The sequence below is a fragment of the Salinimicrobium maris genome, assembly GCF_049680855.1.
Lineage (GTDB): Bacteria > Bacteroidota > Bacteroidia > Flavobacteriales > Flavobacteriaceae > Salinimicrobium.
Genome location: NZ_JBMPGS010000003.1, coordinates 1 through 115,343, shown reverse-complemented (window position 1 = coordinate 115,343; position 115,343 = coordinate 1). Strand labels below are relative to the sequence as shown.

Genomic DNA, 115,343 nt, shown 5'->3' with positions numbered 1-115,343 from the left:
TTGTTTTACGAGTACTTCGTAAAGCGGAGCTTCTTTTCCGTCGGAAAGAACTTCTCCCAGGAAATTAAGGGCATATGCATCTTTAGTGTACTGTTCTACTGCCGGCCACACCATATTTAATTGTGGTGCGGTGGCAAAGTTATCTTCGTGATAAAGCCGCTTCGTTTTATCAAGAGTAATGTTTTTTACTTCAAGAGGTGCTACTTCCTGACGTTCTTTAATCTCTCCAAAATATTTTTCAACCAGTTGCTTTGTTTCAGCTTTTTCAAAATCTCCTGCAATGACCAGTGTAGCATTATTCGGTCCGTAGAATTTATCATAAAATTCTTTTACATCTTCTACCGTGGCATTTTGAAGATCTTCAAGCTCTCCAATCACCTGCCAGCTATAAGGATGCCCATCGGGATAAAGGTTTTTATCAATTACCCAGCTCGTATGGCCGTAAGGATTATTGTCTACGCGCTGTCGCTTTTCATTTTGTACGACTTCCTGTTGATTAGCAAAAGCACTTTCGGTTACTGTATTGATGAGGTAGCCCATTCGATCTGACTCCAGCCACATCACCATTTCTAATGCATTCTTTGGAACTACTTCGTAATAAACCGTTCCATCCTGCCAGGTTCCTCCATTCAAAGTCCCGCCGGCATCCTGAATTTTCTTAAAAAACTGGTCCTGAGGTACGTTTTCAGACTCCTGGAAAAGCATGTGTTCAAACAGGTGAGCGAATCCTGTGCGACCTTTTTTTTCACGGTTGGATCCCACACCGTATTGAATGGCGACAGAAACTATAGGATCTGAAGTATCCTGGTGAAGCACTACATTGAGCCCGTTGTCAAGCTCATATTTTTCAAATTCAATTGATAAACCGGGATCTACGTCGGCGTTGGTTTCTTCTCCCTTTAGTTTATCACAGGAAACAAAGGCGAGAAGAACGAGCGGTAGCATAAATGCTAACGGTCTAAATCTAATGTTCGTCATTGGTAATAAGTTTAATTATAAGATGTGTTAAATATATGCCAATTTGACTGACCTTCAGGGGATTTGTTACAAAAAATTATGAAAAGATGTTTTTTTTTAGTTCGGAAACTTGCTGCAGGTGGTTTCGCTCTATTAGAGATAGTATTTAAAAATGCTGCTTAACAGGTAGGAGAGGGCTCGGGATTTAAAACAACGAATCTATTGTTCAATGAGAGTTGTAAAAAATATTATCATCCAGCTCTGTATTACCGCGCCAAAGAAAATAGACGATGGCAGAGAAAAGTGGAACTGCTAATATTAAAAAAATAAGCAAGAATTTGTGGCTCGTCTTCAATATATGGTTATGAAAAATGTCATAACACGCCCAGATGGTAAGAATCAAGTAAAGAATCAAAAAAATAATAACCGTTGTTTCAAGTAAATCCATAGGGCTGAAATATTTAAGTAAGGTTATTGTTGTTAAATGCCAAGTTTTAGGCGCATTCAATTTTATGAAAAAAAAATACCAACGCCTAAAATTTACCCGTACAATAATTACGGGTTTTTTTTAATTTCAGAATCGAACATTTTGAAATGTTAAAGTTGTAGAAAGAGGAAAAACCCGTAAAAATGCTACGGTATTATTTCAGGTGGAATGGAAATAGTGGATTAATTTCAAAACATATTAATCCCAAATCTATTTATTATGAAATGTTACAAACTCTTTTTACTCTTTTGTGCGACGGCCATTTTTTTAACTTCTTGTGAAAAGGAAGAAATGGCTTCGGAAGAAGCGGCTGTGGAACTGGAGCACTTAGATAAGGTCTCCAAAGAAACCCTGGAACTTATTTCTTCGTTGCATTTTAACAGCAACGATGTACAAAAGATTGACTTCTTATTACCTGATGGTTCCACGGAAAAGAACCTGTTGATTGAGGGTGATATTATTATAACTCCCCAACAGCTGGAACGTATGAGCGGCTCCAACATTACCGAAAAGCAGTACAGAACATATAATCTCGTAAATCAAGGTACTGTGAATGTGATAGGTTTCACTGGAGGTGGGGGCCAGGGCTTAACATCCAAACAAAGAACGGCACTGCAAAGAGCCATTAATAATTATAATGCATTAAATATTGGGTTGAACTTTACTCTTTCTTTTGGGACAAATTACAGTCCATACGATATTGTGGTTTATCAAAATCCAAATGGCCAGGCTGGTGGTGTTGCGGGGTTCCCAAGTAATGGAGATCCTTATAAATACGTTCAAATTTTTTCTGGTATGAATAATTACAGCACTGCTACCAATGAACATGTTATGACCCATGAAATAGGTCATGCTGTAGGACTTAGGCATACAGACTGGTCTACACGCCAAAGTTGTGGACAAAGTGGTGAAAGTGCAGGGTATGATGGTGCAGTGCACATTCCTGGAACACCTACAGGATACGATCCTGACTCTGTAATGCTGGCATGTTTTAGTGCAAGTGAAGATGGAAATTTTGGATACTATGATAGAGTTGCTTTAGAATACCTCTACTAAAACGCCTACTTGAACTGGTGAAAGGATGTCTTCTGGAGAAGACATCCTTTTTTAATTTATACTTCCTAAAAAAAGTTCAAACCCGTAAATATTGTACGGGAAAATTTCAGGTGGTATGAAGGTCAATGGCTAGTTTTGCTATAGAATATTGAAACAAGGAATAGGAAATTTGCGAATTGTTTATGTAGGGGTACAGTTTATAAATTCGTTTTTAATAATCTGTTTCAATTCATTCTTTATTTAATTAGCAGTTTAAAAGGGCGCTCCATAAGTGCCCTTTTAAAACTACAAGAAGGAGGAATTATTTGGCATTATAGAGATTTCTTTTCAACCCTAATGCGGCTCTCTCGGCCTTGCCAAATCACGGTTCAATTTATTCTTTGAGCTGCAAAAAGATTCTCCTGTTTAAGTTGTAACCACTAAAACCCAATATTATGAAAACCTTCTCAAAAATCTTTTTATGTACTTTTGCTGTGGCATCGTTTATCTCTTGTGAACCCGAAGAACTTCCGCAGGATGAGATTTTGGAAAGCACCATTGAGGTTCCTACACAACCTGTAGGGGACACTGGTGGTAATGAAGGAGATGTTTACGATAAAAGAGGAAAGGACGATTAATCGCTAATTTCTATAAAATTCTGAATAAAAACCTCATTTTTGAGGTTTTTATTGTTTATTACTAATCTAAAAATAAGCCCATAAGAACTTTAGTTTACTTCATTTTTCTGGTAATTTTTGTTGCTGGTTGTTCTAAACAAGAGAATCAGGTTGGAAATATCGGCGAAAATAATTATTCTTCATTAAAGGATGATTTCTTTAAAAGGGGAGCGAATCAGGATTCACTAAAGAAAGTAATCCTGAACCTTCCAAATGATTCTCTAAAGACCGAACTACTTTCTACTTTCTCTTATCATTATTACGATCAAAAAGATTCTTTACAATTCCGGTTTTGGAATAAAAAAGCCAGAACATTGGCAATAGAGTTAAAGGATTCTTCAAATCTAGCATCTTCATATTGGGACCTTGGCAGCTTTTATGTAGATAACGAAATGGTTGACAGTGCTTATTTTCACTATAATAAAGCATCTGTTTTATATTCGAAAATAGGGAAGGATTTTAATTCTGCACGAATGCTGCTTAATATGGCCATTCTTCAAAAGAATGTGAAGGATTATACCGGCAGTGAAACCACAACGGCAAAAGCTATTGAAATCATAAAGCCTCTGGGTGAGCACCGGCAGTTGTATATTGGATACAACAACCTGGGGATCTTATTCAATCAATTGGGAGAATATGACAAAGCTTTGCTGTATCACAAGAAGGCTATGGAAAGCGCTCAGGATCTGTCAGATCCAATTCTGCAGGCAAATACGCTGAATAATTTAGGGGTAGTATACGAGAATGATGGCAAATATGACAAAGCCATTGAAATTTATAGACAAGCTTTGGCTGTTGACAGTCTTTTTCAGAAGCAAACCAGGCTATATGCCATGCTTCACGACAACCTTGCCTATTCCCAAATGAAAGCTAATCCACAAAAGGAAGTGGAACCGCTGTTTATGTATGCTTTAAACATTAGGGATAGCATTCACCACCAGGCGGGTATAGTGATTAATAAACTGCATCTAAGTGAATATTACTTGGATCGGCGTGATACTGCAAAGGCTATTAAATTTGCTTCGGAAGCAAAAAAACTGGCCAGGGAAACCAGGAATTTCAGAGATTTACTGGAATCTATGTTGTTGCTTTCAGAAATGGATACGCTGCGATCCAATCAATATTTAAGCGACTATATTCAAATCAATGACAGCCTGCAAAGGGAGGAGCGAGCAATTAGAAACAAATTTGCCAGGATACGCTTTGAAACCGATGAATTTATTGCTCGTAATGAATATCTCAATAAGGAGATGAAGTTTATCTATGCAGGATCTGTCGCAGTCCTGGGAGTGATCCTTCTGGTTTTTGTAAATGTTTATCAACGCAACAGGAATAAACAACTTAAACTGGAACAGGATCAACAAATATCAAATGAAGAAATTTACAACCTGCTCCTGGTACAACAAAATAAACTGGAGGAAGGGCGACATCGCGAAAAAAACAGGATTTCCAAAGAACTTCATGATGGTATTCTTGGAAAATTGTTTGGGGTAAGATTTATGCTGGAAAGTCTGCACGACAAGACAGACAGGCAGTCTATTGAAGCCAAGAAGAAATATATCAATGATCTTCGAATGATCGAAGAGGAGGTAAGAAATATTTCTCATGACCTGGAATCTGATTTCTTTACTCAAAAGGAAAGTTTTCTTGAAATTTTGTCAGATTATTTGAACAACCAACAAAAAGCAGGGCATTTTGAACTGGATTTTAGAAATGATGAGAACATTGAATGGGATAAATTAAGCAGTAAAATTAAGATCAATTTGTTCAGAATTGTACAGGAAGCTGTAAATAATGTCATTAAATATGCCGGGGCCGATCAAATTTTCCTAAGTTTTCAGAAGAGAAAGGATAGCCTGGAAATGAAGATTCAGGATAATGGAAAAGGCTTCGATATTACCAGGAATACCAGAGGAATTGGTATTAAAAATATGAAATCCAGAGTTAAAAACCTGAAAGGTGCCTGGAAGATTTCTTCAGGCAGTGAGGGAACAACTATTACTGTAAATGTACCTTTGAAATAAACTATGAACATACAAAAAGAACTTAAAATTTTAATGATCGATGACCATCCAATTATCATTGAAGGCTATAAAAAAGTACTTCTTGATAACAGGTCTAATGATTTGAAACTCCAGGTGGATACCGCCAATACATGCGATGAAGCCGATGCTTTAATTGAGAAATCATTAAAAACCACAACTTACGATCTTGTTTTTCTTGATATTGGGCTGCCGCCATCTTCCAACAGGAAGCTTTCTTCTGGTGAGGATTTGGGAAAAAAGATCAGAGAAGTTTCTTCGGAAACAAAATTGATTGTTCTAACAATGTTTGTGGAAAATATTAGGCTGCTCTCCATTCTTAAAAGCCTTAAACCAGAAGCTTTTATGATTAAAAGTGATGTAACGGCGACCGAATTTCTTTTTGCTTTTGACAGTGTTCTTGAGGGGCAAACCTACAGCAGCCAGACTGTGCAGGATCTCATGCGCAAACAAATCCTGCATGATTTTCATGTGGATAAAATAGATCGCGACATCCTGTACCATCTTTCTCGCGGAGTAAAAACCAAGGAAATTCCTAAACTAATGCCGGTTTCTCTTGCAGCAATAGAGAAGAGGAAGAAAATAATGCGAGAAGCTTTTAAGGCTGAAGATCTTCGTGACATCACCCTAATAAACAAAGCACGGGAACTTGGTTTTCTTTAAAATGCGTTTTTATGCAGGTTTTTACTGAAGCATTCTTTCAGTTATAAAATTCTCCCGGCCAAAATAGCTGCTGTGCGCAGAACCTAAATTAAGAACGATTGTGAAAAGTCCGGTGAAAACGTAAAGAAGCTGCATCGAGGGTGCCGCATAATAATTGTGGAAGAAATAAGTCATGGCAATTACCAGTATGAATGTAAGGTAAAAAGAGGGCCAGGTATCATTTTTAAATCCGGCTTTTTCCAGGAACCTTCCAAAAATCGATTTTCTTTTGTCCTGGGTGCCTTTAAACCGATAATATGAAATGTAAGAATTTAAAAATTTTGCGGCAATGATGTCTATTGAAATGAGGGTAAGGATTATTTCCATCTAATGAACAGATTTGGTGGGGCTTAAATTCTGGGGGCTAAATTAAACCTTTATTTTTAAATAATCAATTAATAGTTGATTTTCAGGTGGTTGATAAAATGATCAAGGTTGAAGGAGCTTCAAAAATGGCATTTTAGGAAGCTATTTCTTTACAATATTATTTTACAGGAAAGTCAAAATAAGTTTCAGGATAAGGTTCATTTCGCAGGGAATAATGCCACCATTCTTCCTGTAGAGCTCTAAAACCAGCAGCTTCCATGGCATTTTTGAGTAGAAGGCGGTTCTTTTGCTGCTTAGCGGAAATTTCCGGGCTTCCGTGGTGAGAAACAGGTCCGAAGAAATCATATGGGCTGCCCATATCCAGTTCTTTACCGGTGCTTTTGTCAAGAAGAGTAAGGTCTATTGTGCTTCCCCGGCTGTGACCGCTCCTGGAAGCAATATAATTGAGGCTGAAGAGGTTTTTCTTATCAATTTCAGGGTAAAATTTCCTTTTTGTAAGGGTGTCTGCGGGATTTCTCGCCCATTCCACAAAACTGTCTACAGCCTGCTGCGGACGGTAAGCATCGAAGATCTTCAGAAGAAATCCTTTTTCATTTAAATTTTGGGAGACCTTCTGCAAGGCTGCTGCAGCTTCAGAAGTAAGAAGGGCTGTCGCATTTTCATACCCGGGAATGGGTTTTCCTGTGAAATTATTACTTCCGCAGTAGCGAATCTCATATTGGACATTTGGTACCATTTCATGCACATATACAAATCCTTCAGGTGGGTATTTCTCTGATGCGTTTTGCGGGAATAAAACGAATGGTAACAGAAAGAACAATGGAAACGGCATTTTCGAAGGGTTTATCATAACATCAGGGTATAAAAGGCATGAAAAAATCTCATTTTTGACAAGTTAGTTATTTTAGGAATGCTTTTCCAAGAATTTTCTTAGCCTTGATTTATCAAAAAAAGCAATGATTGCCTACTTTTGAAAATCCTTATATTCATTGTCGTGAGCAGTAAAACTCCCAAGACATATTCTCCTTTAGAAGAAAAGCTCAATGTCATTTCTCATGCTTTTGGTCTTGGGCTAAGTGTGCTTGGTTTCATTTTGCTGGTTTGGCGGGCCAGCCGTTTGGGAGAAACCGTTCACCTGGTAAGTTCCAGTATTTTTGGAGGATGTATGATTCTACTGTACGCAGCTTCGACTTTTTACCACAATACTAAGACGCCGCGGTTGAGGTACAAACTGAAGATCCTTGATCATGCCTCCATTTATTTCCTAATTGCGGGAACATACACGCCATTTGCTCTGGTCACATTGAAAGGTACAATAGGCTGGATCATTTTTGGGGTGGTTTGGGCCATGGCAATGGCAGGAGCCGTTTTAAAACTGTTTTTCACCGGCAGATTCCAGACAGTGTCTACCGTGATGTACGTGGTGATGGGCTGGATCATTGTCTTTGCCGTAAAACCTCTTATTGATAATTTTTCTTATGAAGGCCTGTTGTGGTTAATGAGCGGCGGAATTTCCTATACGATTGGGGCAGTGATCTTCAGCCTAGATCGCATAAACTTCAATCACGCCATATTTCATGTGTTCGTTCTCCTTGGTACCTTTTGTCATTTCATATCAATATACTTCTATGTTTTGCCATAGAAGAAAGACAAAAAAGTAAAAGAATTTTGATAATGGAATGTTAAGCTTCCCGGGAAACCTCTTCCGGAACACCGGTTTCATAAGGATTTGTGGGATCGTTGCTCCATTCAAACCAGCCTCCATCATAGACAGACACTTTTGGCCATCCCATCAACCAGGCGTTAAACCAGGCTTCGCTGCCTCGCCACCCTGTTCCGCAGTAAAAGGCGAGGTGTTTTTCCGGAGTAATTCCGTTGTTATGCCAAATGTCAGCCGTTTCATGAAATTCACGGGTGGTATGGTCTACGTTGCGATAATTTTCCATGTGATAAGCATCACTTCCGCAATCGGCAAAAACTGCTCCGGGAATCCGTCCTTTCGCCTCAATGTAATTATAGCCGCTTACTTCTCCAATATATTCGGGATAACTTCGCACACAAACCAGCTCGGCATCCTGTACCGCCAGCATTTCTTTTGCTTCCGGAACATCTACTGCCAGCTCTGGTCGTGAGGGTATTTTTACACCAAAATCTGAAACAGGTTTTTTAGGAACATCCTCTGTACTCACTTCAAAACCTGCATCCTGCCAGGACTGGAATCCGCCGTTGAGGATTCTCACATCCTTTACTCCGGCGTACATCATGATAAAAGCGTTTCGAATGGCACCTATATCTCCTGCAGCACTTCCCGGGAATTCATCGTCATTATCAGGGAACATGAATTTTCCGTATAAAATGACGGTGGTATCCGCTGTGATTCCATGCTGTTCAAGGGCTTCTTTTAATTCTTCGGGACTTCTGCGGTTCCAGGTTTCTGTCGATTCCAGCGCATTGGTATCCATATCGATTGCGCCGGGAATGTGACCGCTCAAATAAGCGTCACGATTTCTGTAATGCGCATGTACTACCACATATTTATTATTATTATACTCCATGGGATCCTCTCCGGAAATCAATTTTTGAAGCCACTCTGCTGAAACAAGGTGCTTATAATTCGCTAACTTTTCCATGGGATATGAATCGTCCTTTACCCACTCCTCTAAAAAGGCATTATAGACAGTGATTTTTGAATAGCCAGCTTTTTTAAATTGTTCAGCTACCTTCTCACTTTCTTCGGAATTATAGCCATATAAGATAATGTCATCTTCCTCCTGGATATTTTTGTGTTTTACACTTTCTATCCAGTCCATGTACTTTATCCACTTCACCGGAAGCGATTTTGCTCCTTTAATATGTCCTCCCCGTGCTTCATTTTGAAGTTTCCACCCATTATAGGCATCCACAGCTCTAACATCTATAATTTTTGCGCCTTGTGCATTTCGTTTTTGAAGTTCGTTTGTGCTAATCTCTATAAAATGGGACATATGATGCGGATTTTTTTCTAAAAATTATATTGGTTTATAACCTTTCACGTAAATCTAAAGAATTTTTTCCTCCTTGCTGAAGGAGCTATAAAATCTTTAACAAATCTCTGTTGAAATTCTTATTTGTTTTCCCATTTTTAAACTTCCGAAGTGAAAATGCCTTTAATGTCGAAAGGAATATTTCTATATTTATGACATGAAAAAGATATTAATGACGCTAGCTCTAATTATAACTGGTGCGAGTCTTTTTGCACAGCACGAAGGGAGCATTATAAATTTAAAGCCGCAGGAATTTAAAGCGGAAATCCAGGCTGCACATGTGCAGCTGATTGATGTGCGCACTCCTGAAGAATTTGATGAAGGGCATATTGTAGGAGCTAAAAATGTGGACTATAAATCAAATGACTTTTTGATGGAAATTGACAGGTTAGACCGGGAAAGACCGGTCTACATTTATTGCAGAAGCGGAAATCGTAGTAGCAATGCAGCCAAAGAGCTATATCAAATGGGATTTCTTAAAATTTACAACCTCGAAGGAGGTTACCTCTCCTGGCAAAAAAAATTAAAAGAATAAAATGGCCAAAAAAGAAGAACTTATTACGCGAGACTGGCTGGCAATTGACAGGACCCGGATGGCAAATGAACGGACTTTTTTGGCATATTTTCGCACATTTGTAGTAATTCTTAGTTCGGGGATTGCCATTTTAAAAGTAGAACTATTAGAGGAAATGTATGGGCTGGGAATTTTCTTTTTAATTCTTGCCCCAATTATCCTGGCTGTGGGTGCCGGTAGGTTTTTATATGTGAAACGACATATAAAAAGATACCATCGAGATTAGCAGTTGAACAACTCCCAATATTTTGGTTTTTTCCTGTTTCAGAAGGAATTTTTAAATGCGGTAAAGGCTAGAAGTCTGAATTAAGCTCATTTCCCTCTTCAATTTCAATTGAAAATGCCTTAACTTTAGAGCTATGGAAAAGAAGAATGATGCAGTAAAAAAGGGTTTTGTATTTAAGAAATATGAAGCACCTAATGTTTCCCCTTTCGATAAGCTTTTCGAAATATTTAAAGAACTTATCACGCATACCTCAGGCGATTTTGATGAAGCCATAGAATGGCTGCGCCAATTAGATGCGGAATATGATCTTACAGACGAAGATTATACCATAGATGATTTTATTGAAGATCTTAAGAACAAAGGATACATACGGGAGGAAATAGATCCCGACGGGGAAGGTGGCATGGCCATTACTGCCAAGACAGAGCAGGCGATTCGGCAAAAAGCGCTAGACCAGATCTTTGGAAGGCTCAAAAAGAGCAAAACTGGCAGTCATTCTACAAAAAGACAGGGCTTAGGAGATGAACACACAGGGGAATTCAAAGAATTCCATTATGGAGATCCTCTTGATAAAATTTCCATGACCGAAAGTCTGCGGAATGCGCAGATCAACCACGGCACCGGCGATTTTAAGATGACAGAAGATGACCTGGTGGTAGAGGAAACCCATCATAAATCCCAGATGAGCACAGTGTTGATGATTGATATTAGCCACAGTATGATCTTGTATGGCGAAGACAGGATCACCCCGGCAAAAAAAGTAGCCATGGCACTGGCAGAATTAATTACCACACGTTATCCAAAAGATACACTGGATATCCTGGTTTTTGGGAATGATGCATGGGCAATTTCCATTGCTGACCTGCCGTATCTTAAGGTTGGGCCGTATCACACCAATACAGTTGCCGGCCTGCAGCTAGCGATGGATCTTTTGCGCCGAAAACGGAATACCAACAAACAAATCTTCATGATCACAGATGGAAAACCCAGCTGCATTCGTGAAAGAGATGGTAATTACTACAAGAATAGTTTGGGATTGGATTCCTATATCGTAGATAAATGTTACAATGCTGCACGCCAGGCAAGAAAATTACACATTCCCATCACTACTTTTATGATTGCGCAAGATCCTTACCTTGAAAGATTTGTGAGAGAATTTACACAGGCAAACAAGGGTAAGGCCTTTTTTACGGGTTTGAAGGGACTTGGTGAAATGATCTTCGAAGATTATAAAACAAATAGGAAAAGAAGAATAAAAGGATAAGAATTTCGGGTTTTTGAACAGGTCGTGAAACTTTCAGGCAACTGGAAAAGCTAAAAACTGTAGCTTCAAAAATGAGGTTTTACAGCGGAATTCTGAAAAAATAAAAAAGAGAAAATGAAGGAAAAAAAGGCAAAGACTTTTGGAGAGTTAAAGGCTTCAGGATATAAGAGTAGAAGCATAAAAGAAGAATTAAGACAAAACCTGATAGAAAAAATAAGAAGCGGAAAACCGGCTTTTGAAGGAATTCATGGCTATGAACATACGGTAATTCCGGAGTTAGAAAGAGCTATTCTTTCCCGGCACAATATAAATTTGCTCGGTTTAAGAGGACAGGCAAAAACGCGGCTTGCAAGGCTCATGGTGAACCTGTTGGACGAATGGCTTCCCGTGGTAGAAGGTTCTGAAATAAATGATGATCCTTTTCATCCAATTTCAAGATATTCCAAAGAGCTGCTGAAGGAAAAAGGAGATGACACCCCAATAACCTGGGTACATCGCGATGAACGTTTCTTTGAAAAATTAGCCACTCCAGATGTTACCGTGGCAGACTTAATTGGTGACGTAGATCCCATTAAAGCAGCAAATCTTAAGCTTAGTTATGCCGATGATCGTGTGATCCACTTCGGAATGATTCCCCGGGCGAACAGAAGTATTTTTGTGATCAACGAGCTGCCCGATCTTCAGGCCAGGATACAGGTGGCACTTTTCAATATTCTGCAGGAAGGAGATATACAGATTAGAGGATTTAAACTTCGGCTTCCCTTAGATATGCAATTTGTCTTTACGGCAAACCCTGAAGATTATACCAACCGAGGAAGCATTGTAACACCATTAAAAGATAGAATTGGCTCCCAAATCCTTACGCATTATCCGCAATCTGTTGAGACCGCAAAAACAATTACCAGCCAGGAAGCAAAACTGGATGAAGCCCAGTTAAAAATGGTGCACGTTCCCGAAATGGCAAAAGATCTGTTGGAACAAATTAGCTTTGAGGCGCGGGATAACGAATTCATAGATGCCCGCAGCGGAATTAGCGCCCGTATGAGTATCTCGGGCTTTGAAAATCTTTTAAGTACTGCTGAAAGACGCACCATTAAAAACGGGGAAGAAAAGACCAGCCTTAGATTTGGAGACTTTTTAGGAGTTATTCCTGCAATAACCGGGAAAGTGGAGCTAGTTTATGAAGGAGAACAGGAGGGAAGTGCATCGGTTGCTCTTCAATTGATTGGGGATGCGGTTAAGACCATGTTTCCGCAGTTTTTTCCGAAGATCGAAAAGCTTGAAAAAGCCGATGCTGAAAGTCCGTACAATGACCTGGTAGAATGGTTCTTTTCTGAAAGCGGTTTTGAACTCTTGGATGATACTGCAGATGAAGAATATAAAAAACAACTGGATTCCATTCCGCCGCTAAACGAACTTGTTCAGAAATACCAGAAAGATATTCCTAAAGAGGATAGTTATTTCCTGAAGGAATTCCTCCTTTGGGGGCTGGTTGAATATAGAAAGCTCAATAAATTCCGCTTTTCGCAGGGGTTACAGTTTAAAGATCTCTACGGAAGTTACATCAGCGGATTATAAGAATTGCCTGCAGGAAACATCGAAAAATGAGCTTTTGGAAGTAATTTTAATTTTCCCGGACCGGGAGCTTTAGCGAATAAACAGGAAATGCCCTTTCATTTTGTGAAATGGGCATTTTTTTAATGTTTAAATCATAATATCATATTTCTTTCCTGAATTTTAAAATTCCGTTTCTTTTATAGTTAAAAATATATACATTTACCATTCGTTTACGCCAAAGATGAAAAACAGCCGGTCCATATATACTCCTAATACTTCTGCTATAATGGCTGGCGGCATGCTTATTTCTACTACGATTACCCCTTTGGGGTAGAGAGCTATATATAATTCCGTCCGCATATCCATTTGCCTATAAAAGGCAGGAAATTCAATAATCCAACTAAATCCATATTATGAATATTTTGAAATTCGGAGGCTCCTCTGTGGCATCCCCGGAACGTATAAAACAGGTTGTAGCAATCGTTCAGAAAAAAGCACAGGAAGGAAATACTGTCGCAGTTTTTTCCGCTTTTGGAGGAGTAACCAATGATTTATTACAAATGGCAGAAATGGCTGCTGCCGAAAATTCTGACTATAAGAAACTGCTGGAAAAGAACGAAACCCGACACCTGGAAGCAGTTAGGGCACTTATTCCGGTAAAAGACCAAAGCAGCATTTTAAGCAAGGTCAAGAATGAATTCAACCGCCTGGAAACCCTTTACGAAGGAGTTTACCTGCTCAATGAACTTTCCAACAGGACCAAACATGTGATTTCAGGCTTTGGGGAAATTTTATCCTCACTTATCATTAATGCATATTTTCAAAGCCTTGGGGAAGATGTGCAGTTCATGGATTCCCGCGAATTGATCGTTTGCCGCAACACCAATGAAAAGATTCAGGTGAACTATGAGAAAACCTATAAGAATATCAAAAAATTCATTGGAAGCCATACAGCCAAAATATCTGTAGCACCCGGTTTTATAGCCAAAAATGAACAGGGAATCCCCAGTACACTTGGTCGTGGCGGATCGGATTTTACTGCAGCAATTTTTGCGGGCGCTCTTGATGCGGAAAGGCTTACCGTCTACACCGATGTCGACGGAATGTTCACCGCCAATCCCAATATCGTGCAGCAGGCTTATTCGCTGAAGAATATTTCCTATCAGGAAGCGATGGAATTATCTCATTTTGGAGCAAAAGTTCTGTATCCGCCTACGCTTCAGCCTCTCCTGAACAAGCAAATCGAGATTCATATAAAAAACACTTTCAGGCCAGAGGAGGAGGGAACCCTTATTTCTAAAGGAAGCAAAGAGAATTTTAGATGGGTCACCGGGATAACACATATAGATTCTGTAAAGCTCATCAACATTGAGGGCAGCGGAATGGTTGGAATCCCCGGGTTCTCAAAAAGGTGTTTTGACGTGCTTTTTCATGAGAACATCAACGTGGTACTCATTACCCAGGCATCTTCAGAACATAGCATTTGTATTGCAGTAAAAAGTGACGAAGCCGCCGCCGCTAAAGAGGCGCTGGACGAAGCTTTTGCTGTAGAGAGAGAATATCAGAAGATCAAAGCAGTAGAAATTGAAGACAATGTTGCGATTGTTGCTCTTGTAGGGGACAGGATGAAAAGTCACCACGGCCTTAGCGGAAAAATGTTTAGCGCCCTAGGAAATAACAACATCAACATTCGGGCGATCGCCCAGGGATCTTCAGAAAGGAATATTTCCGCAGTAATTTCCAAAAATGATGTTACGAAAGCATTGAACGTGCTGCATGAGCAGTTTTTTGAGGTGCCTTCCAAAGAACTAAACCTATTTATCACGGGAGTTGGAAATGTGGGAAGCAAATTACTTTCACAGCTTAAAAATCAGGAGCAGTATCTTCTGGATAAACTTAGGTTGAAAGTGAGAATTTTGGGATTATCCAATTCCCGCAAAATGGTCTTTGATGAGAACGGGCTTGATCTAAATAATTGGGAAGAGCTTATCAAAGTTGGCCAAAAGGCAGATCAAAAAGGCTTTTTTGAAAGGGTAAAAGAATTGAACTTAAGGAACAGTATTTTTGTGGATAACACAGCAAGTGCAGAAATTTCTTACCTGTACAGCGCGTATCTCAGTAATTCAATCTCGGTGGTTACCTGTAATAAAATAGCCTGTTCACAGGATTTTCAAGCATATTCCAGGTTGCAGGATCTCTCGAGGGAATACGGAGCTTCTTTTCTTTATGAAACCAACGTAGGTGCCGGTTTGCCTATTATTGATACTCTAAAAAACCTGGTGGCATCTGGCGACAGGGTGAATAAGATCCAGGCCGTGCTCTCCGGAAGTCTGAATTTTGTTTTCAATAATTACAAAGCTGAAGAACCATTCTATAAGGTAATAGAGGCAGCAATGAAGGAAGGCTATACCGAACCCGATCCAAAGATCGATTTGAGCGGAGTGGATGTTGCCAGAAAGATCCTGATCCTTTCCCGTGAAAGTGGACTAGAAATGGAACTGGATGATATTGAGAATGAAAGTTTCCTTTCCGAAGAAAGCTTAAGTTCTGCTTCCAATGAAGCCTTTTTTGATCTCCTGAAGCAGGAAGAAGAAAGATTTCAAAAGATGTACAAAAGCGCGGCCGAAAATAATGCGCAGCTAAAATATGTGGCACAGCTGGAGGAAGGCAAAGCGAAAGTAGGACTGCAGCAGGTGGGGCCAGAGCATCCTTTTTACAATTTGAGCGGTAGCGACAACATCGTGTTGTTCTTTACAGACAGGTACAGTCAGCAGCCATTGATCGTTAAGGGCGCCGGTGCCGGGGCAGATGTTACGGCTTCAGGAATTTTTGCCGATGTCATAAGAATTGGAAAAAAGTAAGCGATGGAAGAAATCAAAATTTTCGCGCCTGCTACTGTCGCCAATCTCTCCTGTGGATTTGATGTTCTTGGCTGTTGCCTGGACAATGTAGGAGACGAGATGCTTATAAGAAAGAATGACCTGCAGGAGATTAGAATCACCAAAATTACCGGACAGGAGTTGCCGCTGGAAACCGACAAAAACGTAGCAGGAGTTGCGGTAAAGGCGCTGCTGAATAAACTAAAAAGGCATCAGGGATTTGATATTGAGATCTACAAAAAGATAAAATCTGGCAGTGGCATTGGTAGCAGTGCGGCGAGTTCAGCGGGGGCGGTCTTTGCTGTGAACAAGCTGCTGGGAACACCTTTTACTGCCCAAGAACTCATTCCTTTCGCGATGGAAGGAGAGCGACTTGCCAGCGGAAATGCCCATGCAGATAATGTCGCTCCCGCGCTTTTAGGTGGTTTTAGTCTTGTTAAAAGCTATGAGCCTCTGGAGATTTTGAAACTGCCTGCGCCAGCTGAACTTAGGATGGTGATTCTTCATCCGCGAATTGAAGTCAATACGCGAGATTCGCGCGGCATCATCAGGCAAAACATAAGCCTTCAAAAAGCCATTAATCAGTGGGGAAATCTTGCAGCGTTTATAAGCGGGCTCTACACTGAAGATTATAATCTACTGGGCCGAAGCTTAAAAGATGAGATCGTAGAACCGGTTCGCTCTATTTTGATCCCGTATTTTGACGAACTTCGGAAAATAAGTATTCAAAAAGGTGCTTTGGGCTTCGGAATTTCGGGATCTGGTCCTTCCGTTTTTGCGATGTGCCGCGGACAGGAAAAGGCTGAGGCTGTAAAAAAAGCGATCCATGAATTTTATCAGGAAAAAGAAATTGAATTTGATCTTCATCTTTCGAAAATAGGAAATGAAGGTGTAAAAATTTTAAAATGAAATACTTCAGTTTAAATAACAGAGCGCATTTTGCCACTTTTGAAGAGGCAGTGGTAAGAGGATTGGCACCCGATAAAGGTTTGTATTTTCCGCAGGAAATTCAAAAGTTGCCTGATTCCTTTTTTAAAAATTTAAATGCTTTGTCCAAAACGGAAATTGGATATGAAGCCATCAAGAATTTTATAGGAAAAGAAATTCCGAAGCCGGAGCTTGAGAAGATTGTGGAGAATACGCTAAACTTTGATTTTCCGCTGGTAAAACTGGAGAAAGATGTGAGCGTTTTGGAGCTGTTTCACGGTCCTACGTTAGCTTTTAAAGACGTAGGTGCGAAGTTTATGGCGAGTTCATTGGGCTACTTCATAAAAAAGGGAAATTTGGGAAAAGTAACCGTTCTGGTTGCGACTTCAGGAGATACGGGCGGTGCGGTTGCCAACGGGTTCCTGGGTGTGCAAGGAATTGATGTGGTGATCCTTTATCCCAAAGGAAAAGTGAGTGAAATCCAGGAGAAACAATTAACGCGGCTCGGGCAAAACATTACTGCCCTGGAAGTGGAAGGGGCTTTTGATGAATGCCAACAGATGGTAAAAAGGGCATTTTTGGATGAAGATATTGCGCAGCAAAGAAAATTAACTTCTGCAAATTCCATAAATGTAGCCCGCTGGTTGCCCCAAATGTTCTATTACTTGCTCGCTTACAAACAACTGGAAAATAAAAACAAAAACACGGTCTTTTCGGTTCCCAGTGGAAACTTTGGGAATATTTGCGCCGGACTTGTAGCTCAAAAATTGGGATTGCCAATTCAGCATTTTGTGGCAGCCAATAACGCGAATGATGTGATCACACGATATTTTAATACTGAAGATTATGCGCCCAAACCCAGTATCCAAACCATTTCAAATGCGATGGATGTAGGAGATCCCAGTAATTTCGTGCGGATTCTGGAACTTTTTGAAAATGACTTTTCAAATCTTAAAAATATCATCTCTTCTTATAGTTTTGATGATGAACAAACTAAAGAAGCAATTAAAAAAGTGTTTCAGGAAATGGGTTATGTTATGGATCCTCATGGCGCGGTAGGATATCTTGGACTTAAAGCATTTCAGAAGGAAAACCCGGACTACAGCGGTGTTTTTCTTGAGACAGCTCATCCGGTCAAGTTTCTGGAAACAGTAGAAAAGGTAATTAGTGAAAAAGTTGAAATTCCCACTGAACTTGCGGAATTAAATAAAAGAGAGAAGAAAGCTTTGCAAATTTCTGATTATGAAGAATTGAAGGCTTTTTTATTAAATTAGCAGATAATTGCTTTTTATGAACACGAAATTTCCGAAGCGGCTTGAACATTTTTTTTCAAGGGAACTGGTGAAGTACAGGCATTACATTAAAAATGGGAATTATTCTCAAGCGTGGGCTCATCTTGAGCGGGCCCATATCATTGGGCAATCTTATCCTTACCCGCATACTTATGCTCACTGGCTTATGCTGAAATTCGGTTTTAAAATTAAAAGCAAGAGTGAAATTTTTGGACAGTTACCACGACTGCTTGTGGGAGGCGTGAAATCTTTTGTGGGAAAAGTACCTGTAGGAAATACAGGTGGGGCGAATGTGCCGCCCCTAAAACCAATGCCGTTGCCTGCAGATATTCAGAAAATGTTCTCCAAAACCTGATTTTTGAGTATAGAAAAATATTTAAATATCATTCTTGATTCCTTTACGGGTTATTTTCATTATTTACTTGGTGAAATAATGAATCCGGCGTGGAATAATTACTTTTACTGGTTGCTGGCCTTATCGCTTATGGTTTGGGGTTTAGAGATCATCATTCCCTGGAGAAAGCATCAAAAGATATTCAGAAAAGGCTTTTGGCTGGACTCTTTCTATATTCTTTTTAATTTTTTTCTCTTTTCGCTCATAGGCTACAATGCGCTTTCAAATGTAGGAGTTGCGTTCTTTGAAGACATTTTGCTGTTCTTCGGAATAGAAAATCTCGTAGCTTTTGAAGTTCAATCTTATCCCGTTTGGGCACAGCTTATAATCATGCTCGTGATTGCCGATTTCATTCAGTGGAATATACACAGGTGGCTGCATAAGTCAGATTTTTTATGGAAATTTCACCAGGTGCATCACAGCGTAAAAGAAATGGGTTTTGGTGCGCAATTCCGGTTTCATTTTATAGAAACGATTGTTTACAAAACCCTGCAATATATTCCGCTGGCGATGATTGGCTTCGGAATAAAAGATTTTTTCGTAGTGCATATGTTTGCTGTATTAATTGGTCATCTTAACCATGCGAACCTTCGTTGGGATTACGGACCTTTAAAATACATTCTGAACAACCCAAAAATGCACATCTGGCATCATAGTCGGCATCTTCCTGAAAATCGTAGAAATGGTGTAAACTTTGGATTAACGCTGAGCATTTGGGATTATATTTTTAAAACTGCCTATGTGCCGGAATCTGCCGTTGAGGTGGAGACAGGTTTTGAGAACGATGAGGTTTTCCCTGAAGGTTTCTGGGAACAGGTAAAATTTCCCTTTAAAAAGTCCTAAAAAATAAGGCTGCCTTGATGGCAGCCTTTCGTTGAATTCGGCTAATTCAAACAATTATTGTTCCGGTAAGTTTATATGATATATTTTACAGACTCCTTTTATTTTTTCCTTAAAAACTTAAGGATTATCAATATAATAAAAATTATAAGTATGTGAATGATAATAAATTATAATTTTTTGTGAATTGCTCGAGCCGTTATTTCTAGATAAAATGGAACCTAAAAGAGCTCTAATGCCTTGATTTTAAGATAATTTTAAGATATATAGGTGAAGAATTTCAGGAGCAGGATGATAAAAATGCATTTCTGAAGGTCTATCAGGAAAAATCCTTTCTCAATTATTTTGTTTCAAGGGATTTTACATTTGAATTTCTCGTTTCAAAAAGGGTATTTTTTTAACTCCTTTCTTCCCGCAACTATAGGATAAAAAAACTTCGATATTAGTAAAGGAGCATTGCGTCCTCCGCAGGATAATTTCCTAAATTTATACATTGAAAAACAGGGAATGTCAACTTAAAAATAGAACATTCACGTTAATTTTTTGAAATGGAAAATCTGGATTATGCGCGGCTTCAAATGGCCTTTACACTTGGGTTTCATATTATCTTTGCCTGTATAGGGATGGTGATGCCTTTCTTTATGGTAGTGTCGCATAAAAAGTGGTTAAACACGAGGAATCCTGTTTATTTACAACTTACGAAGTCCTGGCAAAAAGGAGTAGCCATTTTCTTCGTCACGGGAGCAGTTTCAGGAACAGCATTATCTTTTGAACTGGGAATGCTATGGCCGGAATTTATGAAACATGCCGGGCCAATCATAGGGATGCCTTTTTCCCTGGAAGGAGCTGCGTTCTTTATAGAAGCTATTGCCCTTGGTTTCTATCTCTATGGCTGGAATAAAATTCCTGAAAAATTTCATTGGTTTACCGGGATCATTATAGGAATTGCAGGAGTGGCATCGGGAATCCTGGTAGTTTCAGCCAACGGCTGGATGAATGCGCCCACAGGATTTGATTATATAAACGGGGAGTTTACAAATATTGATCCTGTGCAGGCATTTCTAAATCCTGCCTGGTTCACCCAGGCTTTGCATATGACTCTTGCGGCTTTTGTGGCTACCAGTTTTGGAGTGGCGGGAATTCATGCCTTCCAGATTTTTAAAAATCGAAAAGTAGAAGTTCATAAAAAGGCATTTAAAATATCAATAATTTTTGGAGCGATAGCGGCAATATTACAGCCAATAAGCGGGGATATTTCGGCTAAAGATGTTGCCGAACGACAGCCTGTGAAACTTGCTGCTATGGAAGCACATTATGAAACTGAAAACGGTGCTCCTCTTTATATTGGCGGAATTGTAGATGAAGAGAAGCGTATAGTTACTCATAAAGTAGAGATCCCAAAAGCGCTCTCATTTTTGGCTTTTGGAGATTTTGATGCAGAGGTACAGGGTCTTAATGACTTTCCCGATGATGAACTGCCCCCTGTCGCTATTGTACATTATGCGTTCCAGATCATGGTGGGAATTGGAAGCCTGTTAGTACTTGCAGCTATTTTTTACTTTATAAGTCTAAAGAAGAAATCCTGGTTTAACAAAAAGGCATACTGGTTATTCTTTATCTTTTTAGCTCCCTTAGGCTTCATTGCGATAGAAGCAGGTTGGGTGGTTACAGAAGTAGGTCGCCAACCCTGGATAATCCATGGCATCATGAAAACCAAAGATGCGGTCACTCCAATGCCCGGCATGAAATTCAGTTTCTATATGTACCTTATGGTCTACATCATCCTTGCCCTTACAGTAACTTGGTTGATGGGAAGGCAAATTAAGGCACTAAATTCTTCAAACGAGTAGCTATGTTATACGTTGTTTTGTTTTTTCTTCTTTTCTCCTTTTTCCTGTACGTCCTGTTGGGAGGTGCCGACTTTGGAGCCGGGATAGTAGAATTATTTACTGTGGAAAAAAATAAATCCATGACCCGTGACACCATTTACAGGGTAATGGGTCCTATTTGGGAAGCCAACCATATATGGCTTATCATTCTTATTGTGATCTTATGGATTGCTTTTCCGGTGTATTTTAATGTGATCATTGTGTATCTTCATATACCATTTACGCTGGTGCTACTTGGTATTACCATGCGGGGTGTGGCTTTTATTTTCAGGCATTATGATGCCGTGGTAGATCGGTCGCAGGTACTCTACAACTGGATGTTCAGGATCTCAAGTTTAATAACTCCTATTTTCCTCGGAATGTCCTTTGGCGCCCTGATTAGCGGAGAGATCCTGTTAACGGAAGATTATTCTGAAGTTCATTTTATGGATATTTTTATCCATCCATGGTTAAATATGTTCACGCTGCTCGTGGGGTTATTTTATGCTGCACTTTGCGCTTTCCTGGCATCTACTTTACTCATTGGGGAAACTGAAGGTGCACCCAGAAAATTTTTCAGTCGGCAATCTGCCGCGTTTACAATAGCCTTAGTAGTAATTGGATTCCTTCTTATCGTTTACGGATATTTCAATGGCATAGAATTTATTCAGGATTTCATTCACAATCCTGTTTCACTGGCATGTATTGGTTTATCAGGTTTATTGCTCATCCCACTTTGGAGATTCATTAGGAATGAGAATAGAATTGGAAGTCGGTATCTTGCGGGATTCCAGGTAGTACTGGTTCTTTTTGCTGCCCTGGTGGCTCATTTTCCCTACATTATCATTACACAAAACGAAGAGGTAAGTTTACTGGAAAATGTTGCGCCGGAAGCTACAATTAAAAATCTTGCGATTATGCTGTTAATTGGTGGGTTCTTTATTCTACCAGGTTTGTTTCACTTGATGAAGTCTTTCAGGATGATAAAGGTGCTGGAAAAGTAAAAACAGAATCTTATATAAGAGCAAAAAAAAGCCGGTAACAATTTCCCTTGTACCGGCTCATCTTTTTAAATTCTTCATCCTGCTGATTTTTAAGGTTAGTTGGCGTAACGTTTTCTGTTGTACCAGGTATTCCTTTGCGATGATTTCTGGTTCATAAAATGTCTCCTATGAGTAATTCCTCCTTCCTTAATGACATTATAGTTTTCAATAACGTGTTCTAAAGTTGTCATGATTTGCTGTTTTTGTGCTAAAATAGCATGGTTTAATATCTTCTTCTCAGTGACCGTAACGTCTCTTTTCTGTCCAATTATCTCTTTTTGAGGGTGGAATCGTGTTCCAGAACTGTTTTTTTTCCTGTGCTTTCATGATGTTCGTTTTTAGATTGTTGAATTAAATTTTTTTGGAGGGCTTATGCTGATTAGGCATATCTTCTTTTCTCTGTCCAGTTGTCTTTTACTGAAGATACTGCGTTGAAAAAGTGCTTTTTGTCTGAAGTTCTCATGATATTTTTTTTTTAGATTGATGAATTAAATTTTTTGGAGGACTTATGCTGATTAGGCATATCTTCTTTTCCCTGTCCAGTTGTCTTTTGCTGAAGATACTGCGTTGAAAAAGTGTTTTTTGTCTGAAGTTCTCATGATATTTGTTTTTTAGATTAATGAATTAAATTTTTTGGAGGGCTTATGCTGATTAGGCATATCTTCTTTTTTCTGTCCAGTTGTCTTTTACTGAAGATACTGTATTGAAAAAGTGCTTTTTGTCTGAAGTTTTCATGATATTTGTTTTTTAGATTGATGAATTAAATTTTTTGGAGGGCTTATGCTGATTAGGCATATCTTCTTTTCTCTGTCCAGTTGTCTTTTGCTGAAGATACTGCGTTGAAAAAGTGCTTTTTGTCTGAAGTTCTCATGATGTTCGTTTTTTAGATTGATGATTTACTTATCTATTTTATTATAAGGCGTATCGTCTTCTGTTATACCAGCTGTTCTTTCCTGAAATTTTCTGGTTTAGAAAATGTTTTCTGTGGGTGAGTCCGCCTTCTTTAATGATATTGTAGTTTTCGATGATATTTACCAGAGTTTCCATGATTGAAATATTTAATAGTTAAAAGATTGATTGTACTTAAAAGACTGTTTATCTATAATTTTGTTACAGTACTGGGTATAAACAAGTACTGAATTAACAGATCTTTAACTATTACATTCAGTTTTGAAAGTAAAATCCTTCTCATTTAACTGATATCCAGTTGGTTGTTCTTAATAATAGAATTCAAAAATGCCTTTTTTGAATAGCAAGGGAAATGTACTTTAGGTTTGAACAGGCTTGAAAAGTTGTAGGTTCTCAACATCTCAATAAAATCAGCCATAATTTTCTATATTTACAAAAAGACCTTTAAAATCAGCTTTTACATTAGAAAATATGGAGAAAAAGTACAAAGTCAAAGTGAACGATTCCTATGAGTTTGAGTTCAGTCAGGAAGAAATTGAAGCCCTGGATTCTCGAGAGGTTTCTCCTTTGAATTATCATATTTTAAAAGAAAATAAGTCTCTTAAAGCTCATATTCTAAAGCAGGATTTCTTCCGAAGAGAATACACGGTAAAACTAAATTCCGAAGCATATACTGTAAAAGTGTCAAACGAACTGGATCTTCTTATTGACGAGATGGGACTTTCCCTTGGCACTTCACAGGCCGCAAACACCATAAAGGCTCCCATGCCCGGTCTTATCCTTGACGTGAGTGTTAAAGAAGGCGACGAGGTGAAAGCGGGTGACTACCTCTTGGTACTGGAAGCCATGAAAATGGAGAATTCCCTTACGGCACCAAAAGACGGGATCATCAAGACCGTCACGGTCAAAGTTGGGGAGACGGTAGACAAAAATCAGTTACTCATAGAAATGGAGTAACCTTTTTCCTAAACATTTAGAAACTAATTCAAAAATGTCATTTTTGGGCCTGCAGTGCCTTAAGAAATAAAATACCATGAAGAAAATACTTGTAGCAAACCGTGGAGAGATCGCCCTGAGAGTGATGAAAACGGCCCAAAAGATGGGAATTAAAACCGTTGCTGTTTACTCCACTGCGGACAGGAACGCACCGCACGTAAAATTCGCAGATGAAGCTGTGCTTATTGGGGAAGCGCCTTCCAGCGAATCATATTTGAGAGGGGATAAGATTATTGAAGCAGCACAACAACTGAAGGTGGATGGCATTCATCCAGGATATGGTTTTTTAAGTGAAAATGCCGGTTTTGCTGAAGATGTGGAGAAGAATGGGATCACCTTTATTGGTCCCAGGTCTAAAGCTATTACCATTATGGGAAGCAAACTTGCAGCCAAGGAAGCTGTAAAGAAGTATGATATTCCCATGGTTCCGGGAATTGATGAAGCTATTACAGATGTAGAAGAAGCTAAGAAGATTGCTTTAGAAATAGGATTTCCTATCCTCATCAAAGCATCGGCCGGTGGCGGTGGTAAAGGGATGCGAATCGTAGAAAAGGAAAAAGATCTTGCAGATCAAATGAAACGAGCGATTAGCGAAGCAGAATCGGCTTTTGGTGATGGTTCGGTCTTTATTGAAAAATATATTAGTTCGCCCCGGCATATTGAAATTCAGGTGCTGGCAGATACACATGGCAATACGCTTCACCTTTTTGAGAGGGAATGCAGTATACAGCGAAGACATCAAAAAGTGGTGGAGGAAGCTCCTTCTGTAGTTCTTACAGAAGAAATTCGGAAGAAAATGGGCGAAGCAGCCGTACGAGTGGCAAAAGCCTGTGACTATATAGGTGCGGGTACCGTAGAATTCCTGTTGGATGATGACAAGAATTTCTATTTTCTAGAAATGAATACCCGCCTGCAGGTAGAACATCCCGTCACCGAATTGATAACCGGAATTGATCTTGTAGAACAGCAAATAAGAGTAGCACGTGGCGAGGAGCTTAAATTTGCCCAAAAAGATCTTGAAATAAATGGGCATGCGCTGGAGCTGAGAGTTTATGCTGAAGACCCACTGAATGATTTCCTGCCAAGTGTGGGAAAACTGGAGCGATATAGAACGCCACACCAAGAAGGAATTCGGTTGGATGACGGGTTTGAAGAAGGCATGGAAGTGCCAATATATTATGACCCTATGCTTGCAAAGCTTATCACCTACGGGAAGAGCAGGGAAGAGGCCATTCAGTTGATGATTCAGGCAATTAATTCTTATGAGGTGGAAGGAGTGATGACGACACTTCCCTTCGGAAAATTTGTGTGTGAGCATGAAGCCTTCCGAAGTGGGAATTTTGATACGCACTTTGTGAAGAAATATTATTCTGCAGAAAAACTGGAATCTGAAATTGAAGAAGAGGCGCGACTAGCAGCTGTTATTGCTTTAAAGCAGTACCTGCGCGATCAACAACAACTTAGATTGCCTTCAAATTAACAATTGTAAAAGGTTCATGATAATAATAAAAGAGGTGCCAAAAATGGCATTTTTTAAGTCTCTTTTAAATGATCAACTATATTCAGAAGATAAAATATGAGCGATAATACACAGAAACTAAACGAAAAAATAGCTGCAGCGAAGTTGGGAGGTGGTGAAAAACGAATAGCCAAACAACATGAAAAACGAAAATTAACGGCTCGTGAAAGACTGGATTACCTGCTGGATGAAGGTTCTTTTGAAGAAATTGGAATGCTGGTCACCCACCGCACCACAGATTTTGGAATGGACGAACAAAAGTTCTATGGAGATGGTGTGGTTACAGGCTACGGAACTATTGACGGCCGACTCGTTTATGTATACGCGCAGGATTTTACGGTTTTTGGCGGCGCACTTTCAGAAACCCATGCAGAAAAGATTTGTAAAGTAATGGATCATGCAATGAAAGTTGGCGCGCCGGTGATTGGATTAAATGATTCGGGTGGTGCGAGAATTCAGGAGGGAGTTCGATCTCTTGGAGGTTACGCAGATATTTTTCACCGCAACCAAAAAGCATCGGGAGTGATTCCGCAGATCTCTGCCATTATGGGGCCTTGTGCCGGTGGCGCGGTATACTCTCCTGCAATGACAGACTTTACGTTGATGGTTCAGGATTCCAGTTACATGTTCGTGACGGGGCCAAACGTGGTGAAGACAGTAACCAATGAAAATGTCACTTCCGAAGAACTGGGAGGAGCGAGTACACATTCAACAAAGTCGGGCGTGACACATGTTACTTCCACCAATGATATTGCCTGCCTGGAAGATATTAAAAAGCTACTGAGCTATCTTCCGCAGAGCAACAAACATACTACCGAAAAATTACCTTATGAACTTGGAGAAGAATATCGCGAACAACTAAATGATCTCATTCCTGAAAGTGCAAACAAGCCTTACGATATGCACGAAGTGATCAAGGGAATCATTGATGAAAATTCCTTTTTTGAGATCCATAAAGATTATGCAGATAATATTATTGTCGGTTTTGCACGGCTTGGGGGAAGAAGTATAGGAATAGTGGCCAATCAACCCATGAGCCTTGCCGGAGTTTTAGATGTTGAAAGCTCCAGAAAGGCGGCGCGGTTTACCCGTTTTTGTGACTGTTTCAATATTCCGTTGCTTGTTTTGGTGGATGTTCCCGGCTTCCTTCCCGGAACAGACCAGGAGTGGAACGGGATCATATTACATGGGGCTAAATTATTGTACGCGCTGAGTGAGGCCACAGTGCCAAAAGTGACGGTGATTACTAGAAAAGCTTACGGTGGTGCGTATGATGTGATGAATTCAAAACATATTGGCGCCGATCTTAATTTTGCTTGGCCAACTGCAGAAATTGCTGTAATGGGCGCAAAAGGAGCCAGTGAAATTATTTTTAGGAAGGAAATAAAGAACGCCGAAGATCCTGAAAAGAAATTAGCTGAAAAGGAGGCCGAATATGCCGAAAAATTTGCAAACCCTTTTGAAGCTGCAAAACGCGGATTTATTGATGAGGTGATCCAGCCGAAAGATACCCGCAGAAAACTGCTGAAAGGATTTAGCATGCTCGAAAACAAAGAAGTTTTAAGGCCAGACAGGAAGCACGGGAATATTCCGTTGTAGAAACAACTTAATAACTCCAAATTTAACTAATGAAATTCAACAGGATTGTATGCCTTGATAAAACAAAACTTCAGGATTGGGCACTGGAAGAGCTACAAAAGCTAAGTGAAAAGAAAATTGAATATCATCTGGATTATCCTGAGAGTGATGAGGAGATCTTAAACCGAATAGGAGATGCCGAGGCTGTTCTTGTCTCGTGGCGCACCCAAATTTCTGAAGAAATTATTAAAAAATGCCCCAATCTTAAATACATTGGGATGTGCTGCAGTCTGTATGACGATGCTTCTGCCAACGTACCGGTGAATTTTTCCAGGGAAAGAGGAATTACGGTAAAGGGAATCAGGGACTATGGTGACCCGGGTGTGATTGAATTTGTTATTTCTGAATTGATTCGATTACTGCACGGTTTTGGAGAGCAACAATGGAAGGAAATGCCGCTGGAACTTACGAACAGGAAGATTGGTATCATAGGGCTGGGAACCACAGGACAAATGCTGGCGAAATGCCTGTTACCCTTTGGTGCCGAGCTTTACTACTTTAGCCGCAGCAGGAAGGAAAAATGGGAAGAAAAAGGAGTGAAGTATCTTCCGCTAAAAGAATTGCTTGAAAAGTGTGAGATCATTTCAGTACACCTTCCGAAGAATACAGTGCTTATAAAAGAAGAAGAATTTCGTCATTTTGGACATGAAAAAATTCTTATAAATACATCACTTGGATTGCCATTTCAGGAAAGCGCTTTTGAAGAATGGATCAAGAATGCCTCAAATTATGCCATTTTTGACGGGGATGGGAAAAAAGAATTACCTGCAGACCTTGAAAATAGGTCGAATGTAATTTTTTCAAAGAAAAGCGCGGGATGGTCAGCCGAAACAGAACGGAGACTTTCAGAAAAAGTACTGGAAAATATAAAGAGTTTGTGAAATGCTATTTTTGAATGTTCTCGTTTACGTAAAATGATGGAAGAGAAATGTGAAATCTCACCACCAGCAATCTGATGGTAATTACTGTGAGTGAGGTGGCGATGTAGAGAAAATCCTTATCTAGCCCCAGGTTGTAAAGGATGACGTAAGCCAAGGCACCAATGATACATGCAGTGGCGTAAATTTCTTTTCGAAAGATCACCGGGATCTCATTGCAAAGGATATCTCTAATGACTCCACCAAAAGTTCCTGTCATTGCACCCAGCGCAATTGATACAATGGGATCCAGGCCGTTTTGAACCCCTGTTTCCACACCAGTGATGGTAAAAATTCCCAGTCCAATAGTGTCAAACAGGAAAAGAGATTTGCGAAGATGGTTTAAATATCTCCTGAAGATAATTGCCAGGATGACTGTGATGCCAATAGTATACATATACAATGTTTGTTCCATCCAAATTACCGGTGTACTGCCGGTCAGCACATCTCGTAGCGTACCACCGCCAATGGCCGTTACAAAGCCTATAATAAAAATGCCAAAAATGTCCAGTTTTTTGTGCATCGCCGTTAAAGCGCCTGAAGTTGCAAAGGCAATGGTTCCTAAAAAGTCCAGTAACAGGAATAAAGACATTTCAGTTTCTTTAAAATGAACAGCAAAGTTAATTCTAAAAGTAAGAAAGACAGGTTATTTACGACCTTTTCTTATGAAATTGGTATGATTCTGGAGAAGTAATTAGACACTGCTATTTGTAAATAGTAAAAGTTAATTGCTTTAGCTCTCTAGTGTTATCGAAAGTTATTATTTTTGCACAAAATAAAGTATTACATATTATGGCCGAAAAATTAGAAAGAGTAAAATGCTTAATCATAGGATCTGGTCCTGCGGGATATACGGCAGCCATTTACGCGGCACGTGCAGATATGCATCCCGTGATGTACACGGGGCTTGAACCGGGAGGACAATTAACTACCACTACCGAAGTGGATAATTTTCCCGGATATCCTGAAGGTGTAGACGGCCCTACTATGATGGTACAGCTGCAACAGCAGGCAGAGCGATTTGGAACTGATGTTAGAATAGGAATGGTGACTGCGGTTGATTTTAGCAAAGAAGTTGGAGGCATACATAAAGTTACTGTAGACAATTCTAAAGAACTTGAAGCTGAAACCGTCATTATATCTACCGGTGCAACTGCAAAATACCTGGGTCTTCCAAGTGAACAAAAGTTGAGAGGCGGCGGCGTTTCTGCCTGTGCGGTTTGTGACGGCTTCTTTTATAAGAACCAGGAAGTAGCAATTGTTGGAGGAGGAGATACTGCAGCCGAAGAGGCTACGTATCTTGCAAATATTTGTACGAAGGTAACAATGCTTGTAAGAGGGGATGAAATGCGCGCTTCAAAAGCAATGCAGCACAGGGTAGCAAGTACTAAAAATATTGATTTAAGATATAATACGGAAGTAGAGGAAGTTGTTGGTGACCAAGTGGTTGAAGGTCTTAAAATGATCAACAATAAGACAGGTGAAAAGGAAGAGATCAAAATCACAGGTTTGTTTATTGCTATTGGACATAAGCCGAACACCGAGATTTTCAAAGATCAAATTGAAATGGATCCTACGGGTTATATTATTACCAAAGGTAAATCTACCAAAACCAATGCCCCTGGCGTTTTTGCCAGTGGAGATGTTCAGGATAAAGAGTACCGACAGGCAATTACTGCTGCCGGCACAGGCTGTATGGCAGCCCTTGATGCAGAAAGATATCTTGCCGCTGTTGAAAGCAATGAAGAAGTTACTGCATAAGCCAGATCACACTTAAAAAGATAAAAAAGTCCCGGAATTTCCGGGACTTTTTTTATGCATGGCAAAAGGTTTCACTTTGAGGCTCAAAAAAAATTTTGAATTTTTCAGGTTCTTTTTTCTCTGCCTGTACTGTTACTTCAGTCGTCGATTGATAAGAAGTAAAAGCTGCTAGCGAAACCGGCTCGGGCGTGCTTAAAAAGGCAGAAAACAGGGAAGCTAATAAAGCGTTTAATAAAGTTGCCATTTTCTGTGATTTAATCATTGATTTCTTTTTACAGAAGATGAACTGAAACAATTTTCAATCATGCGAATTTTACATTTTCCCAATGAAAAACGCCTGGTCCCCACGGGCTGTATAATCTCGATGAAAGCCATAATTATTCTTTTTAAGAAGAAAAGACGAAACCATAGTTTCTCCTGAAAAGCCATCGTTGCAATCTACTAGCAATGACAAGGTTTCCAGCTTTCCGGACTGATTAAACCTCGAATTTGAAAAATCCAGGGCTATATTCACTTTTCTGGCAAGCTCCCTGGAAATTTTCAAGAGCTCCTCTTTAGTAGTTTCTGCGGAAATACTTAGTTCAGCCTCCTGTTTGTTTAATAAAAAATGTGTGGCAGAACTATTGACGGAATCTAAAGTATCGCCCTCATCCCATGCATCTTCAGACCCAGGCAGGCTGTCTATTTCTTCCCATTCATCAATGGTGTTTTCCCAAGAATCTTCTTCAATGAAATCTTCATCCACAGGACAATCCGGGCATTCTGTACCATCTTTCGTGATGGTTAAGAAATGCTCTTCCTCCCCGTTATGCAGAATGTCACCATACCAATCTGAATTTCTGTGGTAATAGTAGGTGTTATCATCGGCATACAAAGTGCTGCCAACAGGTAAATACAGGGTTACCACAACTTCCTGATCGCGCCAGTGGTATTGTAATTCTGAAGTCAGGAAGGCATCCAAAATTAACCTGTTGTTTCTGAACTCCATGTTGTATTCTATATTTTCAGCACGTGTTCTGGCTTCTTTTAAATCCTTGCCATCAGCAGATTTCAGGATTTCAATACTACCTACCGAATCTTTAGTAGATTTCACGATTAGCCGCACATCGTCTGCCAATATGATTTTTCGATCATTATCGTCATAATGAATTTTTACTTCTCCATCCTGATATCGTGAAGAGTAATTGGGATGAAACTTCATTTCCACAAACAAGGTATCCTGATCGGTAACGGGTAAATTTTCTGTAACGATCACTTCTCCTTCAAAAGCTCTGTGTGTAGCCTGCTTTATCCCTATGATCGCTGCGCCCATTAGCGCCAGGAGCCAGGCTCCAAAAAGAACCAGCTTTGCAGTAGTTCCAATAGTTTTTGATTTTTTCATTAAGATCTTTAGTCCCAAAATGAACACAAAGAACGCCGGGATTCCAGCCAAAAGAAAAGCTAACAAAGACATTAACCACAGGGGAGCACCTATCGCGGCCATTTCAATATAATCTGTCCAGGGGGCATCAATAATACCAAAAGTGCCAACCGAAAAGAGACCAATGAATAATCCTATTAATAAAGTGCCGGCAAAGAGCAGGAGGATAATTCCAATGAATTTCACGAATATGTTCAGCAGAAAAGAAACTCCTTTTCCTACTGCGGTAGCTGCAGACCCGGCTCCCGTACGAGCTTTATAACCATATTTTTCATAATCAATGTTCTTCACTTTTCCTGAGACATCATCAAACCCTTCTTTAATTTTCCTCTCTATATTGCTCACCGTTACGGGCTCTCCTCTCATTGCAAGTTTATCGGCTGTGGTTTTGGCTTCAGGGATAAATATCCAAAGCGCTACGTAAATAAGAATAAACCCTCCACTCGAGAAAATGCTAAGTAAGATCCAGATTAAACGCATCCAGATGGCGCTTATTCCAAGGTAATGACCCAACCCGGAGGAAACACCGCTTATATAAGAGTTTTCGGTATCGCGAAACAACTGCTTACTAGTTTTAGGTGTCTTATAAGCAGGCTCGTCTTCAAAAATTTCCTCATCGAGCACATAGTCTTCAGGCTGGCCCATGATGGCGATCACCTCTTCAACCTCTTTTATGCCTATAACGTACCGCTCATTTTTACGCTTTTCAGAAAATAATTCAGCAATACGCGCTTCTATATCTGCAATGATTTCATCACTTCCCTGAGTAGACGTTAATGAACGTTTTATCGTATCAAGGTAATGCTGCAGTTTGGCATAAGCATCTTCATCTATGTGGAAGAAAACGCCGGCAAGATTTATATTTACTGTTTTATTCATGACTTTTCTTTTTTTGAGTGGTTACGATGGTTACAGCTGTTTGGAGTTCCTCCCAGGTGGTAGTTAGTTCTTTCAGGAAAATTTTTCCAGTATCTGTGAGACCGTAGTATTTTCTTGGCGGTCCGCTGCTGGATTCCTCCCAACGGTAGGTGAGCAGTCCGGCATTTTTTAGTCTGGTAAGCAAGGGGTAAATAGTTCCCTCCACTACCAGGAGTTTTGCGTCTTTTAATGTTGCCAGGATTTCGGCAACGTAAGCGTCCTCGTCGCGTAATACCGAAAGAATGCAGTATTCCAGAACTCCTTTACGCATTTGCGCTTTTGTATTTTCAATCTTCATAAGGCTTCAATTTGAATGTTGATGTACTGTTCATTTTATGATTGATTTGATGATGAATTCGATATGTTCCTTTTTATACGGGCTCTGTAGCCATTTTTTTGTTTCGTTTGTTTACCTCTTCGGAAGTAGTAATAAAATTTATGGTAATGGGATATTTATAATATTTCGCGTCGCTTGCTTTAACCGTCGCGATTATCACACAGGCCAGTTCAAGTATGAATAATCCTGCCAGTAAAACCGATGCAACTGTAATAACAGTTAGCAAGGGCAAGGCAGCAGAGACAGTTGTTAACCTAATAAGATCATTGGGTATTGAATATTCTCCAATTCCTGAATTAATTCCTGTTATTAAAATACCTGCCAGTGCGCATCCCACTACCAGCACCATATAAAAGAAGATACTTAGTTGAAAATTTAAGGCCTGCTTACCATGATGGTCAATAAGCCGATCCTTCTTTCCAGTGGTCCAGATGATCAAGGGAAAAATGAAATTGCCCAGTGGAATGATATACTTTGAAAAAGTAGAAATGTGTATCAACGCTGCCAATGTTTGATAAGATTTGTTGTTGTGTGATTCCATAACCGAATATTTAGTTATACAAATATATATATAAAAGATAGTAGTGTGCAACACATAGTACCATATAAATTTGTAATTTTTGAAAATTTAACATTTCAAACCAATCATATTTTAGCTACATTTATAGGAATTTAAAATCATCTATGGCTTTAGGAACACGAAAACTGAACACCTTTTTAATGCTAAAACTGCCATCAGCATGGCTTTGTGGCGTAAGAATTAAAGAAATAAGTAGTGATGCCTGTAGAGTAGGAGTGAGGCACCGGTGGATCAATCAAAATCCCTTTAATTCTATGTATTTTGCAGTACAGGCAATGGCTGCTGAATTGAGTACAGGCGCATTGGTTATGAATCGCATTCAGGAAAGCAATAGAAAGATCTCCATGTTGGTCCAGAAGAACAATGCCTCCTTTACCAAAAAAGCTACCGGAAAGATTTCTTTTGAGTGTAAAGATGGAAATTTGATTGAAGACGCTATAAAGGAGAGTTTGGAAACAGGGGAGGGGCAGACTTTCTGGATGAAATCTGTCGGGAGGAATAAAGAAGGAGTGGTCGTATCCACCTTTAATTTTGAATGGACGGTAAAAGTAAAAAATTAACCTAAACATAATATTATGACATCCCACGAAATTGATTACGAAATCTTTGGTGAAGAAATGCAGTATGTGGAACTGGAACTGGACCCTAAAGAAGCAGTCATTGCAGAAGCCGGAAACTTCATGATGATGGATAACGGTATTCAAATGAATACCATTTTTGGAGATGGTTCTGGAAAGGACGAAGGTTTTCTAGGAAAAATTCTTGGCGCGGGGAAAAGACTTCTCACAGGGGAAAGCCTGTTTATGACCATTTTCTCAAATGAAGAGTTGGGAAAGAAAAAAATAAGTTTTGCTTCACCTTATCCCGGAAAAGTAATACCTATAGATCTTACGGAGTTCGGCGGAAAGTTTATCTGTCAAAAAGATGCTTTTCTGTGCGCAGCGAAAGGAGTAGCCATAGGATTGGAATTCAGCCGAAAAATGGGACGTGGGTTTTTTGGAGGAGAAGGTTTTATCATGCAGAAACTTGAGGGAGACGGCCTGGCATTCGTGCATTCGGGAGGTACGACTGCCAAAAAAGTGCTTCAGCCGGGAGAAAAATTAAAGGTAGATACGGGCTGTATTATTGGCTTTACAAAAGAAGTTAATTATGATATTGAATTTGTAGGAGGTATCAAAAACACCCTTTTTGGAGGGGAAGGTCTCTTCTTTGCAACCCTTACAGGACCGGGAACTGTATATGTCCAGTCCCTGCCATTTAGCCGACTTGCAGGCAGAATTCTAGCCGCAGCACCACAAGGCGGTGGTAAAGATAAAGGAGAAGGGAGCATCCTGGGTGGTTTGGGTAATATGATGGATGGAGATAACCGCTTCTAAATTTGTTAAAATGATCATCTTCTTCTTCCAATCAGGAGTTTTTTCTTAAATTGATGAACAAATTAAAAAACTTTCAGCCTATAGGTTATAATATTACCTAAATCTGACTTATCAATTAAAATTGTCAAATTATGGCGAGAGCGATGTTTGAATACACCAAAACTGTCCTTCAAAAGGTAAGTTTCGATGTAACGCTTTTCTGCAAAGAAGTGAAAAAAGCTTTTGAAAGATTACTGCCTTATGAAATTGAGGAATTAAAAGTCTGGATATTAGCTTTGACACAGCAGAATCCTCAACTAAACAAATGTTTAACTTATCTAAATTCTTAAAAAAAGCGGCTGAAAAGCCGCTTTTTTCCTTTTGATTTTTTCTATTTCGAAGAGATAGGACTAATGATCTGCACGTTTTGAAAAGCTATAGCGCCTTTTACAACACCGGAAATAGTACCTCGTAAGGCTTCTATTATTTGAATCTTTAATTCGCTTTTATTGTAGATGAGACTTACTTCTCGAGCGGGAACTGGTTCCTTGAACATGCGAAGGTTCTGCTTTTCTCCATCTTTTATATCAAGCGTGTGAAGGTAAGGAAGCAAAGTCATTCCCAAACCTTCATTGGCAAGTTTTACCATGGTCTCAAAACTACCGCTTTCCAGTTGGAAGCGGTCTTCTTCATAGGTTCTGGTGGATTTGCATAAGTTAAGTATGCCCTCTTTGAAACAATGTCCATCTTCCAGAAGTAAAATATCTTCAAGATCCAAATCATTCACTTCTAATTTCTCTTGAGAATGCAGGCGATGGCCTGATGGAATATATCCCACAAAAGGTTCATAGTAAAGCGGCTGTTCTTTAATGTTGTCCATTTTCAGGGGAGTGGCTGCAATCCCGGCATCTAAATGCCCGTCTTTCAATTTTTCCATCATGGCTTCTGTATGAAGCTCTTCTATTTTTAATTTTACTTTGGGATATTTCCTGATGAAATTGGTGAGGAACATTGGTAGTAGAGTGGGCATAACCGTGGGGATAATCCCCAGGCGGAAAAGACCGCCTACAAATCCCTTTTGTTGATCTACAATATCCTTAATCCTGTCGCTTTCGTTAACTATATTCCTGGCCTGCTGTACAATTTTTTTACCCGTTTCGGTAAGTTCAATAGGCTTTTTACTTCTGTCAAAAATCAATACATCCAATTCATCTTCCAGCTTTTGAATTTGCATACTCAAAGTGGGTTGAGTGACAAAAACCTTTTGAGCAGCTTTGGTGAAATTCTGGTGTTCTGCAACTGCCAGGACGTAATGCAACTGTGTAATAGTCATAATTATGAGGCTTAATTTACATTGGCAAAGGTATTGTTTTTTTCTATGAAAATAACAAGTTGTGCATAGAGCTAACAATAGTTTTCGCAGACAGAGATTCAAAAATGATCTTTTTGGATGCCAGGTATAGCTATTATGAAAAAACGCCGCTCCCAAAGAGGGGCGACGTTTCCTTTTAAATAAATTTTCAAGTAGAAAAATCTGTAAAAATGCGTGAGTCTATTGATTCACAATGGAATTTAAAGTGGCACTTGGTCTCATTGCATTACTGGTTTTTTCTTCATTCGGCTGGTAATACCCACCAATATCTACCGGAGATCCTTGTGCAGCATTTAACTCTTCAATGATTGTGCTTTCATTCTTTTTAAGTTCTTCGGCAATGGCTGTAAAATGTTCTTTTAATTCAGCATCCTTCGATTGTTCTGCCAAAGCTTCTGCCCAATAAAGCGCCAGGTAAAAATGACTTCCGCGGTTATCCAGTTCATTCACTTTTCGCGAAGGAGATTTGTCATTTTCAAGGAATTTCTCTGTAGCGGTATCTAGGGCTTCAGAGAGGACCACAGCTTTTTTATTGTTATACTTACTACCTATGTGCTCGAGTGAAACAGCCAGGGCTAAAAATTCTCCAAGGGAGTCCCACCTTAAATGGCCTTCCTCTACGAATTGTTGTACGTGTTTTGGGGCAGAGCCACCTGCACCGGTTTCGAACAAACCGCCGCCATTCATTAGCGGAACGATGGAAAGCATTTTTGCACTGGTTCCCAATTCAAGGATTGGAAAAAGATCTGTAAGATAATCCCGTAGTACATTTCCGGTTACTGATATGGTATCTTCCCCATTCTTTACTCTTTCAAGGGTGAATTGCGTTGCCTCATCAGGAGTCATGATTCTTATATCAAGGCCGCTAGTGTCATGCTGAGGTAAATATTTATTTACCTTTTCAATAATTTGTGCATCGTGTGCCCTGTTTTTGTCAAGCCAAAAGATGGTGGGCCAGCCTGTCGCTCTTGCGCGATTCACTGCTAGCTTCACCCAATCCTGAACCGGTGCATCTTTAGTTTGACACATCCTCCAGATGTCTCCTTCTTCTACTTCATGTTCCATAAGAACTTTTCCTTCAGAATCTTTTACCTGGACGGTTCCTGCTTCAGAAATTTCAAAAGTTTTATCATGAGAACCGTACTCTTCGGCCTTTTGAGCCATAAGCCCTACATTTGGGACAGTTCCCATAGTTGTAGGATCAAAAGCACCATTCTTCTTACAGAACTCAATAGTAGTTTGGTATACCCCGGCATAGCTGCTATCAGGAATGATGGCTTTTGCATCCTGCGGATTGCCATCTGCATTCCACATTTTTCCTGAAGTTCTGATCATTGCAGGCATAGAAGCGTCAATAATCACATCACTTGGGACGTGAAGGTTGGTAATTCCTTTATCAGAATTTACCATTGCAATATCGGGACCTTCTTCCAAAGCCTTCTTAATATCTGCTTCAATGGCGTTTTTCTTGTCATCCGGAAGATTTTGAATCGCACTTAATACATCCCCTAAACCGCTGTTCGGGTCTGCACCGGCTTTTTTAAGGTCATTTTCATATTGAGTGAAAACATTTTTAAAAAATGCTTTTACGGCATGCCCAAAGATAACAGGATCAGATACCTTCATCATAGTAGCCTTCATGTGCAGGGAGAAAAGAACCCCTTTTTCTTTGGCGTCTTTTACCTGCTCTTCAAGAAAAGCGAGTAAAGCTTTTTTACTCATAAAGGTAGCATCAATGATTTCCCCTTCTAATAGGTGCAGGTCCTTCCGAAGTACCTTAATATTACCAGAATTACCTTTTAATTCTATACTCACATTTCCTTCTTTGGAAACGGTAACAGACTTTTCATTAGAATAGAAGTCTCCATTTCCCATGGTAGCAACGTGGCTTTGAGAGTCTGAACTCCATTCGCCCATAGAATGTGGGTTCTTTTTAGCGTAATTCTTAACGGCTTTTGGTGCACGTCGATCTGAATTTCCTTCTCTAAGAACAGGATTCACTGCACTACCTTTAACCTTGTCATATTTTGCTTTGATCTCTTTTTCTGTATCATTTTCCGGCTCATCGGGATAATTAGGAAGATCATATCCTTTTTGTTGTAATTCAGAGATAGCGGCTTTAAGCTGCGGAACCGAGGCACTGATGTTTGGAAGTTTTATAATATTAGCTTCAGGTCTTTTTGCCAATTCTCCAAGTTCGGCAAGTGCATCATTTACTTTTTGACCTTCATTAAGTTTCTTCGGAAATTGGGAAAGAATTCTTCCTGCAAGGGAAATATCCTTTGTCTCCAGGTCAACATTGGCAGGTTTGGTGAATGCCTGTACAATAGGTAGGAAAGAAAAAGTGGCTAAAGCGGGAGCTTCATCTGTTTGGGTATAAATAATCTTTGAGGTTTGTGTCATTATATATTTAAATTTTAGGTAATACTTCGCAATTTAGCATTTTAATACTTTTTTTCATAGGCAAATCAATCAAATGGCGGTAGCGTATGAGCACAAAAAAGCCATTTCACTATAAAAAATAATGAAATGGCTCCTGTTGAAATAACACTTTATCGCTGAATATTTTACATTCCTAATAAGACTTTTCATCGTCTTAAACGTGTGTTATTTCATTTTGAAGTAATTTTTTTTCAGGAATCTGAAATTGAATTGCTTCAAAAACGTTTTTATCGAATTAAACCATCCATGTACGATCATGATGTTATTTAAAATGATAAAAACTATGTAAAGAATTATACTTTACACTGGAATCTTAAAAGGAAAATTCCTTGTGACATTTTCTGCTTTTAAAATTCTATATATAAAAATAAGGAAGAACTTTTAATACTCCAAATTATTTGTAGTCAATGTATTACAAAAAAAATGATAAAGTTGAACGAAAACAAAAAGCCCTGTAGAAACACAGGGCTTTGGAGTAATGATAAAAAAAATTTTATCTTCTTGCTTCTTTAATTCTTGCCTTTTTACCGGTAAGTTCTCTAAAGTAGTAGATTCTTGCTCTACGTACTTTACCTCTTTTATTAACTTCAATTTTTTGAAGTGCCGGAAGGTTTAAAGGGAAAATACGTTCAACTCCAACAGTACCACTCATTTTTCTAATGGTAAAAGTTTGAGATGCTCCTGTACCTCTCATTTGAATTACAACACCGCGAAAGAACTGGGTACGCGTTTTAGCGCCCTCTGTAATTTCATAATAAACAGTAATTGTGTCTCCTGCAGAAAATTCAGGGAAATCTTTTTTCGTTACAAATTCGTCTTGTACAAATTTAACTAAGGATTCCATAAGTAATGGTTTAAAATATAAAGTCTAAAACAACATCCACGGTTTTCGCCAGAGGTTAATTTAGAAACGAGTGCAAAATTAAAAAATAAAATAATATAAAAAACAGAAAGAATCGAAAAATTTACTGTTACTCATCAAGTAAATCGGGACGTAATTGCTTTGTACGTTCATAAGCCTGCTCTTCCCGCCATTCTTCGATCTTCGGAAAATTTCCGGATGTTAAGATTTCAGGAACTTTCCATCCTTTATATTCCGCAGGACGAGTGTAAATTGGTGGTGCCAACAAATTATCCTGAAATGAATCTGTGAGCGCTGAAGTTTCATTTCCTAAAACTCCGGGAATTAAACGTATTACTGCGTCGCAAAGAATAGCAGCGCCCATCTCTCCACCTGAAAGCACATAATCGCCTACCGAAATTTCCCTGGTGATGAAATGTTCCCTTACCCGCTGGTCTACGCCTTTATAATGTCCGCAAAGAATGATGATATTCTCCTTTAAAGAAATTTGATTGGCAATGCCCTGTTTCAGCGTTTCGCCATCGGGAGTCATGTAGATCACTTCATCATAATCCCGCTCCGCTTTAAGTCTGGAAATGCACTTATCTATAGGTTCGATCATCATTACCATTCCTGCACCGCCGCCAAACTGGTAATCGTCAATTTGTTTGTAATTATCTGTTACATAATCGCGCAAATTGTGCAGGTGTATTTCAACCAGCCCTTTATCAATGGCCCTTTTTAAAATGGAGGCTTCAAACGGACTTTTTAGCAGGTCTGGGACTACTGTAATTATATCAATGCGCATAATTCTAAATGTTTATTCTGAAGTTTAAGAAGAACTTCAGTGGAGGCGCAAAAATAGCATTTTAGAATGTCTTTCTGGAGGATCTTTTTCAGCTTCCTTAAAAGGATTTATTTGGCAACTTTCATGTGCTTGTTACGCTCATCCTGAAGCATCCTGCCCATGCGCTGTTCTTTTTCAAGGGCCTTGGCTCTATAGGCTTCAAATTCTTTTTCAGTTTCAATTAATTTTTTCCGGGATTCCTTTGTTTTAGAATTGCTGCTTTTAAAACGTGCAAGCAGCAGGATAACGGTGAGAACAAGAACACCCACGATTCCCCACATTAAAGTAGAATAAGTGGCTTTGCTGAAAGGAATTCCCAAAAAGCTTATAGCGTCCTTTTCTGCAGTAACTTCAGTAAGCTGCCCTTCCACATTTGCCAAGTCTGCCTTGAGCTTTTTAATCGTTTCCTTTTGGGTCTGCAAAGAAACTTCATTTGCGGTGATCTCATTTTTGAGCTCTCCTATGTAGTCTTCGGTTTTGTTCTGTAAATCTGTCAATTCACCAAAATCCACCACTTTATATCCTTTGAAATTATTTGAGCTTTCAATTAAATCTGAAAACTCCTCATCAATAGGATTAGTTGTTTGCGCATACCCGCTCGTCGCCATTAACACCAAAGAAAGAGTGTAAAAAATGTGCTTTTTCATAGATCAATTTTTTTTCGTGGTTATTCTTTACCACAACGAACCACATGAGAGCTTATTGCCAAGGAGTAAAATATTCTTGGAACTTGAAGAAAACAGGCTGTCTTAAATAAAGATAAACGCTGGTCTAAACCTACTTCAAATTTTTTTGATTCTAATAAAATCATATATCAATCCTTTGAAATAGCTTCCAAACCTTAACCATACTTTAGACAGCCTATGAATTCTAATAGTAAGTAAATCTTCGCACCTTTGCGATATATTTTGCCAGACGTATTACCTGATGACTATACCCGTATTCGTTATCGTACCATACATATAAGATTACTTTTTTTCCATCTTCAGAAACGATGGTGGCTTTGCTGTCATAAATAGAAGGCTGCGCTGAGCCTACAATGTCGCTGGAAACAAGTTCATTGTCTAGTGAGTATTTAATTTGTTCCACCAGGTTCCCTTCCAGAGCATATTTCTTCATAATAGTATTGACCCCTTCTTTTGAAGTGGGGTTTTCTACTTCAAGGTGCAGGATCGCGAGGGAACCATTGGGAACGGGTACGCGAATAGCATTGGAGGTGAGTTTTCCTTCAAAAGAAGGAAGTGCTTTCGTAACAGCTTTTCCGGCTCCAGTTTCGGTGATGACCATATTTAACGCAGCGGCACGTCCCCTTCGGTATTTATTATGCATATTGTCGACCAGGTTTTGGTCATTGGTATACGCATGAATAGTTTCAAGGTGACCATGAACTACTCCCAAAGAATCTTCCATGGCTTTGAGTACGGGAGTGATAGCATTTGTAGTACAGGAAGCTGCTGAAAAGATTGAAACTTCATTAGGATTGTACTCCAAATGATTCACACCATGAACTATATTTGGTACCCCTTTTCCAGGGGCAGTTAAAAGTACTTTAGTAGCACCTTTTGAGGAAAGATGACGTTTTAATGCTTCTTGGTCTCTAAAAGCACCGGTGTTGTCAATGATAAGGGCATCTTCAATCCCATACTGAGTGTAATCTATTTCCTCAGGACTGTCTGCAGAGATCATGTGAACGGTCGTACCGTTAATTACAAGGCAACTTTTTTGGACATTAATGGAAACAATTCCCGAAAAATCTCCATGTACAGAGTCATTTTTGAGTAGTGAAGCTCTCTTTTCAAGCACAGTGGCATCAATTTTTCCGCGGGTAACGATTGCCCTTAATCGCAACTGACTGCCCTTACCGGTTCGTGCCATTAATTCACGGGCCAGGAGTCGTCCTATTCTTCCAAAGCCATAAAGAACCACGTCTTTTGGCACCACTTCTTCAACTTTTCTTGCATCTCTTAATTTGTCTGAAACAAAAGCGGTGGCATTGGAATGTTGCTGATCTTCCAGGTGATATTCGTAAGTAAGTTTTCCTATATCCAGTTTGGCAGGCGGGAAATCAAGCGTTTTAATGGCGTGTGCAATTTCCACAGAATCAAAGATGGAAATGGGCTTTTGAACAAATTCGCCTGCATATTCATGAAGGTTAAGAATGTCACTAACATTCCTGTCTATTAATTGGTTTCTGAAAAGTACCAGCTCAATGGACTTGTCATACCAGAGATCACTGATGATTTTAATAAACTCTACAGCTGCGCGCCTTCGGTCTGCTTGAAAAGCTAATTCCTTTTCGTAAACTTCGTTTGTACTCATGTTGTGGTTGTGTGTTCGTTTTTAAAGTGCTGCAAAAATATATATTTCAAACGTTTTCGTAAAAATAATTTTGCACAAAAAAACCTGCCGAATTACAGGCAGGTTTTTGTTCTAATTGATAACAATTATTATCTCCAGACATATTTTTGCTTCTCTCCGTTTGGCGCTACAAAAGTGACGCTAATAGGTTCAGAACTGTCTTTGCTGTTAATAATGTTCTTGACATCATCAATGTTTCTTACCGGTTTGTTGTCAATTTCGGTAATAATAGTTCCGGCGAGTTTTTCAGATTCCATTTGAGGGGTAAGACCGCGGGTGATCTTAACTCCATATTTTACGTTGTTCTTTTTTAGATCGCTTTCATTGGCATTTTCGACTTCAAGGCCAATTGCCTGGATAGGAAAAGTAAGGTATTCGGAAAGGCGAACCTTAAGCGCCTTTTGTTCTCCATCTCGAAGCACGTTCACCTGTACAACATCCCCGGGCCTCTTTGAACTAATATAGCCAGTAAGGTCAGAAAATTTTCGGATGTTCACTTCGTCAATCTGTCGAATTACATCTCCCGGTTCAATTCCTCCTTTGTCGGCACCGCTGCCGCTTTCGACTTCGCTTACGAAAACCCCTTCTGAAATAGCATTTCCTAGTTCCCGTACATTTGCAGGTTCAGTCCCCCTAATTCCTAAAATTCCCTGTTGTACATTTCCGAATTCAAGAATATCTTCTACAATTTTTCTTGCGTTGTTTGAAGGAACTGCAAAGGCATAGCCTACATAACTTCCTGTCTGGGAGGTAATGGCGGTGTTGATGCCAATTAATTCTCCTTTGGTGTTTACAAGAGCTCCTCCACTATTCCCCGGGTTTACGGCGGCATCTGTCTGGATAAAGGATGAGACGTTTCTATCCATTCCCAAATCACGGGATTTGGCGCTTATAATTCCCGCAGTAACAGTAGAGGTAAGGTTAAATGGGTTTCCTACAGCTAGTACCCATTCACCAATTTGTGCATTGTTTGAATCTCCAAAAGGTAAATACTCGAGATCATCGGCATCAATTTTTATCAGCGCGATGTCAGTTTTTGGATCGGTTCCAATAACTTCAGCTTCATAATTTTTGTTATTGTTAAGAGTAACCTGCAGTTTATTTGCTTTTTGTATCACATGATTGTTCGTCACGATGTACCCATCTGGAGAGATAATTACCCCCGAGCCGGCACCTTGTAAAGCTATCCCGTCTTTACTGCCATAAAAAGGGGAACGCGTAATTGCTAGATTTTTAACGTGCACTACGGCGTGAACGGTTTTCTTTGCTGCTTCTGTGAAATCTACGTTGGTGCTGCTAACGTTGTTTGAGAAGTTTGTGGGAATATATTCGGGTAGGCTGGTCCTTTCATGTGTGAAATTTTCACCTTCCTCAAAAAAAATCTTATAACTACCCAAAGTAAGCACTCCGGCAAGAATAGAAACAAATAGTAATGTTGCTAATTTTTTCATATTTAAGTTGAGTTACTAAAGGTTAAACAATTTTTATTAAAGTTTTATTTTGTTCAGATTCTGACTTTAACGACTACATACATCCAAACTTTCTATGCTTTATTTATATCTTTGCACCTCTTTTAGAAAACAGAATCATGCAGCTTTCATTTTATAAATATCAGGGTACAGGAAACGATTTTGTGATGGTAGATAATCGTCATAATTTGATATCCAAAAACAATACCAAAATGATCGAACGTCTATGTGACAGGAAGTTTGGGATTGGTGCCGATGGATTAATCCTGCTTGAAAATCCTCAGAATTCCGGGGAAGATTTTAAGATGGTTTACTTTAATGCCGATGGAAAGGAAAGCAGTATGTGTGGGAATGGAGGACGATGTATCGTAGCCTTTGCAAATTTCCTCGGAATTGTAAAGGAGAAAGCAGCTTTTTCTGCCATAGACGGTTATCACGAAGCTACAATTGAAAATGGGCAGGTGAGCCTGAAAATGACTGATGTGTCAAAAATAGAGAAAAACGACTCCTTTCTGTTTCTGAATACGGGTTCTCCACATCATGTGCAATTTATACAAGCTGTGGATGCGCTGGAAATCAAGAAAGAAGGAGCGGCAATACGTTATTCTGAAAAATATAATGAAAACGGCGGAACCAACGTTAATTTTGTAGAGGTTGAACAGGAAGACTATTTAAAAGTGAGAACGTACGAACGTGGTGTTGAGGATGAAACCCTTTCCTGCGGAACAGGAGTGACAGCGGTGGCTATTGCCGCACACCTTACTGGTAGAGTAGCTTCAAAAGAAGTCCGGTTAAAAACTCCGGGTGGGGAACTTATCGTCTCTTTCGAGCAAGATGGAGACTCTTATAATAATATTTGGCTCACGGGCCCTGCAGAACAGGTTTTTGAAGGAACAATAACATGCTAACACTTTATAGCAAGAATATTTTTCTAAGAGCTCTTGAACCAGAGGATTTTGATCTGGTTTTTTCAGTAGAGAATAATGAAGAATTTTGGGAAGTCAGCACAAACAGCACCCCTTATTCAAGATATATTATTAAACAATATATTGAAAACTCCCACAAAGATATCTATGAGGTAAAACAATTGCGACTGGTGATCTGCAAAAATGACAAATCTCCTGTTGGTTTGATTGATCTTTTTGATTTTGAACCCAAGCATCGGCGTGCAGCAGTAGGAATTGTAATTAAAGAGAAGGAAAACAGGAGAAGTGGCTATGGAAGGGAAGCCCTGGAGCTTCTTTGCAATTATTGTTTTACGCACCTTGCGCTTCACCAGATTTATGCCAATGTGGGGGTAGATAATGTTCCAAGTCAGCACCTGTTTGAGAACGCAGGTTTTCATAAAGTAGGACTTAAGAAAGACTGGAACTTTGCCGGTGGGAAATTTAAAGATGAGTATTTATACCAATTAATAGAAAATGTACATTAAAAAAATATTACTGGCAATTGCCCTTTTTGGACTCCTGGGACTTGGGATCTTCTCCTATTATATTTACAATGTCATTTTTTCAGCCAATACTGCTTTTTCTGAAAATACTGCAGAGGTTTTTATTCCTACCAATGCTACCTATGCGCAGGTAAGGGATAGTTTACAACCCCTTCTTGAGGACATTAAAGATTTTGATGTTGTTGCTCAAAAAAAAGGCTATACAGAGAATCTCAAGGCAGGAAAGTACATTCTCAAAAAGGGGATGAACAATAATGAGCTTGTGAACGTTCTCAGAAGCCAGAATGAGCCTGTTTGGGTAACATTCAACAACCAGGAGCGGTTGGAGAATCTTGCCGGTAGAATTTCAAGGCAAATAGAGGCAGACAGTGCTTCAATTATTTCAGCAATGAAAGATTCTTCTTTTTTAGCTGAAAATAAATTTGACAACAGGAATGCATTGGGAATGTACGTTCCAAATAAATATGAGTTCTTTTGGAATACATCTGCGGAAGAATTCCGAAGCAGAATGCTGGAAGAATATAATCGTTTCTGGACAGAGGAGCGGCTTAACAAAGCTGAAGAAATAGGTTTAACGCCTTATGAAGTTATTGTGGTTGCTTCCATAGTTCAAAAGGAGACGGCAAAGGTAGATGAACGCCCGCGGGTTGCAGGTGTTTATATGAACAGAATCAACAATGGCTGGAAGCTCGACGCCGATCCTACCGTTATTTATGCGATCAAAGAAACCACAAAAAACTTTGATACCATTATAAAAAGGGTTCTTTACAAAGATCTTAAACTTGACTCTCCTTACAACACCTATAAATATAAAGAACTTCCTCCAGGGCCAATCAGTATGCCCGACATATCATCTATTGATGCGGTTCTTAATTTTGAAGATCACGATTATTTTTACTTCGTGGCCGATGTTGAGAATTTTGGTTACCACAAATTTGCAAAGACGCTTTCACAGCATAATATTAACAAGCGTACTTATGTGCGTTGGATAAACGCCCAGGGTATCAACAGGTAGTGCTAATATTTTGATATTCAGCATTTAAAAAAGGTATCTTTTCATTCTCTTTCTCGTTTTGGCACGTTCTGTGCTTAAAGCTGAGAAATCATTCTTTTTTGAGATGATTTCATAATGATTTATTGTTTAATAAGCTGGTAATCAGATTAATAAAATTTACCTTACATTTGCCAGCTGAATTTAAAGAAACTTCCGGGTTTTTTTAAAAACAAACTGAAACGAAATGAGAAAGAAAATTGTAAGATTTTCCGTGTTGCCTTTAGTTGCAGTGTCCATATTTTATAGCTTCTCCACAAAAGAAGGTTTAGGGACAGAGGAATTCACAGGCTCCGCATTTTTGACTTCACATCTTGATGATCTTGACTACACCGTATCCGAATCTGCAGATCTTGCGATGCTGGAACCCGGCGCAAAGGTCTACCCGAAGTTAGGTAAATCCTACCTGGCTTTTAAGGAAGCTATAGGTTTTAAGGAATCTGGTGGCGATTACGAAGTTGTGAACGACTTTGGTTACCTTGGGAAATACCAGTTTGGAAGAGGAACTTTAGAGGTAATAGGAATTAGAGATACAAACAAATTTCTGAATGATCCCACCCTGCAGGAAGCTGCGTTCTATGCAAACACTGCTAGGAATAAATGGATTTTAAGAAGAGATATTAAAAGGTTTGCAGGTAAAACCATTAATGGTGTCACAATTACCGAATCTGGTATTTTGGCCGCCGCACATCTTGCAGGTCCCGGGAACGTAAAAAAATATCTTAGAAGCTGGGGTGCATCAGATTTTAGTGATGGCTTTGGAACTTCAATTAAAACTTACTTTAAGAAATTTGCGGGTTACGATACCTCCTTTATAGAAGCTGAAAGGCTTCCGCAGGTTAAAATTCCTTCTGCAGTATAAAGATAGTGGGCCTTTTATGAAGGTCCACTTTTGTTTTGGCCCATCCCGAAACTGGTTTCGTCACAATATATTCGGTTTCCAGGGTAATATCACAGGCTATACATATGCGCGTTGCCGGATGCAGTTGTTGAAGTAGGTCTTCCAGCATCTTGTTATTGCGGTAAGGTGTTTCAATAAACACCTGTGCCTGGTTCTTTTCAAGGGAAAGCCGCTCCAGGTTTTTAATCTCATTTTTTCTGGCTGCTTTGTCAATGGGCAAGTAGCCGTTGAAAGCAAAATTTTGACCGTTCATTCCCGAAGCCATCATGGCAAGAAGAATAGAGGAGGGGCCAACCAGCGGCACCACCTTTATTCCTTCACTATGGGCAATTTTCACCACCTCGGCTCCGGGATCGGCAACACCGGGACAACCGGCTTCACTCAACAGGCCAATATCTGTTCCTTCTTTACACGGATTTAAAAGGCTGGGAATATCTAAATGATCTGTATGTTTATTTAAAAGGCTGAACTTTAATGAAGGTTGAGATTTCTCCGGAACAAGATTTTTGATGGCGCGCCTGGCGGTTTTTTCATTTTCTACAATGAAATGATCAAGCTTTTCCACCATTTGCTTAACCGAAACAGGAAGAACTTCTAAAGGTGAATTGTCTCCAAGCGTAGTGGGTAAGAGGTACAACTTTCCCGGCTGTGAAAAAGGATCTTTCATTATTTCTCCTTTTCTAATTTGTTAGCTATTATTTCACAGGCTTCGTCCAACATTTTGTAAACTTTGTTGAAACCATCATTTCCGCCGTGGTATGGATCAGGTACTTCTACATTTTCTCCGGGAAAGATTTCATTCAGGATCATCTTTACTTTTGCTTTTTGTTCTTCATTTCTTGCCAAAGAAACCACATCGTGGTAATTTGACATGTCCATAACATAGATGTGGTCAAACTCATCAAAATCTGAAACCCGAAACTGTCTTCCTTTTTGTGTGGTAATATCTAATTCGTTCTCTTTCGCCACCGCGATAGATCTGCGGTCTGGTGTATCGCCAACATGGTAATTACTGGTGCCGGCAGAATCTATAAAAACTTTATCAGGATCAACTTTAGATTTTAGAATGCCTTCGGCCAGGGGTGACCTGCAGATATTTCCAAGACACACCATTAACACTTTGGTCTTCATATAATATTTTTACAGGGTAAGCTTCTTATTGATGTCTTCCACAAATTTATTGAACTGCTTATCTGTAGAAGCTAAATTATCTACAGTTTTACAGGCGTGGAGCACAGTAGCGTGGTCTCTTTTTCCAATTTGGGAGCCAATGCTGGCGAGGGAAGCCTTGGTGAATTTTTTCGCAAAAAACATCGCAAGTTGTCTTGCCTGTACTATATGCCTCTTACGCGTTTTTGACTGTAAGGTCTCCACATCCATCTGGAAGTAATCACTTACTACTTTTTGAATATAATCAATAGAAACTTCCCGCTTCGTATTCTTTACGTAATTATCAACGATCTTTTTGGCAAGATCTAAGGTGATATCTTTTTTGTTAAAAGAAGAGTGTGCAATTAGAGAAATAATTGCGCCTTCCAGCTCCCTGATATTCGTCTTGATATTGTTGGCAAGAAATTCCATGATCTCATTAGGCATGTCAACACCGTCTCTGTAAAGCTTATTCTGAATAATAGAAATACGGGTTTCAAAATCAGGGTGTTGCAATTCGGCAGAAAGCCCCCATTTGAAACGGGACAACAAACGCTGTTCAATATCCTGCATATCAACCGGCGCTTTGTCACTCGTTAAAATGACCTGCTTTCCGTTTTGATGCAGATGGTTGAAGATATGAAAGAAAACATCCTGTGTTCCGGCTTTTCCGGAGAGCAACTGAATATCATCTACAATAAGAACATCAATGATCTGGTAGAAATGAATAAAATCATTCCGGGTATTTTTCTTTACAGATTCAATATACTGTTGAGTGAATTTTTCAGCAGAAATATAAAGAACCGTTTTTTCGGGATATTTATCTTTAATTTCTATTCCTATGGAATGGGCTAAATGCGTTTTACCCAAACCAACTCCGCCAAAAATGAGAAGCGGATTAAAAGAAGTGCCTCCTGGCTTATTGGCTACTGCTAAACCTGCAGAACGTGCCAGTCTATTGGAATCTCCTTCAAGGAAATTCTCAAAACTGTAATTAGGATTTAGCTGAGATTCAATTTTGACATTCCTAATCCCGGGGATTATAAAAGGATTTTTTAACTCCGGATTCTTATTTTTTACAGGAACATCTACCTCCTGTGAAGCAACATTTGAACGTTGAGTACTGGGTATCTTTTCGGTGAAAGGTTGTTTGTTTCCGTAGGTGTTTTCCATCCTAATAACATACACCAATTTTGCCTGATCACCTAACGCGCGATTTAACGAAACCTTAAGAAGTTTAACATAGTGTTCTTCTAACCATTCATAAAAGAATTTGGAAGGTACCTGAATGCTTAAAGCTTTATCTGTTAATTTTACAGCCTGAATAGGTTCAAACCAGGTTTTATATGCCTGGGGAGTAATGTTATCTTTGATAAAAGCTAGACAGCTATTCCAAACTGATTGCGCAGTTTCCGACATTCCTGATTCTTGATTTATATGTTGTTTGTTAGTAGCGAGTTCCATAAGAGAAGAGAAAAGATTTCTTTTCCCGTTGTTTAGAGCAGCAAATATGTGAACAAATTAGCTGAAAAAAAAACATTCGTACTATTGAATTTTAACAAAATTTTTAGCATACTTGATTGCATCGATGAAAGTACGAAACCCATTTAAATAATCCCATTAAAATTTAATGAAAAGCTATACAACCTATGTTAAAGTTCGATACGCCGAAACCGATCAAATGGGAGTGGTGTATCACGGCAATTACGCGCAGTACCTGGAGTTAGCGCGTATTGAGTGGCTCAATGATCTGGGAATTTCCTACAAGAAAATGGAAGAGGAAGGAATCATGCTGCCGGTCTTTGAGCTCAACGTTAAATTTAAAAAATCTGCGAAATTTGATGATGTTTTGAGGATTGAAACCAGGCTTTGCAAACAACCCGGAGTGAGGATAGAATTTGACTACAAGATCTTCAATCAAAATGATGAATTGCTAACTGAAGCACACACCACTTTGGTCTTTATGGACGTGAAGCAAAACAAACCCATCAGGTGTCCAAGATATGTTTTGGATAAATTAAATTTGTAATTACTCCAATTTTTTGATCTCTACCTTATAAGTATGATCAAACTTGTTAAAAATGGCATTTGCTTCTCTCTTTCTTACAGAAATGTAAATCCTGCAATCCAGTTCCAGTATCTGGTCCAGGACGTTAAGATTGTTTTCTTTGATAATCCGCATCACATTACCCATTTCCGGATAATCAAAAGAGATTTCATATTTAACATCGATCGTCCTGGTTACGATCTTTGAAACCTCAAGTGCCATTTGAGCTGCTGTTTTGTAGGCATTGATCAAACCGCCGACACCTAATTTTACTCCGCCAAAATATCGCACCACGACAATTAGAACATTGGTAACATCAAAAGATTGAATTTGCCCATAAATAGGCATCCCGGCAGAATTTGAAGGTTCACCATCATCATTGGCGCGGTAATGATGATCTTCTTCTGCTTTTCCAATTTGCCAGGCATAGCACCAGTGTCTTGCAGAATGGTGTTTTTTCTTAAGATCTTCCAGGTGCTCTTTTGCTTCCTCTTCAGAAGTAATAGGAAAGGCATATCCAAAGAACTTACTGTTTTTATCCTTAAAAAGAACTTCTTCCGAAGGTTTCGTGATCATCCTGTACGTGTCTTTAAGTTCTTCCATAATTAAGCAAAAGCGATTAAAATAATGCTAATGACGGCTAAAGTGATTCCAATCCAGTTCTTCGGAATTATTCTTTCTCCAAATAGCAAAATTCCCAAAAAGGTAGAGATCATGACGATACCCACATTATTAATAGGGAAGATTGTAGAACTGTCATAACCTTCTGTTCGCAGCGCCATCACCAGGAAATAAATGGAAAAAAAATTCGGGATTCCCAAAGCAATTCCTCCCAGGATATTTCTAAAAGTGATCTTCAAAGTTCCTCGCGCCGCCTGAAAAATTAAGATTAAAATTCCTATACATCCCGCAACAGCAAAGATGGTAGCCGAAAAAAGAGCCACATCTACTTCGGCAACATAAGTGGTTTCAAGGTATTTTATGGTGGTGTCAATAATTCCGCTTCCAAAGAAAACCAATAAAGGAAAAATCAGGTTTTTCTTTTTAATGGCAATTCCATCAGATTTTTTGATGGAGGTAAGATAAACCGCACCAAGAGCTAGAATGATTCCTGTTATTTTTAGAATTCCGGTACTTTCGGAATAAAGGAAGATTCCAAAGAGAACAGGAATAGCGACCGACATTTTTGTAGCGACCGAAACTACCGAAAGTCCGCTGCGCTGGGTGGTAATTGCAGCGAGGTAAAAGACTGAAATAAAAAGACCACCCAATACCAGTGTCCCCGGAAACCAGAGTTCTCCCGGGATTCTTTGTAAATTCAATGGCTGGTTATCAATGGCCAGTCCCACTGAAAAAGCAATAAAATAATTAACAATAATCGCCTGCAGTGTGTTTACACCATACTTGTTGTAAAGCTTAAAAATGACAAAAATAACGCTGGAGGAAAGAATGCTTAGCAATAGAAATATCAAAACAGCTCTTTTTTAATTTCGAAAAGTTGCGTTACATCCTCAGTTTTGGGATCAATGTTCCAGGTGTGAATCCCAAGTTCTTCAGCGGCATCTGTATTCTCTTTAGTGTCATCAATGAACAAAACATCCTCAGGTTTAAGATTATGTTTTTCCAACACATATTGATAAATGGAAGGCTCGGGTTTTCTAAGATTTATTTCTTGTGAAAGATAAAAAGCATCAAAGCAATTTTTAAAATCCTCAAAGAATTCAACATTTTCTTTCACCCAGTCAATATGAATATGATTGGTATTACTTAAAAGTATAAGTTGATACTTTTTTTCTTTAGAAAGCTGTTTAACAAAATCCAACCGGTATTTTGGGAAATCCACCAGGATCGAATTCCATGATTTTTTAAAACCTTCTTTTGTGATATGCGGATAAGTTTTTAAATAGGCATCGATAAAGGCATCTGAGGTTAAAAGGCCTTTTTCATATTCCATATTCTGTTTAAGGTCAATTTCAGAAAAGCTTTTTATTTCAAGTTTTTCGAGCTCGCGTAAGGTTGCCGCCTTATCAAGATTAATGAAAACATCCCCAAAATCAAATACGATGGTCTTTATCATTCCTGTATATTTTTAAAGTATCAGAAGCTATCATTTCTTCTGAAGTTATTATTCCTGAAAATTGGGGCGCTTTTACTCCTTTTTCAAACTGGACTGCTCCCGTAAACACGCGTGCTTCATCCCATAAATTTTCATCTATAAAAGTTTGAAGCGTTTGGCTTCCACCTTCAATGATCACAGAATTCAAATCCTGCTCATGTAATATTTTACAAACCTGTGGAGCAAGCTTCAGGCTGAAATCTGCAGTCTTAAAAATGAGGTTTTCATGCTGCATTTTATTTTTCTCTTGAAGGTTATTCTCCCCGCAAATCACAATCGTTTTAATGCTTTTGTCAAATAAAGCGGAATCTTCAGGAATTCTTAAGTTTTGATCGATCACCATTCGAACGGGATCTTTTCCTGTCCAGGTACGGGTGTTTAGTTTGGGATCATCTGCCACGGCGGTATTTGTTCCAACCATAATAGCTTGTTCTTCAGACCGCCATTTATGGACGAGTTGTGAAGAATATTTATTGGTGATCCATACGGGTTTACGATCTTCAGGTTTTCTAAGAACCGGAGCAATGAAACCGTCTTCAGATTGGGCCCATTTCAGGATGATATAAGGCCGTTTTTTGATGTGAAAAGTGAAGAACCTTTTGTTTAAATTTTGGCATTCCTTTTCAAGAATTCCTACTAAAACTTCACACCCAGCTTCCAGAAGTTTTTTAATTCCCCGGCCAGAAACTTCAGAAAATGGATCTACCGTTCCAATTACCACTTTTTTAATATTCTTTGCGATGATCAAATCGCTGCAAGGCGGTGTTTTTCCAAAATGGCTGCAGGGTTCCAGGCTAACATAAATAGTGGCGTCTTTTAAAAGATTTTGATTTTCGACCGCATTTATGGCATTTACCTCTGCGTGAGCTTGACCTGCTTTTTGATGCCAGCCTTCACCAATTATTTTATTATTGTGAACAACAACGCTGCCTACCATTGGGTTTGGGTAGGTGCGCCCAAAGCCGTTTTCGGCCAGCTGAATGCAGCGTTTTATGTATTTTTCGTGTATCTTCACGACCGCTAAAATACTACATAAATAAGAGAATGAACAGCGTGATAATTCGGGAAATTCAACCCAAAGATAATCAACAGGTTAAAAAGGTAGTCCAGGCCGTGCTGGTAGAAATGGGAGTGCCGAAGGTAGGGACTGCTTATGAGGATGAATCTTTAAATGACATGCATGCCGAATATGACAAGCCGCGAATGGCTTATTTTGTCGTCGAAGAAGATGGAGAGATCATTGGCTGTGCGGGAATTGCACCTTTAAAGAACGGTGATCCTGAAATATGTGAACTTCAAAAAATGTACTTTTTGCCTGTAGCCCGTGGCCGCGGAGTAGGAACTCAAATGATGGACCATTGTCTTGCATATGCCAAAGAACAAGGCTTTAAAAATTGCTACCTGGAGACGCTTCCTTATATGAAAAATGCCATAAAGCTTTACAACCGCACAGGATTTAAGCCTCTTGAGAAACCAATGGGCGATACGGGACATTACAATTGTACTGTTTGGATGATAAGGGAGCTCTAAAATAGCATTATAAAAGAGGATTTATTCAGTCCTTTTTGCTGCTGCTACATTGAATACATGAAACTTTCGGGAACGACATGAAAATATCCCACTTTAGAGACTTCTTTAAAAAGGAACTTCAGGAAGAGTATCCCAAGGGGGAAGTCGGTTCTTTTTTTAATATTCTAGCCGAAGAATATTTGGGAATGTCCAGGCTCGAAATGGCCTTAAATCCTCATAAAGAAATTTCTGTTGAAATAAGAGGAAAATTTGAGAATGCCCTGCAACGTTTAAAAGATCAGGAACCCATTCAGCATATTGTTGGGGAAACCGCTTTTTTCGGCCTTACATTTAAGGTGAACCGGCATGTGTTGATTCCAAGACCTGAAACCGAAGAACTGGTGGCCTGGATTTTAGAGGCTGTTTCAGAAGAAATGCAGAAGGAAATCAGGATTCTTGATATTGGTACGGGAAGTGGTTGCATTGCAATTTCTCTCGCTAAAAATTTGCCTCAGGCAAAAATTTCTGCAATAGATGTTTCACCTGAGGCTTTAAAAATGGCAAAATCCAATGCCATTTTGAACGGGGTAAAAATCAATTTTATTCAGCAGGATATTCTTGAAATGAAGGCGTTGCAGGAAAGATATGATGTAATAGTTTCAAATCCGCCTTACGTGCGCGAACTGGAGAAAAAAGAAATGCAAAAGAACGTTTTGGAGCATGAACCGGCCTCTGCATTGTATGTAAAGGATGAAGATCCGTTGATCTTTTATCAAAAAATCACTTCTCTGGCGCAAAAAAGCCTTAATCCGGGAGGATTTTTGTTTTTTGAAATAAATCAATATCTATCGGCAGAGACTGAAAGCATTTTAAAAGCTGAAAATTTTACCACACACTTAAAAAAAGATATCTTCGGGAATGACCGCATGCTTCAGGGTACTTTGAAAATTTCCGGAGATGAGAATTGAACATTTAAAGCTATATACAAACAGACTTGAGGAGCAGAGAAAGTACTACGAAGAGGTACTTGAACTTCCCGTAAAAAGCACTTCCAAAAGCACATTTTTGGTGCAGTTGGGATTTTCGGTTTTGGAATTCCAGAAGGAGAAAGCTGCTATGCCTTATCATATCGCTTTTCATATTCCGGCGTACAAAGAAAAAGAGGCTTTAAAGTGGTTGAAGCAACGTGTGGAAATATTGAAAGATGATGGTGAGGAAATTGTAGATTTTCCGGGATGGAAGGCAAAATCCATCTACTTCTATGACGCAGATAAGAACATTGTTGAATTCATTTCCCGAAGACATTGCTTTCCTTCAGAAGAAAAGAGATTTTCAGCAGAAGATATGGTAGGGATTAGTGAAATAGGTGTAGCTACAGATAATGTGAAAAGAATTTTTACCTTCCTGCATGAATATATCGGCCTGGATAAATTTACAGGTGATTATGAACGCTTTTGTGCAACTGGAGACGATGAAGGCCTTTTCATAGTCATTAATAAGAATATGAAAAATTGGATTCCAACGGGTGAAAAAGCTTTTTCATCGGGATTTGAAATTGAACTGACTTCAGGTTTGGGCAAAACAAAACTGGAATTTAAAAACGACAGATTGCAACTTTTATGAATATCGAGGAAAAAATAAACCGGCTGCGGGAGGAACTTCATCACCATAATTACCAGTATTACGTATTGGATAAACCGGAAATTTCAGATTATGATTTTGATGTAAAGCTTAAGGAACTGCAGGAACTGGAAGAAAAGCATCCCGAATTTGAAGATCTTAATTCCCCGACGCTTCGTGTGGGAGGCGCGGTCACGAAAAATTTTGCGACTGTGGCACATGAATTCAGGATGTATTCTCTGGACAACTCCTATTCAAAAGAAGACCTGGAGGACTGGGAAAAACGCATAAAAAAAAGGGTAGACGGTGAAGTGACCTATACCTGCGAATTAAAATTTGACGGGGCTTCCATCAGTCTTACTTATGAAAAAGGAAAGTTCGTAAAAGCGGTCACTCGTGGTGATGGATTCCAGGGTGATGATGTAACCAATAATGTACGAACTATCAATTCGGTCCCATTGAAGTTGAAAGGCAACGATTATCCTGAAAAATTTGAAATTCGTGGGGAAATAGTTTTACCATATGAAGGTTTTGCACACCTCAATGCAGCTCGGGTAGAGGCAGGCGAAGAGCCCTACGCCAATCCCAGAAATACGGCTTCGGGGAGTCTGAAACTGCAGGACAGTGCCGAAGTAGCAAAAAGGCCTTTAGACTGCCTGCTCTATAACATCACCGGAAATAATTTGGGAATAAAGACCCAGTATGAAAGTCTTGAGAAGGCAAGAAAATGGGGTTTTAAAGTTCCTGCGGAAGCCAAGCTTGCTAAAAATATTGAAGAAGTCCTTAATTTTGTGAATTACTGGGATATCCACCGGCACGATCTACCGTATGAAACCGATGGAGTTGTGGTAAAAGTAAATGACCTGCAGCAGCAGGAAGAACTGGGATATACGGCCAAAGCCCCGCGATGGGCCATGGCTTATAAATTTAAAGCAGAGCAGGTCTCCACCAAACTTGAGAAGATAACATACCAGGTTGGAAGAACAGGAGCCATTACACCAGTAGCCAATCTTGAGCCGGTACAGCTTGGTGGTACGGTTGTAAAACGAGCATCGTTACATAATGCAGACCAGATAGAGAAGCTGGATGTTCGGGAAGGAGATACAGTTTTTGTGGAAAAAGGAGGCGAAATTATTCCGAAGATCGTAGGGGTTGATTTTACGAAAAGAGATCCGGAATCTGAACCTACGCAATATGCACATAATTGCCCAGAGTGTGGAACCGAATTGGTACGTAATGAAGGTGAAGCGCAGCATTATTGTCCCAATGCTACCGGTTGTCCGCCGCAGATCATTGGAAGAATTCAGCATTATATTTACCGAAAAGCTATGGATATTGAAGGCCTGGGAGGTGAAACCGTGGCCTTGTTCGTTAGTAATGGGCTCATTCAAAATTACGCAGATCTTTACGAACTGAAAAAAGAACAAATTCTTCCTTTGGAAAGAATGGCCGAGAAATCTGCAGAAAATATCATAAAAGGGATTGAAAAATCAAAGGAAATACCTTTTGAACGAGTGCTTTTCGCTTTAGGAATAAGGTATGTGGGTGAAACTGTAGCGAAAAAGCTGGCAAAGCATTTTAAAACTATTGAAGCCATTGAAAACGCTTCTCAAGAAGTTCTGGAAAGCGTAGATGAGATTGGCGAACGAATTGCTGAAAGTGTGGTGGAATTCTTTGCTGTGGAAGGAAATAAGAAAACCGTAGACAGGTTAAAGGAATATGGCGTTCAATTGGAAATTTCGGCCGAAAAATTAGCCAATCAAACCACGAAGCTGGAAGGGCAGACTTTTGTAGTTTCTGGTGTATTTGAAATGTCAAGGAATGATTTAAAGAAGCTTATTGAAGACAATGGCGGAAAAGTTTCCGGATCAATTTCCTCAAAAACCAGCTATGTTGTGGCGGGGGAAAATATGGGGCCTAGCAAGTTGGCCAAAGCCGAAAATGTTGGGGTACCAATCATAGGAGAAAATGATTTTTTAAAGATGATTCAATAAGGTATTCTTAAACACAAGTCAAAAATGGTATTTAGGAAGAACCTTTTTTTTATAATTGGTGCGACAAAGGCTAGCCAGTAAATGATTTCTCCTTGTTGAATATCCTAATTGAACTAAAATGTTTGTAAGCTTCCCAGCACAAATATTTTTACTTTCCCTGAGTTAAATGAGCTTTTTTCAGGAATAGTAGACTTCTAATTAGATCGAAAACTGTACATGTGACTCCCTGGAACAGCTAAATTTTAACTTGTTAAGATTGAGTTAAAATCTTACTTTTGCAACCTCTTAATTTACCTTTTTAGCGATTTAATGCTGTGTTTTATCGAGATACAATAGTGGAAAAGGTGTAGAGAGTTGTAAAAAAGGGATATGCAGTATGGTAAAAGACAAAAGAATTCTCCACCTAGTACATCAAGTGGAAGGTGGAAATCCAGTTTTAGATGTTCTTCACAAAGCAAAGACCAGTTTTCAATATTTTAGTGTAAAGAAATGGGAAAGCCTTGTTGAGAAATTTCCTTCTATTAAGCCAGATCTTGTACTTTTTAGTGAATGGCCTTCTCTATCATCATTTGAATTCCTCGATCTCTTTAAATCTTTAAGCATTGACATTCCTGTAATAATTATTTCAGAAGATGATTCTGCTAAATATGCCATGGAACTCGTTAGAAATGGCGCAAGTGATTTTTTCGTTAAAAAGGATCTTGGGGAGCTAGAAAAGGTTGTTCTTCATAACCTGGAAAAGAAGCAGCGCGAAAACGAGATTAAGGAACAAAATAAAAAGAATTTTGTTAAAGATCGCATATTTAAACGACTGGTTGAACATGGAAATGATCCAGTAATTGTTTTCACGCCGCAAGGTGAAACGTCCTACATTTCCCCGGCGGCAGAAAGATGTCTCGGCTATTCTTCTGAAGATCTTAAGGAGTTGGATATCAAAAATATCATACACCATGACGATGTAAATGCTGCCAATAAGTACATGTCTTTGTGTTTGGAAAATCCCGGGGTTTCCATAGGGCGAATTGCGGCGCGTATCAAGCATAAAAATGAGAGCTGGCGCTGGATGGAAGCGAGCTTCACTAATCTTTTGTATGAGGAAAATGTTTGTGGCATCGTAAATAACTTTAAAGATATCACGGCGCAGAAACAGGCAGAACTGGCTATGAAAGAAAGTGAAGAAAAGTATCGGTCTTTTTTTCAGCATAGTCTCGATGCTATCTTGCTCACTCACCCTGATGGAAGAATTTTTGCTGCAAACCCGGCGGCATGTAAGATATTTCAGCGCACGGAAGATGAAATTTGCAGAATAGGCCGAGATGGAATCGTTGACTCGGCCGAATCTCGTATTCACGAAGCCCTTCGGGAAAGAAATGAAACGGGCAGCGTAAAATGCGAAATTAATATGGTGAGGAAAAACGGGGAAGTTTTTCCTGCAGAATTTTCTTCTGCTATTTTTAAATATGGCGCAGGTGAGGTGAGGGCAACGGTCATTGTTCATGACATTTCAGAAAGAAAAAGAGTTCAAAATGAGCTTGAAATTTCCAGTGAGAACTACAGGCATCTTTTTAAATTTAACCCGTTGCCCAACTGGATCTATGATTTAGACACCTACAACATCCTGGATGTCAACCAGGCAGCCATTGACCATTATGGGTATACTAAGGAAGAATTTTTAAAACTAAACCTAAAGGATCTAAGGCCGCAGGAGGAAATTGCCCGACTGGTAACCGATTTAAAGAATGTAAAAAAGGAGAACCGGGTTCTTAATTTCGGGAAATTTATTCATAAAAAGAAAGATGGGGCCACTATAACCGTAGAAGTGTATGGCTATGGTCTGGATATATACAATAAAAATTACAGGTTGGTCACTTGCATTGATGTTTCTGAAAAGGAAGCAGTTATGCATAAACTCAAGGAAAAAACAGAGAAACTTATTTCTGCTGAAGCAATAGCGAAGCTGGGATATTGGGAATTGGGATTTCAGCCGCATCGCTTCTTTTGGAGTGACGAAGTTTACAAGATATGGGGACGAAAGAAGGAGGAGTTTCAGGTGGGATTTGATTTTTTTGAACGTACTATTCATCCCAACGATCTCGATAAATTTCGAAGAACTCAGAAAACTTTTATTGAAACCGGAAAAGCACTTGACTTCGAGCACCGTATCTTACTTCCTGATGGAGAAATTAAATGGGTGCATGAAAAAGCTAAACTTATAAAAGATCAAGGGGGGAGACCTTTGCGTATAGAAGGTACCGTACAGGATATCACCCAGTATAAAAATACGCTGGAAAAATTAAGTCTTAGTGAAGCCCGGCATAAAGGAATTTTGAAATCTCAGACTAATTATCTTGTAAGGATTGATTTAGAGGGAAGATATTCCTATGTTAATGAAAAATTTCATGCCGACTTTAGCTGGATCTTTCCCGAAGAGGTTTTGGAGGGGAAGCCGGCTCTTTCGAGTATCAATAATTATCACCATGAAAAAATGGAGAAGGTGTTTAAAAAATGTCTTCAAAATCCAAATATTGTATATCAGGTTGAACTTGATAAGTTGAAGCAAAATGGAGGAGCAACCACTACGCTGTGGGATTTTATATGTTTGACAGGCTCCAACGAAGAACCTGTGGAAATACAGGCTGTGGGAATTGATATTACAGATCGTGTAAAGGCAGAGCAGTCTCTCAAGGAAACCAACAGGCGCTACGAGTTGGTTTCAAAAGCAACTTCAGATGCTATTTATGACTGGGATTTTAAGACCGGCCACATTTATTGGGGAGAAGCTTTTTTTACTCTCTTTGGCTATTCTCAAAATGAATTTTCTCCTACCCTGGAATCATGGAAGAATTGTGTTCACCCTGAAGAAGGTGCAAGGATCGTGAAAAGTCTCCAGGAAACTATTGAAAGCTCCGAAAATCACTGGGAGGCAGAATATCGACTAAGAAAAGCAAACGGTAAATATTCATTTGTTGTAGAAAAGGGCTTTATCTTAAGAGATGATAAAGGAAAAGCCTTCCGTATGGTTGGAGCCATTCAGGATATTACCGAGAAAAAGAAACTGGAAGAGCTATTGGATGAAGCTTCCAGCTTTGCACGTATTGGAAGTTTTGAATTCGACTTTGAACAGGATACACTTTACTGGTCACCTGTAACAAAAGAAATTCATGAAGTAGATGAAGATTACAGACCTGACTATGAGAAGGGGATGCTGTATTATAAAGAAGGGGAAAGCAGGGATGCCATGTCCAGGGCATTTGTAAGAGCAATTGAAGAGAATGTTTCTTATGATCTTGAATTGCAGATTATTACTGCAAAAGGGAATGAGCGTTGGATTAGAAAAATTGGCCGCCCCACATTTGTAGATGGTAAATGTGTGCGCATAAATGGAAGTTTTCAGGATATCACGAACATTAAAAATTCTGAATTAAAAGCATTAAAAGCTTCAGAAGAACGGCAGTTGATCCTGGAAAGTATAGGAGATGCATTTTTCACCCTTAATAAGGATATGGAAATTATCTACTGGAATAATAAAGCTGCTGAATTATTATATTTGGATACCGATGAAGCTGTTGGAAAACCTCTTCATGAGTTCTTTCCGGAAGCAAAAGATTCGGCTTTTGATCATTTTTGCCAGAAAGCACTACGAGAAAAAGAAACCCAATCTTTCGAATCAGATTTTGACCGGCCGCAAACATGGTATGAGGTCATCATATATCCAGCGGGGGCAGGTTTATCCATTTATTTAAAAGATGTCACGGAACGGAAGGAATTTGAACTCGAAATACTGAAGCTGAATAAGGACCTTAAAGGGTATACAGAAGAATTAGTAAGTGCCAACAAAGGCCTGGAGCAATTTTCTTACATAGTTTCACATAACTTGCGTTCCCCAGTCGCCAATATAATAGGACTTGGCGATTTACTGGGGCAAGAAGACTATCCTGCAGAATTAAAGAAGAATTTTCTACAGGAGCTTTTGAATAACGTGAAGCGGCTTGACAATGTGGTGACAGATTTAAATGACATTCTGCAGGTAAAGGTAGAAGTGGATGCGCGCCGGGAAGACATTATACTGGAAGACCTGGTGAATTCTATTAAATCGAGTATAGTAAACCTTGTTGAGAATGAAGAGGTGAAAATTAGGACGAACTTTGAAATTTCCAGGTTGCACACCGTGCAAAGCTATTTATACAGTATTTTTTATAATTTAATATCAAACAGTATTAAATACCGCCGCCCAGATGTTAATCCATGTATAAACATAGCCTCAAAGCTAGAGGGAGGAAGTATATACCTTACTTTTGAAGACAATGGCCTGGGCTTTGATATGTCAAAAAAGAACCAACAGGTTTTTGGACTTTACAAAAGATTCCATGATCACGTAGAAGGTAAAGGAATGGGATTATTTCTTGTGAAAACACAGGCAGAACTGCTTGGAGGAAAAATTAGCGTGGAAAGTGAAGTAAATCACGGAACAAAATTTACCTTAGAGTTTAAAGAAGAAACTTCGAACTTACTTCTCAAAAATGAAGAAAATACATCACTTTATAGTCATTGATGATGACTCGACTAATAATTTGATTTGTAATTATACTATAAAGAGGTTTGACAGGGAAGCAAATGTTCGACTGTTTGAGAAGCCAGAGAATGCGCTGCAGGTAATAAGTAAGGAGTATGCAAATCTTTCAGAAGCAAGGCCTACAGTGCTGTTTTTGGATATCAACATGCCTTCAATGACCGGCTGGGAGGTACTTGAGGAGTTCAAAAACTTTGATAACGAGATTCGTGAACAGTTTAAAATCTATATGTTGTCTTCGTCTATTGAAGACCTTACGCAAGAACGGGATCAATATCCATTTTTAGCAGGATTTATTTCCAAACCATTAAAAGTAGAAAAACTTCAGGATCTATTTAATGAGCAGAAATAATATGCGGGTTGCTAAAAAAAGTAAGCCCTAAAATACCTTTTTTGAGACTGCTATACGATAATAGTTGCTCCTTCGGCTGTTGAATTTCCATTATTGTCAAGGTAGAAATCAATACGTCCCAATCTAAGTCCGGCCCAGCCCACCTGATTCACCAGCACATTTTTTCCTTCGCTGTTCTTTTGCACAGTAGGTTTTTCAAGGAAACTATGAGTGTGTCCTCCTATAATTAGATCAATATTCTTAGTAAGGGAAGCTAGTTTTAGATCGTTAATTTTCTCGTTTCTATAATGGTAGCCTAAATGTGAAAGGCAAATAATGAGATCACAATTTTCATCATTCTTTAATTGGCGGGTAATTTCCTGGGTCGTTTCAACAGGATTAAGATAAACGGTTTCTTTGTATAATTTTTTGTTCACCAGTCCGTCGAGTTCAATTCCGAGGCCAAATACGCCAATCCTTAATCCGTCTTTGGTGAAAACCTGGTATGGTTTGGTGTGACCGTCCAGTACCGTATTGCTAAAGTCATAGTTCGCGCTTAGAAAACTGAAATTGGCATGTGGTAGTTGTGCGAAGAGTCCGTCAATTCCATTGTCAAAATCATGGTTTCCAATGGTTGCGGCATCATAACCCATTTTGCTCATGAGCTTAAACTCGAGTTCACCCCCATAAAAGTTGAAATAAGGTGTTCCCTGGAAAATATCGCCGGCATCGAGCAGGAGCGTGTTGGGGTTCTCTTTCCGAATGTTATTTATTAGGGTATATCTTCGTGCTACTCCTCCCTGATTTGGAAATTTTGCATCAGTAGGGTCGAAAGGCTCGATATGACTATGCACATCATTGGTGTGTAGAATGGTAATATGTTTTCGCTTTTGTTCCGGAGAAAATGAGAATAATCCTAAACTTCCCACGCTGGCCACGGCTCCTGCGGCTGCCGTTTGTTTCAAAAAAGTTCTTCTTTCCATCTTAGTTTCTAATAAATCTTTGATCAACTACAGGAGCAATGGTGTCCTTTAACTTAAAATAATCTATGAGTATATTTCTAATCTTATAATCCAGAGCTGTTACTTCCTGAGATTTGGAAAAGAAGTTCATATTGTCCCCTCCTTCATAAAGATAATCGTTGGTGGCTACATAATAGATCTTATCGTCCTGTATAGGTTTTCCCTGCACAAGAGCTTTTTGAATTTCGTTATTAGCATCAAGCGCAAGTTCCATTCCTGCAATGGGATGAGCAGTTTGTCCTTCAATAAGATAACGTACGATTTCCTTGATCTGCTCTCCCTTTAAATGTGCGACCACCACCTCATTTTCGAATGGCATAAGTTGATAGGCAGTTTTTGTAGTAACTGCACCTTTATTAATGGATGAGCGTATCCCGCCGTGATTTAGGAGTACCATGTCCAAATTATTCCCGGTCCTGGCTTTAAAAACAGGGTTAGATAATTCCATAACGGCATCTGCCATCATATTTCCAAGGGCTATATTAAGATCTCTATTTGTTTCGCTAAGGTTGTTTGGTGCGTAGGCCAGTACCGAATCCATTTCCTGTGCTAAGCGTTCTTTATAAGGTGCTATAAAATCTAAGATTGAATCATTGGCAAGGATAGAATCTTTTATGGCAATTTGTTTTCCCTCTATTTTGGAAACTTTATAATTTGTTTCACCGCATGAAATTAAGGTGAGAAGAAGTGCTGAAAATATCAAAAAAGGTGCTTTCATGATGTCATTTAAAACAATTCTCAAAATTAAGGAATTTCCTTCATTTTAATCAGGCATGTAATATTTACCAAAGAATAGCCTCTTAAGGAATCTTCGGAAAAATGGGAAAAAGAATGGAAAATCCGTTTTTTCTTGTGGTAGAAATCTTAATTTTTCTATTTTAGTCGCCTCAGGTCTAATCATTAAAGATTGAAACAAACCGGCGTGATTTTTATCACCTTTCTTATTTTGGCGGTGCTTTTTAGTATAGGTTCTTTTTTTGAACTTCCCACCGTTTATAAAGTGGCTAATTTCACTATGGTTCCAACGCTCCTTTTATACTACTTTAAGAAGGCCGATCGAATATTTTGGCCCATGGTGATCGTTATTATTTGCTTTTATGCCCGGGATATTCTTATGACGAATGGCTTTAGCAATTATCCTTTGGCGGTGATGGTCTTATTTAGTGTAGGAATTCTTCTTTGGTATTTGTGCGGAATAATTGGATTTCCGCGAGCTTATCTGCACAAGGTTGAAATGATTTCCCTCCTGATCATGTATAGCTTTCTTGGATTTTTAACCTACACTATGGCCGATACCGTGCCTGAGGTAATACCATCTTATACGATTGCCACCTATTTGTATCTTGTTTTGCTCTCGGTTTTACTTGCAATTGCTTTTACGGGTTATTTAATTAAATCTCATTGGACCTCCTTGTGGTTGATGTTGGCTTCAGCTTCGCTTCTGGTTTCTGAATTATCTTTGTACTTTAAGCTATATATATTGCAGGATATAAGTGTGAATCTCTTTTTTCCCACCTTTCATATATTCATGTTTTACTGCCTGGTGAAGTATTCACTCAACCGCAGGTGGATTGGAATTTGGGGATGTTTTTGATCTTTTAAAATAAATTCGTGAAGGACAGAATCTGGATTCAAGAATATTAATTAATGATGTTGCAGTTATTTAGATGGACATTCAAGCTAAAATTTTTGTCCGGTTTCTTGGGCTCTGCTGTTCTTCTCCTGGGAATCCTCGGTATTTTTTATGAGATCACGTGGCTGCAGGATGTTTCTCAATTCTTGCTGATTCTCTCTTTGTTCGGGTTTTTCCACAAAAATATCTCTGGTTCTCTATCTAATTATTATGGCTTCTTTATTGGGTTGTTCTTTGCCGGTATTGCAAATGTTTTTAGTGATTTCTGGTATTTTAACTATTTAGCTGTTAGCTTTTGGCTTATTTGTTTCTGGTTCCTGTTTAAGGAAGTAGTTCTTTATACCGAATATTCCAAAGGAAGAAGGCGGGTTAGATTCTATTTTGTTCTTGTAGTGGGTATCTATTCCTATTTACTTTCTCTACATGTGGTAGAAATAAAAACGAATTTTAGGGACGGCTTTCAGTTTTTGATATACATCTTGTTTTATCTGAGTCTTTTGGTTCTTGCCGTTACAGGTTTAATTTATTACCTCAATTCTTTTTCCCGGAAATCTGTTTACTTCATTTGCTTTATACTTTCCTTTATTTTTTCAAATGTGCTGCAGGATATGGCAATTTTTTACACTAAAGATGTTAGCGTTGAACTTGCCGGACTCCTTACAAGATTTGCTGCTTTCTTAATGATATTTCTATTCTTTTCTACCAGGGAAAAGAAGCTGCGCCTCCTTAACCTAGTTTAGTCATAATTTCTTAATACACATACCGGCATGTGTAATATATAACTAATTTTGCATCGTGGTTATTTATAATATAAAGCTTGGGTTTGCCAGGAAAAAAGTGGCAGCTTTGCTTCAGAAAAGAGCATTTTCTGAAGAGTCTAAAGAAGTGAAAAGCATCGTTGTTCTTCTGGATCATGCTAAGACTGAAATCATTGATGCTTTTGTAAAGCTCAGAGATTTTCTAAAGGTTAATGAGCAGGATTTTCAACTGGTTCTTGTAACCAAAATTTCAGCAGGGAAAGAAGATTTTAAAGGTTTGGTTATTACGGCTTCAGAAATTACATGGAATGGAAATTTTAGAAGCGAGGAAGTGCGGGATTTTGTCCATCATAAATATGATTTATTAATTGCTTTTCCTGAAAATGAAAATGAGCTTTTGAATTTAATGGCAGCAGCTTCTACAGCCTCTTTAAAGGTTGCGAGAAGTAAGGCAGAAAATGACATTTTTGACATCTCTATTGCTGCCAAATTTGAGGAACCTGAGATCTTTATTTCAGAACTGAAGAAGTATTTAAAAATTTTAAACAAGATAAGAGAATGAACGAATTTGTTGGCACAGGAGTGGCTTTAATTACACCTTTTAAGAATGATAAAACTGTAGATGCTGAAGCCCTGAGAAAGCTTGTAAGGTTTCAGATTGAAAATGGGGTGGATTACTTGGTGGTTTTAGGAACCACAGCTGAAAGTGCCACTTTGAATAAGGAAGAGAAACAGCTAGTTATTGAAACAGTTATAGCTGAAAACAATGAGGAATTACCACTGGTTTTGGGAATTGGTGGGAATAACACCGCCGCTGTAGCCCAGGAATTGAAAAGCACAGATCTTTCTGCATTCCAGGCAGTACTTTCGGTTTCTCCATTTTACAGTAAACCCAGCCAGGAGGGAATTTATCAGCATTTTAAAGTGGTAGCCGAGGCTTCCCCGATTCCTGTGATCCTTTACAACGTTCCCGGAAGAACAGCCTCAAACATGCTCCCTGAAACAGTAAAACGACTTGCGCAAGATTTTGATAATATCATTGGCATTAAAGAAGCGGCGGGAGATATAGTGCAGGCGATGAAGTTAAAAAGCCTTGTGCCCGAAGATTTTTTGATTATTTCAGGAGATGATATGATCACCTTGCCTATGGTGCTTGCAGGCGGGCATGGAGTAATTTCTGTCATTGGGCAGGGTTTTCCTTCAGAATTTTCAGAAATGGTAAAACTGGGTCTGGATAGGCAGGTAGATAAGGCTTATGATTTGCATTATCGCATCGCTCCTTCCATAGATCTTATTTTTGCTGAGGGAAATCCTGTAGGAATAAAAGCTTTGTTAGCCAAAAAGGACATTTGCAGCAATAATTTGCGGCTACCATTGGTAGAAGCAAGTGGAAATCTTACAGATAAAATAAATTCTTTTGTAGAACGTTTTTAACAGGACGGGTGAAGCACCTGTATCTACAGGTATTTGGAAAAAAATATGCCTGTTATGAAAGTTTTTATAATATGGCAGAAAAGAGTACTTTTGCCAGATGTTTTTACAAAGAATGAAAAAAGGAATACTCTTACTTAGTATTTTGATCTTAGCTGCATCCTGCAGTCAGTATCAAAAAGTTTTAAAAAGCGAGGACACCGGTTTGAAGTATAGTACTGCAGAGAAACTGTACAATGAAGCCAAGGCCGGTGAAGGTAATGAACGAAGAAAATTCAGGAAAGCCCTTAGGCTTTTTGAGCAAATCGTTCCTGCGTACAGAGGGAAACCCCAGGCGCAGAAATTAATGTTCCTGTATGCTGATACCTATTACGAGCTGGGAGATTATTTCCTTTCGGGATATCAGTTTGAGCGCTTCGTGGAATCTTATTCGGAAAGTGATAAACTTGAAGAAGGCGCTTTTAAAGGCGCGAAAAGTTACTATTTTCTTTCTCCGCGATATGACCTGGACCAAACAGAAACGATTAAGGCCATTGGTAAATTACAGACTTTTATAAATCGTTTCCCGGAGAGTGAAAAAATGGATGAAGCTAATGTGCTGGTGACTGAACTGCGCGTAAAGCTTGAAAAGAAAGCCTATGAAATAGCCAAGCAATACCACCATACAAGAAATTATAAAGCAGCTATTACTGCTTTTGATAATTTCCTGCTAGATTATCCAGGTTCCCCATTTCGTGAAATGGCCTTCTTTTACAAACTAGAGTCGGCTTACCTTTATGCGATCAACTCTTATGCTTACGCGATGGAAGAAAGGCTGGAAGTAGCATTGAAATATTACAACGACTATAAAAGGTATTATCCCGAAGGAGAATTTATCTCTGAGGCCGATGCTGCCTTTTCAGATATTGAGACAAGACAACAAAATTTATAATCAAGAAGTATTATGATGGATCTAAAAAGAACAGACGCGCCCGTTAACACTACCACGCTGAATAAAAATTCAGTTGATGCGCCTACAAATAACATTTACGAAGCAATTTCAATTATTTCTAAAAGAGCTTCTCAAATCAATACCGAGATCAAAAAGGAGCTTTTAGAGAAACTTGATGAGTTTGCTACTTACAATGACAGTCTTGATGAGATCTTTGAAAACAAAGAACAAATCGAAGTTTCCAAATTTTATGAAAAACTTCCGAAGCCTCATTCTTTAGCTGTTCAGGAATGGTTGGAAGACAAAGTATATTTTCGCAACACAAAAAGCGAAGAATAGATAATTATGTCAATTATAAGCGGCAAGAAAATACTAATAGGTGTTACTGCTGGTATTGCCGCTTATAAAACAGCTTTCCTGGTAAGGTTGTTGGTGAAAGCAGGGGCAGAGGTGAAAGTCGTGATGACTCCTGCCGCAAAAGATTTTATAACACCACTTACCTTATCAACTCTTTCAAAAAATGAAGTCTTTTCCTCTTTTACAAAGGAGGAAGATGAAAATCAACAATGGAATAACCATGTTGAATTGGGCCTTTGGGCAGATCTTATGCTCATTGCACCAGCCACAGCCAATTCCCTCTCAAAAATGGCATCTGGGAATTCAGATAATTTCTTGCTTGCCACCTATCTTTCAGCTAAATGTCCTGTTTATTTTGCTCCGGCGATGGATTTGGATATGTACCAGCATCCTTCCACCAAAGATAGCTTTCAAAAGCTCATTTCTTACGGGAATATTATGATTCCTGCAGGTACGGGAGAACTTGCCAGCGGACTTTCAGGAGAAGGAAGAATGGCCGAGCCGGAAGAAATCCTAAAGTTCATCGAAAACCACATTTCTGAATCCTTACCGCTTCGGAATAAAAAGATCTTAATTACTGCCGGCCCTACATACGAAGCCATTGATCCTGTTCGTTTTATAGGGAATCATTCCAGCGGAAAAATGGGTTACGAACTGGCGAAAGCAGCAGCAATAATGGGAGCAGAAGTTGTTCTCATTTCAGGTCCTACACATTTGACCGATCCCGGTTTTGGAATTGAGGTAATCAGGGTGAAATCTGCTCAGGAAATGTATGATGCCGCGCACGAGCATTTTGAAAAAATGGATGCCGCAATCGCTTCGGCGGCGGTTTCAGATTATCGGCCAAAAAATGTGGCGACACAAAAAATAAAAAAGAACAGCGAAAACCTCATTTTAGAGTTGCAAAAGAATCCGGATATTCTGGCCAGCCTTGGGGAAAGGAAAAAGGAACAGATCCTGATAGGTTTTGCGCTTGAAACTGAAAATGAGGAAGAGAACGCCCTTGGAAAATTGAAAAGAAAGAAACTGGATTTTATTGTACTTAATTCCCTAAAAGACGAGGGTGCCGGTTTTCAAAAGGAAACGAATAAAATTTCGATTCTTTTTAAAGGAGGCGAGAAAAAGGATTTTGCTTTAAAGCCGAAAAAGCAGGTGGCGAATGATATTATTAAAGAACTAATCGGGTTATTTCATGCGTAAGTGGTGCTGCTCTCTTGTTTTAATTTTTACTGTGGCCTTAGGTTTTGGACAGGAGCTAAATTGTGAAGTCATTGTAAACGCGGAGCAAACTGGTAGCACCAATATTACCATTTTTAAAACGCTGGAAAATTCTTTAACCGAATTTGTCAATCAAACCAAATGGACCAATAGGGAATTTGCGCCGCAGGAAAGGATTAATTGTAGCATGTTCATCAACATTAGGGAGTACAATCCCAATACAAACTCTTTTAGCGGAAGCATCCAGGTACAATCTTCCAGGCCGGTCTATGGTTCAACAATGGTAAGCCCTGTATTCAATTACAACGATGAACAGTTCAGTTTTACCTATACAGAATACGAATCGTTAGATTACAGTCCAACCCAATTCAATTCCAATCTTACCTCGGTAGTTAGTTTTTATGTTTATACCATGCTGGGGTTGGATGCCGATACTTTTGAAGAGGAAGGTGGAACTTCCTATTTTGAAACAGCCAATCAAATTATTGGTACTGCTCAACAATCTCAACGTAGTGGCTGGAGTGCGGGAAATGGAAATCGTTCAAGATTTCAGTTAAACAACGAATTGCTCTCAAATGCTTTTATTGGTCATCGACAGGCATTGTATACGTATCATCGTAAAGGACTTGATTTAATGTACATGTCTCCAGAGAATGGTAAAGCAGGGATCACTACTGCCATACTCGACTTAAATGATATGAATCGCAGCAGGCCAAATTCTTTATTGGTGCGCACATTCTTTGATGCCAAGGCAGATGAAATTCAACAGGTCTACAGTGGCGGACCTTCAGTTTCGACCCCGCAATTAGTGGATGCGCTTAATAATATGGCTCCTACCTTTGCTGAAAGGTGGAGCAATATTAGGTAGTTAATAGTTAAGTGGATATGTGATTTCCACAAGCGGTTTGTAGAATCAGGCTCAAAATGTTGTAACATCCATCAAAGTTGGAATACTAATAATAAAAACAACAAATGAGAAAAATAACCAAACGAAAAACCCTGATTCTAATATCCATTGGAATCATTGTAACTGCTGTTTCACAAATACTCTCTCGTTTTATAGATCTTTCAGATTCTGCACAAGGTTTATTTACAGGGTTTGGAGTGGGCTTATTACTCACAGCTATAATCTTCGGAAAATATAAAACCGTTAGGTAGACTAGGTGTTTCAACCCACAACTGAAGAACAACAAACAACAAATACCTAATCTTTGATTTGGAATAAAATCTCACGTATCTTTATCCCAAATTTTAAACCCATTGCTTACAACGCTTTCTATAAAAAATTACGCCCTCATTGAAGATATCAAGATGGATCTTCAGGAGGGGTTTACCATTATTACCGGGGAAACCGGGGCAGGAAAATCTATTATGCTGGGGGCGCTTTCGCTGTTGTTGGGAAAGCGGGCAGATTACAGCGCCATTCGTAATAATGAGAAAAAATGTGTCATAGAAGGAACTTTTAATGTTTCTCCATATAACCTGCAGCCTCTTTTTACGTCTGAAGATCTTGATTATGAAGAGCAGACGATCATAAGACGGGAAATTCTTCCTTCAGGAAAATCACGTGCTTTTGTCAATGATACTCCGGCGAACCTGAATTCGCTGCAGGCTTTAGGCGAGCACCTGTTGGATATTCACAGTCAGCATGAGACTCAAAGCCTTGGTGATAACGATTATCAGTTCATGGTCGTGGACGTGTTGGCCAAAAATGCCGATTCATTAAAGAAATACAGAAAATACTTACAGGAATATAAAGCACTTCAGAAGGAGCTGGAGCTGCTGAAAGAAGGGCAGGCACAGGCTACAAAAGAATATGATTATAATCTTTTTCTTCTGAACGAACTTCGTTCTGCTAAACTGGAAGACGGAATGCAGGCGGAACTGGAAGAGCGTTATGAAGAGCTGAGCAACGTAGAAGAGCTGAAGGAGCAGTTGGGAGTTGCTGTAAATTCAATTCAGCAGGAAGAGATTGGAGCGAACAGCACCTTAAAAGAAGCGAAGAACAGCCTTCAGAAGATTTCGGCTATTTCAGGATCTTACCAGCAGCTTTATGAGCGTTTGCAGAGCGTCTTTATTGAACTTGATGATATTGCGGTGGAACTTGAAAATGCGTTGGAAAAAGTAGAAGCCAACCCTGAAGAGCTGGAGCAGGTGAATGCACGCCTGCAGTTGCTGTATAACCTTCAGAAGAAACATATGGCTTCTACGGTTTCAGAATTAAAAGAGATTGAAAATGACCTTTCTGAAAAAGTCGCGATTTCCGAAAATGCCGATGAAGAAATAAGCAAAGCTGAAAAGGCCATTTCAGCAAAGAGAAAAGAGCTGGAAGAACTGGCTGCAGTTTTACATGATAGTCGTAAAGCCGTCATCCCGGAATTCATCAAAAAGATCGAAACAATTCTGGCAGATCTCGGAATGCCGAATGCCAATCTTAAAATTCAGCTGGAAAAGCAGCAGGAAGTTTACTCAAACGGGCAGGACAAACTTACGTGGTTACTCGCTGCCAACAAAGGCGGAAACTTCAATGAAATGAAAAAAGCGGCATCGGGCGGGGAAATGTCCAGGATCATGCTGGCGGTGAAAAGTATTCTCGCCACCTACAGCAAATTACCTACCATCATTTTTGATGAGATCGATACCGGAGTTTCCGGGGATATTGCGCAGAAAATGGGTGGAATTCTTCAGAAGATGGGAAGTTCTATGCAGGTTATCGCCATCACGCATTTACCGCAGATTGCCGGAAAAGGAAGCAGTCATTTCAAGATTTACAAAGAAGATGCGGTGAACAGCACCATCACCAATATTAAGGAGCTTAAAGGAGATGACAGGATAGAGGAACTTGCGATGATGCTGGGTGGGAACACCAGGAGCGAATCGGCGGTTGCCCACGCAAAAGCTTTACTGAATTAAAATCTTTGTTATCTTTACACGCTAACTCTAACTAAAAAATTGACCATGTCATATAATCTACTAAAAGGAAAAAAAGGAATTATTTTTGGAGCATTGGATGAAAATTCGATTGCCTGGAAAACAGCTGAACGTGTGCACGAAGAAGGCGGTGAATTTGTTTTGACCAACGCGCCAATCGCCATGAGAATGGGAAGTATTAAAGATCTTGCTGAAAAAACAGGTTCTGAAATCATTCCTGCAGATGCTACAAAAGTAGAAGACCTTGACAACCTTGTAGAAAAAGCAATGGAAATCCTGGGAGGAAAAATTGATTTTGTACTGCATTCAATCGGGATGTCTGTAAACGTTCGTAAAGGAAATCATTATACTGATATGAACTACGATTACACTACTAAAGGATGGGATGTGTCGGCGGTTTCTTTCCATAAAACCATGCAGAGTCTTTACAAAAAAGATGCGATGAATGAGTGGGGAAGTATTATGGCGCTGTCTTATATCGCGGCTCAAAAAGTTTTTCCTGACTATAATGATATGGCAGATAACAAAGCATATCTGGAATCTATCGCGCGTAGCTTTGGATATTTCTTCGGAAAAGAAAAAAATGTGCGTGTAAACACCGTTTCTCAGTCTCCAACGCCAACCACGGCCGGTACAGGTGTGAAAGGTTTTGACGGATTCATCGCGTATGCAGATAAAATGTCGCCGCTTGGAAACGCTACAGGTATGGATTGTGCAAATTATATCATCACCTTATTCTCTGATCTTACGAAGAGAGTGACTCTTCAAAATCTTTACAATGACGGCGGATTCTCAAACATGGGAGTGAGCCAGCAGGTGATGGAAGCTTTTACTAGAGACCAGGAAGAGAAATAATTCTCCTTCGGAAACAGATTATATCCTGAACCTTTTTCAGGATAATTGGTTGCATGAGCAACAAATAAACTAATGAGGCTGTTCAAATATCTCTGCCGTCAAGCTGAACTTGTTTCAGCTTCTTAGAACTGGTAATTAACCAAATGGAAGATCCTGAAGTAAATTCAGGATGACGCTCAGTTATCTGAACAGCCTTGTTTTTATAGGCTTTTCTCCTTACAAGATTTTTCTTCCTACTTTTACGGTATGGACATCAGCTTTTCTTTCATTATTCCCGTTTACAACCGGCCCGAAGAAACCAGGGAGTTGCTGCTAAGTATGGAGCAACTGGATTTTGAAAATCCGTTTGAGGTGGTCATTGTGGAAGATGGTTCTTCCATAACTTCAAGAGATATGGTGCATTGCTTTTCGAAAAGACTGGACATAAGTTATTACGAAAAGAAAAATACCGGCCCGGGCGATTCGCGTAATTTTGGGATGAAAAAAGCCAAAGGTAATTACTTTCTTATCCTGGATTCAGATGTAATCTTACCTCCCGATTACCTGAAAAATGTTGCTGCGGAATTAAAAAAGAATTTTACGCATTGTTTTGGCGGCCCCGATGCGGCACATGAAAGCTTTTCTTCAGTTCAGAAAGCCATAAACTACGCTATGACTTCCCTTTTTACGACAGGGGGAATTAGAGGAAAGAAAAAAGCGGTGGGCAAGTTCCAGCCGCGGAGTTTCAACATGGGAATTTCTGCAGAAGCGTTCATAGAGAGTGGCGGCTTTGGCGATATCCATCCTGGCGAGGACCCAGATCTTGCACTAAGGCTTCAAAAAAGTGGTTTTGAGACAAGATTTTTTCCCAATGCTGTCGTTTTTCATAAAAGAAGGATAGATTGGGAAAAGTTCTACAGGCAGGTGTACAAATTCGGTCTGGTGCGGCCAATCCTTAATTCCTGGCACCCAGAATCAAATAAGATTACCTTCTGGTTTCCAACATTCTTTTCCGCAGGATTCATTATGGCAATTATTCTGGGCTCCATAGGATTTATGGCTTTTTTGTACCTCTTTCTGGGGTATTTTATCTTCATCTTCATTGATGCTTCAGCTCAAAATAAGAACCTGGGAATAGGTTTTATGACTGTTTGGGCAACGCTGGTTCAATTTCTGGGTTATGGGTTTGGTTTCTGCCGTTCTACCTACTATATTAGGCTAAGGAAAGACGATCCTCGCAAAAGATTTCCAAAGTTATTCTTTAAAAATGCTAGATAATTTAAAAGCCATTACCCGAACAAGATTTAAAAGAACCAATTTTAATTCTTTCCTGTTTTTCTTTTTTTTTGCGGTGGTTATCTGGATTTTCGTTCAGTTTTCAAAGGTGTATAATGAAATCATTGAAATTCCTGTAGAATATGTAAATGTGCCGCCAGATAAAGTTATTTCTCCGGAAAATGAACAGCAGCTGCAGTTAAGAATGATTGAAAATGGCTTTAAAATCGCCTGGTTTTCCCTTATCACTCCAACTTTATCTATAGATATTTCCAATTTACCACAGGAAGACCAAAGACTGGTTTACATCATTGATGAGCACAGAAAAGAAATTCGCGAACAGCTGAATTTGAATTTTGAGGATAGTGAATTTCTTAGGGATGAGATCTATATCAATTTTGAGCAGCGGCAGGAGAAAAGAATACCTGTTGCATCGAGGATAAAACTAAGCTTTGGCGCAGGATATGCAGCTGTAGATCGACTGGGTTTAGAACCCGATTCGGTGACGGTTAGCGGGCCAGATAATATCATAGATACCTTAAATAGTGTAACCACAGTGCCACTTGTTATAAATGACGTGAAAAGAGATCTTTCTGGCAGCATCGCAATTGATACTTCGGGGCTGGAGAAAGTCACGGTTTATCAAAAAAGGGTAAATTACAATCTTGATGTGGAGAAGGTTACAGAAGGGTCATTGGAAATTCCGGTGGAGTTGATAAATGTTCCGGAAGGTTTAAATGTGGTTATCTTTCCAAAAGAAATCCTGGTTTTTTATCAGGTAAACCTCAAAGATTTTAGCAGGGTAGAGGCTTCAGATTTTAGGGTTGTAGGGGATTTTAATGATTTAAATCAAAATCAAAATTTTCTTATTCCAAGGATTGCAGATCAGCCAGATTTTGTAAAAAATCTGCGTCTCAATGAAAAGAAAATTCAGTTTATAATAAAAAAATGAAAGTTGTAGGGCTTACAGGCGGGATTGGGAGCGGAAAAACCACAGTAGCTGGTTTTTTTGCTGAACTGGGTGTTCCGGTATATATCGCCGATAAAGAAGCGCGTAAACTGCAAAATGAATCTAAAGAAGTAAAGGAGCAAATAATTGCCATTTTTGGAACCCAGGCCTACCGGGAGAATACTTTGGACAGGAAATATATCTCTGGGAAAGTTTTTAGTGATCCTGAAATGCTGGAGGAACTCAACAATATTATCCATCCACAGGTAGCTGCACATTTCGGAAACTGGAAAGAAAAACAGGCTGCCCCATATGTTATTTATGAAGCTGCCATTCTTTTTGAAAAAGGTGGTTATAAAAAGTGTGATTTCTCGATTCTTGTAGTTGCCGATCGTGCAGAGAGGATAAAGAGAGTTCAGGAACGGGATAAGTCACAAATTTTTGAAATTGAGGCTCGAATGAACAATCAGTGGCCGGATGAAAAGAAGCTGAAACTGGCCGACTTTATCATTGAAAATAAAGATCTTTCCAACACTCAAAAAGAAGTGCGAAAAATCCATCAAAATCTTCTTAAGACCTCGTGAATTCTAGATTTCTTTTGTTAACTTTTGGTTAAACCATTTAGGCCGTAAATGTTAAAATCATACTTTTGAGGATATGAACAAAAGATTATTTTTTCTTCTTGTGGTTCTTATGAGCCTATCTCTTATAGGAATTATTTTTGTTCAGGGCTACTGGATTAAAAACACGGTCGAAACCAAGGAAGAACAATTCTCTTTCAATGCAAAACAGATTTTACGGAAGGTTTCCAATGAGCTGCAGCAAAAGGAATTGGAGAGTTATTATTTTGCGCTTCAGGATGTAATTGATAGTCTTGGAACAGATGCAGACAGTACTTCGGTAAGTGAAATTTTTAAAGTTGAAAGCAATAAGAAATCTGAAGAAGTTTTTGGTTATTCCGAAGGTGTCATTGAGGACGATTACAGGTTGTCAACTGCCTTTTTGGATGCGGCCATTGATACCGCCCGGTTCAAGCAATTAATCAATACGAAGGCTGCGGAATTTGTGAAAAACGACAGTCTTGGAAATGATTTTGAGAGCTCCCGAAACAGGTTACAGAACATCTTTCGAATGAACGAGGTAGAGAAAGAACTTATTAGGGAAACAGTGATGGATTATACGGGTAGAATGCCCATTCATCAAAGAGTTTCCGAAGCTTTCCTGCAGCAAACACTCACCGAGGAGTTAAAAAGAAGAGAGCTGAACACAGCTTTTGAATATGGTATTTATGATGGCGGGCTGGCTACCAAGGTACGTTCAGAGAATTTTGACCTTGAATCACCGGCCACTTACAGGGTACCTATCTTTGTGGATGAAGATGGATTGAATAATTACCAGTTATACGTGAATTTTACAGGAAAGAAAAAGCTAGTACTCTCTTCCATCACACTTATGGCTGCATTATCGATCATATTTACGCTCATTATCGTAATTGCATATTCAAGTGCGCTATCACAGCTTATTAGACAACGGCAGATTTCAGAAATTAAAACGGATTTTATTAATAATATGACCCACGAGTTCAAAACACCTATTGCCACCATTAATCTGGCTTTAGATGCGATCAAGAACCCAAAGGTTTCCGGAAATCCAGATAAGGTGGCGCATTATCATAAGATGATAAGAGATGAAAATCGAAGAATGCATGCGCAGGTGGAGAACGTTTTAAGGATTTCGCGGCTTGAAAGAAATGAACTGGATCTCAGAAAAGAAAGGCTCGACCTTCATGAAATTATCGAAGAAGCCATCACCCATATAGAATTAATTGTGGAAGATGGAGGCGGGTATGTGCAAACCCACAAAGGCGCTTTAAGATCTTCGATTCTGGCAAACCCTACCCATTTTACAAATGTAATAGTCAATATATTGGATAACGCTGTGAAATACTCACCCGAGAATCCTAAGATTGATATTTATACTGAAAATGTCAAAAATTACATTGTAATGAAGGTGCGAGACCAGGGCAGCGGAATGAGCAAAACTGTTCAGAAAAAGGTTTTTGAAAAATTTTACCGGGAACATACCGGTGATATACATAATGTAAAAGGTCATGGTTTAGGCCTGGCGTATGTAAAAAGAATTGTTGACGATCATCACGGCGATATTTCCGTGGAAAGTGATAAAGGAAAAGGAAGTACATTTATAATTAAATTACCACTAATATCTTAAATATGGAAACTGAAAATAAAAAAATCTTACTTGTAGAAGATGACCCGAACTTTGGAACGGTATTAAAAGATTACCTGGCCATGAATGACTATGAAGTTACTCATGCCAAAAACGGAATGGAAGGTTTTGAGAAGTTCAAAAAAGATGATTTTGATCTTTGTATTCTGGACGTGATGATGCCGTATAAAGACGGTTTCACATTGGCCAAGGAGATAAGAGAAAAGAATGAAGAAATTCCTATTATTTTCCTTACGGCAAAGGCCATGAAGGAAGATGTTCTTAAAGGCTATAAAGTAGGGGCAGACGATTACCTGAACAAACCTTTTGACAGCGAAGTTCTTCTCATGAAGATCAAAGCCATCATGCAGCGTAAAGCTACAGATAGTGTTGCAGACAGTAAACAATTCGAATTCCAGATAGGTGATTTTCACCTGAATTCAAAGCTTAGGTTCCTTACGTTTAGAGATGAAGAACCATCTAAACTATCACCTAAAGAAAATGAATTGCTAAGATTACTGGCATTACATGAAAATGATTTGATGCCAAGAGAACTTGCACTTACAAAAATTTGGAGGGACGACAATTATTTTACCTCCCGTAGTATGGATGTTTATATTGCCAAGCTGCGTAAATACCTTAAAAAAGACGAGAACGTGGAGATACTGAACATCCACGGTGAAGGTTTCCGGCTTGTGATTAGAAACAAGGAAGAAGCCGAGAGCTAGAAAGTTTTTCAGTTTCCTGCAAAATATTACCGCAACAAATGAGTTGTTGTGGTAGTATTTTGTATTTTTATGTTAACAGTTCGTTTTGAGAGTCTTCCATCCCTATCTGTATCTTTGCAGATAACCTACGTGCCATGAGAAGACCCCCATCTTCATATAAATGTTTTTTTGCTGCCTATTTCTACCGGCACAATAGAAGGGTACTCAAAAATGCCATTTCCGGCACATTATTTTTTCTTTTTTTTCTTCTGAGTTTTGGCAACGGACTTTTCGCGCAGAACCCGGCTATTCAGGTTCCTTCCTATGAATGGGTTGATAAGAAAGACTTACCCACAGTTTCCCTTTCCTTATCAGGTTTGAACTCTGAAGATGTTACCATTGCTATTGCGACAGATCGTGAGGATAATGTCTATACCCTCACTTTTGGAAGTGGTGTAATAAAAAGAGACTCTAACGGAAATGTCATTGATGCCAATTTTATTACTGGATTGAGCAGTCCACTTGACATAGCTGTCGATAAAGATGGTTTAATATATATAGCGGATTATTTCGCTGGTGGAGAAACTTTTGAAGATAATGGGCAAATCAAAATTTTTGATCAACAGGGAAATTATATAAGATCTATTCTCACTTCTTTCTACAGGCCTATGGGTATAGACGTAGATGAACAGAATGTTTACATTGCCGAATACAACAGTGGTGAAAAAGGACCAGAAACTAATGAGCTCAGTAGAATTCGGGTCGTAGATAAGGTTACAAATGTTGTGCGGAGTACGAATAATAATGTTGAAATTCCGTATCGTATAGCCGTAAATTCTGAGGGTAGAGTTTTTGTCAGTCAGGCGGGTGATAATGATTCTGCAGTACTAATTTTCGATAAAAATCTGAACTACGAAAGTCAACTTTCCAAGGTGCAATCTCCGGGCAGTATAGTAATTGATGAGTTTGATTATATCCACGTTGTTGAATTCGCAGAAAGAGTAAATTTTAGCGATTTTGTGAATTTTGAAGAACTGGGAATTTCAGATGCGCAGGATATAGCTGAAGACATAGATAATGGTGTTGAAGACAACGCCTTTGGAATAAAAATTTTTAGCCCCAGTTTACAATTGGAGGATTTTTTTAAATCCAAAATTCAATTTCCGGTTGATATTGCTTTCAGCGATTGCGATAAAATGTATGTAAATAATGCATACGTCATTGGTAAGAGCTACTTCCTAATTGGCTATATTCCTGAAAAAATTCAGTTTGATCTTGAAATCAACGAAAGAACGCCAACTTTTGACAGTCTGGAAGGTCCTGAAATAGCTTGTGCAAATGATATAGTTGTAACAGCTGAACCCGGTGATGATTTTGCAATAGTAGAATTTGCAGTTGCTACTGCGACAGATAATTGTTCTGCTACCGTTTTACAGACTAAGGGTGATTCTTCCGGAAGTGAATTTACTGTGGGCACCCATTCCATTGAATTCACTGCTACAGATGATTTTGGACAGACAGATACCTGTACGTTTACAATAACAGTAGAGGCTTCAGAAGAACCCGATCCTTTAGAGATTTCCTGCACAGGTACTCAAACCGAAGACATGGGCGGAGATTGTACTTTTACCATTCCTGATTATACTGGAATGGCAACTGTGAATAATTCCGCAGCAACAATTACACAAACTCCTTTGAAAGGTGCGGAGGTTTCGGAAAATACAACGGTTCGTTTAACAGCGACTTTGGAAGGGGAAAGCGTTTCCTGCGATTTTGAAGTTGTCCTGAATAATTACCCGGAACTGAGTATTTCCTGTCCGGCAGATAAAACAGAAAATGCCAATCCAGAAGGCCTTTTTTCGCTACCGGATTATACAGATGAGGCAGTGGTAAGTGGAAATTGTAGCACATTTACTGTAACTCAAACTCCTGCGCCGGGAACCGAAATAGAAAAAGACACTGAGATTACTTTCATGGTAACTGATGCTGACGGCAATAAAAAATATTGCACTTTTGACGTTCAGTTTATTCAGCCGGAAGAGCCCGATCCTTTAGAGATTTCCTGCCCAGGGACTCAAACCGAAGACATGGGCGGAGATTGTACTTTTACCATTCCTGATTATACTGGAATGGCAACTGTGAATAATTCCGCAGCCACAATTACACAAACTCCTTTGAAAGGTGCGGAGGTTTCGGAAAATACAACGGTTCGTTTAACAGCGACTTTGGAAGGGGAAACCGTTTCCTGCGATTTTGAAGTTGTCCTGAATAATCACCCGGAACTGAGTATTTCCTGTCCGGCAGATAAAACAGAAAATGCCAATTCAGAAGGCCTTTTTTCGCTACCGGATTATACAGATGAGGCAGTGGTAAGCGGAAATTGTAGCACATTTACTGTAACTCAAAATCCTGTACCGGGAACCGAAATAGAAGAAGACACCGAGATTACTTTTATGGTAACTGATGCTGACGGCAATAAGGAATATTGCAAGTTTAACGTTCAGCTTATTCAACCGGAAGAGCCCGATCCTTTAGAGATTTCCTGCCCAGGTACTCAAACCGAAGACATGGGCGGAGATTGTACTTTTACCATTCCTGATTATACTGGAATGGCAACTGCGAATAATTCCGCAGCCACAATTACACAAACTCCTTTGAAGGGTGCGGAGGTTTCGGAAAATATGACGGTTCGTTTAACAGCGACTTTGGAAGGTGAAACTGATTCCTGTGAATTCGAAGTTGTCCTGAATAATCAACCGAAACTGAGTATTTCCTGTCCGGCAGATAAATCAGAAAATGCCAATTCAGAAGGGCTTTTTTCGCTACCGGATTATACAGATGAGGCTGTGGTTAGCGGAAATTGTAGCACATTTACTGTAACTCAAAATCCTGTACCGGGAACCGAAATAGAAGAAGACACCGAGATTACTTTCATGGTAACTGATGCTGACGGCAATAAGGAATATTGCACTTTTAACGTTCAGCTTATTCAGCCGGAAGAGCCCGATCCTTTAAAGATTACTTGTCTGGAGAATAGAACGGAGGGCTTGACTGAGAGCTGCGTCTTTGTAGTACCTGATTATCGCAGGAATGTGCAAACAAATAATCCGGAAGCTCAAGTGATACAATTGCCGGCTCCCGGAACAATGATAAGTGAAAGTACAGAAGTAAAATTAACTGCCAGTTTAGGAGAGGAAAATGCGACTTGTACCTTTCAATTAGATCTTAAAGACAATATCTCTCCCGTAGCAAATTGCATCTCTGATTTTACACTTCACCTAAATGAGCAGGGAGTTGGAACTTTATCGCCAACTATTATTGACGATGGCTCAACAGATAATTGCGGGATTGCAGAAATGACCCTAAGCAAAACAAATTTTACGACTGGAGATATTGGGGAGCAGGACATAACTTTTACTGTGTTTGATGCCGCGGGAAATGTAGATACATGTATAACAAGTATAACTGTAGAGCCATATGACGAGGAAGATGAGGACGGGCAGGTATCTTGTCCCGATTCTTTGGAGTTAGCTTTAGATGAAAATGGCGAAGCGACTTTGACATTAAATTACACCGGAAACGATGAAAATGAAGAACTGGAGGTAAGCAAATCTTATTTCACCTGTAATGATATAGGAACTGAAACTGTTACAGCAAGGTTTTGGGGGGAATATACCGGCAGCTGTGAAATAGAAGTCACTGTAGTTGATAATTTGCCGCCACAAGTAAGCTGCATTTCAGACTACGATCTTAAATTAGGAGAAGACGGTACCGCCGCAATTTCAGTAGAAGATCTTGAAATTTCTGCAAGCGATAACTGCGGAGTTGATAATATCAGCTTAAGCAGGAATAACTTTACTTCGGAAGACATAGGAGAGCAGGAGGTTGTTATTTCGGTTACAGATAATTCTGGAAATGTAAGTACCTGTACCACCACGGTAAATGTCATTTCTGACGAAATTCCCGCTCCAGAACTGGAATGTGTAGGAACTATTGTACTTGAGCTGAATGAAAACGGTGAAGCTTTCTTATCGCCTGAAGAAGTTTATAATTCAAATGGCACGGTTCCGCAGGATATGCAACTAAGTCAGGCCCGTTTTACCTGTGAAGATATTGGAGCAACCGAAGTAGTGCTTACTGCTACTTATTCAGGAGGATCTACTCAATCCTGTTTGGTGCTGGTAAACCTTACAGATCCTGAAGAGTACTGCTCGACAACTCCCGTAGATCCCGCAGAGCCTGAAAGATCTCCATATGTTATTATTTATCCAAATCCGGGAAGGGGAGTAGTGTACGTAGAAACTTCAGAAGATATTCAGCTGCAAAGAGCTGAGGTTTTTGATATGCGAGGGCGCTTTTTAATGGCAGCACGATTTGATGTTTCTGCGGGAGAAATGGAAGATTACAGCCTTGATCTTAGAAAATTCCAGTCTGGTGTATATACCATTATCTACTATTCCGAAGATGACAAATTCATTCGAAGGGCAGTGATCAGCTTAAATTAACCATGAGTTTTACTTTCCAGGTAAACCATAATTTCTTCTGCAGGGGTTTGATAATCGAACCACTTTATTTCAGGTTGTTTCCTGAACCAGGTGAGTTGCCTTTTTGCAAAGCGACGGGTATTTTTCTTAATTTCTGCAACCGCTTCTTCTAAAGTGAAATTCCCTTCCAGGAATTGAAAGAGCTCTTTATATCCCACCGTATTGAGAGCGTTTAATGCCCTTTTTGGATATAATTTTTTTACTTCCTCCAACAATCCTTCTTTCATCATAAGATCCACACGCTGGTTTATCCGGTCATAAATGACTTCTCTGTCGGATGTCAACCCCACAAAAATGGGATGAAAAGTACGTGGAGTTTTCTGTTGATTTCTAAAGGCAGAATAAGGTTTTCCGCTTTGAAGGCAAACTTCCAGCGCACGGATGATACGGTGCGGATTTTCCTTATCTACTTTAGAATAATAAACAGGATCCAGCTCCTGAAGTTTTTGTTGCAAGCCAAAAATGCCATTTTCGAGTAGTTCTTCGTTAAGCTGCTCCCTAATTTTAGAATCTACTTCTGGAAAATGATCGAGCCCTTCTGTAACTGCTTTAACATAGAGTCCGCTACCACCGGCCATGACTGCAATATTATTCTGTTTATAAATCTCCTTCAGTTTTTCGATCGCATCGCGCTCAAAATCACCTACAGAGTAATCTTCTTCCACAGAAATATTCTGGATAAAATGGTGTTTTGCGGCCTTTAATTCAGCTTCCGAAGGAACGGCGGTACCAATGGACATTTCTTTGAAAAACTGCCGGGAATCTGCAGAAATAATTTCGCAATTATAGTGTCGGGCAATTTCTATAGCCATAGCTGTCTTTCCTATAGCTGTAGGGCCAACTACGCTTATTAAATGCTTATTCATTCAATTTATTTCCGCAGTTATGGCAATATTCGGCTTTGTCAAGGTGCTTTGATTCGTTGCAGTAAGGGCACACCTGAGTGTTCACAGGGATATCTTTTTGTCCTTTAGAAAATTCTGCACTTACAATTCCGGTTGGCACGGCGATAATTCCATAACCTGTGATCATAATGACAGAGGCTATAAACTGGCCGAGCGGAGTGACTGGATGTATGTCGCCGAAACCTACCGTAGTCAGCGTTACAATGCACCAATATACAGCCACGGGAATGCTGGTAAAGCCATGCTCGGGTCCTTCAACAAGATACATTACAGTACCCATGATCACGCAAAGAATAAGTACGGCAAACAGAAAAACAAGGATCTTTGGTCTACTGTCTCTTAGTGCCTTTACAAGTTTATTAGATTCTCCTATATACCGGGTAATCTTCAGGATCCTGAAAACCCGCAACAAACGCAGTGATCGTACTGCAAAAAGCAGGTTGTGCCCACCTCCTATAAAAGCGAGATAAGTAGGGAGTGTGGAGAGTAAGTCTACAATGCCATAAAAACTAAAGATGTACCTGGAAGGCTTATTTATAGCGATGATTCGCAGCACATATTCTATACTAAAAATGATGGTGATAATCCATTCTGCGGTATAGAACTGCCAGTAATATTCCCTACTCAATTCCTTGACACTTTCCAACATGACCAGTACAATGCTTAGGAGAATAACCATAAGCAGGGCAATGTCGAAAATTTTTCCTGCAGGCGTATCGGCCTCATAGATGACCTCATGTAGCTTTAATCTCCAGGGCGATATTTTCTGTTCTTTTTTCAAAATCGTTATTAACGGCTACTGCAAGTTAACTTTTTTGCTGGAGGACGATAATAGATTGTTTCTGAATATCTATTAAAGTATTGAAGAACTCCTTCAAATAAGGATAATATCCAGGTTCATACGTTGTCTTAGGAAAGTTCACTCTGCAATAAACACTAATATTGTTTTCATCCATTTGTTGCACCATGAACTGAAGCATACCTGCGTTTTGTGGCAATTTCATCCATTTCTGCTCGGGTAGTTCCACCACTTCATGTCCTTCGGGAATTTGAAGCGTTATGCTGTAGGAGTACGCATCTTTATAACCAAAGTCAATAGGATATTGTCTTTCTGAAAGCTGAAATGGGTTTTCATCAAAAAATTGAAAACTGAACGGATTTACATAAATAAGATCATTGATTTTTTGTGATTCATTATTCAGCTCAAAACTGAGGTTCAGGTTTTCTTCACTTTCAGGATCAATCGTATATGTTACATTTTGCGCTCTTGTATGTGTCGCTGCATTTGTAAGGCTGCTAAATATCTCGTTGTTGGAAAGTTCCTCCAGTTTTTCTCTTGCCGCGATAGCGTGATATCCTCTTAAAATTTGTCTGGAGATTCCTGTTGAGGTGCCGTCGGCATTCACTTTTAAGGAATCGTGAAAGGTGACGGTTGAAAATTCTTCAGGATCAATATCAATCCAGGAGCTTCCTTCATCAAAATCGAGCAAACGTGCGTAATGATTAAGGCAGCGGTAGGGGAGATTGCCAAAGTCAAGATATTTTTCAGTAGCATCTAGCAAATATTTTTCTTCTCCTATCTGTAATTGAACAATAAGGTAATTGAATTCGCTTAGAATGGGGTAGAGCCTCGACGGAACTCCACTGCTGCGAGTAGCCATCAAGACAGGTAAGACTTTGTATCCCTGCTCGTCATAAATGTTATGTAGAAGGGTATTTATAGCAGAAACATTTCCTGTTCGCTCTTTTACAAGATCTTTTATTTTCATATCATCAAATATCTTGTAATCTCCGTTCCAGGTATAGTTATCCTTTACAAAGGCATAGATAGCCTTTGCTTTATGAAGATCATTAGGTTGTTTCTGAATGCTATCTGGAAGCAGGTTCTTTGCGACAGAACTTTTTCTTAATTGTTTGCCCAGGTCACCATCCTTCCGAAGTTCCCGATCCACATCATCCCAGGTCTTGGTGTACTTTTTTACCCGGCCATCAAGAGTGGTGATTTGAATAAGCTCGTATTCAAGGCGGGAAATGTAATTATATCGTGAAGTAAGATATTTTTCTTCCACAAAAGCCGGGATGTTCTTCATCACATATTCGGTTTTCAAACAGGAACCGGGTTCCGGGGCGCTTTTGTAGAAGCATCTTTTTACGATCTCTTCCTCTTGAGAGTCCAACTTCTGGTATCCAACTTTTTTAATGTTATAATTAAAGTTGCCAGGAATCTCACTTACAAATTTGCTGTACAGTTTAGGAATATCTTCCTGAAACCACCAGGTATTAAATTTGAAGAAAAAAGGTGAACTCAATTCATAAGAATAAACAATAACTGCACCGGGCCGAAGTCCCGGGAAAGTAAACTTCACAAGATCATAAGAAGGATGTTCTTCAGTGTAAACTTTGGAAGCATCCAATTGTTCACTTTTCTGAATTCCGTCTTCAAGATAGTAGGTGATTGCTTTAAGATGATCAATCTCCTCTTCGGAACGATCATTCTTTTGCAGCCTTATTTCCACATTGGCATGGTCATAACCCTCCTTGTTTAAAATCTTAAGTTTAGCAGTATAATCTGTGACCAGTCTTAATTCGTTACCTTCCCTAAAGCGGCTATAACCTTCTTCATAGATGTAAAAGGCGTTTGCCGTAGAATCTTTGGAATAAATATCGCTTTCCAAATCTGTCCGACTTACAAGCACGTCTTCTGTCCTAAAAGTTTGTTCCTGGGCCTGTAATGAAAAGATTGAAAAGGTAAAAAGGAGGAGTAAAATTTTATTCATGTGTGGAAAGCTCAATAATTTTTAATCTGCTGTTTTTTCTAAGGTAACTCTGTATGATGTGTTGCGCATCGCGGTCGCTTTTCATTGGGGTGATAATAGACTTGATGATCTCGATATTATTTAATTGATGATTTAAATTGAAATATCCTATTCCTTTAAACACCCCTTCTTCCACGAGAAGTGCACTTTTCTCATCTATTTCCCGTCCGCGGTCAATGACCAGCATATTTTTAGTGTCATAACTGTATTGGGCAATGACTTCTTCTACTCTTTTGTTGTACTCCTCTGGTAATTCCTTTTGCATACATGCACCGTGACATTTTTGAATACCGTAATTGAAGCAGCTTCCTTTCCCGGAATACAAGCCTGTAAACCGCTGACAAAGATTGTATTTTTCCACGATCTCATTTAGAACAGCATTTGCCTGTTGCATGTTCGTGAAAGTAGTAATATTCTTTTTTCGGCCATCTGCCTTTCCAATCTTCAGATGGATAAACCCGGCTTCATCTACAGATTTGTACAAAGCATAGCTAAAAACTGTCCTGGTCAGGGATTTATTGTATTTAGGTTTGTTGCGCTTTATTTCTTCATTTTCCTTGAGAAGTGCATTCAACTCATTGCCTGTAGCTTCATATGATACAGAATTCACCTCCTTCTGAATTTCTCGCGATTTGCGGTTGTCACTCGTAAAATGCTGGTTTACGCGCTTCTTTATGTTCTTGCTCTTACCAATGTAGATGATATCTCCTTCAGAATTGTGCAAATAATAGACTCCGGTGATCGAAGGCAGTTCCTCGAGAAGAGAGATAAGTTTTGTATCCAGTTGGTTCTTTGGGCTTTTTCGAACCAAATTCCGAAGAATTTCTTTCTCAGTATCTTTCGCCAGTAACATTTTAAAAAGTTTTACCGTGGCCTGTGCATCGCCATTCGCACGGTGCCTGTCGCTAAGCGGAATTCCCAGTGCCCGCACCAGTTTTCCAAGGCTATAAGATTTTTGCCCGGGAATCAATTTTTTTGAAAGCTCTACAGTACATAGGCTTTCCCTTTCAAACTCATACCCCAATCTTTTATATTCTGTCCTTAAAATGCGGTAATCAAACTTGGCATTATGAGCCACAATAATGCAGTCCTGGGTAATTTCGATAATGCGTTTTGCTGCTTCGTAGAATTTAGGAGCATTCCGCAGCATCTCATTATTAATTCCCGTTAGTCCCACCACAAATGGCTGAATGGGAATTTCAGGATTAATTAAGCTAATGTACTGGTCGACTATCTTGTGGCCGTCAAATTTATAAATGGCAATTTCAGTAATCCCCTCTTCATTGTATTTCCCACCGGTAGTTTCTATGTCTAAAATTGCGTACAAATGTATTCTTTGGTATTAATTGTAATTTCTTTCCCCAAAAATGGAACTTCCCACACGTATCATGGTAGTTCCACATTTCAGGGCTATTTTGTAATCCCCGCTCATCCCCATGGAAAGCGTCGTAAAATTGTCATTTTCTTCCTTAAATGCCTCAAATGTAGTTCTTAAAAAGGTAAATTCCTTTCTTATTTTATCCTCACTTTCAGTCAACGTGGCCATGCCCATAAGGCCGGTAATTTTTACATGCTGCATATTTTGATATGCTTCGGAGTCAAGGATTTCTTTGGCAGCATCAATTGTTATTCCATACTTAGACTCTTCTTCTGCAATTTTTATTTGTAAAAGACAATTGATCACCCGGTCATGCTTTTTTGCCTGTTTGTTTACCTCCTTAAGTAGTTTAAGGGAATCTACAGCATGGATTACCGATACAAATGGTGCCATATATTTGACTTTATTGCGCTGAACATGCCCCACCATGTGCCATTCAATATCTTTAGGCAATTCCTCCCATTTCTGGGTCATTTCCTGGATCTTATTCTCCCCAAAAATCCGTTGCCCAGCATTATATGCCTCTAAAATGTCGTCATTAGGCTTGGTTTTGGATATGGCTACCAGCGTCACTTCCGAAGGAATTTCGGCTTTGATCTTTTGTATGTTTTCTGAAACACTCATTTAATTTCTTTTAAAATCCTTCCTGAAAATGCAATTTTTGAAAGGTATTAAAATTCATAGACTGTTAATCCGCTGCGCAATTTTGGCTCAATATAAGTGCTTTTTGGTGGCATAGTAAGGCCTTCATTCGAAATTTTTTTGACTTCCTCAATTCCCGGAGGCAACATCCCGAAACCAATCTTAAAATGCCCTTTATCTACAGCTTTTTTCACCTCAAAAGGTTCATTCTTTCCCGGGAGGTAAGCAATGCGACGATCGTCCTTAAGATCTGTAATTCCCAAAACGGGCTGCAATATCTTAGTGTACAGGATGAAAGGATCTAAAGCGCTCAGCGAATCGGTAAATTTATAAATTGTTTTCCGAAGGTACAACGAGTAAAATTCACCGTCAAGATACATCGAAAAATGGTGTTTTTTCGAGGGTTTATAAAGTTCTTCCCCACGATTTTCGATCCTGAACCATTCGTCGAGTTGCATGAGAAAATCTTTTTTGGTGAGTCCGTTGAGGTCTTTTACAAGACGATTAAACTCGTATAATTGCAGGTTGCTTTCAGCAATTAGATAGCTTAGGAAAAAATTATAAGGTTCTTCGCCCGAATGATTGGGGTTTGTTTCTCTTGACTCCTTTGCCAGCAAAGAAGAGGAGGCGCTACGGTGATGGCCGTCTGCAATGTAGATGGCCGGCATTTTTTCAAACTCCGAAGCTATCTTTTTTGCGGCTTCTGGCTGGTTTACGAGCCAAAGGGAATGTTTTTCCTTGTTTAAAGTAGTGAATTCATACTCCGGCCGCTGCTTCATGGTTTCAGCAATGATCTGGTTGATCAATTCACTGTCTGGATAAGTAAGAAGAACCGGTTCTGTATTGAATCCTACCACTTTCAGGTAATCGGTGAAAAGCCGCTCCCTTCGCGAAATAGTATCTTCGTGCCGCTTTATCACGTCATTTTCATAGTCTTCAACGCTCGCAGCAGCAATGATCCCGCAATATGCATGGTTGCGGGAACGGGTTTCATAAATGTAATAAGAAGGACGTTGATCCTGAATAAAGATGCCTTCTTCCTTAAATTCGGAATAGCGGTTCTTTACAAGTTTAAATTTTTGATCTCCCGAAATATGCTTATGAAATTTATACCCGGGATTGATAATATGCAGGAAGGAAAAAGGATTATGATCCAGCTCAAATTTGAGTTCTTCTGCAGAATATTCCTGGTATGGACGGGATGTGACAAGCCCCACTTTGTCCCGCGAAGGTCTTACCGCTTTAAAAGGGATTATTTTTGCCAATATTTGTGCTTAATTGGTTAAGGCTGAAAGTGCAAAGTTTCAAATTCGTAACTCCTGAATCTTTGCTGCACCTTCTTATGAAAACTGTTTTGAGACATTTTCAGCTTTTCTGCTTTCTGAATAGTCATAAAAACCTTCGCCAGATTTTACTCCGAGTTTTCCTGCCTGTACCATATTCACCAAAAGAGGAGAAGGGGCATATTTCGGATTTTTGAACCCGTTATACATCACTTCAAGGATAGAAAGACAAACGTCAAGCCCAATGAAATCTGCCAGTTGAAGCGGACCCATGGGATGCGCCATTCCGAGTTTCATTACTGTATCAATTTCCTGAACTCCGGCAACGCCATTGTACAAAGTTTCAATAGATTCATTGATCATTGGCATTAGAATGCGATTCGCAACAAAACCGGGATAATCATTCACTTCTACAGGAACTTTGTTCAGTTTTTCTGAAAGATCCATGATGGCTTTCGTCACCTCGTCACTGGTGTTGTAACCTCTAATGATTTCTACCAGCTTCATTACAGGCACAGGATTCATAAAATGCATTCCAATTACCCGCTGCGGATTAGAAACTGCCGATGCTATTTTGGTGATCGAAATAGAAGATGTATTCGAGGCCAGCACGGTATCTTCAGAACAAACTTCGTCCAGTTCTTTGAAGATGGAAAGTTTAAGATCTACATTTTCGGTTGCTGCTTCCACCACGAGATCCACATTTTTAGCTCCTTCAGATATACTGGTGAAGGTGGTGATATTTTCTAAAGTGTTGTTTTTATCATCTTCAGAAATCTTCTCTTTGGAAACCATTCTATCCAGATTTTTGGAGATAGTTTGCATTCCTTTTTCAAGAGATTTTTCTGAAATATCTATAAGATTCGTCTTGTAACCAAATTGGGCAAAAGTATGGGCAATCCCGTTGCCCATCGTTCCCGCTCCAATAACTGCAATATTTTTCATAGTGGAACTATTCGTTAAATGAATTAATAATTTGTTTGGCAACCTTTAGTGCTTCAGTTCCCTGTTCCAGACTTACAACCGGAGTAGTATCATTATTGATAGCATTCGCAAAGGAATCCAGCTCGTCTAGAATGGCATTATTAGGGTTCACTGTAGGGTTATCAAAATATATTTGCTTTTTAATGCCTTCAGCGTTTTGCAGGATCATATCAAAATCACCCGGTTCCTGTGGGGCGTCTTTCATCTTCACCACTTCACATTTTTTCTCAAGATAATCTACTGAAATGTAAGCATCTCGCTGAAAAAATCTTGATTTCCTCATGTTTTTAAGGGAGATCCTGCTGGCGGTAAGATTCGCCACGCAGCCATTCTCGAACTCTATCCGGGCATTGGCAATATCAGGAGTTTCACTAATTACAGAAACTCCGCTCGCGCTTATCTTTTTGACTTTAGATTTGACCACGCTCAAGATGGCATCTATATCATGGATCATTAAATCCAGCACCACGGGAACATCTGTCCCCCGCGGATTAAATTCTGCCAGCCGATGAGCTTCAATGAACATGGGAGCTTCAATTTTTGATGCCACTGCTCTAAACGCAGGATTGAATCGTTCAACATGCCCAACCTGTCCCTTTACTGCATGCTTATCTGCAAGTTCAACCAGTTGGTCTGCTTCTTCAACGGTATTAGTAATAGGTTTTTCTATGAAGAGATGTTTCCCCGCAGTAATTGCTTTTTTTCCTGCTTCGAAGTGTGAAAGAGTGGGTGTCACGACATCTACCATGTCTACAGCGGCGATGAGCTCGTCTATATTCTTAAAATAGGTATAACCGAATTCCTTTTCGATCGCTTTTCCATATTCTTCGTTGATATCGTGGAAACCAATCAACTCGTATTCTTTTGATTCCTGTAATAAGCGAAGATGGATTTTCCCAAGATGCCCTGCGCCCAATACGCCTGCTTTCAGCATAATTTCACGTTTTCAACAAAAATAAGATTTCTTAACCTAAAGCCAATAAGAGTTTTGGGATAAAAGCTTTTTACAGCACCTTTTTTTCTTTATCAATTGTTAAGGTTTGCTTAATTTTGGGCTTCTCAAAAACAGTAAAGGTGCGAAGTGATACATTAAAACATCAGGGGAAGAGACAGCAGCTAGCAGCTGTTGTAGCGGAAAAAGGCATTAAGGATGTGAAAGTTTTAAATGCTATCAAGAAGATCCCCAGGCACCTTTTTATGGATAGCAGTTTTGAGGATCACGCCTACCAGGACAAGGCTTTCCCTATCGCGGCAGATCAAACCATTTCACAGCCTTATACAGTAGCCTATCAAACCGAATTATTGCAGGTTTCCAAAGGAGAAATGGTTCTTGAGATTGGAACTGGAAGTGGATATCAAACTGCTGTGCTTTGTGAAATGGGCGCCAAAGTATATAGCATTGAGCGCCAGCAGGAACTTTTCAGGAAGACGAAAATGTTTCTTTCAAAAATAGGCTACCGGCCCAAATATCTAAGTTTTGGAGACGGGTACAAAGGCCTGCCAGATTATGCTCCATTTGATAAAATTATCGTTACCGCCGGTGCGCCATACGTACCTAAGCCATTGTTAAGTCAGTTGAAGGTTGGCGGCAGAATGGTCATTCCCGTGGGAATAGAGGTTCAAAAAATGACACTTTTTGAACGTATTTCTGAAAATGAATTTCAGAAGAGCGAATTCGACGATTTTAGATTTGTGCCTTTGCTGGAAGACAGGAACTAGTTTTCAGTAAGCAGGTCTTACTATCCAGTCTTCAGTTGATTCTTTTGTAATAAGCAGTCATTGCGAATCCGCTTTTGGTGCACGTGGTAATCTGTTATTACAGCAGAGCATTTAATTCGCATATTATATCAGCTTCTCTCATTTCGGGAGAGGCGGGGTGAGGGATTTTTTTATAGAATATTCAAAAACTTCAGGCCGAAGATAAATGCTCCTTCCTGTTCTCCCTCAAAATCAGAAACTACATAATCTAGTCGCAGAAACCTGAATTTTCCGAAGCCAAGGTTGTCGAGTCCTACAGAAAATTCAGAATAAGGTGAATTTTCTTCTGTCAACAGCGTGTGAGCTCCAACCACCAGGTTGTAATTTAACCGATTTACAAAAGGAATTTTTCCAAGGATCCAGCCTTTGAAATCGTGCTCCAAATGCCCTTCAAAATAGTCATTTTTGGTGCTCAGCGCATAATATGGCAGGAGGTTGTATTTTCCGAGGTAATTCGAGTCGGTGCCAATCCTGGTTTGGTTTCCGTCAAAGTGACGGTAATCTATAAAAGAGACGGTTTCGTCATTAAAAAAGGTTCCGCCGGTAATGCTGTAGGCGAAATTTCCTTTGTTGCTTACGGCAAATTCCTGGCGCAGACTGGCTCTTAAATGGTCGAAATCATTTCCCGAAATGTCACTTCCAAAACCTTTATCATAAGCAAACAAAAGACTGGGATATTTCTCATTCGAGATATTGTACTTCGCGTTTGGATAACTGAGATACTCCTGCCCAAATCCAATTTTTCCTGCAAAGCTGAATTTATAAATATGATGTTCTTCAAACGGAGCAGAATCATAATTGTAAGGCTGCAACGGATTATTGGAAGTGAAAACCCGCTCGTCCCAATTGATCAGGAAATTATTGCGGTGGTTGAACAGCGGACTCCGGTTCTCGTAGCTAAAAGAAGTTTGTGCCGCAAAGCCATTAAAGATCTCCTGTTGATAGGAAATTTTCGCAAAATCGAGCTCGTATAATTTCAGGTAATTTCGTTCAAAGAAGGCAGTGGTAATATTGTTTACGGTTTCAGAAATAGGTTTTCGGTCATTGATTTGGGAAATCGTGCTTCCGCCTGTAATAGAAAGAACAGGCTTGGTAATATTATTGAACTGTCGCACAAAGCCTCCCGAGATTCTCAACTTTTCCTCACTAAATCCATAGTCGAAATCACTGTAGGCTCTCCAGTAATTCCCGTAGGATTCCCCGTATCTTTTTCTGAAAGCTACCTGCAAAGCCGTGTTATAACCCTGTACGGTATTGATATTGGTGTTGAGAAGAGGAGAATCAAAGCTCAAAGACCATTTTTTGTAGGAATTAGAATAAATATATCCGGTGAGCAGGTCAAATATTCCAAATTTGTTTTGTACACGATCTACAGAGTCAAGATAGGTTTTGGAACTCCGCAATTCCTGTATACTATCTTTTCGCAGGTAGTCGCTCTGTTCTTCAAGAGTAAGCGGAATTGGCCTGAAGTTTCTCCAAAAGAGCGAATCTTTTTTGTTTGCCTGTGGCGCAAAAGAAAGAATCTCGTTGGTAAATGCCCTTTTTGGAAGGTTAGGATTAAAATTATAATCGGTGTATACGGCAGTAAACCTTCCGTCGCCCTTGATGCCGAACATGCCAAATGAAAAATCGAGGGTTTGGGAAATGGGTACCCAAAGCTGCGTTTCTTCTGAAAAATTAAAGTTTTGTTTAAAAACCAGTTCCTCAATAGGTGGCACCTGAATGGCTTCGCCGGTAGTTTTCAATTCCACTCCGTAGAGCTGCCAGGTATCTTCCGTGATATAAATAAAGCCATTAAAAACGCGATCTTTCGGTCTTTTTGACGTCACTTCAATCTTGTTCACGAGATTGCCGCGGTCATTGTAAAAGGCACCTTCCAGTTTAAAATTGTAATAATTAAAAGCATAATCGGCAAGTGGTGAAATTAATTCAGTATTTAGACTAATGGTGTTGTTGTAAAAAGAAATGTTCGCCTCCTGGGCGCTGTTAAGGCTAAAACCATTGTCGTCACCACTTACTTTTGAAGCAATAATCTTCTCTTTGAAATCTTCTGGAGCTTTAAAAGTAATTTCTGAAATGGTTTCGCTCAAATAAACAATGCCGCTTCGGGTAGAATCAAGTCCGCCGCCAAGATCGCCTACTTCCTGGCCCAAGATCTTTTCCGGAGCATTTTTTATGCGCCATAATCCGCGGGAATAGAAATCGGCCGTATATTCTTTTACTTTTGATTTATGAAAATTCCGCTGCTGAATGGCATTTTTCATGATCCTGTTCGCCGGATTTTCTCCGGAAGTAACGATTACCTCACTTAAAGTAGTGGATTCTTCAGTAAGTTCAGCATTAAGCTTCACCGGAAAAGAAGTGGCAGAAATGCCCTTTTTGAGAGTTTTATAACCCAAATACTGGAAAATTACGGTATGTTCTCCAGCTTCTGAAACTTCCAGTTCATAGATGCCGTTCTCATTGGTGGTGGTTCCCGAAAAACTTCCTTCCAGGTAAATATTTACATGCGGCAAAGCCTCTCCGGAAGTATTTGTAACCTTTCCGTTAATTTGGGAAAAGCATTGACAACAAAACAGAAAAAGGAGCAGGAAAGAGGAATATTTCTTCATTTTTATTCTCAAAGGTTACCGGTAATCTTTTTGAATTCGGTCCAGGCGACGTTTACTTTCCCGGTCTTTAATGGTTTCACGTTTGTCGTAGAGTTTTTTACCTTTTGCAAGTGCAATTTGCATTTTCGCGAGTCCGCGGTCGTTGATAAAAACGCGCAAAGGAACGATCGTCAAACCCGAATTTTTCACCTCTTTTTCAAGTTTCCGAAGTTCCCGCCGCTGGAGTAAAAGTTTACGTGCGCTCTTGGGATTATGATTAAAATGAGTGGCATGAGAATATTCCTGCACGGTCATGTTAATAACGAATAGTTCGTGATTCTGAAATTCGCAAAAACTTTCGGCAATAGAAGCCTTCCCGTCACGAATAGATTTTATTTCGGTTCCCGCCAGTTTGATCCCGGCGACATATTTGTCCAGGATCTCATATTCAAACCTCGCTTTACGATTTTTAATGTTAATGCTGTTCTTCATAGAAACAAAAATAGGAAGGTTTATGAGTTTTAACCCGGAAAGAAAAAGATTTTAATAGGAAAATAAGAAAAATGGAATTTTCAGAGGAAAAATTAGAAGTATTTCAGAGCCGCAAGGGTTTTAATGGATTCGTATCTTTGCATAAATTTTGTGCCCCATGAAATACATATACCTTTTATTGCTGGTTGTAGTTTTTAGTTCCTGTGAGCAGGAAAAGGAAAAAACTCCTGCCGAAGAAATCATTGCCAAAGCCATTGAAAATGCCGGTGGTGAAAAGTATGAAAAAGCCGAAATTCATTTCAGCTTTCGGGAAAATAAATACAGCAGCAAGCGCAACGGCGGATTTTATCAATACACCCGAACGATACAGGATTCACTTGGTGAAGCCAGAGATGTTTTGACCAATGAGGGTTTTCAACGTTTTAGAGGAGAGCGGGAAGAAACTCTACATGATACTTTAAAAGCGAATTTTGCCAACAGCGTGAATTCCGTTCATTATTTTGTGCAGTTGCCGTATGGATTGGATGCACCTGCCGTTCAGGAAGAACTGGTAGGGCAGGACAGCATCTTCGGAGAACCTTATTACGAAGTAAAAGTTACTTTTTCGCAGGAAGGTGGCGGGACAGACCATGAGGATGAATATATGTACTGGATTCACCAGCAGGATTATACAATTGATTACCTCGCTTACCGCTTCTATGTGAACGATGGTGGTATCCGGTTTAGAAAAGCCATTGAACCACGTGTCATTGGAGGAATCCGGTTCGTGGATTACGAAAATTATAAGCTTGATATCAGTTGGAAAACCATAGAATTGACCAAACTTGATGATCTATTCATAAACGGCGAACTAGAGCTTATTTCTATGATTGAGACAGAAGTGGAAAAGGTGGAAGTGAAGGAGTAATTTTAAGAAGTAATTTCTTTGGCTTCTGAAGAAATAGCCACCTAAAATCGCTTTTTGAAGCCCTAGTTTATGTAAAGTACCTCACTACGTTTTTCTCCTGAAGATGACACAGTAACGATGAATAGACTGCCGTATTCCGCTTCTGAAATATCCTCGTATTTTTCCTCTTCCAGGATGTAATTAATGAATTCTGGGTTCAAATTACTGTGGCCAACCACTAAAACCGTTTTTCCTTTGGTTTCCTCCTGAAAATCCTTGTCATTGAGTTTTTCGGTATTGTAGAGGGAAACGGGCAAATCGTGGTCGTTGGCGATAGGTTTTGCCGTATCATGCGCGCGCTTGTATTTTGAGCTGTAAACCATATCCAAAGGTACTTCTTTGAAAACCTCCTGCCATTTTGCGGTTCTGGCAATGCCTTCTACTGTTAACTCAGGATCGTGATCCTGCGGATTTGTTTGATCTTTCTCGGCATGACGAATGAAATAGTAAGTGGTCATGTCATCCTGTTTTTGTCCTTTACAGGAGTAAATTGTGGTTGCCAGGAGCAGGAGCATAACGAAGCGCATAAGTTAGTTTTTTAGGTTGATTTCCATTAGGATTACCTGGTTCAATTGTTTGCCCAGGCTGTTGAAATTGTTGTCTGAAACTAAAATTAAGCTTTTATTTCCATTTGGCAGCGTAGGTCCAAAAGTCATCCCTTCGATATTGTCAATAATACCTTCAGTCAAGAATTTTGTTGCCCATTTAAAATCATAAATAAGCTTCTTTTTCGCCGGATTGTAAAAGCTAACTTTGAGGTTATTTCTATCCAATGTGTTGGTGCCCAGAGTTGCATCTACATCAAAAATTCGCACGGTATTTCCTTTACTGCCGTGCCCTGCAGCAAATCCTCTTTCCATGATCAGGAATTTATTGGGTGCGTATTCCAAAATATCTGTCACACCGTTCACGGCAAAATATAACCACGGAATTTTTGCAATTGGTTCTAACCTGTACGGAAACTGGCGCGTAGCCTCTTTTGTCTCTTTATCAAAATAGGTGATTCGAACCGGCGACTTTGTTCTTATCAATTTGGGCTTGGGACCGTCAGTCTTCAGCGGAAGTTCCATTGCAACCCAATATCCTTTTTTATCGTGAGATTCTGCAAGACCTTCAAAAATGCCATTATTGCGCGGCTTTTTGTCACTGTTCGCCAAAAAGTTCTTCGGAATATTATAATCTGAAATAAAATCACCTTCCGGGGAAACTGTGAATATAGCAGGGTCTTTCTCGTTGTTAATAGAACCTTCGCTGCTAAGGATGAAAGATCCTTCTTCGGGAATGAACCTGATGCCTTCAAGATCCAAATGTTTATTTTTTAATTCAGGATGAGAGGTGTTGAGTTCAATAACTTCTGAAAATGTGATTGTATCGATGCTTTCTCCGCTCAACTGGATAGCTGCCTTATAGAACCGCGGGTTTCCGGGGTGGTCGCATACCAGGAAATAATTTCCTTCGTGGTAATCAATACCCGAAAGTCCGCCTACTTTCGTTCCTCCCACTTCAAGATCTTCAGAAATGACATAATCATCAAGGAATCTTAGTTCAACATTTCTGGTTGCACCGGTTTTGGTGGATTTACAGCCTATTAAAAGTAGGCACAGCAGGACGGGAAGAAATATTTTTTTCATGGAGTAAAAATAACAATTCATTAAGATTAATATGGGAGAATAATAGGACAAAAAGCCCTTTTTGATATTTATTTTTAGAACGAATTTAAAATTTGAAAATTATGAACAATGATCAATTAGAAGGTAAGTGGAAGCAGATAAGAGGTAGCTTCAAACAGAAGTATGGAAAACTTACAGATGATGACACCACGTACACCGAAGGTAAATTTGATGAGCTTTTGGGACGTCTTCAGGAAAAAACCGGGCGCAGCAAAGAAGAGTTAAAGCACGAGATCGACACCTGGTAGATTCTTGAATATTAACATATAAAAAACGGCCGGAAATTTTTCCGGCCGTTTTGCATTATTAACTTGTTAGATATATTGCCTTTTTCAATAATTTTCTGTTGAAAACTGCATGTTAGATCAATAATTAATGCACTATCTCTTCCTGATTTCTAAACACCAGTTGCCCGTCAAAAGAATCAAGTAAAATGATACTTTCAGTTTCAATTTTTCCCGCCAGGATCTCTTTGGAAAGTTTATTTAAAACTTCTTTCTGAATTACCCTTTTCACCGGTCTTGCTCCAAACTGTGGGTCAAAACCTCTTTCGGCGAGGTATGTGAGGGCTTCTTCAGTCGCATCAAGTGTGATTCCCTGCTGGGAAAGCATTTTGGTTACTCCTTTTAGCTGAAGTCCCACAATTCTCTTGATATCTCTTTGCGTTAGCGGAGTGAACATCACAATATCATCGATCCTGTTCAGGAATTCTGGCCGCACACTTTGCTTCAGAAGTGATAACACTTCTTCTTTTGCACCTTCCATTGCAGTCTCGGGATCTTTCACTGTATCAAATCTCTCCTGAATCAAATGTGATCCAAGGTTGGAAGTCATCACGATAATGGTGTTCCTGAAATCTGCCAGCCTTCCTTTATTGTCGGTCAGCCTTCCTTCGTCAAGTACCTGTAACAGGATGTTGAAAGTATCTGGATGTGCTTTTTCAATTTCATCCAGAAGGACCACCGAGTAAGGTTTTCTTCTAACAGCTTCAGTTAATTGTCCGCCTTCATCATAACCCACGTATCCCGGAGGTGCTCCTACGAGTCTGCTCACAGAATGTCTTTCCTGGTATTCACTCATATCAATCCTGGTCATTGCACTTTCATCATCAAAGAGATATTCTGCCAGGGCTTTTGCAAGCTCGGTTTTACCCACACCGGTAGTTCCCAGGAAAAGGAAAGAGCCAATAGGCCTTTTTTGATCCTGAAGTCCGGCGCGGCTTCTTCGCACTGCATCACTCACCGCAGTGATCGCTTCTTCCTGACCTACCACCCGGCGATGTAATTCATCTTCAAGCTTCAGCAATTTCTCGCGTTCGCTTTGGAGCATTTTGGTCACGGGAATCCCTGTCCACCTTGCTACGACTTCGGCAATATCTTCATTTGTGACCTCTTCTTTGATCATGCTTTTGCCTTGCTGATTTTCCTCGAGTTGCTTTTGAAGTGTAGCCAGTTTTTCCTGCTCATCTTTTATTTTCCCGTAGCGCAATTCCGCTACACGGCCGTAATCTCCTTCACGTTCAGCTCTTTCTGCCTCCAGCCGGTATTCTTCAATATTTGATTTGGTGGTCTGGATGTTGTCTACCACATCTTTTTCGTTCTTCCACTGCGCATGAAGCTCATTTCTTTCGTCTTTATAATTGGCAAGATCGGCACGTAAAGATTTCAGCTTTGTTTCGTCTTTTTCACGCTTAATGGCTTCGATCTCAATTTCCAGCTGCATGATCTTGCGATCCAGGACATCCAGTTCTTCAGGCTTGGAATTAATTTCCATTCGTAGCCTTGAAGCAGCTTCGTCCATAAGGTCGATGGCTTTATCTGGTAAGAAACGATTTGTGATGTAACGCTGTGAAAGTTCTACAGCAGCAATGATCGCCTCATCTTTAATTCTTACTTTGTGATGCGTTTCGTATTTTTCTTTTATTCCGCGTAAAATGGAAATGGCACTTTCGGTGTCGGGCTCGTCCACCACTACTTTCTGGAATCGTCTTTCAAGAGCTTTATCTTTCTCAAAATATTTTTGATACTCATCCAGGGTAGTAGCACCAATGGCACGCAGCTCACCTCTTGCCAGTGCGGGCTTTAAAATGTTTGCGGCATCCATAGCGCCCTGTCCGCCACCGGCACCTACCAGCGTATGGATTTCGTCAATAAAGAGAACAATATTTCCCTCGCTGGAAGTTACTTCTTTAATTACCGCTTTTAAACGCTCCTCGAACTCTCCTTTGTATTTGGCTCCTGCGATCAAAGCACCCATATCAAGAGAATATATTTGCTTATCCTGAAGGTTTTCAGGAATATCCCCGGCAATGATCCTGTGCGCCAAACCTTCGGCAATGGCGGTTTTACCCACTCCGGGTTCTCCTACGAGCATTGGGTTGTTCTTTGTGCGCCTGGAGAGGATTTGAAGAACCCTTCTAATCTCTTCATCTCGACCAATTACGGGGTCCAGTTTTCCTTCTTCCGCCAGTTTGTTCAGGTGATTTGCGTATTTGTTCAAAGAATTATAAGTTTCTTCTGCACTTTGGGAAGTGACGCGATCTCCTTTCCTCAGTTCTTCAATTGCAGATTTTAAACCTTTTTCTGTAGCGCTCTGGTCTTTTAGAATCTGGGAAATCTTACTTGAAGATTTAAAGATTGCAAGGATTAAATGCTCGATAGAAACATATTCGTCGTTCATTTTCTTCGCGATTGTAGAAGCATCGTTCAACGTTCTGGAGGCTTCCCTGGAGAGCATGATATCTCCGCCGCTTACTTTTGGAAAGCTTTGAAGTGTGTTGTCCAGGATCTGTTTAAACAAGTTGACGTTAATATTAAGCTTCTTCAGTAGAAAAGGAGTTACATTCTCATCTACCGTTGAGATAGCCTTGAAGATATGTTCATTTTCTATCTGCTGGTGTCCCATTTCCTGTGCAAGCTGCTGTGCCTGCTGAATGGCCTCCTGGGATTTTATTGTAAAATTATTGAAGTTCATAATAGTATCTTTTTCTCATGTTTAGCAATTTATATTCCATTGAAATCCAGAAGACAATATGGCTGAAGAAGCTTGTTTCTAGCTGACGTTTTGACACTATTAAGTTAATTCTTTCTAGCTGGTTTTAATCGATTTTGAGGATATTTTAATATGCTGTACAGGATTATACAGCTTGAAAATTGTATTTTTACAAAAAAGAAATTATGGGAATTTTCGATAAAGTTTTTAAAAGCGAAAGAGATATAGCCAAGGATGAAATTAAGGAAGTGCCCTGGCATATGCTTACGGATTTAAAGCAATTGGATGAAATCGAACAGGAATCTGAAAAGAAGACGATCGCCATCTTTAAACATTCCACAAGGTGCGGAATTAGCCGTATGGTCCTGAGAAATTTTGAATCTGAATTTAAAACAGGCGCGGAAGAGGAGAGCCTTAAACTTTATTTTCTCGACTTGCTTAATAACAGGGAACTTTCCGCAGAAATAGCAGAAAGATTTGATGTAAGACATGAAAGTCCGCAGTTGATCGTTTTAAAAGATAGAAAAGTAGTGCAGCATTCTTCTCACCAATCTATAGACGGGGAAAAGTTAAAAGGTATGGCCATAAGAAATTAGGACAAGAATAAAGTCCTATTAAAGTGCTTTCGCGGCTGCGAATAGAATTTTCAATTGTTTATATTCATTCAAGAATGCTAATTTAAAAATATGTAATATGGATCATAAGGAAACTGACAGAAGAGAGTACGGGAACAGAGAGAAAGATAATACCCGTGAGATGGAAAATGATGCCAACCGCAAAAAGCAGCGGGAGGAGGACCAGGATCGCTATGAAAAGTTTAAGAAGGAAAAGGATTCTAAAAGTGACAAGGAGTAATTTGTGAAGAGAAGTTTTGGTAAATAACCGATAAATGCTAGCATTACACGAAGAGATGATTTGGGACTAATAATGGAGCTTATTAATTTTTTTCTGGTAATTTTCTGATCTTTTTATCCCAATAGATGTATACACCGAATAAAATTAAACTAGCAATTGAACCCCAAAGTAGACCGGTCGTAAGGCTATCATTGCTTTCTCCAATAATAGCAATGAAGATTGTAAGAGGTGCTATTCCAATTAAAGTTGCACCAATAAATTTCCAGTAGCCCATTTTTAAAATACCTCCTACAAAGCTAATGGCATCATTAGAAAGGAAAGGGTTTAGTCGGGTCACGATCACTGCCCAAAAGCCATAATCTTCTATAAAGGCTCCAATCTTTTTTTCATTTTTATAGCCAATAAGTTTTTCTACAATTACAGGACCAAAATACCTTCCAATAAAATAACCTACAGAGGAAGCTGCGCAAACTGCGATTAAGATAATCATGCTACCAAAAACAGGTCCATAGGCCAAAATAGAAACCACCATCAAAGCAATGGTAGGTATAACCAGGAGAAACATTTGAGCTACCATAGCTACTATCAATAATAAAGGGCCAAACCAGCCAAAATTATCAACCCAGGCTTTTATTCGTTTATTATCATCACTGGTAAGTACATTCCAGGCTTCATTTAAAAAACTTTGTACTCCCGGTATGAAAAAATAGGAAGCAATAAGAGCCACTATAATAACGATGGAAATGTAAAGAGGGAGCTTGCTCTGTTTTACAGAAGCTGTTTCCAGGGGTTCATTTTCCATAGATTTTTTGATTTAGGTATTTTCCGATTCTATGCTCTTCGCATTTCGGCAGTAAAGCTGTTAATAAAGAGGTTACTTAGATTCCCTTTTGAGGGAAACCTGAAGAATATTTGCGGGTTCATCTTCAGCTTCGTTGGATATGAAAAGGTCTCCCTCTGGTGTGAATGTTAATCCTTCAGGATTCCCAAAATCTGCGGGATCAAGTATATATAATTCTTTGTGACTGCCTTGTGAATCTGTAATAAGTATTTTCGGTTTGGAGCCGTCAAGGATATAGTATTCTCCCGAATGCGGATGTATTGCAATCTCTCCGGGAGAAAATTTATCTTCTAGAAAATCGTTGAGGTTTTCGAAAATAGGGGAGGAAAGGTCAATGAGGAATAATGGATCTTTTACAGTCTCCATGTTCGTCAGGTTATACGCGTAGATCTCTTTATGATAGGCGGAATTCTCTCGCTCCTTTACTGCTAATAAAAGTCGATTGTTTTCCGTGTCAGCACAAAGTCCTTCAATGTTAATTCCCGGAAGCCGGTTTGGTGCAGTCGTCAACTTTGTAACCTTAGGATTTTGACTTCGAAAGGATTTCACTTCGAAAATGATTCCGTCGCTTCTCAGGACGTAAGCATCTTGATTAACTACTGTAATTCCCTCATAATCCCCGTCTTTTGCAAAAGGAATTTCCTGTTCTATTGTTGAGCTGTTAAGATTATATATATAGATAATTCCATCCTCATCCTGAACACAGGCGATGCGCTTATTACCTAAATAGGCTATGCCCGAAATTTCATCTAAAACAGGAGGCAGCTCCCATTTTTTTAAAATCTTGTAATGATCTGTGCCCAATGATTTTGTAATATCAGTTTTATGGTAGGCAAAAAGACTTCCCAGACCTATTATAATTACTAGTATTCCAACAAATATCTTTTTCATACTTTAATTTTAATTCCAGAACTTTTTTGAAGAATCTAATTCTCCAAATTTGTCCAAGACAATTTTTTTATCACGGAAAAACCTATCAATTTGAACCTGATAATAGATTTCCTCTCCCGCCCGTACCAGTTCGAAATCCTCAACGTCTTTTTCTGGAAATAGCCGTTCAATGGATTGCGTTACTGCGGAAGGAAGTTCCTTCAAGGTAATTTCGATCTTTTCCCGGAGGAGATTTCCTTGAAGAGAAACAAGGGCTTTACGTTCCTTATCTTCCTGTTCAAATTCAATTTCATATTTACCGTCAATTTCCCGAAATTCTACTTCCTTCGCTTGCGGAAATTCTGCCCAGAAATGATTTAATACTACCGAAGGAATATCAGCGTAGGGGTAATCATCATTGTCACAGGAGGCTAGCGTGAAACAAAGGAAAATTACGAGGAATGATCTTAAAAGCATTTTCAATTTCATTCCACAAATATGCAGGAGGAAACTGGAAACAATTGGGAAGAAAATGTTCTTTAGAAGTTGATAATGAAATAATGGTGGCCATTTGAAAATTTATAGGAGAGATTAAATCCAAATTTTTCAGCAATAGCCCTTGAGATTGCAAGTCCTAATCCAGTGGACTGGTTCTTATGGGTGCCTTTAAACCTTTTGTAAATTTCCTTTTCATCAAGTGCTGCGATGCCAAAATTCTTTATGGAAATACCATTTTTGAAAATTTCAATTTCAACGGTAGTTTCTGAAGGAGAGTGAAAAATGGCATTTTTGAGCAGGTTTGAAATTAGAATCTCTGCCAGGTCCCTGCTGCCAGAATGCTCAATCGATTCTTTTTCAAAGTAGATAATTTCCACCTTTCTGTGAAAGGCATAATCCTGAAATTCAGAGATTATCTGTTTTAGAAGGATGTTCCACTTGATGGTTTCTTCCTCCTCGAACTGTCGGTTCTCTATTCGGGAAAGTAAAAGAAGAGATTTGTTGAGACGAGACAATTTTTCGAGGCTATGAAGCACAATTCCCATTTCTTCCATTTGCTGTGGAGAAAGATCAGCATTTTCTGCCATTAATTCTAGTTTATTAATGCTAACAGCAAGGGGCGTTTGTAGCTCGTGAGAGGCATTTTCGATAAATTCTTTTTGGCTTTCGTAACTTTCCACAGATTTATGTATCAACCTGTCTACCCCCTCATTTAACGATTGGAATTCATCAATGCCTGTTTTTTCATAGATTATCTTACGATCTTTTTCAATGTTGAAATGTTGCAACCGGGATAGAAGCTTGTAAAAAGGTTTCCATATTCTTTGTTGTAAGAAGCTATTGAGTAGAAGTATGGTTAAAATTAAGCCTACGTAAAGCCAAAGGAGGGAAAAGAAAAGTTCCTTTCTCAAGTCATCTTCCTCCACCATAGAAGTGATGACTTTTAGCTTAAAGAATTTCCCATCCTGTTGAAAAACACTTTCCAGCAAGCGCACCGGTTCGTATTCTTCTTCATTTTCCATATACATCAACGTATCGCGATAAGCATCAGTGAAGCCGTGGCTCAATTGTGGAGTTGTAGGGGTAATTTTATAGTTACCATCCTCAAACCGTTTCTTTCTTAGAATTTCAGGTTCCTGCCGGGCTCTTCTTATTATAAGCATCTTTTGATTATCCAGTCCATCATCCATACTGTCATAGATCTCATCCAGGATTTCAAAGTAAAAAATAACCGCCCATAAAGCGAGGAGGAAGACCAGGACTGCTGCAAAGTATGTAGTAGTATAATTGAGGAGTTTCATGAAATTGTGAGCTTATATCCAATTCCATAAACTGCTTTTATTTCTAGTTCTGCTCCTCCCACTGAAAGTTTTCTTCTAAGATTTTTGATTTGTGAATAAATGAATTCAAAATTGTCGGCCTGGTCGATGTAATCACCCCATACATGTTCAGCCAGTGCAGATTTACTAACGAGGCGGTTTTGGTTGGTACACAGATAAAAAAGAACATCGTACTCTTTACGATTTAAATGGAGTGTTCTGTCGTCGATTAAAACCTCATGGCTATCCAAGTCTATAGTTACATTAGCAATAACAAGATTATTAGCTCCGCCCAGTTTCCTCCTGCGCAAAACAGCTTTTACGCGTGCGTTTAGTTCGGCCATATGAAAGGGTTTCGGAAGATAATCATCAGCTCCAAGTTCAAGTCCCTGCACTTTATCATCAATAGAGTCTTTGGCAGAAACTATAATTACTGAATCTTTATAACCATTCTTTTTTAATCTTCTCAGGAGATGCAATCCATTACCGTCAGGTAGACCAATATCCAACAGCACACAATCATAATTATAAACTCCAACTTTCGAAAGAGCCTGTTCATATGTGCCTACAGCTTCCACGAGGTAATTTTCCTTTTCAAGAGTGGTTTCCATGTTTTGCCTCATGCCTTGTTCATCTTCAATAATCAGTATTTTCATAGAATCTAAAATAAATAGGAATTTGGGAAACATTTAGGATTCCGTTACTTCTTATTCCTAAGTTCTTCCAGTTTTGTTGTTTTATTTTGCCAATGAATTAAAAAAACAAGTTATGAAAAAAGTAATTGTATCAGCATTTTTTGCAATGTTCTCTATGGGTATTTTTGCACAGGCAAATACCAGTAAACTACCAGCCAATGCGCAGGATTTCATTAATCAGTATTTTTCATCTGCATCTGTTTCAGAGGTGAAGGAAAATGCTAAATGGCAAATTTGGGAAAGTGAAAAGTTTGATGTCATACTCTCTGACGGAACCGAAATTGATTTTGATGAGGATGGGAATGTACTGGAAATTGATAGTCCTAATAACCAAGCTATTCCAGCAGCTGCCTTGCCTTCAAAAATTACGTCCTATGTAAGTACAAACTACGAAGGTGCGGATATTGTAAGCTGGGAAAAGAGCAATAAGGATCAGGAAATCGAGCTGGCCGATGGTACAGAATTAGAGTTTGACGCAGAGGGCATCTTTAGAAAGGTCGAATAAGATTTGTTGCCAATATCAATGAAAAAGATGAAAAGAGGTTTCCTGTAGGAAACCTTTTTCATTTCTATTAATCAGCAATGAACTTCAAAATTCTATTTTTCAATTTAAATGTTTCTTCTTAAGCTAAGGTTCACCATTTTGTTCTAACCTTCATAAAGATTCAGACTAAATAAGATATATTTGATTTTATTTCTTCTGAATTAAAACAACAATATGTCTGAAATCTTTTCCACCAAAGAAGTGCTGCAGGAAAGAGTAAAAGAGCTAAGTTGCCTCTATGAAATTTCCTCAATTTTTCGTGAGCACCAGGAGAACATGGAGAGTTCCTTGAACAAGATATGTTATATTCTTAAGCAGGCATGGCGTTTTCCTGAAGTTGCAGCCGTTCACTTGAAACTAAGGAATATAGAAACTTCAACTGGAGAAATTGAAACTTCAACAGTAAAACAAACCTGTAATATTTTTGTTTTCGGCAAAAATTCTGGAAGAATAGAAGTGCATTATCCAAATCCGGAATTTCAGGAACATCATTTTCTTGCTGAAGAACAGAGATTATTAGACAAGGTGGCCGATGAGGTTTCCTTTTTTTATGAAAAGCAAATTCATAGAGAAAAGGAAGAATTGCTTAAACGAGCGGCACAAAGAAATGACCGGCTTTCTATTTTAGGAGAAATTACGGCCGGTATCGCCCATGAGCTTAATACGCCTTTAGGCAACATTTTAGGATTTGCAGAATTAATAAATGGTCATACTCAGGACAGGCTGGTAAAGGCAGATCTTTCTAAAATTATTAAAGCAGCTATTTATTCCAGAGAGGTGGTGAAAAAATTGATGTTTTTTGCTTGTGAAATGCCTCACAATATGAAAGTAGTTAAGGTGAAGCCAATTATTTCTCAGGCATTGTCTCTTCTTGGACCGAACTTCAGGAAGGCCGAAGTCGAATATCAGCTGGAATTTGATGATTCCAGCCTGGAGGCACAACTTGATCCTATCCAGTTAACACAAGTAATGTTTAACCTGTTAATTAACGCTCTTTATCTTTCGCCCAAGGATTCGGTCATAAAGATCCATGTCTACAATGATGAGGAAAGTCTTTTCATAGAAATTGCAGATGAAGGGCCGGGGATTAAAAAGGAACATAAATCAAAAATTTTCGAACCTTTTTTTACAACCAAACCTGTTGGAGAAGGTTCGGGGCTGGGGCTAAGTGTAGTTCATGGCATCATAAAAAGTCACCGCGGAAATATACGTGCGTTCGAGAATAAACCAAAAGGAACTATATTTCAAATACAACTTCCTCTTAAATTTTAGAAAATGGCTCTAAAAAAAGAAAATATCCTCATCGTAGATGATGATTACGATATGCTGGAATTGCTACAACGGAATTTGAGTGATCAAAACTTTCACACCTACAAGGCTTCATCGGTCAAAGAAGCAATAGAAATATTGAATTTCAGCGCTATTGATCTTTTAATTACCGATCTGCAGATGCCGGGAATCAATGGGATGGAATTGATAAAATATGTAGAAGAACATTTTCCGGAAATCCCTAAACTGGTAATTACAGGCTTTCCCTCCTTAAATGGCGCCGTGGATGCCATGCGCTCAGGTGCTCTGGATTACCTGGTAAAACCTTTCACCAAGGAAGAGCTAAAGAATGCCGTAGAAAAATCTTTTAATGCAAGAGGGGTAGAGCCGGGAGCGGCCAGAAGAACTACGTCTACGACAGATAATTATGGTGGTATGATAGGAAGTTCGGAAAAATTCAGAGATACCGTTGATCTAATTGAAAGAGTAAAGAACAATCGGGCAACTGTTTTAATTCAGGGTGAAAGTGGTACCGGAAAAGAATTGGTAGCAAGAGCAATTCACTACAAAGGTAGCTTTGCTGGAAATCCTTTTATTACAGTCAATTGTGGAGCCATCCCTGAGAACCTTTTGGAAGCAGAACTCTTCGGCCATGTAAAAGGTGCTTTTACAGGTGCAACAGAGACCCGAAAGGGATTTTTCCAGGCTGCCGCCGGTGGTACTATTTTTCTGGATGAAATAGGAACTGCTCCATCAAATGTTCAAACAAGTTTGTTGAGGGTGCTTCAGGACAAGGAGGTGCGAATGATTGGAGGATCACATTCGGAAAGAATACAGCTGCGGGTAATAGCGGCGACAAATAGTGACCTGTACCAGATGGTGGAGAAAGGCTCGTTTAGAAAGGATTTGTACTACCGTCTCAATGTAGTTAACATCCATACTCCGCCCTTACGAGAACGAAAGAAGGATATCCCACCCCTGGTCAAGAACTTTATTAGAAAATATGGGGTGGAGTTCAATAAACCGCTATCGGGAATTTCTGAAAAGGCAATGGAAATCCTGACTCGCTATTCTTGGCCCGGAAATATAAGGGAATTGGAAAATGTGATACAACGTTCTATTATTATGTGTGACCGAAAAATAGAAGTCGCACATCTCCCTGGGTTTCTCAAATATCCCGACCCTACTGTGATGGAACTGGATGTTCTACGACCATTAAGGGAAATTGAAAGGGAGCATATAAAAAAAGTACTCTCCGTTGTTGATAATAACAAAACCAAAGCAGCAGAAATTCTGGAAATCGACCGGAAAACCTTGCGTCAAAAGCTAAGATAAATGGGGTAGATTTCCCTATGCGGGTCATTTCTCTCCGGTTAATAAATTCTCCTAAAAAACATAAAGCTGTCTAATCCATTTAGTTGTAATGGGTTATGTCACCGTACCTTCCTTTTAATTTTTAAGGGCATATCCTTTGCCTTTTGAGTATCTATAAACTTTAAAATTGTTTTAATGGATACGACACTGGTGAAAGAGCATGAAACTCATAATGAAGAGGTTTCTATAAGGCCGTCCTTCCCCTTGACAAGTGAAATGCTTAAAAGCTTATGCTTTAATTGCGAAAACAGGCCTCACTGTAATTGGAAGGAAGCTCGAAAAATGTATTGCGAACACTTTGAATAGAATAAAAATGATAGAAACAAAAAATAAGCAAAGCATGTTTGACACTGTAATAAAACAGTTCGATCAAACAGCCGATCTAATTGGTCTTAATCCTAACATCCGAAAAATTCTGAGGATCACCAATAATGAAATTATTGTGCATTTCCCGGTGAAAATGGACAACGGAGAGGTTGAAATATTTACAGGATATAGAGTGCAACATAACAATGCCCTGGGACCTTACAAAGGAGGATTACGATACCATCCCACGGTAGATGTCGATGCAGCAAAAGCACTGGCAATGTGGATGACCTGGAAAACCTCCCTCGCAGGTCTTCCTTATGGTGGTGCTAAAGGCGGGATTAAGATTGATCCAAGAAACTATAGTCTTTCAGAATTGGAAAGGATCACGAGACGATTCACCTATGCCCTGGGTGAAAATATAGGGCCGGAACATGACATTCCAGCACCAGATGTCAATACAAATGCACAGACAATGGCCTGGATTGCAGATACCTACATGTCTACTAAATCAACTTCTGAACGCTCTCAAAGTCAGCATGTGGTGACAGGTAAACCTATTGGTTCCGGCGGATTGGAAGGGAGAGACAGAGCAACAGGTTATGGAGTGTTCCTTAACATTAAACTTCTATGTAATCAACGTGGAAGAAATCTAAGGAATCAAAAATTTATAGTTCAGGGATTTGGAAATGTAGGTTACTGGGCTTCAAAATTTCTTATAGAAGAAGGTGCAACATTAATTGCCGTACAGGATGCACACGCAACTCTCTTTAATCCTCAAGGGATTTCTGTTGAGGATCTTTTTGAACATTCGAAACCAAGAAACGGATCCATTGCAGGATTTACCGCCGCCGAAGAAATTCCTGCAGATGAATTTTTTGGTTTGGACTGCGATATTTTAATTCCTGCAGCTTTAGGTAATCAAATAACTGAGGAAAACGCCTTTCAAGTAAGAGCAAGCATCGTAGCAGAAGGAGCAAATGGACCTACCAATGCCGAAGGTGAACAAATCCTTTTAGACCGTGGAATAACTATAATACCAGACATCTTATGCAACTCTGGAGGGGTAATAGGAAGTTATTTCGAATGGCTTCAAAACCGTAACGGTGAACTTTGGCAAATGGATGAAGTAATGGAAAAACTAGAGAAAAAAATAACTCAGGTTTTTATGAATGTTTCCAGAGAAGTAGAAAAAAGAGAAATAGATTGGAGAACCGCGGCTTACATCATAGCTGTTACAAGAATAGAAACAGCATACACCCAAAGAGGAATTTTTCCATAAATAAATAAGAAAAATTTATTTTGCCTGGTTCTTTTGCTAATGGGATCGGGCACCTGTTACATTGTGAGCTTGTTTGTGTGAGAATATTGGAGCCCGAAAAATAATGTTGAAATGAAATACAAAAAATTAATATTAGAAAAGAAGGAGTATGAGTTATTGAAAAGAATCATCTCCATGTCTCAATTCCATAGAGACAAGTCGTACAGAGCTTCTATTGAGAAACTAAGTGACGAGTTGAAAACAGCAAAAATAGTCAGCAACAAGAAAATGCCTGACGATGTTATTCGCATTAATTCTACTGTTACCATTGAAACCCCATGGAATGTCAAACGCAGCTATCAAATAGTTACACCTGAAAGAAGCGGACTGAAGCAGAGTAGAATTTCTGTACTTGCTCCAATGGGATTAGCATTGTTTGGTTACGCTAAAGGTGACCAAATTGAATGGCAATTTCCCAGAGGGATCAATATAATTAAAATTTTAGATGTAGCACAAATGGGCTCATCTGTAAAGTTGGAAGAAATATGATAACAGAATTTGAAGAACATTACAATGATGTGGACATCATGAAACTAAACATAAACACCGAAACTACAAAGTGGAAGGAGGAACTGGAATTCAATACCAGTGAAATCAAATTTTATCATTCCCTGCTAACCTCAAAGCTGGTTCAAGACTCTAATGCTGTAGAGGTGAAAAGTTTCATGAATCAACTAAGAAGTATTCAGGAGGATAATCAATTCAAATTTCGAAGTGTTTTTGATTTTAAACGAAAACTGGAAGGGATGAAGGAGTGCGACGATGTTCAATGTGAGAATCATTATATACAGGATCACCTTGTCCTCAAGGCTTCCCTTGAAAAACACTTCAGTAATTATCGCATGATAAAATTTTTTTTCCAGAAGTACTTCATTAGAGAAATGAAAGAATCTTGTTCAGGTTAGTTAAATAGCCTATTGAAATTACATTACTGAGGCTTAGACTTTCTTTATAGTTACTTCGCAGGTAACCTATTTTGCCCTTAAAGATCAAACTTCTTTTCCTGCGGTGTTTTCCAACCTTTCGTTGTAAATGGAAATGTTTCGGTTCAATTAAAGAATAGTATCTGTCGGGATAAAATAATCGCCGAATTTGCGTCCCGTTGCTTAGAAGGTCGTCTAAAAGGTAATTTTAGGCGGCCTTTTTTATTTCTTAAAAATATTCAGTTCAACACAGGTACAATCAATTAAAATTAAGCAATAGCATCTTAGAAATCTTTTTAAGATGATAAGAAAAGATAGGTATAGGAATTAATATTATTACCAGATCAAATCATTTATCTTTGCAAAATCAAATTTAGGAGTTGAAATTCTTATTCAAATATATTCTGCTTATCACTTTCCTTTTGGGAACTATATTCTATAATATACGGTTCACTTATCTGGTAAGTTTTTATACCCTGAATAATGAAAGTTTTACAGAACTTTTTTGCGAAAACCAGGACAAGCCTGAAATGCAGTGTAACGGGAAATGTGCCATCACCAAAGCTTCCCAGGATCTGAACCAGGAAAAAAATGATCTGGTGCTTAATTCTTTTCAAAAGGAAATTACCTTTTTCGTCCAGGTAAACCTTCCGAAAAAAATTTTTATTACTAACAAAAACGGTACTTCACAATACAGGTACTTAAACGAATATTCTTTCCTGTTTATACCATACATTTCCCATCCTCCCATTAGGATCTCCTGACTTTAGAATAAATCCCTTTTACATTCCCGTACTGTTTATAGCAGAATGCAGGAAAGTTATACCCTAACTTCAAACATATAAAAATGAAAATATTAAAATATATCAGCCTTTTTTTAGTGGCTGCAGTTACCGCCTGTTCTTCAGATTCAGATGAAATCCTATTGGTTAATGAAACTGAAGGACTCCTAAAAATCCAGACGCTCCAAAATGAACATCACGAGCTGGAATTATATTCCGAAAATGGCAAATTACAAACCGGATACAATAAAATTGTGCTACGGCTTAAAGATAAAGAGGATGAAGCATATATTTCTAATGCCGAAATTGACTGGATGCCAATGATGCAAATGGAATCCATGCAACATTCAGCGCCCAAATCTGAAGTGCTAAGAGTACCTGATACAGAAACCCTGTACGCTGGATATGTAATTTTTCAAATGGCTGAAAATGAATCTGAATTCTGGCGCTTGAAAATAAGCTATACCATTGGTGGTGAAAACTTCACTATGCAAGATGATCTTGTTGTTCCTGCTTCAAATAGAAGAGAAGTTACCGTTTTTGAGGGCAGCGATAGCATTAAATATATTATGGCACTAGTAGAGCCACGGGAACCAGAGGTGGCCACGAACAACATCAGCATAGCCTTGTTCAAAATGGAAGATATGCACAACTTTTTAATGGTAGACGATTACAGAATTTTAATAGATCCACGAATGCCGGGGATGGGCAATCACAGTTCACCTAACAATGTTCATCTTACCCAAAATAAAGAGGATGGTTTCTATTACGGAGACCTGAATTTAACAATGTCCGGTTATTGGAAAATCAATCTTCAGCTGGAGAATGCGGCAGGAGAAATTGTGAAAGGCGAGGCCATTGAAGGTGCGGCCGAAAGCAGTAGTATTTTCCTAGAGCTGGAATTTTAATAAGCAAACCTGTCCGAGAATATTCGAAATCCTGATGGTTCGTTATTCCCGGGCAGCTTTAAAAAAGGAGGTAATGAGAAAAATCTTATATCTTTTTTTGCTGCTGTTCCCACTTAAAAATGTGCTTTTCTCACAGGAAACGGTAATAGATACGGCGGCATACATCCCAATGAAGGAGATCATTGTAATAGGAAAAAAGACTGAAGTTTCTAAAAAAGAAACGAAACCTTTGGCCACAGTTGATGAATATCTTGAAAAATCATCAAAAATTTCAATGATAAAAAGAGGGGCTTATGCCTGGGAGCCCATGATTAACGGGATGGCAACAGAACGTACCGTAATCACCATAGACGGCATGCGGATATTTAGTGCCTGTACAGACAAAATGGACCCTGTTACGTCGTATGTGGAAATATCCAATTTATCGGAAGCAGCTGTTTCCAGCGGCCAGGAAGGTGCTGAATTTGGCGCTACCATTGGAGGGGCAGTGGACATGAAACGTCATATAGCAGGCTTTGCGGAAAGCGGATGGGAATTGGGAATGACTTCCGGGCTGGAATCCAACGGAGAACAAAGAATAGCAGGTGCCAAAGTAAATTACGGCCGGAAATCTTATTTTTTCAATGGGGATTTCATGTTTCGGGATGCCGAAAATTATCATGCAGGTGGTGGTAAGGAAATCCTTTACTCGCAGTTTACAAAATATAATTTTTCCGCAGTAGGAGGAGTTAAATTTTCCAAACACCAATCTGTTGAAGCATCGATAATTTATGACAAAGCTACAGATGTAGGTTATCCTGCGCTTCCCATGGATGTTTCCCTGGCAGAGGCTTTGATTACTTCTGTAAAATACGATTACCATAAACCATTAGAACCTATTGAACATTGGGAAACAAAAATCTATTTTAATAGCATACAGCATGTTATGGATGATTCAAAACGGCCAGATGTTCCAATACGAATGGATATGCCCGGCTGGAGTGACACCTATGGTTTCTATTCCAAAGCAAGCGGGACATTCCAAAATCATAAAAT

At 39.3% G+C, this 115,343-nt stretch carries 112 protein-coding genes (1 of these 112 running past the window's edge); 66 read left to right on the top strand and 46 right to left on the bottom strand.

The window, feature by feature from the left end; genetic code table 11:
- Positions 1 to 978, bottom strand: the beginning of a protein-coding gene (locus ACOV1Q_RS10930) for a M16 family metallopeptidase (RefSeq protein WP_424494433.1). Its footprint begins 1,896 nt before the window's first position; only the first 978 of its 2,874 coding nucleotides appear in the window; the start codon lies at positions 976 to 978; its stop codon lies off the left edge, out of view.
- A 685-nt stretch (positions 979 to 1,663) separates the two neighbouring features.
- On the opposite strand from ACOV1Q_RS10930, the gene ACOV1Q_RS10925 reads away from it, so the two are divergent.
- The 4 genes from ACOV1Q_RS10925 to ACOV1Q_RS10910 all read left to right on the top strand — a co-directional run bounded on the left by ACOV1Q_RS10925 (position 1,664) and on the right by ACOV1Q_RS10910 (position 5,861).
- Positions 1,664 to 2,500, top strand: coding sequence for a M57 family metalloprotease (locus ACOV1Q_RS10925; protein WP_424494432.1), 837 nt, complete (start codon positions 1,664 to 1,666; stop codon positions 2,498 to 2,500).
- Between the two features lie 434 nt (positions 2,501 to 2,934).
- Positions 2,935 to 3,117 (top strand): hypothetical protein, encoded by a 183-nt coding sequence (locus ACOV1Q_RS10920; protein ID WP_424494431.1) that lies wholly within the window; start codon positions 2,935 to 2,937, stop codon positions 3,115 to 3,117.
- 353 nt (positions 3,118 to 3,470) lie between these two features.
- On the top strand, positions 3,471 to 5,180 hold the full coding sequence (locus tag ACOV1Q_RS10915; RefSeq protein WP_424494430.1) for a tetratricopeptide repeat-containing sensor histidine kinase: 1,710 nt from the start codon (positions 3,471 to 3,473) through the stop codon (positions 5,178 to 5,180).
- A gap of 3 nt (positions 5,181 to 5,183) precedes the next feature.
- The gene (locus ACOV1Q_RS10910) at positions 5,184 to 5,861 is read left to right on the top strand and encodes a response regulator (RefSeq protein WP_424494429.1); all 678 of its coding nucleotides are present in this window, start codon (positions 5,184 to 5,186) and stop codon (positions 5,859 to 5,861) included.
- 21 nt (positions 5,862 to 5,882) lie between these two features.
- Here ACOV1Q_RS10910 and ACOV1Q_RS10905 read toward each other — a convergent pair whose 3' ends face one another.
- Together ACOV1Q_RS10905 and ACOV1Q_RS10900 are read right to left on the bottom strand one after the other, a co-directional pair.
- Positions 5,883 to 6,227: a hypothetical protein gene (locus ACOV1Q_RS10905; protein WP_424494428.1), complete on the bottom strand. Its 345-nt coding sequence runs from the start codon at positions 6,225 to 6,227 to the stop codon at positions 5,883 to 5,885.
- Between the two features lie 157 nt (positions 6,228 to 6,384).
- Positions 6,385 to 7,059 carry a M15 family metallopeptidase gene (locus ACOV1Q_RS10900; protein WP_424494427.1) on the bottom strand — a complete coding sequence of 225 codons (675 nt, stop codon included), beginning with the start codon at positions 7,057 to 7,059 and terminating at the stop codon, positions 6,385 to 6,387.
- A gap of 138 nt (positions 7,060 to 7,197) precedes the next feature.
- On the opposite strand from ACOV1Q_RS10900, the gene trhA reads away from it, so the two are divergent.
- Entirely contained in the window at positions 7,198 to 7,869 is a 672-nt protein-coding gene (trhA, locus tag ACOV1Q_RS10895; RefSeq protein WP_424494426.1) for a PAQR family membrane homeostasis protein TrhA, read from the top strand.
- A 40-nt stretch (positions 7,870 to 7,909) separates the two neighbouring features.
- Here trhA and ACOV1Q_RS10890 read toward each other — a convergent pair whose 3' ends face one another.
- The gene (locus ACOV1Q_RS10890; RefSeq protein ID WP_424494425.1) at positions 7,910 to 9,211 is read right to left on the bottom strand and encodes a sulfurtransferase; all 1,302 of its coding nucleotides are present in this window, start codon (positions 9,209 to 9,211) and stop codon (positions 7,910 to 7,912) included.
- A 211-nt stretch (positions 9,212 to 9,422) separates the two neighbouring features.
- On the opposite strand from ACOV1Q_RS10890, the gene ACOV1Q_RS10885 reads away from it, so the two are divergent.
- The 4 genes from ACOV1Q_RS10885 (at position 9,423) to ACOV1Q_RS10870 (ending at position 12,892) form a co-directional block, all read left to right on the top strand.
- Complete coding sequence (locus ACOV1Q_RS10885) at positions 9,423 to 9,785, top strand: rhodanese-like domain-containing protein (protein WP_424494424.1); 363 nt, start codon at positions 9,423 to 9,425, stop codon at positions 9,783 to 9,785.
- A gap of 1 nt (position 9,786) precedes the next feature.
- Positions 9,787 to 10,050 (top strand): DUF202 domain-containing protein, encoded by a 264-nt coding sequence (locus ACOV1Q_RS10880; RefSeq protein WP_424494423.1) that lies wholly within the window; start codon positions 9,787 to 9,789, stop codon positions 10,048 to 10,050.
- A 133-nt stretch (positions 10,051 to 10,183) separates the two neighbouring features.
- Entirely contained in the window at positions 10,184 to 11,314 is a 1,131-nt protein-coding gene (locus ACOV1Q_RS10875) for a vWA domain-containing protein (protein ID WP_424494422.1), read from the top strand.
- A 114-nt stretch (positions 11,315 to 11,428) separates the two neighbouring features.
- The gene (locus tag ACOV1Q_RS10870) at positions 11,429 to 12,892 is read left to right on the top strand and encodes a magnesium chelatase (protein ID WP_424494421.1); all 1,464 of its coding nucleotides are present in this window, start codon (positions 11,429 to 11,431) and stop codon (positions 12,890 to 12,892) included.
- A gap of 198 nt (positions 12,893 to 13,090) precedes the next feature.
- Here the strand turns inward: ACOV1Q_RS10870 and ACOV1Q_RS10865 are convergent, their stop codons facing one another.
- The gene (locus ACOV1Q_RS10865) at positions 13,091 to 13,231 is read right to left on the bottom strand and encodes a hypothetical protein (RefSeq protein WP_424494420.1); all 141 of its coding nucleotides are present in this window, start codon (positions 13,229 to 13,231) and stop codon (positions 13,091 to 13,093) included.
- 53 nt (positions 13,232 to 13,284) lie between these two features.
- Here ACOV1Q_RS10865 and thrA point away from each other — a divergent pair, with 53 nt between their 5' ends.
- The 7 genes from thrA to ACOV1Q_RS10830 all read left to right on the top strand — a co-directional run bounded on the left by thrA (position 13,285) and on the right by ACOV1Q_RS10830 (position 22,075).
- Entirely contained in the window at positions 13,285 to 15,732 is a 2,448-nt protein-coding gene (gene thrA / locus ACOV1Q_RS10860; RefSeq protein WP_424494419.1) for a bifunctional aspartate kinase/homoserine dehydrogenase I, read from the top strand.
- A 3-nt stretch (positions 15,733 to 15,735) separates the two neighbouring features.
- Entirely contained in the window at positions 15,736 to 16,659 is a 924-nt protein-coding gene (locus ACOV1Q_RS10855) for a homoserine kinase (RefSeq protein WP_424494418.1), read from the top strand.
- Complete coding sequence (gene thrC / locus ACOV1Q_RS10850) at positions 16,656 to 17,951, top strand: threonine synthase (protein WP_424494417.1); 1,296 nt, start codon at positions 16,656 to 16,658, stop codon at positions 17,949 to 17,951. The genes ACOV1Q_RS10855 and thrC overlap by 4 nt, the downstream gene beginning before the upstream one ends.
- Before the next feature lie 16 nt (positions 17,952 to 17,967).
- Entirely contained in the window at positions 17,968 to 18,324 is a 357-nt protein-coding gene (locus tag ACOV1Q_RS10845; protein WP_424494416.1) for a DUF3703 domain-containing protein, read from the top strand.
- A gap of 9 nt (positions 18,325 to 18,333) precedes the next feature.
- Positions 18,334 to 19,206 carry a sterol desaturase family protein gene (locus tag ACOV1Q_RS10840; protein ID WP_424494682.1) on the top strand — a complete coding sequence of 291 codons (873 nt, stop codon included), beginning with the start codon at positions 18,334 to 18,336 and terminating at the stop codon, positions 19,204 to 19,206.
- 545 nt (positions 19,207 to 19,751) lie between these two features.
- On the top strand, positions 19,752 to 21,053 hold the full coding sequence (locus tag ACOV1Q_RS10835; RefSeq protein ID WP_424494415.1) for a cytochrome ubiquinol oxidase subunit I: 1,302 nt from the start codon (positions 19,752 to 19,754) through the stop codon (positions 21,051 to 21,053).
- Positions 21,054 to 21,055: 2 nt separating this feature from the next.
- Positions 21,056 to 22,075, top strand: a complete 1,020-nt coding sequence (locus ACOV1Q_RS10830; protein ID WP_424494414.1) for a cytochrome d ubiquinol oxidase subunit II — start codon at positions 21,056 to 21,058, stop codon at positions 22,073 to 22,075.
- 95 nt (positions 22,076 to 22,170) lie between these two features.
- On the opposite strand, the gene ACOV1Q_RS10825 is transcribed toward ACOV1Q_RS10830, so the two are convergent.
- Positions 22,171 to 22,305, bottom strand: coding sequence for a hypothetical protein (locus tag ACOV1Q_RS10825; RefSeq protein ID WP_424494413.1), 135 nt, complete (start codon positions 22,303 to 22,305; stop codon positions 22,171 to 22,173).
- A 721-nt stretch (positions 22,306 to 23,026) separates the two neighbouring features.
- Positions 23,027 to 23,161, bottom strand: coding sequence for a hypothetical protein (locus ACOV1Q_RS10820; protein WP_424494412.1), 135 nt, complete (start codon positions 23,159 to 23,161; stop codon positions 23,027 to 23,029).
- 333 nt (positions 23,162 to 23,494) lie between these two features.
- On the opposite strand from ACOV1Q_RS10820, the gene ACOV1Q_RS10815 reads away from it, so the two are divergent.
- From ACOV1Q_RS10815 to ACOV1Q_RS10800, 4 genes are all read left to right on the top strand, one after another.
- The gene (locus ACOV1Q_RS10815; RefSeq protein WP_424494411.1) at positions 23,495 to 23,980 is read left to right on the top strand and encodes an acyl-CoA carboxylase biotin carboxyl carrier protein subunit; all 486 of its coding nucleotides are present in this window, start codon (positions 23,495 to 23,497) and stop codon (positions 23,978 to 23,980) included.
- A 76-nt stretch (positions 23,981 to 24,056) separates the two neighbouring features.
- The gene (accC, locus tag ACOV1Q_RS10810) at positions 24,057 to 25,499 is read left to right on the top strand and encodes an acetyl-CoA carboxylase biotin carboxylase subunit (RefSeq protein WP_424494410.1); all 1,443 of its coding nucleotides are present in this window, start codon (positions 24,057 to 24,059) and stop codon (positions 25,497 to 25,499) included.
- A gap of 96 nt (positions 25,500 to 25,595) precedes the next feature.
- Positions 25,596 to 27,137, top strand: coding sequence for an acyl-CoA carboxylase subunit beta (locus ACOV1Q_RS10805; protein ID WP_424494409.1), 1,542 nt, complete (start codon positions 25,596 to 25,598; stop codon positions 27,135 to 27,137).
- Between the two features lie 29 nt (positions 27,138 to 27,166).
- Positions 27,167 to 28,057, top strand: a complete 891-nt coding sequence (locus tag ACOV1Q_RS10800; RefSeq protein ID WP_424494408.1) for a D-isomer specific 2-hydroxyacid dehydrogenase family protein — start codon at positions 27,167 to 27,169, stop codon at positions 28,055 to 28,057.
- A 4-nt stretch (positions 28,058 to 28,061) separates the two neighbouring features.
- On the opposite strand, the gene ACOV1Q_RS10795 is transcribed toward ACOV1Q_RS10800, so the two are convergent.
- Entirely contained in the window at positions 28,062 to 28,685 is a 624-nt protein-coding gene (locus tag ACOV1Q_RS10795; protein ID WP_424494407.1) for a trimeric intracellular cation channel family protein, read from the bottom strand.
- Between the two features lie 200 nt (positions 28,686 to 28,885).
- On the opposite strand from ACOV1Q_RS10795, the gene trxB reads away from it, so the two are divergent.
- A complete protein-coding gene (trxB, locus tag ACOV1Q_RS10790) occupies positions 28,886 to 29,854 on the top strand; it encodes a thioredoxin-disulfide reductase (RefSeq protein WP_424494406.1) in 969 nt (322 codons plus the stop codon).
- Between the two features lie 52 nt (positions 29,855 to 29,906).
- On the opposite strand, the gene ACOV1Q_RS10785 is transcribed toward trxB, so the two are convergent.
- The 4 genes from ACOV1Q_RS10785 to ACOV1Q_RS10770 form a co-directional block, all read right to left on the bottom strand.
- Positions 29,907 to 30,098: a hypothetical protein gene (locus ACOV1Q_RS10785; RefSeq protein WP_424494405.1), complete on the bottom strand. Its 192-nt coding sequence runs from the start codon at positions 30,096 to 30,098 to the stop codon at positions 29,907 to 29,909.
- A gap of 69 nt (positions 30,099 to 30,167) precedes the next feature.
- Positions 30,168 to 32,153 carry a PspC domain-containing protein gene (locus ACOV1Q_RS10780; protein WP_424494404.1) on the bottom strand — a complete coding sequence of 662 codons (1,986 nt, stop codon included), beginning with the start codon at positions 32,151 to 32,153 and terminating at the stop codon, positions 30,168 to 30,170.
- On the bottom strand, positions 32,146 to 32,490 hold the full coding sequence (locus ACOV1Q_RS10775; protein ID WP_424494403.1) for a PadR family transcriptional regulator: 345 nt from the start codon (positions 32,488 to 32,490) through the stop codon (positions 32,146 to 32,148). Before ACOV1Q_RS10775 ends, ACOV1Q_RS10780 begins: the two co-directional genes overlap by 8 nt.
- 73 nt (positions 32,491 to 32,563) lie before the next feature.
- Entirely contained in the window at positions 32,564 to 33,070 is a 507-nt protein-coding gene (locus ACOV1Q_RS10770) for a DUF4870 domain-containing protein (RefSeq protein ID WP_424494402.1), read from the bottom strand.
- A 143-nt stretch (positions 33,071 to 33,213) separates the two neighbouring features.
- Here ACOV1Q_RS10770 and ACOV1Q_RS10765 point away from each other — a divergent pair, with 143 nt between their 5' ends.
- The 3 genes from ACOV1Q_RS10765 to ACOV1Q_RS10755 all read left to right on the top strand — a co-directional run bounded on the left by ACOV1Q_RS10765 (position 33,214) and on the right by ACOV1Q_RS10755 (position 34,814).
- Positions 33,214 to 33,669, top strand: coding sequence for a DUF4442 domain-containing protein (locus ACOV1Q_RS10765; protein ID WP_424494401.1), 456 nt, complete (start codon positions 33,214 to 33,216; stop codon positions 33,667 to 33,669).
- A gap of 15 nt (positions 33,670 to 33,684) precedes the next feature.
- The gene (locus ACOV1Q_RS10760) at positions 33,685 to 34,485 is read left to right on the top strand and encodes a TIGR00266 family protein (protein WP_424494400.1); all 801 of its coding nucleotides are present in this window, start codon (positions 33,685 to 33,687) and stop codon (positions 34,483 to 34,485) included.
- 131 nt (positions 34,486 to 34,616) lie between these two features.
- Positions 34,617 to 34,814: a hypothetical protein gene (locus ACOV1Q_RS10755; protein ID WP_424494399.1), complete on the top strand. Its 198-nt coding sequence runs from the start codon at positions 34,617 to 34,619 to the stop codon at positions 34,812 to 34,814.
- 41 nt (positions 34,815 to 34,855) lie between these two features.
- Here ACOV1Q_RS10755 and ACOV1Q_RS10750 read toward each other — a convergent pair whose 3' ends face one another.
- The 7 genes from ACOV1Q_RS10750 to ACOV1Q_RS10720 all read right to left on the bottom strand — a co-directional run bounded on the left by ACOV1Q_RS10750 (position 34,856) and on the right by ACOV1Q_RS10720 (position 43,775).
- Complete coding sequence (locus ACOV1Q_RS10750; RefSeq protein WP_424494398.1) at positions 34,856 to 35,797, bottom strand: LysR family transcriptional regulator; 942 nt, start codon at positions 35,795 to 35,797, stop codon at positions 34,856 to 34,858.
- 219 nt (positions 35,798 to 36,016) lie between these two features.
- A complete protein-coding gene (locus ACOV1Q_RS10745) occupies positions 36,017 to 38,239 on the bottom strand; it encodes an NADP-dependent isocitrate dehydrogenase (RefSeq protein WP_424494397.1) in 2,223 nt (740 codons plus the stop codon).
- Positions 38,240 to 38,771: 532 nt separating this feature from the next.
- Positions 38,772 to 39,122 (bottom strand): 50S ribosomal protein L19, encoded by a 351-nt coding sequence (rplS, locus tag ACOV1Q_RS10740; protein ID WP_424494396.1) that lies wholly within the window; start codon positions 39,120 to 39,122, stop codon positions 38,772 to 38,774.
- 127 nt (positions 39,123 to 39,249) lie between these two features.
- On the bottom strand, positions 39,250 to 39,927 hold the full coding sequence (gene trmD, locus ACOV1Q_RS10735; RefSeq protein ID WP_424494395.1) for a tRNA (guanosine(37)-N1)-methyltransferase TrmD: 678 nt from the start codon (positions 39,925 to 39,927) through the stop codon (positions 39,250 to 39,252).
- Between the two features lie 107 nt (positions 39,928 to 40,034).
- On the bottom strand, positions 40,035 to 40,613 hold the full coding sequence (locus ACOV1Q_RS10730; RefSeq protein ID WP_424494394.1) for a hypothetical protein: 579 nt from the start codon (positions 40,611 to 40,613) through the stop codon (positions 40,035 to 40,037).
- 223 nt (positions 40,614 to 40,836) lie between these two features.
- Positions 40,837 to 42,285 (bottom strand): glyceraldehyde-3-phosphate dehydrogenase, encoded by a 1,449-nt coding sequence (locus ACOV1Q_RS10725; RefSeq protein WP_424494393.1) that lies wholly within the window; start codon positions 42,283 to 42,285, stop codon positions 40,837 to 40,839.
- 128 nt (positions 42,286 to 42,413) lie between these two features.
- A complete protein-coding gene (locus ACOV1Q_RS10720) occupies positions 42,414 to 43,775 on the bottom strand; it encodes a S1C family serine protease (RefSeq protein ID WP_424494392.1) in 1,362 nt (453 codons plus the stop codon).
- 137 nt (positions 43,776 to 43,912) lie between these two features.
- Here ACOV1Q_RS10720 and dapF point away from each other — a divergent pair, with 137 nt between their 5' ends.
- From dapF to ACOV1Q_RS10700, 4 genes are all read left to right on the top strand, one after another.
- Positions 43,913 to 44,701: a diaminopimelate epimerase gene (gene dapF / locus ACOV1Q_RS10715; protein WP_424494391.1), complete on the top strand. Its 789-nt coding sequence runs from the start codon at positions 43,913 to 43,915 to the stop codon at positions 44,699 to 44,701.
- Positions 44,695 to 45,225: a GNAT family N-acetyltransferase gene (locus tag ACOV1Q_RS10710; protein WP_424494390.1), complete on the top strand. Its 531-nt coding sequence runs from the start codon at positions 44,695 to 44,697 to the stop codon at positions 45,223 to 45,225. Before dapF ends, ACOV1Q_RS10710 begins: the two co-directional genes overlap by 7 nt.
- Entirely contained in the window at positions 45,215 to 46,258 is a 1,044-nt protein-coding gene (gene mltG, locus ACOV1Q_RS10705; protein WP_424494389.1) for an endolytic transglycosylase MltG, read from the top strand. The genes ACOV1Q_RS10710 and mltG overlap by 11 nt, the downstream gene beginning before the upstream one ends.
- Before the next feature lie 223 nt (positions 46,259 to 46,481).
- Entirely contained in the window at positions 46,482 to 47,156 is a 675-nt protein-coding gene (locus tag ACOV1Q_RS10700; protein WP_424494388.1) for a peptidoglycan-binding protein LysM, read from the top strand.
- Here the strand turns inward: ACOV1Q_RS10700 and ACOV1Q_RS10695 are convergent.
- From ACOV1Q_RS10695 to dnaA, 3 genes are read right to left on the bottom strand one after another with little or no spacing between them, the layout of a single operon-like run.
- The gene (locus ACOV1Q_RS10695) at positions 47,134 to 47,862 is read right to left on the bottom strand and encodes an SAM-dependent methyltransferase (protein WP_424494387.1); all 729 of its coding nucleotides are present in this window, start codon (positions 47,860 to 47,862) and stop codon (positions 47,134 to 47,136) included. The two genes, ACOV1Q_RS10700 and ACOV1Q_RS10695, sit on opposite strands and share 23 nt — an antisense overlap.
- On the bottom strand, positions 47,862 to 48,326 hold the full coding sequence (locus ACOV1Q_RS10690) for a low molecular weight protein-tyrosine-phosphatase (RefSeq protein ID WP_424494386.1): 465 nt from the start codon (positions 48,324 to 48,326) through the stop codon (positions 47,862 to 47,864). The genes ACOV1Q_RS10695 and ACOV1Q_RS10690 overlap by 1 nt, the downstream gene beginning before the upstream one ends.
- 9 nt (positions 48,327 to 48,335) lie before the next feature.
- Complete coding sequence (dnaA, locus tag ACOV1Q_RS10685) at positions 48,336 to 49,763, bottom strand: chromosomal replication initiator protein DnaA (RefSeq protein ID WP_424494681.1); 1,428 nt, start codon at positions 49,761 to 49,763, stop codon at positions 48,336 to 48,338.
- A 211-nt stretch (positions 49,764 to 49,974) separates the two neighbouring features.
- Here dnaA and ACOV1Q_RS10680 point away from each other — a divergent pair, with 211 nt between their 5' ends.
- Entirely contained in the window at positions 49,975 to 50,373 is a 399-nt protein-coding gene (locus ACOV1Q_RS10680; protein WP_424494385.1) for an acyl-CoA thioesterase, read from the top strand.
- On the opposite strand, the gene ACOV1Q_RS10675 is transcribed toward ACOV1Q_RS10680, so the two are convergent.
- From ACOV1Q_RS10675 to ribD, 4 genes are read right to left on the bottom strand one after another with little or no spacing between them, the layout of a single operon-like run.
- Positions 50,374 to 50,994, bottom strand: a complete 621-nt coding sequence (locus tag ACOV1Q_RS10675) for an IMPACT family protein (RefSeq protein ID WP_424494384.1) — start codon at positions 50,992 to 50,994, stop codon at positions 50,374 to 50,376.
- A gap of 2 nt (positions 50,995 to 50,996) precedes the next feature.
- A complete protein-coding gene (locus tag ACOV1Q_RS10670) occupies positions 50,997 to 51,863 on the bottom strand; it encodes an EamA/RhaT family transporter (protein WP_424494383.1) in 867 nt (288 codons plus the stop codon).
- Positions 51,860 to 52,468: an HAD family hydrolase gene (locus ACOV1Q_RS10665; RefSeq protein ID WP_424494382.1), complete on the bottom strand. Its 609-nt coding sequence runs from the start codon at positions 52,466 to 52,468 to the stop codon at positions 51,860 to 51,862. Before ACOV1Q_RS10665 ends, ACOV1Q_RS10670 begins: the two co-directional genes overlap by 4 nt.
- Positions 52,446 to 53,522: a bifunctional diaminohydroxyphosphoribosylaminopyrimidine deaminase/5-amino-6-(5-phosphoribosylamino)uracil reductase RibD gene (gene ribD / locus ACOV1Q_RS10660; protein WP_424494381.1), complete on the bottom strand. Its 1,077-nt coding sequence runs from the start codon at positions 53,520 to 53,522 to the stop codon at positions 52,446 to 52,448. Before ribD ends, ACOV1Q_RS10665 begins: the two co-directional genes overlap by 23 nt.
- 29 nt (positions 53,523 to 53,551) lie before the next feature.
- Between ribD and ACOV1Q_RS10655 the strand changes: the two genes are divergently transcribed.
- The 6 genes from ACOV1Q_RS10655 to ACOV1Q_RS10630 all read left to right on the top strand — a co-directional run bounded on the left by ACOV1Q_RS10655 (position 53,552) and on the right by ACOV1Q_RS10630 (position 62,552).
- A complete protein-coding gene (locus tag ACOV1Q_RS10655; RefSeq protein ID WP_424494380.1) occupies positions 53,552 to 54,037 on the top strand; it encodes a GNAT family N-acetyltransferase in 486 nt (161 codons plus the stop codon).
- Between the two features lie 77 nt (positions 54,038 to 54,114).
- Positions 54,115 to 54,984 (top strand): peptide chain release factor N(5)-glutamine methyltransferase, encoded by an 870-nt coding sequence (prmC, locus tag ACOV1Q_RS10650; protein ID WP_424494379.1) that lies wholly within the window; start codon positions 54,115 to 54,117, stop codon positions 54,982 to 54,984.
- On the top strand, positions 54,974 to 55,639 hold the full coding sequence (locus ACOV1Q_RS10645; RefSeq protein ID WP_424494378.1) for a VOC family protein: 666 nt from the start codon (positions 54,974 to 54,976) through the stop codon (positions 55,637 to 55,639). Before prmC ends, ACOV1Q_RS10645 begins: the two co-directional genes overlap by 11 nt.
- Entirely contained in the window at positions 55,636 to 57,630 is a 1,995-nt protein-coding gene (gene ligA, locus ACOV1Q_RS10640) for an NAD-dependent DNA ligase LigA (RefSeq protein ID WP_424494377.1), read from the top strand. Before ACOV1Q_RS10645 ends, ligA begins: the two co-directional genes overlap by 4 nt.
- A 376-nt stretch (positions 57,631 to 58,006) precedes the next feature.
- Complete coding sequence (locus ACOV1Q_RS10635; RefSeq protein WP_424494376.1) at positions 58,007 to 62,182, top strand: PAS domain S-box protein; 4,176 nt, start codon at positions 58,007 to 58,009, stop codon at positions 62,180 to 62,182.
- Positions 62,151 to 62,552 (top strand): response regulator, encoded by a 402-nt coding sequence (locus ACOV1Q_RS10630; protein ID WP_424494375.1) that lies wholly within the window; start codon positions 62,151 to 62,153, stop codon positions 62,550 to 62,552. Before ACOV1Q_RS10635 ends, ACOV1Q_RS10630 begins: the two co-directional genes overlap by 32 nt.
- Before the next feature lie 50 nt (positions 62,553 to 62,602).
- Here ACOV1Q_RS10630 and ACOV1Q_RS10625 read toward each other — a convergent pair whose 3' ends face one another.
- Both ACOV1Q_RS10625 and ACOV1Q_RS10620 read right to left on the bottom strand, forming a co-directional pair.
- Positions 62,603 to 63,514: a bifunctional metallophosphatase/5'-nucleotidase gene (locus ACOV1Q_RS10625; protein ID WP_424494374.1), complete on the bottom strand. Its 912-nt coding sequence runs from the start codon at positions 63,512 to 63,514 to the stop codon at positions 62,603 to 62,605.
- Between the two features lies 1 nt (position 63,515).
- Positions 63,516 to 64,271 carry a 5'-nucleotidase C-terminal domain-containing protein gene (locus tag ACOV1Q_RS10620; protein WP_424494373.1) on the bottom strand — a complete coding sequence of 252 codons (756 nt, stop codon included), beginning with the start codon at positions 64,269 to 64,271 and terminating at the stop codon, positions 63,516 to 63,518.
- Positions 64,272 to 64,460: 189 nt separating this feature from the next.
- On the opposite strand from ACOV1Q_RS10620, the gene ACOV1Q_RS10615 reads away from it, so the two are divergent.
- From ACOV1Q_RS10615 to ACOV1Q_RS10535, 17 genes are all read left to right on the top strand, one after another.
- A complete protein-coding gene (locus ACOV1Q_RS10615) occupies positions 64,461 to 65,147 on the top strand; it encodes a hypothetical protein (protein WP_424494372.1) in 687 nt (228 codons plus the stop codon).
- A 95-nt stretch (positions 65,148 to 65,242) separates the two neighbouring features.
- A complete protein-coding gene (locus ACOV1Q_RS10610) occupies positions 65,243 to 65,926 on the top strand; it encodes a hypothetical protein (protein ID WP_424494371.1) in 684 nt (227 codons plus the stop codon).
- A gap of 55 nt (positions 65,927 to 65,981) precedes the next feature.
- Positions 65,982 to 66,506: a DUF6913 domain-containing protein gene (locus ACOV1Q_RS10605; protein WP_424494370.1), complete on the top strand. Its 525-nt coding sequence runs from the start codon at positions 65,982 to 65,984 to the stop codon at positions 66,504 to 66,506.
- On the top strand, positions 66,503 to 67,378 hold the full coding sequence (dapA, locus tag ACOV1Q_RS10600; RefSeq protein ID WP_424494369.1) for a 4-hydroxy-tetrahydrodipicolinate synthase: 876 nt from the start codon (positions 66,503 to 66,505) through the stop codon (positions 67,376 to 67,378). The genes ACOV1Q_RS10605 and dapA overlap by 4 nt, the downstream gene beginning before the upstream one ends.
- Before the next feature lie 112 nt (positions 67,379 to 67,490).
- On the top strand, positions 67,491 to 68,306 hold the full coding sequence (locus tag ACOV1Q_RS10595; protein ID WP_424494368.1) for an outer membrane protein assembly factor BamD: 816 nt from the start codon (positions 67,491 to 67,493) through the stop codon (positions 68,304 to 68,306).
- 15 nt (positions 68,307 to 68,321) lie between these two features.
- A complete protein-coding gene (locus ACOV1Q_RS10590; RefSeq protein WP_424494680.1) occupies positions 68,322 to 68,645 on the top strand; it encodes a DNA-directed RNA polymerase subunit omega in 324 nt (107 codons plus the stop codon).
- 6 nt (positions 68,646 to 68,651) lie between these two features.
- Entirely contained in the window at positions 68,652 to 69,863 is a 1,212-nt protein-coding gene (coaBC, locus tag ACOV1Q_RS10585) for a bifunctional phosphopantothenoylcysteine decarboxylase/phosphopantothenate--cysteine ligase CoaBC (RefSeq protein WP_424494367.1), read from the top strand.
- Entirely contained in the window at positions 69,856 to 70,749 is an 894-nt protein-coding gene (gene porD, locus ACOV1Q_RS10580; protein ID WP_489686615.1) for a type IX secretion system protein PorD, read from the top strand. The genes coaBC and porD overlap by 8 nt, the downstream gene beginning before the upstream one ends.
- A 104-nt stretch (positions 70,750 to 70,853) precedes the next feature.
- Positions 70,854 to 71,039 (top strand): hypothetical protein, encoded by a 186-nt coding sequence (locus ACOV1Q_RS10575; RefSeq protein WP_424494365.1) that lies wholly within the window; start codon positions 70,854 to 70,856, stop codon positions 71,037 to 71,039.
- Positions 71,040 to 71,141: 102 nt separating this feature from the next.
- A complete protein-coding gene (gene recN, locus ACOV1Q_RS10570) occupies positions 71,142 to 72,794 on the top strand; it encodes a DNA repair protein RecN (RefSeq protein ID WP_424494364.1) in 1,653 nt (550 codons plus the stop codon).
- A gap of 45 nt (positions 72,795 to 72,839) precedes the next feature.
- Entirely contained in the window at positions 72,840 to 73,667 is an 828-nt protein-coding gene (locus ACOV1Q_RS10565) for an enoyl-ACP reductase FabI (RefSeq protein ID WP_424494363.1), read from the top strand.
- Positions 73,668 to 73,913: 246 nt separating this feature from the next.
- Positions 73,914 to 74,924 (top strand): glycosyltransferase family 2 protein, encoded by a 1,011-nt coding sequence (locus ACOV1Q_RS10560; RefSeq protein ID WP_424494362.1) that lies wholly within the window; start codon positions 73,914 to 73,916, stop codon positions 74,922 to 74,924.
- The gene (locus ACOV1Q_RS10555) at positions 74,914 to 75,873 is read left to right on the top strand and encodes a YbbR-like domain-containing protein (protein ID WP_424494361.1); all 960 of its coding nucleotides are present in this window, start codon (positions 74,914 to 74,916) and stop codon (positions 75,871 to 75,873) included. The genes ACOV1Q_RS10560 and ACOV1Q_RS10555 overlap by 11 nt, the downstream gene beginning before the upstream one ends.
- Complete coding sequence (gene coaE, locus ACOV1Q_RS10550; protein WP_424494360.1) at positions 75,870 to 76,454, top strand: dephospho-CoA kinase; 585 nt, start codon at positions 75,870 to 75,872, stop codon at positions 76,452 to 76,454. Before ACOV1Q_RS10555 ends, coaE begins: the two co-directional genes overlap by 4 nt.
- A gap of 73 nt (positions 76,455 to 76,527) precedes the next feature.
- On the top strand, positions 76,528 to 78,099 hold the full coding sequence (locus ACOV1Q_RS10545) for a sensor histidine kinase (RefSeq protein WP_424494359.1): 1,572 nt from the start codon (positions 76,528 to 76,530) through the stop codon (positions 78,097 to 78,099).
- A 2-nt stretch (positions 78,100 to 78,101) separates the two neighbouring features.
- A complete protein-coding gene (locus ACOV1Q_RS10540; RefSeq protein ID WP_424494358.1) occupies positions 78,102 to 78,824 on the top strand; it encodes a response regulator transcription factor in 723 nt (240 codons plus the stop codon).
- 134 nt (positions 78,825 to 78,958) lie between these two features.
- Positions 78,959 to 83,308 carry an HYR domain-containing protein gene (locus tag ACOV1Q_RS10535; protein ID WP_424494357.1) on the top strand — a complete coding sequence of 1,450 codons (4,350 nt, stop codon included), beginning with the start codon at positions 78,959 to 78,961 and terminating at the stop codon, positions 83,306 to 83,308.
- Here the strand turns inward: ACOV1Q_RS10535 and miaA are convergent.
- The 8 genes from miaA to ACOV1Q_RS10495 all read right to left on the bottom strand — a co-directional run bounded on the left by miaA (position 83,305) and on the right by ACOV1Q_RS10495 (position 92,289).
- On the bottom strand, positions 83,305 to 84,213 hold the full coding sequence (miaA, locus tag ACOV1Q_RS10530; protein ID WP_424494356.1) for a tRNA (adenosine(37)-N6)-dimethylallyltransferase MiaA: 909 nt from the start codon (positions 84,211 to 84,213) through the stop codon (positions 83,305 to 83,307). The two genes, ACOV1Q_RS10535 and miaA, sit on opposite strands and share 4 nt — an antisense overlap.
- Positions 84,206 to 85,033, bottom strand: a complete 828-nt coding sequence (locus ACOV1Q_RS10525) for an ion transporter (protein ID WP_424494355.1) — start codon at positions 85,031 to 85,033, stop codon at positions 84,206 to 84,208. Before ACOV1Q_RS10525 ends, miaA begins: the two co-directional genes overlap by 8 nt.
- 25 nt (positions 85,034 to 85,058) lie before the next feature.
- Complete coding sequence (locus tag ACOV1Q_RS10520) at positions 85,059 to 87,029, bottom strand: DUF3858 domain-containing protein (RefSeq protein WP_424494354.1); 1,971 nt, start codon at positions 87,027 to 87,029, stop codon at positions 85,059 to 85,061.
- Positions 87,022 to 88,395: an exonuclease domain-containing protein gene (locus ACOV1Q_RS10515; RefSeq protein ID WP_424494353.1), complete on the bottom strand. Its 1,374-nt coding sequence runs from the start codon at positions 88,393 to 88,395 to the stop codon at positions 87,022 to 87,024. The genes ACOV1Q_RS10520 and ACOV1Q_RS10515 overlap by 8 nt, the downstream gene beginning before the upstream one ends.
- Before the next feature lie 15 nt (positions 88,396 to 88,410).
- Complete coding sequence (locus ACOV1Q_RS10510) at positions 88,411 to 89,070, bottom strand: YggS family pyridoxal phosphate-dependent enzyme (protein ID WP_424494352.1); 660 nt, start codon at positions 89,068 to 89,070, stop codon at positions 88,411 to 88,413.
- A 47-nt stretch (positions 89,071 to 89,117) separates the two neighbouring features.
- Complete coding sequence (locus ACOV1Q_RS10505; protein WP_424494351.1) at positions 89,118 to 90,353, bottom strand: DUF1015 domain-containing protein; 1,236 nt, start codon at positions 90,351 to 90,353, stop codon at positions 89,118 to 89,120.
- 75 nt (positions 90,354 to 90,428) lie between these two features.
- Positions 90,429 to 91,316 (bottom strand): 3-hydroxyacyl-CoA dehydrogenase family protein, encoded by an 888-nt coding sequence (locus tag ACOV1Q_RS10500; RefSeq protein WP_424494350.1) that lies wholly within the window; start codon positions 91,314 to 91,316, stop codon positions 90,429 to 90,431.
- Between the two features lie 7 nt (positions 91,317 to 91,323).
- Entirely contained in the window at positions 91,324 to 92,289 is a 966-nt protein-coding gene (locus ACOV1Q_RS10495) for a Gfo/Idh/MocA family protein (RefSeq protein ID WP_424494349.1), read from the bottom strand.
- A 140-nt stretch (positions 92,290 to 92,429) separates the two neighbouring features.
- On the opposite strand from ACOV1Q_RS10495, the gene ACOV1Q_RS10490 reads away from it, so the two are divergent.
- Positions 92,430 to 93,074 (top strand): protein-L-isoaspartate(D-aspartate) O-methyltransferase, encoded by a 645-nt coding sequence (locus tag ACOV1Q_RS10490; RefSeq protein ID WP_424494348.1) that lies wholly within the window; start codon positions 92,430 to 92,432, stop codon positions 93,072 to 93,074.
- Between the two features lie 170 nt (positions 93,075 to 93,244).
- Here the strand turns inward: ACOV1Q_RS10490 and ACOV1Q_RS10485 are convergent, their stop codons facing one another.
- Positions 93,245 to 95,725, bottom strand: a complete 2,481-nt coding sequence (locus tag ACOV1Q_RS10485) for a DUF5686 and carboxypeptidase regulatory-like domain-containing protein (protein WP_424494347.1) — start codon at positions 95,723 to 95,725, stop codon at positions 93,245 to 93,247.
- A 15-nt stretch (positions 95,726 to 95,740) separates the two neighbouring features.
- A complete protein-coding gene (gene smpB, locus ACOV1Q_RS10480; protein WP_424494346.1) occupies positions 95,741 to 96,196 on the bottom strand; it encodes an SsrA-binding protein SmpB in 456 nt (151 codons plus the stop codon).
- A gap of 157 nt (positions 96,197 to 96,353) precedes the next feature.
- Here smpB and ACOV1Q_RS10475 point away from each other — a divergent pair, with 157 nt between their 5' ends.
- The gene (locus tag ACOV1Q_RS10475; protein ID WP_424494345.1) at positions 96,354 to 97,103 is read left to right on the top strand and encodes a DUF6503 family protein; all 750 of its coding nucleotides are present in this window, start codon (positions 96,354 to 96,356) and stop codon (positions 97,101 to 97,103) included.
- A gap of 62 nt (positions 97,104 to 97,165) precedes the next feature.
- On the opposite strand, the gene ACOV1Q_RS10470 is transcribed toward ACOV1Q_RS10475, so the two are convergent.
- Together ACOV1Q_RS10470 and ACOV1Q_RS10465 are read right to left on the bottom strand one after the other, a co-directional pair.
- Complete coding sequence (locus ACOV1Q_RS10470) at positions 97,166 to 97,669, bottom strand: SixA phosphatase family protein (RefSeq protein WP_424494344.1); 504 nt, start codon at positions 97,667 to 97,669, stop codon at positions 97,166 to 97,168.
- Positions 97,670 to 97,672: 3 nt separating this feature from the next.
- Positions 97,673 to 98,773 (bottom strand): esterase-like activity of phytase family protein, encoded by a 1,101-nt coding sequence (locus tag ACOV1Q_RS10465; RefSeq protein ID WP_424494343.1) that lies wholly within the window; start codon positions 98,771 to 98,773, stop codon positions 97,673 to 97,675.
- A gap of 101 nt (positions 98,774 to 98,874) precedes the next feature.
- Here ACOV1Q_RS10465 and ACOV1Q_RS10460 point away from each other — a divergent pair, with 101 nt between their 5' ends.
- Positions 98,875 to 99,060, top strand: a complete 186-nt coding sequence (locus tag ACOV1Q_RS10460) for a CsbD family protein (RefSeq protein WP_424494342.1) — start codon at positions 98,875 to 98,877, stop codon at positions 99,058 to 99,060.
- Positions 99,061 to 99,184: 124 nt separating this feature from the next.
- On the opposite strand, the gene clpB is transcribed toward ACOV1Q_RS10460, so the two are convergent.
- On the bottom strand, positions 99,185 to 101,785 hold the full coding sequence (clpB, locus tag ACOV1Q_RS10455) for an ATP-dependent chaperone ClpB (protein WP_424494341.1): 2,601 nt from the start codon (positions 101,783 to 101,785) through the stop codon (positions 99,185 to 99,187).
- Positions 101,786 to 101,988: 203 nt separating this feature from the next.
- Here clpB and ytxJ point away from each other — a divergent pair, with 203 nt between their 5' ends.
- Together ytxJ and ACOV1Q_RS10445 are read left to right on the top strand one after the other, a co-directional pair.
- Positions 101,989 to 102,399, top strand: coding sequence for a bacillithiol system redox-active protein YtxJ (gene ytxJ / locus ACOV1Q_RS10450; RefSeq protein ID WP_424494340.1), 411 nt, complete (start codon positions 101,989 to 101,991; stop codon positions 102,397 to 102,399).
- A 97-nt stretch (positions 102,400 to 102,496) separates the two neighbouring features.
- Entirely contained in the window at positions 102,497 to 102,658 is a 162-nt protein-coding gene (locus ACOV1Q_RS10445) for a hypothetical protein (RefSeq protein WP_424494339.1), read from the top strand.
- A gap of 82 nt (positions 102,659 to 102,740) precedes the next feature.
- Here ACOV1Q_RS10445 and ACOV1Q_RS10440 read toward each other — a convergent pair whose 3' ends face one another.
- From ACOV1Q_RS10440 to ACOV1Q_RS10420, 5 genes are all read right to left on the bottom strand, one after another.
- Positions 102,741 to 103,460: a TVP38/TMEM64 family protein gene (locus ACOV1Q_RS10440; protein WP_424494338.1), complete on the bottom strand. Its 720-nt coding sequence runs from the start codon at positions 103,458 to 103,460 to the stop codon at positions 102,741 to 102,743.
- A 72-nt stretch (positions 103,461 to 103,532) separates the two neighbouring features.
- Positions 103,533 to 104,390 (bottom strand): SdiA-regulated domain-containing protein, encoded by an 858-nt coding sequence (locus ACOV1Q_RS10435; RefSeq protein WP_424494337.1) that lies wholly within the window; start codon positions 104,388 to 104,390, stop codon positions 103,533 to 103,535.
- Between the two features lie 9 nt (positions 104,391 to 104,399).
- Positions 104,400 to 104,858: a PepSY-like domain-containing protein gene (locus tag ACOV1Q_RS10430; RefSeq protein ID WP_424494336.1), complete on the bottom strand. Its 459-nt coding sequence runs from the start codon at positions 104,856 to 104,858 to the stop codon at positions 104,400 to 104,402.
- A 50-nt stretch (positions 104,859 to 104,908) separates the two neighbouring features.
- Positions 104,909 to 106,168 (bottom strand): sensor histidine kinase, encoded by a 1,260-nt coding sequence (locus ACOV1Q_RS10425; RefSeq protein WP_424494335.1) that lies wholly within the window; start codon positions 106,166 to 106,168, stop codon positions 104,909 to 104,911.
- Positions 106,165 to 106,842, bottom strand: a complete 678-nt coding sequence (locus ACOV1Q_RS10420) for a response regulator transcription factor (protein WP_424494334.1) — start codon at positions 106,840 to 106,842, stop codon at positions 106,165 to 106,167. The genes ACOV1Q_RS10425 and ACOV1Q_RS10420 overlap by 4 nt, the downstream gene beginning before the upstream one ends.
- A 112-nt stretch (positions 106,843 to 106,954) precedes the next feature.
- Between ACOV1Q_RS10420 and ACOV1Q_RS10415 the strand changes: the two genes are divergently transcribed.
- From ACOV1Q_RS10415 to ACOV1Q_RS10375, 9 genes are all read left to right on the top strand, one after another.
- A complete protein-coding gene (locus tag ACOV1Q_RS10415; RefSeq protein WP_424494333.1) occupies positions 106,955 to 107,386 on the top strand; it encodes a PepSY-like domain-containing protein in 432 nt (143 codons plus the stop codon).
- Positions 107,387 to 107,599: 213 nt separating this feature from the next.
- A complete protein-coding gene (locus tag ACOV1Q_RS10410) occupies positions 107,600 to 108,697 on the top strand; it encodes a sensor histidine kinase (protein WP_424494332.1) in 1,098 nt (365 codons plus the stop codon).
- 3 nt (positions 108,698 to 108,700) lie between these two features.
- A complete protein-coding gene (locus ACOV1Q_RS10405) occupies positions 108,701 to 110,029 on the top strand; it encodes a sigma-54-dependent transcriptional regulator (protein WP_424494331.1) in 1,329 nt (442 codons plus the stop codon).
- Between the two features lie 352 nt (positions 110,030 to 110,381).
- Positions 110,382 to 111,656 carry a Glu/Leu/Phe/Val family dehydrogenase gene (locus tag ACOV1Q_RS10400; RefSeq protein WP_424494330.1) on the top strand — a complete coding sequence of 425 codons (1,275 nt, stop codon included), beginning with the start codon at positions 110,382 to 110,384 and terminating at the stop codon, positions 111,654 to 111,656.
- A gap of 111 nt (positions 111,657 to 111,767) precedes the next feature.
- The gene (locus tag ACOV1Q_RS10395) at positions 111,768 to 112,184 is read left to right on the top strand and encodes a GreA/GreB family elongation factor (protein ID WP_424494329.1); all 417 of its coding nucleotides are present in this window, start codon (positions 111,768 to 111,770) and stop codon (positions 112,182 to 112,184) included.
- A complete protein-coding gene (locus ACOV1Q_RS10390; RefSeq protein WP_424494328.1) occupies positions 112,181 to 112,600 on the top strand; it encodes a hypothetical protein in 420 nt (139 codons plus the stop codon). The genes ACOV1Q_RS10395 and ACOV1Q_RS10390 overlap by 4 nt, the downstream gene beginning before the upstream one ends.
- Before the next feature lie 398 nt (positions 112,601 to 112,998).
- Entirely contained in the window at positions 112,999 to 113,382 is a 384-nt protein-coding gene (locus ACOV1Q_RS10385) for a hypothetical protein (RefSeq protein ID WP_424494327.1), read from the top strand.
- A gap of 83 nt (positions 113,383 to 113,465) precedes the next feature.
- Positions 113,466 to 114,308 (top strand): FixH family protein, encoded by an 843-nt coding sequence (locus ACOV1Q_RS10380; RefSeq protein WP_424494326.1) that lies wholly within the window; start codon positions 113,466 to 113,468, stop codon positions 114,306 to 114,308.
- A 73-nt stretch (positions 114,309 to 114,381) separates the two neighbouring features.
- A partial coding sequence (locus tag ACOV1Q_RS10375; protein WP_424494325.1) for a TonB-dependent receptor occupies positions 114,382 to 115,343 on the top strand: 962 nt, incomplete at its 3' end.

Coding starts and splice junctions, on each gene's coding strand:
- ACOV1Q_RS10540 (WP_424494358.1), top strand. CDS start 78,102: ATGGAAACTGAAAATAAAAAAATCTTACTTGTAGAAGATGACCCGAAC.
- ACOV1Q_RS10830 (WP_424494414.1), top strand. CDS start 21,056: ATGTTATACGTTGTTTTGTTTTTTCTTCTTTTCTCCTTTTTCCTGTAC.
- ACOV1Q_RS10835 (WP_424494415.1), top strand. CDS start 19,752: ATGGAAAATCTGGATTATGCGCGGCTTCAAATGGCCTTTACACTTGGG.
- ACOV1Q_RS10560 (WP_424494362.1), top strand. CDS start 73,914: ATGGACATCAGCTTTTCTTTCATTATTCCCGTTTACAACCGGCCCGAA.
- ACOV1Q_RS10380 (WP_424494326.1), top strand. CDS start 113,466: ATGAAAATATTAAAATATATCAGCCTTTTTTTAGTGGCTGCAGTTACC.
- ACOV1Q_RS10635 (WP_424494376.1), top strand. CDS start 58,007: ATGGTAAAAGACAAAAGAATTCTCCACCTAGTACATCAAGTGGAAGGT.
- mltG (WP_424494389.1), top strand. CDS start 45,215: ATGTACATTAAAAAAATATTACTGGCAATTGCCCTTTTTGGACTCCTG.
- ACOV1Q_RS10645 (WP_424494378.1), top strand. CDS start 54,974: ATGAGAATTGAACATTTAAAGCTATATACAAACAGACTTGAGGAGCAG.
- ACOV1Q_RS10405 (WP_424494331.1), top strand. CDS start 108,701: ATGGCTCTAAAAAAAGAAAATATCCTCATCGTAGATGATGATTACGAT.
- ACOV1Q_RS10465 (WP_424494343.1), bottom strand. CDS start 98,773: ATGAAAAAAATATTTCTTCCCGTCCTGCTGTGCCTACTTTTAATAGGC.
- ACOV1Q_RS10665 (WP_424494382.1), bottom strand. CDS start 52,468: ATGATAAAGACCATCGTATTTGATTTTGGGGATGTTTTCATTAATCTT.
- ACOV1Q_RS10430 (WP_424494336.1), bottom strand. CDS start 104,858: ATGAAATTGAAAATGCTTTTAAGATCATTCCTCGTAATTTTCCTTTGT.
- ACOV1Q_RS10795 (WP_424494407.1), bottom strand. CDS start 28,685: ATGTCTTTATTCCTGTTACTGGACTTTTTAGGAACCATTGCCTTTGCA.
- ACOV1Q_RS10855 (WP_424494418.1), top strand. CDS start 15,736: ATGGAAGAAATCAAAATTTTCGCGCCTGCTACTGTCGCCAATCTCTCC.
- ACOV1Q_RS10875 (WP_424494422.1), top strand. CDS start 10,184: ATGGAAAAGAAGAATGATGCAGTAAAAAAGGGTTTTGTATTTAAGAAA.
- ACOV1Q_RS10805 (WP_424494409.1), top strand. CDS start 25,596: ATGAGCGATAATACACAGAAACTAAACGAAAAAATAGCTGCAGCGAAG.
- ACOV1Q_RS10760 (WP_424494400.1), top strand. CDS start 33,685: ATGACATCCCACGAAATTGATTACGAAATCTTTGGTGAAGAAATGCAG.
- thrA (WP_424494419.1), top strand. CDS start 13,285: ATGAATATTTTGAAATTCGGAGGCTCCTCTGTGGCATCCCCGGAACGT.
- ACOV1Q_RS10725 (WP_424494393.1), bottom strand. CDS start 42,285: ATGAGTACAAACGAAGTTTACGAAAAGGAATTAGCTTTTCAAGCAGAC.
- ACOV1Q_RS10710 (WP_424494390.1), top strand. CDS start 44,695: ATGCTAACACTTTATAGCAAGAATATTTTTCTAAGAGCTCTTGAACCA.
- accC (WP_424494410.1), top strand. CDS start 24,057: ATGAAGAAAATACTTGTAGCAAACCGTGGAGAGATCGCCCTGAGAGTG.
- ACOV1Q_RS10700 (WP_424494388.1), top strand. CDS start 46,482: ATGAGAAAGAAAATTGTAAGATTTTCCGTGTTGCCTTTAGTTGCAGTG.
- ACOV1Q_RS10395 (WP_424494329.1), top strand. CDS start 111,768: ATGAAATACAAAAAATTAATATTAGAAAAGAAGGAGTATGAGTTATTG.
- ACOV1Q_RS10765 (WP_424494401.1), top strand. CDS start 33,214: ATGGCTTTAGGAACACGAAAACTGAACACCTTTTTAATGCTAAAACTG.
- ACOV1Q_RS10555 (WP_424494361.1), top strand. CDS start 74,914: ATGCTAGATAATTTAAAAGCCATTACCCGAACAAGATTTAAAAGAACC.
- ACOV1Q_RS10775 (WP_424494403.1), bottom strand. CDS start 32,490: ATGAAGATTGAAAATACAAAAGCGCAAATGCGTAAAGGAGTTCTGGAA.
- ACOV1Q_RS10920 (WP_424494431.1), top strand. CDS start 2,935: ATGAAAACCTTCTCAAAAATCTTTTTATGTACTTTTGCTGTGGCATCG.
- ACOV1Q_RS10470 (WP_424494344.1), bottom strand. CDS start 97,669: ATGCGCTTCGTTATGCTCCTGCTCCTGGCAACCACAATTTACTCCTGT.
- miaA (WP_424494356.1), bottom strand. CDS start 84,213: ATGAATAAGCATTTAATAAGCGTAGTTGGCCCTACAGCTATAGGAAAG.
- ACOV1Q_RS10475 (WP_424494345.1), top strand. CDS start 96,354: ATGAAATACATATACCTTTTATTGCTGGTTGTAGTTTTTAGTTCCTGT.
- prmC (WP_424494379.1), top strand. CDS start 54,115: ATGAAAATATCCCACTTTAGAGACTTCTTTAAAAAGGAACTTCAGGAA.
- ACOV1Q_RS10415 (WP_424494333.1), top strand. CDS start 106,955: ATGAAAAAAGTAATTGTATCAGCATTTTTTGCAATGTTCTCTATGGGT.
- thrC (WP_424494417.1), top strand. CDS start 16,656: ATGAAATACTTCAGTTTAAATAACAGAGCGCATTTTGCCACTTTTGAA.
- ACOV1Q_RS10845 (WP_424494416.1), top strand. CDS start 17,968: ATGAACACGAAATTTCCGAAGCGGCTTGAACATTTTTTTTCAAGGGAA.
- ACOV1Q_RS10510 (WP_424494352.1), bottom strand. CDS start 89,070: ATGAGTGTTTCAGAAAACATACAAAAGATCAAAGCCGAAATTCCTTCG.
- trmD (WP_424494395.1), bottom strand. CDS start 39,927: ATGCGCATTGATATAATTACAGTAGTCCCAGACCTGCTAAAAAGTCCG.
- ACOV1Q_RS10520 (WP_424494354.1), bottom strand. CDS start 87,029: ATGAATAAAATTTTACTCCTCCTTTTTACCTTTTCAATCTTTTCATTA.
- ACOV1Q_RS10695 (WP_424494387.1), bottom strand. CDS start 47,862: ATGAAAGATCCTTTTTCACAGCCGGGAAAGTTGTACCTCTTACCCACT.
- ACOV1Q_RS10440 (WP_424494338.1), bottom strand. CDS start 103,460: ATGGAAAATGAACCCCTGGAAACAGCTTCTGTAAAACAGAGCAAGCTC.
- ACOV1Q_RS10390 (WP_424494328.1), top strand. CDS start 112,181: ATGATAACAGAATTTGAAGAACATTACAATGATGTGGACATCATGAAA.
- ACOV1Q_RS10890 (WP_424494425.1), bottom strand. CDS start 9,211: ATGTCCCATTTTATAGAGATTAGCACAAACGAACTTCAAAAACGAAAT.
- porD (WP_489686615.1), top strand. CDS start 69,856: ATGCGTAAGTGGTGCTGCTCTCTTGTTTTAATTTTTACTGTGGCCTTA.
- ACOV1Q_RS10625 (WP_424494374.1), bottom strand. CDS start 63,514: ATGGAAAGAAGAACTTTTTTGAAACAAACGGCAGCCGCAGGAGCCGTG.
- ACOV1Q_RS10545 (WP_424494359.1), top strand. CDS start 76,528: ATGAACAAAAGATTATTTTTTCTTCTTGTGGTTCTTATGAGCCTATCT.
- ACOV1Q_RS10680 (WP_424494385.1), top strand. CDS start 49,975: ATGAAAAGCTATACAACCTATGTTAAAGTTCGATACGCCGAAACCGAT.
- ACOV1Q_RS10620 (WP_424494373.1), bottom strand. CDS start 64,271: ATGAAAGCACCTTTTTTGATATTTTCAGCACTTCTTCTCACCTTAATT.
- ACOV1Q_RS10750 (WP_424494398.1), bottom strand. CDS start 35,797: ATGACTATTACACAGTTGCATTACGTCCTGGCAGTTGCAGAACACCAG.
- ytxJ (WP_424494340.1), top strand. CDS start 101,989: ATGGGAATTTTCGATAAAGTTTTTAAAAGCGAAAGAGATATAGCCAAG.
- ACOV1Q_RS10820 (WP_424494412.1), bottom strand. CDS start 23,161: ATGGAAACTCTGGTAAATATCATCGAAAACTACAATATCATTAAAGAA.
- ACOV1Q_RS10400 (WP_424494330.1), top strand. CDS start 110,382: ATGATAGAAACAAAAAATAAGCAAAGCATGTTTGACACTGTAATAAAA.
- ACOV1Q_RS10485 (WP_424494347.1), bottom strand. CDS start 95,725: ATGAAGAAATATTCCTCTTTCCTGCTCCTTTTTCTGTTTTGTTGTCAA.
- ACOV1Q_RS10495 (WP_424494349.1), bottom strand. CDS start 92,289: ATGCTGAAAGCAGGCGTATTGGGCGCAGGGCATCTTGGGAAAATCCAT.
- dapF (WP_424494391.1), top strand. CDS start 43,913: ATGCAGCTTTCATTTTATAAATATCAGGGTACAGGAAACGATTTTGTG.
- rplS (WP_424494396.1), bottom strand. CDS start 39,122: ATGGAATCCTTAGTTAAATTTGTACAAGACGAATTTGTAACGAAAAAA.
- ACOV1Q_RS10425 (WP_424494335.1), bottom strand. CDS start 106,168: ATGAAACTCCTCAATTATACTACTACATACTTTGCAGCAGTCCTGGTC.
- ACOV1Q_RS10445 (WP_424494339.1), top strand. CDS start 102,497: ATGGATCATAAGGAAACTGACAGAAGAGAGTACGGGAACAGAGAGAAA.
- smpB (WP_424494346.1), bottom strand. CDS start 96,196: ATGAAGAACAGCATTAACATTAAAAATCGTAAAGCGAGGTTTGAATAT.
- ACOV1Q_RS10590 (WP_424494680.1), top strand. CDS start 68,322: ATGGATCTAAAAAGAACAGACGCGCCCGTTAACACTACCACGCTGAAT.
- ACOV1Q_RS10730 (WP_424494394.1), bottom strand. CDS start 40,613: ATGAAAAAGCACATTTTTTACACTCTTTCTTTGGTGTTAATGGCGACG.
- ligA (WP_424494377.1), top strand. CDS start 55,636: ATGAATATCGAGGAAAAAATAAACCGGCTGCGGGAGGAACTTCATCAC.
- ACOV1Q_RS10905 (WP_424494428.1), bottom strand. CDS start 6,227: ATGGAAATAATCCTTACCCTCATTTCAATAGACATCATTGCCGCAAAA.
- ACOV1Q_RS10910 (WP_424494429.1), top strand. CDS start 5,184: ATGAACATACAAAAAGAACTTAAAATTTTAATGATCGATGACCATCCA.
- ACOV1Q_RS10500 (WP_424494350.1), bottom strand. CDS start 91,316: ATGAAAAATATTGCAGTTATTGGAGCGGGAACGATGGGCAACGGGATT.
- ACOV1Q_RS10460 (WP_424494342.1), top strand. CDS start 98,875: ATGAACAATGATCAATTAGAAGGTAAGTGGAAGCAGATAAGAGGTAGC.
- ACOV1Q_RS10435 (WP_424494337.1), bottom strand. CDS start 104,390: ATGAAAAAGATATTTGTTGGAATACTAGTAATTATAATAGGTCTGGGA.
- ACOV1Q_RS10595 (WP_424494368.1), top strand. CDS start 67,491: ATGAAAAAAGGAATACTCTTACTTAGTATTTTGATCTTAGCTGCATCC.
- ACOV1Q_RS10690 (WP_424494386.1), bottom strand. CDS start 48,326: ATGAAGACCAAAGTGTTAATGGTGTGTCTTGGAAATATCTGCAGGTCA.
- coaE (WP_424494360.1), top strand. CDS start 75,870: ATGAAAGTTGTAGGGCTTACAGGCGGGATTGGGAGCGGAAAAACCACA.
- ACOV1Q_RS10565 (WP_424494363.1), top strand. CDS start 72,840: ATGTCATATAATCTACTAAAAGGAAAAAAAGGAATTATTTTTGGAGCA.
- ACOV1Q_RS10535 (WP_424494357.1), top strand. CDS start 78,959: ATGAGAAGACCCCCATCTTCATATAAATGTTTTTTTGCTGCCTATTTC.
- ACOV1Q_RS10755 (WP_424494399.1), top strand. CDS start 34,617: ATGGCGAGAGCGATGTTTGAATACACCAAAACTGTCCTTCAAAAGGTA.
- ACOV1Q_RS10880 (WP_424494423.1), top strand. CDS start 9,787: ATGGCCAAAAAAGAAGAACTTATTACGCGAGACTGGCTGGCAATTGAC.
- clpB (WP_424494341.1), bottom strand. CDS start 101,785: ATGAACTTCAATAATTTTACAATAAAATCCCAGGAGGCCATTCAGCAG.
- trxB (WP_424494406.1), top strand. CDS start 28,886: ATGGCCGAAAAATTAGAAAGAGTAAAATGCTTAATCATAGGATCTGGT.
- ACOV1Q_RS10815 (WP_424494411.1), top strand. CDS start 23,495: ATGGAGAAAAAGTACAAAGTCAAAGTGAACGATTCCTATGAGTTTGAG.
- ACOV1Q_RS10410 (WP_424494332.1), top strand. CDS start 107,600: ATGTCTGAAATCTTTTCCACCAAAGAAGTGCTGCAGGAAAGAGTAAAA.
- ACOV1Q_RS10865 (WP_424494420.1), bottom strand. CDS start 13,231: ATGCGGACGGAATTATATATAGCTCTCTACCCCAAAGGGGTAATCGTA.
- ACOV1Q_RS10575 (WP_424494365.1), top strand. CDS start 70,854: ATGAGAAAAATAACCAAACGAAAAACCCTGATTCTAATATCCATTGGA.
- ACOV1Q_RS10780 (WP_424494404.1), bottom strand. CDS start 32,153: ATGAATAAAACAGTAAATATAAATCTTGCCGGCGTTTTCTTCCACATA.
- ACOV1Q_RS10885 (WP_424494424.1), top strand. CDS start 9,423: ATGACGCTAGCTCTAATTATAACTGGTGCGAGTCTTTTTGCACAGCAC.
- ACOV1Q_RS10420 (WP_424494334.1), bottom strand. CDS start 106,842: ATGAAAATACTGATTATTGAAGATGAACAAGGCATGAGGCAAAACATG.
- ACOV1Q_RS10900 (WP_424494427.1), bottom strand. CDS start 7,059: ATGCCGTTTCCATTGTTCTTTCTGTTACCATTCGTTTTATTCCCGCAA.
- dapA (WP_424494369.1), top strand. CDS start 66,503: ATGAACGAATTTGTTGGCACAGGAGTGGCTTTAATTACACCTTTTAAG.
- coaBC (WP_424494367.1), top strand. CDS start 68,652: ATGTCAATTATAAGCGGCAAGAAAATACTAATAGGTGTTACTGCTGGT.
- ACOV1Q_RS10630 (WP_424494375.1), top strand. CDS start 62,151: ATGAAGAAAATACATCACTTTATAGTCATTGATGATGACTCGACTAAT.
- ACOV1Q_RS10925 (WP_424494432.1), top strand. CDS start 1,664: ATGAAATGTTACAAACTCTTTTTACTCTTTTGTGCGACGGCCATTTTT.
- ACOV1Q_RS10870 (WP_424494421.1), top strand. CDS start 11,429: ATGAAGGAAAAAAAGGCAAAGACTTTTGGAGAGTTAAAGGCTTCAGGA.
- ACOV1Q_RS10770 (WP_424494402.1), bottom strand. CDS start 33,070: ATGGAATCACACAACAACAAATCTTATCAAACATTGGCAGCGTTGATA.
- ACOV1Q_RS10825 (WP_424494413.1), bottom strand. CDS start 22,305: ATGACAACTTTAGAACACGTTATTGAAAACTATAATGTCATTAAGGAA.
- ACOV1Q_RS10675 (WP_424494384.1), bottom strand. CDS start 50,994: ATGGAAGAACTTAAAGACACGTACAGGATGATCACGAAACCTTCGGAA.
- dnaA (WP_424494681.1), bottom strand. CDS start 49,763: ATGTCGGAAACTGCGCAATCAGTTTGGAATAGCTGTCTAGCTTTTATC.
- ACOV1Q_RS10720 (WP_424494392.1), bottom strand. CDS start 43,775: ATGAAAAAATTAGCAACATTACTATTTGTTTCTATTCTTGCCGGAGTG.
- ACOV1Q_RS10655 (WP_424494380.1), top strand. CDS start 53,552: ATGAACAGCGTGATAATTCGGGAAATTCAACCCAAAGATAATCAACAG.
- ACOV1Q_RS10800 (WP_424494408.1), top strand. CDS start 27,167: ATGAAATTCAACAGGATTGTATGCCTTGATAAAACAAAACTTCAGGAT.
- ACOV1Q_RS10745 (WP_424494397.1), bottom strand. CDS start 38,239: ATGACACAAACCTCAAAGATTATTTATACCCAAACAGATGAAGCTCCC.
- ACOV1Q_RS10785 (WP_424494405.1), bottom strand. CDS start 30,098: ATGGCAACTTTATTAAACGCTTTATTAGCTTCCCTGTTTTCTGCCTTT.